The organism is Blastococcus jejuensis (assembly GCF_039534705.1).
In the GTDB taxonomy this organism is placed as follows: domain Bacteria; phylum Actinomycetota; class Actinomycetes; order Mycobacteriales; family Geodermatophilaceae; genus Blastococcus_B; species Blastococcus_B jejuensis.
Genome location: NZ_BAAAVV010000001.1, coordinates 229207 through 341935, shown reverse-complemented (window position 1 = coordinate 341935; position 112729 = coordinate 229207). Strand labels below are relative to the sequence as shown.

Below are 112729 nucleotides of genomic sequence, written 5' to 3'. Positions count from 1 at the left end.
TGAACTCGCCGGATGCCGGCGCCGCCCTGGAGCAACTCGTGGAGAACGCGGGGCCGGGCCTGGGCTCGCTGGTGCGCAACCTGGACATCCTCAACGGCGTGACGATCCCTCGGCTCGCCGGCGTCGAGCAGATGCTGGTCACCTATCCCGACGTCGTCTCCGGCGGATTCAGCGTCGTGCGGCGCGACGCCGACGGGGAGATGCGCTCGCACTTCGGCTTCGTGGCCAACGCCGGCGACCCGCACCCCTGCCAGACCGGGTACCTCGCGTCGGCGCAGCTGCCCAGCCCCGGCGCCGTCCAGAACGCCGACACCGACGCGGTGCGCTGCCGCGTCATCAACGGCGTCGACCCGAATCCGGGGGACAGCACCGACGAGTCGGGTTCGAACATCCGGGGCGAGCAGAACATCGGCCGCAGCGGCGGCACCGGCAGCGGTCAGCCGGCCAGCGAGGTCGGCGGTCACCCTCCGGCCGGCAGTGTTCTCGACGAGGTGGTCGGCGGCCTCCTGCACGCCAACCCCTTCTCCCGCATCCTGGGCTGACCGCGGCACGCCGCCGGCCCCCCATACGAGACGACAAGGAGAATCCTGCGGGTGATCAGCGATGCGCGGGCCCGCCCGCCGGTGGAGGACGAGGACCTGTCCACCACCGAGGGGCGCGAGCCCGACGAGACCACCGCGGAGGGGGCCGCGGCGGAGACGACGGAGCCGACGCGCACACGCCGGCGGAAGCAGGCCGGCACGGCGAAGGCCGCGACGGCGGCCTCTCCGGAGGCCGACGAGGACCCCGACGGGCGTACCGCGGGCGACGACGGATCGGGTGGCGACGGCGAGGGACGCCGGCGGCGCGGTCGACCGTCGCTGCCGCTGGTCCCCGTGCTGGGCGTGCTGCTGGCGCTCCTGCTGGCCGCCGGGGGTTTCCTGTGGTTCACCCGGGCCGAGCCGTCGGCCGTGACGACCGACGACTACGTCGAGGTGCTCCAGGCCGCGCGGTCCAACATCGTGGACTTCACCTCCTTCGACCACCTCACCCTCGACGACGACATCGAGCAGGTGCGCCGGGTCGCCATCGGCGACCTGCGCGACGGGGCGGTCGAGCAGCTCGACAGCCGGCGGCAGGAGATCACCGACGCGGAGGCCATCGTGAGCACCGAGGTGATCGGCGCCGGCGTCACCCGGGCCGACTCCGAGGACGCCACCGTCCTCCTGGTCATCCAGACGACCCGCGAGACGAACGCCAGCGAGCAGGCGGAGGTCGTGAAGTACCGCATCGAGGTCGAGATGCAGCACGTCGACGGTCGCTGGGTCCTCTCGACGATCACGGGAGCGTGAGGCGGCGATGACCGAGACCCCGGAGGACCGGCCCCGCCCCGCGCCGCGGCCGCGTCCCACCGCGACACCCCGACCCAGCCCCCGCCCCCGCGTGGCGGGCAGCCGCCGCGAGCGGGAGGAGGGCGAGGCCCGGGCCCGCACTCCGCGCACGACACCTGCCCCGCGGCCGCGCGACGAGACCCCCGAGGCCGACGTCTCGACGTCTGCGACGACGGGCGACGTCTCGAAGGGCGGCGTCGCGAAGGGCGGCGTCGCGAAGGGCGGCGTCGCGAAGGCCGGCGTCTCGGAGGGCGGCGTCTCGAAGGGCGACGGCTCGACGACTGCGAAGAAGAGCACGGCACGTCCGGCCAGGACGTCGGCGTCCCGGGCCGCCGCGACCGCGAAGCGCGGCACCACCCGCGCGGGCGGTGCGGCCACTACGACCCGCCGGCGGCTGCCGGCCCTCGCACTGGTGCTCGCCCTGCTGTGCCTGGTCGCTGCGGCCGGGGTCGGGCTGCTGCTCTGGCAGCGGCTGAACCCCAGCCACGTGGACTCGTCGATCTTCGCGGCGACGCGCGACGGGGTGGTGGCGCTCTACGCCTACGACTACCGCGACTCCGAGGGCAGCATCGAGCGGAAGCTCGAGGTGCTCACCGGTGACCTGCGCCAGCAGTACGAGGCCGACCTGGAGCAGGGCGGGATCATCGACACCTACGAGCAGGTGTCGGCGACCACCCGCTACGACGTCCTCGACGTCGGGCTGCAGCAGATCAACGACGCCCAGGACACCGCGACCCTGGTCGTCTTCGGGCAGTACGTGGTCAAGTCGGTCAACAGCGGCGACCAGGAGGCACCCGAGGGGTCGGAGTGCCAGGTGACCCCGGAGGGGGAGCAGTCCTGCACCCAGACCGTCCAGGTGCGCGTCCTCCAGGTCGACGGCGAATGGAAGATCAGCGAGCTCACCCTGCTGACGACCAGCTGAAGAAGGGCCCGACCCGGAGAAGGCCGCGGCGTGGCGGTCCCGCAACCGGCCGCGGACTGGCATCATGGGACGGACGGTTCCCCGCCTCGCGGGGTCGCTGGTCCTTCCCGGGTGTGGCGTCGGTCGCTACGGGCCCCCCGACGTGGACAGCGCCTCGAGGCAGGGGTAGGGTCTCCTGTTGCGCTGCCCTCTGACTGCCTGCCCGCTACCGACGGGTCACCAGGGGTGCCCGGGAGCCGCTCCCGGACACCCGGTCGACCACCGGTCAGGACCACCAGTCCAGACGGTCAGCCTTGCTGATACCGACGACGACCCAGGACGAACCCCGCACCCACCGCCCGCACGTCGTGAGGTCCTTGGAAGGACGCATCTTGGCAGGCTCTCGCCCCACCAGCACGCCCACCAGCACTACCCAGCAGAACCCCCAGACCGGCCCCCGCACCGGCGAGGCCGACCAGCAGAAGATCCCCGGCGCACCGCTTCGGGTGTCGTTCGCGAAGATCTCCGAGCCCCTCGAGGTCCCCGACCTCCTGGCTCTGCAGACCGCATCGTTCGACTGGCTCATCGGCAGCCCCGAGTGGCGCGCGACGCTCTCGCCCGAGGAGCAGGCCGACGCCGTCGGCGGTCTCGCCGAGATCCTCGAGGAGATCTCCCCGATCGAGGACTTCAGCGGCTCGATGTCGCTGTCCTTCTCCAACCCGCGCTTCGAGGACGTCAAGGCGTCGCTCGAGGAGTGCAAGGACAAGGACATGACCTACGCGGCGCCGCTGTTCGTCACCGCCGAGTTCATGAACAACACCACCGGCGAGATCAAGAGCCAGACGGTGTTCATGGGCGACTTCCCGATCATGACGAACAAGGGCACGTTCGTCATCAACGGCACCGAGCGCGTCGTCGTCTCCCAGCTGGTCCGCAGCCCGGGCGTCTACTTCGACAAGACCCTGGACAAGACGTCGGACAAGGACGTCTTCAGCGCCAAGGTCATCCCCAGCCGCGGTGCGTGGCTGGAGTTCGACGTCGACAAGCGCGACACCGTCGGCGTCCGGATCGACCGCAAGCGCCGGCAGCCGGTCACCGTGCTGCTGAAGGCGCTGGGCTGGACCGAGGACCGCATCCGCGAGCACTTCCAGTGGTCGCCGACCGTCCTCGCCACCCTGGAGAAGGACCACATCGCCGGGCAGGACGAGGCCCTGCTCGACATCTACCGCAAGCTGCGTCCGGGCGAGCCGCCGACGCGTGAGTCGGCGCAGGCGCTGCTGGAGAACCTGTTCTTCAACCCGAAGCGCTACGACCTGGCCAAGGTCGGCCGGTACAAGGTCAACAAGAAGCTGGGCGTCGAGGTGCCGCAGGGCACCAGCACGCTGACCGAGGACGACATCGTCGCCACCATCGAGTACGTCGTGCGTCTCCACGCCGGCGAGCCCGAGCACGGCGTCGACGACATCGACCACTTCGGCAACCGTCGCCTGCGCACCGTCGGCGAGCTGATCCAGAACCAGATCCGGGTCGGCCTCTCCCGCATGGAGCGCGTGGTCCGCGAGCGGATGACGACCCAGGACGTCGAGGCGATCACGCCGCAGACCCTGATCAACATCCGGCCGGTCGTCGCCTCCATCAAGGAGTTCTTCGGCACCAGCCAGCTGTCCCAGTTCATGGACCAGACCAACCCGCTCGCGGGCCTGACCCACAAGCGCCGCCTGTCGGCGCTGGGTCCGGGCGGTCTGTCGCGTGAGCGGGCCGGCATGGAGGTCCGCGACGTGCACCCCAGCCACTACGGCCGGATGTGCCCGATCGAGACCCCGGAAGGCCCGAACATCGGCCTGATCGGCTCGCTGTCGGCGTTCGGCCGCGTCAACGCGTTCGGCTTCATCGAGACGCCGTACCGCCGCGTGAACAACGGCGTGGTCAGCACCCAGATCGACTACCTGACCGCCGACGAGGAGGACCGCTTCGTCGTCGCGCAGGCCAACTCCCCGCTCGACGCGCAGGGTCGCTTCGCCGAGGAGCGCGTCCTGGTCCGCACCAAGGGCGGTGAGGTCGACTACCTCGCCCCCGAGAACGTGGACTACATGGACGTCTCGCCGCGGCAGATGACCTCGGTCGCGACGGCGATGATCCCGTTCCTCGAGCACGACGACGCCAACCGCGCGCTCATGGGCGCGAACATGCAGCGTCAGGCGGTGCCGCTGCTGCGCAGCGAGGCCCCGCTGGTCGGCACCGGCATGGAGCTGCGTGCCGCCGTCGACGCCGGCGACGTCGTCACCGCGGAGAAGGCCGGTGTGGTCGAGGACTCCACCGCTGACTACGTCACCGTCATGGCCGACGACGGCACCCGGCAGACCTACCGGCTGCTGAAGTTCCGCCGCTCGAACCAGGGCACCTCGATCAACCAGAGCCCCGTCGTCGACGAGGGTCAGCGGGTCGAGGTCGGCCAGGTCATCGCCGACGGACCGTGCACCGACCAGGGCGAGATGGCGCTGGGCAAGAACCTGCTCGTCGCCTTCATGCCGTGGGAGGGCCACAACTACGAGGACGCGATCATCCTGTCGCAGCGCCTCGTGCAGGACGACGTCCTGTCCTCGATCCACATCGAGGAGTTCGAGGTCGACGCCCGCGACACCAAGCTCGGTGCCGAGGAGATCACCCGGGACATCCCGAACGTCTCCGAGGAGGTCCTCGCCGACCTCGACGAGCGCGGCATCATCCGCATCGGTGCCGAGGTCGTCCCCGGCGACATCCTCGTCGGCAAGGTCACGCCCAAGGGCGAGACCGAGCTGACCCCCGAGGAGCGGCTGCTGCGGGCGATCTTCGGTGAGAAGGCCCGCGAGGTGCGCGACACGTCGCTGAAGGTCAAGCACGGTGAGTCCGGCAAGGTCATCGGCGTCCGCGTGTTCTCCCGCGAGGACGGCGACGAGCTGCCCGCCGGCGTCAACGAGCTGATCCGGGTCTACGTCGCCCAGATGCGCAAGATCTCCGACGGCGACAAGCTCGCCGGTCGCCACGGGAACAAGGGCGTCATCGCGAAGATCCTGCCGCAGGAGGACATGCCGTTCCTCCAGGACGGCACTCCGGTCGACATCGTCCTCAACCCGCTCGGCGTGCCCGGCCGGATGAACGTCGGTCAGGTCCTGGAGACCCACCTCGGGTGGGTCGCCAAGCAGGGCTGGCAGGTCGAGGGCACCCCGGACTGGGCGAAGAACCTGCCCGAGGGCGCCAAGTCGGCGGGTCCCGGCACCCGGACCGCGACGCCGGTGTTCGACGGCGCCAAGGAGGACGAGATCATCGGCCTCCTGGGCTCGACGACGCCGAACCGCGACGGCGACCGGATGGTCGAGCCGACCGGCAAGGCGCGGTTGTTCGACGGCCGGTCGGGGGAGCCTTTCCCCGAGCCGATCTCGGTGGGCTACGTCTACATCCTGAAGCTCCTGCACCTGGTCGACGACAAGATCCACGCCCGTTCGACCGGCCCGTACTCGATGATCACGCAGCAGCCACTGGGTGGTAAGGCGCAGTTCGGTGGCCAGCGCTTCGGTGAGATGGAGTGCTGGGCGATGCAGGCCTACGGCGCGGCGTACGCGCTGCAGGAGCTGCTGACCATCAAGTCCGACGACATCCTGGGCCGCGTCAAGGTCTACGAGGCGATCGTCAAGGGCGAGAACATCCCGGAGCCGGGCATCCCGGAGTCGTTCAAGGTGTTGCTCAAGGAGCTCCAGTCGCTCTGCCTCAACGTCGAGGTGCTCTCCGGCGACGGCCAGGCGATCGAGCTGCGCGACACCGACGACGAGGTGTTCCGGGCCGCGGAGGAGCTGGGCATCGACCTCAGCCGTCGCGAGCCCTCCTCCGTCGAGGACGTCTGAGAAAGGACCCCCGTGCCCCCCGCCACTCGCAAGCTCGCGGCGGGACCCGGCACGGGGGCCTTCCAGCCCAGACCAAAGCTGAAAACAAAGCGTTTCGATCTAGCCCCGGAAAGGGGTCATCACGTTGCTCGACGTCAACTTCTTCGATGAGTTGCGCATCGGCCTGGCCACCGGCGACGACATCCGCCAGTGGTCGCACGGTGAGGTGAAGAAGCCCGAGACCATCAACTACCGGACGCTGCGTCCGGAGAAGGATGGTCTGTTCTGCGAGAAGATCTTCGGTCCCACCCGGGACTGGGAGTGCTACTGCGGTAAGTACAAGCGGGTCCGGTTCAAGGGCATCATCTGCGAGCGCTGCGGCGTCGAGGTGACCCGGGCCAAGGTCCGCCGCGAGCGGATGGGCCACATCGAGCTGGCCGCTCCGGTCACCCACATCTGGTTCTTCAAGGGCGTGCCGTCGCGCCTGGGCTACCTGCTCGACCTGGCGCCCAAGGACCTCGAGAAGATCATCTACTTCGCGGCCTACCTGATCACCACGGTGGACGACGAGGCGCGGCACCGCGACCTCCCGACCATCGAGGCCGAGATCAGCGCCGAGAAGTCCAACCTCGAGGGCCAGCGCGACGCCAACGTCGAGGCCCGCCAGCAGAAGCTCGAGGCCGACCTGGCCGAGCTCGAGGCGGAGGGCGCCAAGTCCGACGTCCGCCGCAAGGTCCGCGAGGGTGGCGAGCGCGAGATGCGCCAGCTGCGCGACCGCTCGCAGCGGGAGATCGACCGTCTCGAGGAGGTGCTCGACACCTTCCGCAAGCTCGAGGTGAAGCAGCTCATCGCCGACGAGGGGCTCTACCGCGAGCTGCGCGACCGCTTCGGTGAGTACTTCGAGGGCGGCATGGGTGCCGCGGCGCTGCAGAAGCTGCTCGCCGACTTCGACCTCGACGCCGAGGCCGCCTCGCTGCGCGAGACCATCCGCAGCGGCAAGGGCCAGCGCAAGCTGCGGGCCCTCAAGCGGCTGAAGGTCGTCGCGGCGTTCCTGCAGACCCGCAACTCGCCCATGGGCATGGTGCTGGACTGCGTCCCGGTCATCCCGCCGGACCTGCGCCCGATGGTGCAGCTCGACGGTGGCCGCTTCGCGACCAGCGACATGAACGACCTGTACCGCCGCGTGATCAACCGGAACAACCGGTTGAAGCGTCTGCTCGACCTCGGTGCGCCCGAGATCATCGTGAACAACGAGAAGCGGATGCTCCAGGAGTCCGTGGACGCGCTGTTCGACAACGGTCGTCGTGGCCGGCCGGTCACCGGTCCGGGCAACCGCCCGCTGAAGTCCCTGAGCGACCTGCTCAAGGGCAAGCAGGGCCGGTTCCGCCAGAACCTGCTCGGCAAGCGCGTCGACTACTCCGGCCGTTCGGTCATCGTCGTCGGCCCGCAGCTGAAGCTGCACCAGTGCGGCCTGCCCAAGCAGATGGCGCTGGAGCTGTTCAAGCCCTTCGTCATGAAGCGGCTGGTCGACCTCAACCACGCGCAGAACATCAAGTCCGCCAAGCGGATGGTCGAGCGCGCCCGTCCGGTCGTGTGGGACGTGCTGGAAGAGGTCATCACCGAGCACCCGGTGCTGCTCAACCGCGCGCCGACGCTGCACCGCCTGGGCATCCAGGCCTTCGAGCCGCAGCTGGTCGAGGGCAAGGCCATCCAGATCCACCCGCTCGTCTGCACCGCGTTCAACGCGGACTTCGACGGTGACCAGATGGCGGTGCACCTGCCGCTGTCGGCCGAGGCGCAGGCCGAGGCCCGGATCCTGATGCTGAGCTCGAACAACATCCTGAGCCCGGCCGACGGTCGTCCGATCACCGCGCCGACCCAGGACATGGTGCTCGGCCTCTACCACCTGACCACCCTGGTGGCCAGCTCGTGGGAGGCCGACGGCGGTTCCCCGAAAGCGTTCTCCTCGGCCGCCGAGGCGATCATGGCCTACGACAAGGGTGCCCTCGGTCTGCAGGAGCGCGCGCTTATCCGCCTCGACGAGGTGTTCGGCGTCGACAACGGCTCGATGAACGAGCCGTGGGAGCAGCCGGAGGACTGGACGCCGGGCGCCCCCGCGGCCGTGCTCACCAGCCTCGGCCGGGTGCTGTTCAACGAGGCGCTGCCCGAGGACTACCGGTTCGTCAACTACCAGGTGCCGAAGAAGGAGCTCGGGGCGATCGTCAACGACCTCGCCGAGCGCTACCCCAAGGTGCAGGTCGCGGCGACGCTGGACGCCCTGAAGTCGGCCGGCTTCCACTGGGCCACCCGCGCGGGCATCACGATCGCCATCGACGACGTGGTGACCCCGCCGGCCAAGCGGGAGATCCTCGACCGGCACGAGGCCGAGGCCGCCAAGATCGAGAAGCAGTACGAGCGCGGTGTCATCACCGACACCGAGCGTCGTGGCGAGCTGATCGAGATCTGGACCCGCGCGCGGGCCGAGGTCAGCCAGGCGATGGTCGACAACTTCCCGACCACCAACCCGGTCTGGGTCATGGTCAACTCGGGTGCCCGAGGCAACATGATGCAGATCAGCCAGATCGCCGGTATGCGTGGTCTGGTCGCCAACCCGAAGGGCGAGATCATCCCGCGGCCGATCAAGGCCAACTTCCGGGAGGGTCTGTCCGTGCTCGAGTACTTCATCTCGACGCACGGTGCCCGCAAGGGTCTGGCCGACACGGCGCTGCGTACCGCCGACTCGGGGTACCTCACCCGCCGGCTGGTCGACGTCTCGCAGGACGTCATCATCCGCGAGGAGGACTGCGGCACCGAGCGCGGCGTCATCATGCCGATCGGCACGGTCCTCGACGGCAAGGTCACCCGTGACGCCCACGTGGAGACCAGCGTCTACGCCCGCGCCCTCGCCGCCGACGTGGTGGCCGAGGACGGGACCGTCATCGCCGAGGCCGGCGCCGACCTGGGCGACGTCCTCATCGCCGCGCTGGTCGACGCCAACGTCTCCGAGGTCAAGGTGCGCTGCGTGCTGACCTGCGAGTCGCTGCTCGGCACCTGCGCCACCTGCTACGGGCGGTCGCTCGCGACCGGCAAGCTGGTGGACGTCGGCGAGGCGGTCGGCATCATCGCCGCCCAGTCGATCGGTGAGCCCGGCACGCAGCTGACGATGCGCACCTTCCACACCGGTGGTGTCGCGGGTGAGGACATCACCCACGGTCTGCCGCGTGTGGTGGAGCTCTTCGAGGCCCGGGTCCCCAAGGGCAAGGCGCCGATCGCCGAACTGGCCGGCTCCGTGCGCATCGAGGACGGCGAGCAGTTCCGCAAGCTCACCATCACCCCGGACGACGGCTCCGACGAGGTCGTCTACGACAAGCTGTCGCGCCGGTCGCGGCTGCGGGTCGAGGACGGGCAGCACGTCGAGGTCGGCGAGCAGCTCACCGAGGGTGCGGTGGACCCGCACGAGGTGCTGCGGATCATGGGCCCGCGCGAGGTGCAGCTGCACCTGGTCCGCGAGGTCCAGGAGGTCTACCGGAGCCAGGGTGTGTCGATCCACGACAAGCACATCGAGGTGATCATCCGCCAGATGCTGAAGCGGGTGACCATCATCGACTCGGGCGCCACGGAGTTCCTGCCGGGTGCGCTGGTCGAGCGGACGCTGTTCGAGACCGAGAACCGTCGCGTCGTCGCCGAGGGCGGCGAGCCGGCCTCGGCCCGTCCGGTGCTCATGGGCATCACCAAGGCCTCGCTCGCGACCGAGTCGTGGCTGTCGGCCGCCTCCTTCCAGGAGACGACCAAGGTGCTCACCGACGCCGCGATCCAGGGCAAGAGCGACAGCCTGCTCGGGCTCAAGGAGAACGTGATCATCGGCAAGCTGATCCCGGCGGGTACGGGCATCAGCCGCTACCGGAACATCACGGTCGAGCCGACCGAGGAGGCCCGCGCCGCGGTGTACACCATGGCCGGCTACGACGACGGGCAGTACTACAGCCCCGACGTCTTCGGCCAGGGCACCGGCGAGGCCGTGCGCCTCGAGGAGTACGACTGGCGGGGCTGAGCTCCTAGCCAGTGACGGAAGGGCCCCCAGGTCGCACTGACCTGGGGGCCCTTCCGTGTTCCAGGGCGGTGGGGACGGCGACGACGGCGCGAGGACGGCGGGGGAGTGCCGCCGTGTGGTCACCGGTGCCGCGTCGCACCGCGGACACCGCCACCAGACCGCGGCAAGGTGCCCGCGATCCCGCCGTCGCGGCGCCATTCTCGCGTTGTGGTCGCCATACGCGCGGCAGACGGTGGGGACGGCGACGACGGGGCGAGGACGGCGGGGGAGTGCCGCCGTGTGGTCACCGGTGCCGCGTCGCACCGCGGACACCGCCACCAGACCGCGGCACCGGCCGCGACGAGGCGCCCGGATCCCGGATCAGCCCGCGAGGCGCTTCATCGTCTCCACGGTCTTCAGGCGACCCTCGCGGCTGCCGTCGAGGGGCTGCAGCATGAGCGTGCCGACGCCCGCCTCGGCGAACGCCGCGATCCGCTCGGCCACGTAGGACTCGGGACCGATGAGGGACGACGCCCGCACCAGCTCGTCGGGCACGGCCGCCGCGGCCTCCTCCTTCTTCCCGTCCAGGTACAGGTCCTGGATGGTCTTCGCCTCGTCGGCGTAGCCGTAGCGCACCGCCAGGTCGTTGTAGAAGTTCTTGCCCCGGGCGCCCATGCCGCCGATATAGAGCGCCAGCGCCGGCCGCACGAAGTCCAGCAGCGGCTCGACGTCGTCGCCGATCGCGACCGGCACCCCGGTGAGGACGTGGAGCTCGCCGAGCGCCGGATCGCGCTTGGCCTTGCCCGCCGCCAGGGACTCGCCCCAGACCGACGCCGCCTTCTCGGGCACGAAGAAGATGGGTTCCCACGCCTCGGCGATCTCCGCGGCCAGCTCGACGTTCTTCGGGCCCAGCGCCGCCAGCATCACCGGGATGCGGTCGCGCACCGGGGTGTTGATCAGCTTCAGCGGCTTGCCCAGGCCGGTGCCCTGGTCGGCCGGGAGCGGGATCGTGTACTTCTTGCCGGCGTGGTCGAGCCGGTCGCGGCGCCAGACCTGGCGGCAGATCTCCACGATCTCCCGGGTCCGCTGCAGCGGTGCGTCGTAGGGGACACCGTGCCAGCCCTCGATGACCTGGGGGCCGGAGGCGCCCAGACCGAGCGTGAAGCGCCCGTTCGAGACGAAGTCCAGCCCGGCGGCCGTCATCGCCGTGAGGGCCGGCGTGCGGCTGTAGATGGGGAAGATGCCGCTCATCAGCTCGACCCGGTCGGTGACCGCCGCGAGGTAGCCCAGCTGGCTCACCGCGTCGAACGTGTAGACCTCGGCCACCATGGCCACGTCGAGACCCGCGGACTCCAGGTCGCGGATCTCCGCCGCGGTCTCCTGGAACCCACCGCTGTAACTGGCCTGGATGCCGATGCGCACGTGCACTCCTCGGGTCAGCGACGTCGCCGTCGACGCCGTGCCTGGACCGTAGCCGCCCGCCGCGCGCGGCGGATCCGCCGGGGACGGTCCGGGCCGGGGTACTGTCCGGGCTCCACCGGAGCTCCGGAGGCATCGTCCGGCGGCGGGGAACACCCCGCATACCCGGGGGCGTCATCCCAGCGACATCGGCCCCGGTGGGCGGCGGACGGCCCCTGTCCCTGCGTGTGACGGACCCGGCTTTGACCGGTCTCCAGGGCACGGGTATCGTGGTCAGCCGTGCCCAGGGTGCCCTGGGCCTGCTCCCGTTCGCGGTGCGCCTGGGTGACCAGCATTCTGGTCGCCGGGGTCCACTCCCTGGCAGAAGCCGGAGGGTGGCGGCGCCGAGTCGCGAGGGGCAACCGAGTTCGGTCCGACATCGGGCCGGTCCCGGGAAGGGCGACACGCCCGACCGCGGGGGCCGGACGGATCGTCGTGGCCGGGGTCGGGAAGTCCTCCAGCAGGACCGGCACCCGGTACGAGCAGCAGAGCACCACCCCAGAGCACAGTCGACGAGCACGACCCAGCGCAGGTAGGAGATCAAGGCCACCCATGCCCACGATCAACCAGCTGGTCCGCAAGGGCCGCGAGGACAAGGTCGAGAAGACCAAGACTCCGGCGCTCAAGGGTTCGCCCCAGCGCCGCGGAGTCTGCACGCGCGTCTACACGACGACGCCGAAGAAGCCGAACTCGGCGCTGCGCAAGGTCGCTCGCGTCCGCCTGACCAGTGGCATCGAGGTGACCGCCTACATCCCGGGCGTCGGCCACAACCTGCAGGAGCACTCGATGGTGCTCGTGCGCGGCGGCCGTGTGAAGGACCTCCCGGGCGTGCGCTACAAGATCATCCGCGGCTCGCTGGACACCCAGGGTGTCCGCAACCGCAAGCAGGCCCGCAGCCGCTACGGCGCGAAGAAGGAGAAGAGCTAATGCCGCGCAAGGGCCCCGCCCCGAAGCGTCCGCTCGTCGCCGATCCGGTGTACCAGTCGCCGCTGGTGACCCAGCTGGTGAACAAGGTGCTCGTCGACGGCAAGCGCTCGGTCGCCGAGGCGATCGTCTACGGCGCCCTCGAGGGCTGCCGCGCCAAGAGCGACACCGACCCGGTCGTCACCCTCAAGCGCGCGCTGGACAATGTGAAGCCGGCCCTCGAGGTCCGCAGCCGCCGCGTCGGTGGTGCGACCTACCAGGTCCCGGTCGAGGTGCGTCCCTCGCGCAGCACCACGCTGGGCCTGCGCTGGCTGATCCAGTACAGCCGCGCCCGCCGCGAGAAGACGATGACCGAGCGCCTGATGAACGAGCTGCTCGACGCGAGCAACGGCCTCGGCGCCGCGGTGAAGCGTCGCGAGGACACCCACAAGATGGCCGAGTCGAACAAGGCCTTCGCGCACTACCGCTGGTAGGCGCACCCCCGCCGGTGAACAGCCGGCACCCGCTGCCCGCGGGAAGCCCGGGGCGCTTCTAGATGTCACAGCCCCGACACCCGCACGCGGACCCGAACGAAGAGGAGTAGGAGATGGCCAAGAAGGCCGAGCTCGCCAAGACCCGGAACATCGGGATCATGGCGCACATCGACGCCGGCAAGACCACGACGACGGAGCGCATCCTCTTCTACACCGGTATCAACTACAAGATCGGTGAGGTCCACGACGGCGCGGCCACGATGGACTGGATGGAGCAGGAGCAGGAGCGCGGCATCACCATCACGTCGGCCGCGACGAAGTGCTCCTGGAACGGCTTCGACATCAACATCATCGACACGCCGGGCCACGTCGACTTCACCGTCGAGGTGGAGCGGTCGCTGCGGGTGCTCGACGGCGCCGTCGCGGTCTACGACGGTGTCGCCGGTGTCGAGCCGCAGACCGAGCAGGTCTGGCGGCAGGCCGAGAAGTACGGCGTCCCGCGCATGTGCTTCGTCAACAAGCTCGACCGCACCGGTGCGAACTTCTTCCGCTGCGTCGACATGATGGTCGAGCGCCTCGGGGCCAACCCGCTGGTGCTGCAGATCCCGATCGGTGCCGAGGCCGACTTCATCGGCGTCGTCGACCTGGTCCAGATGAAGGCCCTCACCTGGCGCGGCGAGACCAAGCTCGGTGAGGACTACGCCATCGAGGAGATCCCGGAGGAGCTGGCCGAGCAGGCCGCCGAGTACCGGGAGAAGCTGCTCGAGGGCATCGCCGACTTCGACGACTCGATCATGGAGTCCTACCTCGGTGGCGAGGACATCGCGGTCGACACGATCAAGGCCGCGATCCGCAAGGCGACCATCGCCGGCCAGGTCAACCCGGTCGTGACGGGGTCCGCGTTCAAGAACAAGGGCGTCCAGCCCATGCTCGACGCGGTCACCGACTACCTGCCCAGCCCGCTGGACATCGAGGCGATCGTCGGCACCGCGCTCGACGGCGAGACCGAGGTCCTGCGGCACGCCGACGAGGACGAGCCGTTCTCGGCGCTGGCCTTCAAGATCCAGACCGACCAGCACCTGGGCAAGCTGACCTACATCCGCGTCTACTCGGGCAAGCTCGACGCCGGGTCCCCGGTGCTCAACAGCACCAAGGACCGCAAGGAGCGGGTCGGCAAGATCTACCAGATGCACGCGAACAAGCGCGAAGAGCGTGCGGGCGTGGGCGCCGGTGAGATCGTGGCCGTCAACGGCATGAAGCAGACGACGACGGGCGACACCCTCTGCGACCCGCAGAAGCCGGTGATCCTCGAGTCGATGACCTTCCCCGCGCCGGTCATCTCGGTCGCCATCGAGCCGAAGACCAAGAGCGACCAGGAGAAGCTGGGCACGGCCATCCAGAAGTTGGCCGAGGAGGACCCGACCTTCCAGGTGCGCCTCGACGAGGAGACCGGTCAGACGGTCATCTCGGGCATGGGTGAGCTCCACCTGGAGATCCTGGTCGACCGGATGCGGCGCGAGTTCAACGTCGAGGCCAACGTCGGCAAGCCCCAGGTGGCCTACCGCGAGACGATCCGCAAGGCCGTCGAGCGGTACGACTACACCCACAAGAAGCAGACGGGTGGGTCGGGCCAGTTCGCGAAGGTGCAGATCGCCATCGAGCCGCTGGAGATGTCCAACGACTCGGCGACCTACGAGTTCGAGAACAAGGTCACCGGTGGTCGCATCCCGAAGGAGTACATCCCCTCGGTCGACCAGGGCATGCAGGACGCCATGCAGTACGGCGTCCTGGCCGGCTACCCGATGGTGGGCGTCAAGGCGTCCCTCCTCGACGGCCAGTACCACGAGGTCGACTCCTCGGAGATGGCCTTCAAGATCGCCGGCTCGATCGCCTTCAAGGAGGCGGCGCGCAAGGCCAGCCCGGCCCTGCTCGAGCCGCTCATGGCTGTCGAGGTCGTCACCCCCGAAGAGAACATGGGCGACGTCATCGGCGACCTGAACTCCCGGCGCGGAACCATCCAGGCGATGGACGAGCGCTCCGGCGCTCGCGTCGTCAAGGCGCTGGTCCCGCTCTCGGAGATGTTCGGCTACGTGGGCGACCTGCGCAGCCGCACCCAGGGACGGGCGAGCTACACGATGGTCTTCGACAGCTACGCAGAAGTTCCGCAGAACGTGGCCAAGGAGATCATCGCCAAGGCCACGGGCGAGTAGCCCGGCACCACCCGAGCACGTCCCGCACCCCCTAGACACGCGCACGACTGCGAAACCACGAGGAGAGGAACCCAGTGGCCAAGGCCAAGTTCGAGCGGACCAAGCCGCACGTCAACATCGGCACCATCGGGCACATCGACCACGGCAAGACGACGCTGACCGCGGCGATCACCAAGGTCCTGCACGACAAGTACCCGAACCTCAACGAGGCGTCGGCCTTCGACCAGATCGACAAGGCGCCCGAGGAGAAGGCTCGCGGCATCACGATCTCGATCGCCCACGTCGAGTACCAGACGGAGAACCGTCACTACGCGCACGTCGACTGCCCCGGGCACGCCGACTACATCAAGAACATGATCACCGGTGCGGCGCAGATGGACGGCGCCATCCTGGTGGTCGCCGCGACCGACGGCCCGATGCCGCAGACCAAGGAGCACGTGCTCCTGGCCCGCCAGGTCGGCGTCCCCTACATCGTCGTGGCGCTCAACAAGGCCGACATGGTCGACGACGAGGAGATCCTCGAGCTCGTCGAGCTGGAGGTCCGCGAGCTGCTGTCCGAGTACGAGTTCCCGGGCGACGACGTCCCCGTGGTGCGCGTCTCGGCGCTCAAGGCGCTCGAGGGCGACAAGGAGTGGGGCGACAAGCTCATGGAGCTCATGGACGCGGTCGACACCGCGATCCCCGAGCCCGAGCGTGAGATCGACAAGCCGTTCCTCATGCCCGTCGAGGACGTCTTCACCATCACCGGTCGCGGCACCGTCGTCACCGGTCGCGTGGAGCGTGGCATCGTCAAGGTGAACGAGGAGGTCGAGATCGTCGGCATCCGTCCCACCTCGACCAAGACCACGGTCACCGGCGTCGAGATGTTCCGCAAGCTGCTCGACCAGGGTCAGGCCGGTGACAACGTCGGTCTGCTCCTCCGCGGCATCAAGCGCGAGGACGTGGAGCGCGGCCAGGTCGTCGTGAAGCCCGGCTCGATCACCCCGCACACCAACTTCGAGGGTTCGGTCTACATCCTCTCGAAGGACGAGGGTGGCCGTCACACGCCGTTCTTCAACAACTACCGTCCCCAGTTCTACTTCCGGACGACGGACGTGACGGGCGTCGTGACCCTGCCCGCCGGCACCGAGATGGTCATGCCCGGCGACAACACCGAGATGACGGTGGAGCTCATCCAGCCCATCGCCATGGAGGAGGGCCTCCGGTTCGCCATCCGTGAGGGTGGCCGCACCGTCGGCGCCGGCCGGGTCGTCAAGATCAACAAGTAGTACCCCTGGCGGGCGGCGGCCGTCCACGGCCCCCGCCCGCCACCCCGGGTCACCGGACCCACTCGAACTTTCACAACCGATCGGCAGGAGCAGAAGACAGCGATGGCGGGACAGAAGATCCGCATCCGGCTGAAGGCCTACGACCACGAGGCGATCGATGCCTCGGCGCGACGCATCGTGGAGACGGTCACCAAGACCGGAGCGCGAGTGGTCGGCCCGGTGCCTCTGCCGACGGAGAAGAACGTGTACGCGGTGATCCGTTCGCCGCACAAGTACAAGGACTCGTTCGAGCACTTCGAGATGCGCACGCACAAGCGGCTCATCGACATCCTCGACCCGACGCCGAAGACGGTCGACGCGCTCATGCGCATCGACCTGCCGGCCTCGGTCGACGTCAACATTCAGTAAGGGCAGTCAGCAGACATGGCGAGCACATTTCGCGGTCTCCTCGGCGAGAAGCTGGGGATGACCCAGGTTTTCGACGAGAACAACCGCCTCGTGCCGGTGACCGTCGTCAAGGCGGGCCCGTGTGTGGTGACCCAGGTGCGCACCCCCGAGGTCGACGGCTACTCCGCCGTCCAGCTCGGGTTCGGTGAGATCGACCCGCGCAAGGTGAACCGTCCCGAGGGCGGGCACTTCACCAAGGCGGGCGTGACGCCGCGGCGGCACCTGGTGGAACTGCGCACCGAGGACGCCGGCGAGTACACGGTCGGCCAGGAGCTGAACGCCGACGTGTTCGACGGCGTGGCCAAGGTCGACGTCATCGGCACCAGCAAGGGCAAGGGCACCGCCGGCGTCATGAAGCGTCACGGCTTCAAGGGCCTCGGCGCCTCGCACGGCACCCAGCGCAAGCACCGGTCTCCCGGTTCCATCGGTGGCGCGTCGACCCCCGGTCGCGTGTTCAAGGGCCTGAAGATGGCCGGCCGCATGGGGCACGTGAAGACGACGACGCTGTCGCTGGTCGTCCACAAGGTCGACACGGAGCGCGGGCTGCTGCTCATCAAGGGCGCGGTCCCCGGTCCCAAGGGTGGCCTCCTCCTCGTCCGTTCCGCGGTCAAGGGCGGTCCCGTGGGGAGTGACAACAAGTGACACAGAGTATCGAGCGCACCGACCGTCAGGTCGACGTCCGCACCCCGGCGGGGGAGACCTCCGGCAGCGTGACGCTGCCCGGCGCCCTCTTCGACGCCGACGCGAACGTCTCCCTGATGCACCAGGTGGTCGTGGCCCAGCTCGCCGCGGCCCGCCAGGGCACGCACGCGACGAAGACCCGCGGCAAGGTCCGCGGTGGTGGCGCCAAGCCGTACCGGCAGAAGGGCACCGGCCGCGCCCGTCAGGGCTCGACCCGCGCACCGCAGTTCACCGGCGGTGGCACCGTCTTCGGGCCGCAGCCGCGCGACTACGAGAAGAAGACCCCGAAGAAGATGAAGGCCGCCGCTCTGCGCGGTGCCCTCTCCGACCGGGCCCGCGAGGGCCGGGTGCACGTGGTCTCCGCCTTCGTCGACGGGGACGCCCCCAAGACCAAGGCCGCGCTGGCGACCCTGGACGCCGTGACCCAGGCCAAGCGGGTGCTCGTGGTCCTCGACCGCGACGACGTCCTCAACTGGGTGAGCCTGCGCAACCTGCCGCAGGTGCACCTGATCGAGGCCGGCCAGCTCAACACCTACGACGTGCTGGTCGCCGACGAGGTCGTCTTCACCGAGACCGCGCTGGCCGAGTACGTCGAGAGCCGCTCGAAGAGCGCCTCCGCGGGGACGACCAAGCCGGACCTCGCCACCCGCGAGACCCCTGGCGGCATCCCGTCAATCGCCCCCTCCGTGGGTGAGGGAACGGTTGAGACAGCTCCGGCCGAGGGCGAGGGCACCGTCGAGACCGAGACGGCGGCTGAAGGCGCTCCGGCCAAGAAGGCCGCCGCCAAGAAGGCTCCGGCCAAGAAGGCTCCGGCGAAGAAGGCCGCTGCCGCGGCCGACGACGCTCCGGCCAAGAAGGCCACGGCGAAGAAGGCTCCGGCGAAGAAGGCCGCTGCCGCTGACGAGACCACCGAGGAGAAGGCATGAGCGTCCGCGACCCCCGGGACGTCCTGCTCTCCCCGGTGATCTCCGAGAAGAGCTACGGGCTGCTCGACCAGAACCAGTACACGTTCATCGTGCTGCCCGAGGCGAACAAGACGCAGATCAAGATCGCGGTCGAGCAGATCTTCGACGTGAAGGTCCTCGGCGTGAACACGATCAACCGCCAGGGCAAGCGCAAGCGCAGCCGGGGCACCCGGATGGGCAAGCGCAAGGACACCAAGCGCGCCATCGTGTCGCTCGCCCCGGGCGACCGCATCGAGATCTTCGGCGGCCCGGGCGCGTAAGCGCCCGACCTCCCGACCGGACCAGAGACACAAGACGAAGGACTGAGTCAGCAATGGCTATCCGCAAGTACAAGCCGACGACGCCGGGCCGCCGCGGCTCCAGCGTCGCCGACTTCGCCGAGGTCACCCGTGACCATCCGGAGAAGTCGCTGGTCCGGCCGCTGCACGGCCGCGGTGGGCGCAACGTCCACGGCAAGGTCACCGCTCGCCACCAGGGCGGTGGTCACAAGCGTGCCTACCGGCTGATCGACTTCCGCCGGGCCGACAAGGACGGTGTGCCGGCCAAGGTCGCGCACATCGAGTACGACCCGAACCGCACCTCGCGGATCGCGCTGCTGCACTTCGCCGACGGCGAGAAGCGTTACATCATCGCGCCGGCCCGGCTCAAGCAGGGCGACACCGTCGAGTGCGGCCCCTCGGCCGACATCAAGCCCGGCAACAACCTGCCGCTGCGGAACATCCCGGTCGGCACCGTGGTTCACGCCATCGAGCTCCGTCCCGGTGGCGGCGCCAAGATCGCCCGCTCCGCGGGGACCAGCGTCCAGCTGGTCGCCCGTGAGGGCCGGTTCGCGCAGCTGCGCATGCCGTCGGGCGAGATCCGCAACGTCGACGTGCGCTGCCGCGCGACCGTCGGCGAGGTGGGCAACGCCGAGCAGTCGAACATCAACTGGGGCAAGGCCGGCCGCATGCGGTGGAAGGGCAAGCGCCCGACCGTCCGCGGTGTCGCCATGAACCCGGTCGACCACCCGCACGGTGGTGGTGAGGGCAAGACCTCCGGTGGACGTCACCCGGTGAACCCGAAGGGCAAGCCGGAAGGCCGCACGCGCAAGCGCAAGGCCAGTGACGCCCTGATCGTGCGCCGCCGGCGCGCCAACAAGAAGCGCTGAGCCCGGGTAACCGGCGGTAAAGGAGAGCCGAATGCCACGCAGCCTGAAGAAGGGCCCGTTCGTCGACGACCACCTGCTCAAGAAGGTGGACGTGCAGAACGAGAAGGGCACCAAGAACGTCATCCGCACCTGGTCGCGGCGCTCGACGATCATCCCCGACATGCTCGGGCACACGATCGCCGTGCACGACGGCCGCAAGCACGTCCCGGTCTTCGTGACCGAGGCGATGGTCGGGCACAAGCTCGGCGAGTTCGCGCCCACGCGCACCTTCCGTGGGCACGTCAAGGACGACCGCCGGTCGCGTCGCGGCTGACCTCGACCAGGTAGAGAGAGAATTCGATGACTTCCCAGTTGGGACAGGAGGCACCGGTCGCCCGGGCTACGGCCCGGTTCGTCCGCGTGACCCCCATGAAGGCACGTCGGGTGGTGGACCTCATCCGCTACCTGCCCGCCGACGAGGCGCTGGCGCTGCTGCGCTTCGCCCCGCAGAGCGCGAGCGAGCCGGTGGCCAAGGTCGTGGCCAGCGCGGTGGCCAACGCCGAGCACAACCTGCGGCTCGACCCCGCTGCCCTCGTGGTCAGCGCGGCCTACGTCGACGAAGGCCCCACGCTCAAGCGGATCCGTCCGCGTGCGCAGGGCCGGGCGTTCCGCATCAACAAGCGGACCAGCCACATCACCGTCGAGGTGAGCGAGGTGACGTCCACCGCGGAGCTCGCCCAGAAGTCGCGCAAGGCGCGTCGGGACACGGGCCAGTCCGGCCCGGCCGCACAGCAGAAGAGCAACACGAGGGGAGGGACCCGCTAGTGGGTCAGAAGGTCAACCCGCACGGGTTCCGACTCGGGATCACCACCGACTACAAGTCCCGGTGGTATGCGGACAAGCTGTACAAGGACTACGTCAAGGAAGACGTCGCGATCCGCAAGCTCATGTCCAAGGGCATGGAGCGGGCCGGCATCTCCAAGGTGGAGATCGAGCGCACCCGTGACCGGGTCCGCGTCGACATCCACACCGCCCGCCCGGGCATCGTCATCGGCCGCCGCGGCGCCGAGGCCGACCGCATCCGCGGTGAGCTGGAGAAGCTCACCGGCAAGCAGGTGCAGCTGAACATCCTCGAGGTCAAGAACCCCGAGTCGGACGCGCAGCTGGTCGCCCAGGGCGTGGCCGAGCAGCTCTCCAGCCGGGTCAGCTTCCGTCGTGCCATGCGCAAGGCCATGCAGTCGGCCCAGCGCAGCCCGCAGGTCAAGGGCATCCGGGTGCAGTGCTCGGGTCGCCTCGGCGGCACGGAGATGAGCCGGTCGGAGTTCTACCGCGAGGGCCGGGTGCCGCTGCACACGCTCCGCGCGAACATCGACTACGGCATCTACGAGGCCCGGACCACCTTCGGCCGCATCGGCGTGAAGGTCTGGATCTACAAGGGTGACGTCAGTGGCTCGCGCGCCGAGCGTGCCGCCCTCGAGGCGCTCGCCGACCGTCAGCAGCGTCGTGAGCGGGCCCAGCGCCCGCAGCGTCGTTCGGGTTCGTCGGGCACCACCGCCGGCGGGACCGAGGCCGGTCGCGCCGCTGCCGAGACCCCGGCCACGGAGGCGCCGGCGGCCGAGTCTGCTGCCGTCGAGACCCCTGTGGTCGAGACGCCGGCTGCCGTCGAGACCCCTGCGGTCGAGACGCCCGCTGCCGAGACCCCCGCGGTCGAGACCGCTGCCGCCGAGGCCCCCGCGGCCGAGGAGCCGGCTGCCGAGAAGACGGAGGGCTGACGCCATGCTGATCCCACGGCGCGTCAAGCACCGCAAGCAGCACCACCCGAGTCGCTCGGGGAAGGCCAAGGGCGGCACCGAGATCAACTTCGGTGAGTACGCCATCCAGGCCCTCGAGCCGGCGTACGTGACGAACCGGCAGATCGAGTCCGCGCGTATCGCCATGACCCGGCACATCCGGCGTGGCGGCAAGGTGTGGATCTCGATCTACCCCGACCGTCCGCTGACCAAGAAGCCCGCCGAGACCCGCATGGGTTCCGGTAAGGGTTCCCCCGAGTGGTGGGTGGCCAACGTCAAGCCCGGCCGCGTGCTGTTCGAGCTGTCCGGTGTCGCCGAGCCCGTGGCCCGTGAGGCCATGCGCCGCGCGATCCACAAGCTGCCGATGAAGTGCCGCTTCATCACGCGTGAAGGAGAAGTGTGATGGCCGCCGGTCTGACCGCTCCCGAGCTGCGCGAGCTCTCTGCCGACGAGCTCGCCTCGCGGCTGCGCGAGCACAAGGAAGAACTGTTCAACCTGCGGTTCCAGGTGGCCACCGGCCAGCTGGACAACAACCGGCGACTGCAGACCGTCCGCCGCGACATCGCCCGGATCTACACGATCATGCGTGAGCGCGAGCTGGGTCTCTCGGTCGCCCCGAACGAGGGTGTGGCATGAGCGAGACCCAGTCGAGCGCGACCGGGCCCGGCCTGGCCGGGCGTGGCTACCGCAAGGTCCGTGAGGGCCTCGTGGTCAGCGACAAGATGGAGAAGACCATCGTCGTAGAGGTCGAGGACCGCGTGAAGCACGGCCTCTACGGCAAGGTCATCCGGCGCACCAGCAAGCTGAAGGCGCACGACGAGCAGGGCGTCGCCGGCATCGGTGACCGCGTGCAGATCATGGAGACCCGGCCGACGTCGGCCACCAAGCGGTGGCGGCTGGTCGAGATCGTCGAGAAGGCCAAGTAACGAGGTAGTTCAGGGCGGCCCTCCGGGGCCGTGACGCGTACGAGTACGCTGGACGACTGGTGCGCCCCCCGGGTGCGCACCGCATCCCGGTTCCCCGTGCTTCGGACGCACCGGCGGCGCATGCTGCCGGTGCGTCCGCACGCGGGTTCCGGACAGCCGGTTCACCGAACCGGCCCGGCTGTCACAACAAAGATTTGGGAGTAGGGACGTGATCCAGCAGGAGTCGCGACTGCGAGTCGCCGACAACACCGGAGCAAAGGAGATCCTCTGCATCCGGGTGCTCGGCGGTTCCGGGCGACGCTACGCGGGCATCGGCGACGTCATCGTCGGCACCGTGAAGGACGCGCTGCCCGGTGCCGGCGTCAAGAAGGGCGACGTGGTCAAGGCCGTCATCGTCCGCACGGTGAAGGAGCGCCGTCGTCCCGACGGCTCCTACATCCGTTTCGACGAGAACGCCGCGGTCATCATCCGCGACAGCGGCGACCCGCGCGGGACGCGCATCTTCGGCCCGGTGGGCCGTGAGCTCCGCGACAAGCGCTTCATGCGGATCATCTCGCTCGCTCCGGAGGTGCTGTGATCATGGCTGCCAACAACAAGGCGTCCGCGCCCGCCAAGACGCCGTCCATGAAGGTCAAGAAGGGCGACACCGTCGTCGTTCTCGCCGGCCGGGACAAGGGCGCCAAGGGCCGCGTCATCGCCGCCTACCCCAAGCTCCAGAAGGTGCTCGTGGAGGGCGTCGGTCGGGTCAAGAAGCACACCCGCATCAGCACCAGCCAGCGCGGCGCCCAGCAGGGCGGGATCGTCACGCAGGAGGCGCCCATCCACGTGAGCAACGTGATGGTGATCGACTCCGAGGACAAGCCGACCCGGGTCGGCTACCGCAAGGACGAAGAAGGCCGCAGCATCCGGGTCTCGCGGCGCACCGGTAAGGACCTCTGATGACCGCACCCACCCGCGAGCTGCCCCGCATGCTCGCCCACTACCGCGAGACGATCGCGCCCGCGCTCCAGTCGGAGTTCGGCTTCGAGAACGTCATGCAGATCCCCCGGCTGACCAAGATCGTGGTCAACATGGGCGTCGGCGAGGCGACCCGTGACGCCAAGCTCATGGACGGCGCCGTCCGCGACCTGACCGCGATCACCGGTCAGAAGCCGGCCGTGGTCAAGGCCCGCAAGTCCATCGCCCAGTTCAAGCTGCGTGAGGGCATGCCGATCGGCGCGAAGGTCACTCTGCGCGGCGACCGCATGTGGGAGTTCCTCGACCGCCTGCTGTCGCTGGCCCTGCCGCGTATCCGCGACTTCCGCGGCCTCAACGCCAAGCAGTTCGACGGCCACGGCAACTACACCTTCGGCCTCAACGAGCAGTCGATGTTCCGCGAGATCGACGTCGACAAGATCGACCGGCAGCGGGGCATGGACATCACGCTGGTCACCACCGCCACGAACGACGACGAGGGCCGCGAGCTGCTCCGCCAGCTGGGCTTCCCCTTCGCCGGTCAGCCCGTCGTGGCCACCATCCGCTGAGCCGGTAGGAGAAACCAATGGCCAAGAAGGCTCTGATCGAGAAGGCGAACCGCAAGCCCAAGTTCGCTGTCCGCGGCTACACCCGCTGCCAGCGGTGCGGTCGCCCGCATTCGGTGTTCCGCAAGTTCGGCCTCTGCCGGATCTGCCTCCGGGAGATGGCCCACGCCGGCGAGCTCCCGGGCGTGCGCAAGTCCAGCTGGTAAGTCCCAGCCGCTCCACCCGACCGGAGCACGAGCACCGGTCGAACCACAGCACCACCGATCGTCGATAGGCCCCGCGCCAAGTCTCCGAGACCCAGCGCATGTGGAACCGCGGCGAGAGAGGCACCACACACCATGACGATGACCGACCCGATCGCGGACATGCTGACGCGTCTGCGGAACGCCAACCAGGCGTACCACGACGCCGCGGTCATGCCGTCGTCGAAGTTGAAGACGCACATCGCCGAGATCCTCCAGCAGGAGGGCTACATCGCCGGCTGGTCCGTCAACGACGTCGAGAAGGACGGCAGCACCTTCAAGCAGCTGCAGATCGACCTGAAGTACGGCCCCAACCGCGAGCGGAGCATCGCCGGCGTCCGGCGCGTCTCCAAGCCGGGTCTGCGGGTCTACGCCAAGTCGACCTCCCTGCCGAAGGTCCTCGGTGGTCTCGGCGTGGCGATCATCTCGACGTCGACCGGGCTGCTGACCGACAAGCAGGCGAACAAGAAGGGCGTGGGTGGGGAAGTCCTCGCCTACGTCTGGTAAGGGAGCGAGCGAAGATGTCACGAATCGGACGACTCCCGATCCCCGTGCCCTCCGGTGTCGACGTCACCATCGACGGCCAGACGGTCAGCGTGAAGGGCCCGAAGGGCTCGCTGACCCACACCGTCGCCGTGCCGATCACGGTCGAGCGCGACGAGGACGGCACGCTGAAGGTCGCGCGCCCCAACGACGAGCGGCAGAGCCGGGCCCTGCACGGGCTCTCGCGCACGCTGATCGCCAACATGATCACCGGCGTCACCGAGGGGTACACCAAGACCCTCGAGATCGTCGGTGTCGGATACCGCGTCCAGGCACGCGGTTCGGACCTCGAGTTCGCCCTGGGCTTCAGCCACCCGGTGCCGGTGAAGGCCCCTGAGGGGATCAGCTTCGCCGTCGAGTCGCCCACCCGTCTCCGGGTGAGCGGCATCGACAAGCAGCAGGTGGGTGAGGTCGCGGCCAAGATCCGCAAGATCCGCAAGCCCGACCCGTACAAGGGCAAGGGCGTGCGGTACCAGGGCGAGGTCGTCAAGCGCAAGGTCGGGAAGACGGGCAAGTGATGGCACAGGCAGCAACTTCCAAGAGCGGCGGCCACAAGCCCGTCGGTACCGACGTCAGCACCGCGCGCCGCGTCTCGCGGCTGCGGCGCCACAACCGGCTGCGCAAGCGCGTCACCGGCACGCCGGAGCGTCCGCGCCTGGTCGTCAAGCGCAGCTCGCGGCACATCCACGTGCAGCTCGTCGACGACACCGCCGGCCGCACGCTGGCCAGCGCCTCGACGATGGACGCCAGCCTGCGCAGCGCCGAGGGCGACAAGTCCGCCCTGGCCCGCCAGGTGGGCGCCCTCATCGCGGAGCGGGCGAAGTCGGCCGGCATCAGCGCCGTCGTCTTCGACCGTGGCGGCAACCGGTACGCCGGTCGCATCGCCGCGCTGGCCGACGGCGCCCGCGAGGGCGGTCTGGACTTCTGATGAGCAATTCTGTTGAGCGGATCGAGAGGTACGTCTGATGCCAGGACCACAGCGACGCGGCGGCGGCGCCGGCGGCGGTAACGACCGCCGCGACCGTCGTGACGGCGGGCGGGGCCCCGGAGGCGCGCCCGCCGAGAAGAGCAACTACATCGAGCGCGTGGTGGCCATCAACCGCGTGTCCAAGGTCGTCAAGGGTGGTCGGCGCTTCAGCTTCACCGCCCTGGTGATCGTGGGCGACGGCGACGGCACCGTGGGCGTCGGCTACGGCAAGGCCAAGGAGGTGCCCGCGGCGATCGCCAAGGGTGTCGAGGAGGCCAAGAAGCACTTCTACAAGGTGCCGCGCATCGCTGCCACCATCCCGCACCCGGTGCAGGGTGAGGCGGCGGCCGGTGTCGTGCTGCTCAAGCCGGCCAGCCCCGGTACCGGTGTGATCGCCGGTGGCCCGGTGCGCGCCGTGCTGGAGTGCGCCGGCATCCACGACGTGCTCTCCAAGAGCCTCGGGTCCTCCAACCCGATCAACATCGTGCACGCCACCATGCAGGCGCTGAAGGACCTCGTCCGCCCCGAGGAGATCGCGGCCCGCCGCGGTCTGCCCCTCGAGGACGTCGCCCCCGCGGCCATGCTGCGGGCGCGTGCGGGCCAGGGAGTCTGAGATGGCGCAGATCAAGGTCACCCAGATCCGGTCGGCGATCGGCACCAAGCCGAACCAGCGTCAGACGCTGCGTTCGCTCGGTCTCAAGCGGATCCACGACTCGGTCGTCCAGGAGGACCGTCCCGAGATCCGCGGGATGGTCGCGACGGTGCCGCACCTCGTGCGCGTCGAAGAAGTTTGAGGAATGACACACCATGACTCTTAAGGTCCACCACCTGCGTCCGGCCCCGGGCGCCCACACCGCCAAGACCCGCGTGGGTCGCGGTGAGGGCTCCAAGGGCAAGACGGCCGGTCGCGGCACCAAGGGCACCGGCGCGCGGGGCAACGTGTCCCCGCGCTTCGAGGGCGGGCAGACGCCGCTGCACATGCGACTGCCCAAGCTCACCGGCTTCAAGAGCCCGAACAAGGTCGTGTTCCAGGTCGTCAACCTCGACCGGATCGCGGCGCTGTTCCCCCAGGGCGGTTCGATCAACCCCGACACGCTGGCCGAGGCCGGCGCCGTCCGGCGCGGTCAGCCCGTCAAGGTGCTCGGCACCGGCGACCTCGGCGGCATCGAGGTCCACGTGCACGCGCACGCCTTCTCCTCGTCCGCGGCGGAGAAGATCGGCGCGGCCGGCGGTAGCACGACCCGTATCTGAAGCCGGCGGCCCCCGCGACGCACATCGGTGCGCCGCGGGGGTCGTCTGCTGACCGCCCTCGCCGATCCGGCGGGGGCGGATTGCTAACCTCACTCGACCGATCAGGGGAGGGCACGTGCTGCAGGCGTTCGCCGCGGCGTTCCGGACGCCAGATCTCCGGCGCAAGCTGCTGTTCTCCCTGGCGATCATCGCCGTCTACCGCCTCGGCGCGGCCGTTCCCGGCCCCGGGGTGTCGGTGGAGGCCATCAACTCCTGCCTCGACCAGGCGCAGGCCTCCGATCAGCGCGACCTCTACTCGCTGGTCAACCTGTTCTCCGGCGGCGCGCTGCTCAAGCTGAGCGTCTTCGCGCTCGGGATCATGCCGTACATCACGGCGAGCATCATCGTGCAGTTGCTGGTGGTCGTGATCCCGCGCTTCGAGCAGCTGAAGAAGGAAGGGCAGTCGGGTCAGGCCAAGCTGACCCAGTACACCCGCTACCTGACGATCGCCCTGGCGGTGCTGCAGAGCACCGGCATCATCGCCCTGGCCCGCAGTGGCCAGCTCTTCCCGAACTGCTCCGAGACGATCATCCCCGACGACTCGGTGTGGACGACGGTCGTCCTGGTCATCGCCCTGACCGCCGGCACCGCGCTGATCATGTGGCTCGGCGAGCTGCTGACCGAGAAGGGGATCGGCAACGGCATGTCCGTGCTGATCTTCACCTCCATCGCCGCGCGGATCCCCGCCGAGGGTGGCTCGATCCTGCAGAGCCGCGGTGGCGTCGTCTTCGCCGTCGTCTGCGTGTTCGCCCTGCTGATCATCGGTGCGGTCGTCTACGTCGAGCAGGCGCAGCGCCGCATCCCGGTGCAGTACGCCAAGCGGATGGTCGGCCGCCGCATGTACGGCGGCACCTCCACCTACCTGCCGCTGAAGGTCAACCAGGCCGGTGTCATCCCGGTCATCTTCGCCTCGTCGCTGCTCTACCTGCCGCAGCTGATCAGCCAGCTCCAGGGCAACGAGACCGGTGCGGTCCGCCAGTTCTTCGAGACCTACATCATCGACCAGAGCAGTGCCGTCCACGTCGCGCTCTACTTCGGCCTGATCGTGTTCTTCACGTACTTCTACGTGTCGATCACGTTCAACCCGGAGGAGCGGGCCGACGACATGAAGCGCTACGGCGGCTTCATCCCCGGTATCCGCCCGGGGCGCCCCACCGCGGAGTACCTGCAGTACGTACTGTCCCGGATCACCCTGCCCGGATCGATCTACCTGGGAGTCGTGGCCGTGCTGCCCAACTTCTTCCTGTCGATCACCCAGCAGGGCCAGAACCAGAACTTCCCGTTCGGCGGGACCGCGGTGCTCATCATGGTGGGAGTGGGGTTGGAGACCGTGAAGCAGATCGAGACGCAGCTCAACCAGCGCAACTACGAAGGGTTCCTGAAGTAGTGCGCGTCGTGCTGCTGGGCCCGCCCGGGGCGGGGAAGGGGACCCAGGCGCAGATCATCGCCGGGAAGCTCGGCGTCCCGGCGATCTCGACCGGCGACATCTTCCGCGCGAACGTGAGCGGGCAGACCGAACTCGGCCGGCAGGCCAAGACCTACATGGACGCCGGTGACCTCGTTCCTGACGAGATCACCGTCGCCATGGTCAAGGACCGGCTGGCGGAGACCGACGCGAAGGGCGGCTTCCTGCTCGACGGTTTCCCGCGCACCATCGCGCAGGCCGAGCAGCTGCGCGAGTCGCTCTCCGACCTGGGGCACGGGCTCGACCGGGTGCTCGAGCTGATCGTCGACGAGGAGGAGCTGGTCCGCCGGCTCTCCGGCCGGCGCATGCTGGTCGACGGCCAGATGGTGCAGCGCGAGGACGACAAGCCCGAGACCGTCCGGCACCGCCTGGAGGTCTACCGGGAACAGACGGCGCCTCTCTCGGGCTTCTACGAGTCAGAGGGCCTGCTCTCCCGCATCGACGCGATCGGTGAGGTGGACGAGGTCACCGCCCGCGCCATGGAGGCGCTGGGCGCGACGGACGCCGGTCGGCCGAGCGAAGGCTGACGGAGAGCGAGCCGCGATGAGGGCCGGCATCCTGAGCCGCCTCCCGCTGCTCGCGAAGTGGAGTGGACGCATGATCCAGATCAAGACCGCGCACGAGATCGAGCTCATGCGCGCCTCCGGGCTCGTCACGGCGGGCGCGCTGAAGGCCGTCAGGGCCGCCGTCCGGCCCGGGGTGAGCACCGGTGAGCTCGACGCCGTCGCCGAGGACCACATCCGCTCCCAGGGCGCGGTGCCGAACTTTCTGGGCTACCACGGGTTCACCGGCACGATCTGCGCGTCGATCAACGACGAGATCGTCCACGGCATCCCGAACCCGGAGCGTCGACTCGTCGAGGGCGACAACATCTCCATCGACTGCGGGGCGATCCTCGAGGGCTGGCACAGCGACTCGGCCATCACCGTCACCGTGGGCGAGTCCTCGCCCGAGGACGCCGCCCTGCTCGAGGTCACCGAGCGCTCGATGTGGGCCGGTCTGGCCCGGGCGATCGCCGGCGGCCGGCTGACCGACATCAGCCATGCCGTCGAGGCGACGATCGCCGCCGAGTCGCACCCCTACGGGATCGTCGACCACTACGGCGGGCACGGGATCGGCACCGAGATGCACCAGGACCCGCACGTGCTGAACTACGGCCGTCCCGGGCGCGGCCCCAAGCTCGTCCCCGGCCTCGCGCTGGCCATCGAGCCGATGGTCACCATCGGCGACCCGGCGACCGTGGAGCTCGAGGACGGGTGGACCGTCGTCACCAAGGACGGCTCCCGCGCCGCCCACTTCGAGCACACCGTGGCCATCACGCCCGAGGGCCCGTGGGTGCTCACGGCCGAGGACGGCGGCGTCGCCGGCCTCGCCCCGTTCGGGGTCACCCCCCGCACCTGACAGGCCGCCCGGGCCTCTGCGGCCGGGCCCTGCCGGCTCGTCACCGGGCCCGCGGTCGACCTCCGGGGGACGGTGTCCCTCAGGCGGGCATCCCGGTCGGCAGAACGGCCGCCCCAGGGCCATCGATCAGCCTGATCCCTGGAACGGGCCGCGTTGCCGGGCCGCTGGTGTGGGCAGCCCCTCACCGGGGGCGGGTTGGTGACTGGTGGGACGCCGGGGTACGATTCCCGTTGGCGTTCGCGCCGTCCCGTGGTCGTGCTGTGGCCGCATGTCCCGGGACGCCCTCGCGAGAGCGTCTGCACCACCTGTTCTGCAATCACCGAGTGCGTCCCCGTCGGGTTCTCCCGTGGGCGCAGGAGGACACCAGCACCACCGATACCAAGGAGATCGTTCGAGGTATGGCGAAGAAGGACGGGGCCATCGAGGTCGAGGGTCGCGTCGTCGAGCCGCTGCCCAATGCGATGTTCCGGGTCGAGCTGCAGAACGGGCACCGGGTGCTCGCCCACATCAGCGGCAAGATGCGGCAGCACTACATCCGCATCCTGCCCGAAGACCGCGTGGTCGTGGAGCTCTCGCCCTACGACCTGACGCGCGGTCGCATCGTCTACCGCTACAAGTAATCGCTTCCGTCCGCGACCGCCCTCGGGTGGCGCGGGACGAGGCCACGATCTGAGGAATGAGGGGCGGCACCGGTGAAGGTCCAGCCGTCGGTGAAGAAGATCTGCGACAAGTGCAAGGTGATCCGCCGGCACGGCCGGGTCATGGTCATCTGCGACAACGCCCGGCACAAGCAGCGCCAGGGCTGAGGGAGTACCTGAACATGGCACGACTGGCTGGCGTCGACCTGCCCCGCGAGAAGCGGATGGAGATCGCGCTCACCTACATCTATGGCATCGGCAAGCACCACGCCAAGGAGACCCTGGCCGCGACGGGCGTCAGCCCCGACCTGCGCGCCAAGGACCTCACTGACGAGGACCTGCTGAAGCTCCGCGACTACATCGACGAGCACTTCCGCGTCGAGGGTGACCTGCGCCGCGAGGTGGCGGGCGACATCCGCCGCAAGGTGGAGATCGGTTGCTACCAGGGTCTGCGGCACCGCCGCGGTCTGCCCGTGCACGGGCAGCGCACCAAGACCAACGCGCGCTCGAGCAAGGGCCCGCGCAAGACCATCGCCGGCAAGAAGAAGGCCGGCAAGAAGTAATAGAAGGACCCCGGCGCCCCCCAGCCCTCGCTCCGCTCGGGCCGGGCCCCTGCGCCGGGGCCGCTCTATCCCTCACTAGGCCACGAAACACAGAGGATCCGGAGAGACATGCCTCCCAGGGCTCGCACTGCGGCCGGCGCCAAGAAGGTGCGCCGCAAGGAGAAGAAGAACGTCGCCCACGGCGCGGCGCACATCAAGAGCACGTTCAACAACACGATCGTGTCGATCACCGACCCGAACGGGAACGTCATCAGCTGGGCCTCGGCCGGCCACGTCGGCTTCAAGGGCTCGCGCAAGTCCACGCCGTTCGCCGCGCAGATGGCCGCCGAGAACGCTGCCCGCAAGGCGCAGGAGCACGGCATGCGCAAGGTCGACGTCTTCGTGAAGGGTCCCGGCTCCGGCCGCGAGACCGCCATCCGCTCCCTGCAGGCCACCGGCCTCGAGGTCGGACAGATCCAGGACGTGACGCCGCAGCCGCACAACGGCTGCCGCCCCAAGAAGCGCCGCCGGGTCTGACCGGTCCACTGACGAGACGAACGAGGAGTACCTGACGTGGCCCGCTATACCGGAGCCGACTGCCGCCTGTGCCGGCGCGAGAAGATGAAGCTGTTCCTCAAGGGCAGCAAGTGCGAGTCCCCGAAGTGCCCGATCGAGATCCGGCCCTACCCGCCGGGCGAGCACGGCCGGGGCCGCAGCAAGGACAGCGAGTACCTGCTGCAGCTGCGCGAGAAGCAGAAGGCCCGCCGCATCTACGGCGTGCTCGAGAAGCAGTTCCGCGGCTACTACGAAGAGGCCAACAAGAAGTCGGGCAAGACCGGTGAGGTCCTGCTGCAGATCCTCGAGTCGCGCCTCGACAACGTCGTCTACCGGGCCGGCTTCGCCGAGTCCCGCGACATGGCCCGCCAGCTGGTGCGCCACGGCCACATCCGGGTGAACGGCCGCAAGGTCGACATCCCGTCGTACCGCGTGAGCGCGAACGACATCATCGAGGTCGCCGAGAAGTCGCGCACCATGCTGCCGTTCGAGATCGCCCAGGCCCGCGCGGGCGAGCGTCCCGTGCCGGCGTGGCTCGAGGTCATCAGCAGCCAGCTGCGCGTGCTCGTGCACAGCGTCCCGGCCCGCCAGGTGATCGACACCCCGGTCCAGGAGCAGCTGATCGTGGAGCTCTACTCGAAGTAAGCAGCACCTGCACCACCGAAAGCTGCACGACGGCGGGGCGGGCGGACAGATGTCCGCCCCGCCGGCACCACCCCCCTCACGGCGTCATATGGCGGTCGCCGGAGGACCTGAAGGAGATCCACCATGCTCATCGCACAGCGTCCGACCCTCACCGAGGAGACCATCACCGAGTCGCGCTCGCGGTTCGTGATCGAGCCCCTCGAGCCGGGTTTCGGCTACACCCTCGGCAACTCCCTGCGCCGCACGCTCCTCTCCTCGATCCCCGGCGCTGCTGTCACCAGCATCCGCATCGAGGGCACCCTGCACGAGTTCACCACCGTGCCGGGCGTCAAGGAGGACGTCACCGAGATCATCCTCAACCTCAAGGGCCTGGTCGTCAGCTCCGACTCCGACGAGCCGGTGACCATGTACCTGCGCAAGCAGGGCCCCGGTGAGGTGACCGCCGCGGACATCGCGCCGCCGGCCGGCGTCGAGGTGCACAACCCCGAGCTGCACATCGCCACGCTGAACGGCAAGGGCCGGCTCGAGATCGAGCTGGTCGTCGAGCGTGGTCGCGGCTACGTCCCGGCCCCGCAGAACAAGCAGCCCGGCCAGGAGATCGGCCGGATCCCCGTCGACTCGATCTACTCGCCGGTCCTCAAGGTGACCTACGCGGTCGAGGCGACCCGTGTCGAGCAGCGCACCGACTTCGACCGCCTCGTGGTCGACGTCGAGACCAAGCCCTCGATCGTCCCCAGGGACGCCATCGCCAGCGCCGGCTCGACCCTCGTCGAGCTGTTCGGCCTGCTGCGCGAGCTGAACATCGACGCGGAGGGCATCGAGGTCGGGCCCAGCCCGGCCGAGGCCGCCGACATCGCGAACTTCTCGATGCCGATCGAGGACATGGACCTCACCGTCCGGTCCTACAACTGCCTCAAGCGCGAGGGCGTGCACACCGTCGGTGAGCTCGTCACGCGCTCGGAGGCCGACCTGCTCGACATCCGCAACTTCGGGGCCAAGTCGATCGACGAGGTCAAGATGAAGCTGGCGGCCATGGGCCTCGCGCTCAAGGACAGCCCGCCCGGGTTCATCCCGACGTCGATCGAGAGCTACGACGAGGGCTACGAGACCGACGCGTACCAGGGTTCGCCCGAGTACTCCGACGTCGAGTACAGCGACGCCTCCTACCAGGAGACCGAGCAGCTCTGATGCTGATCGCCGGACGGCGGGGGAACCCGCCGTCCGGCGCGGCCGTCCGGCCCGCCACACTGGACCACCCGCACGACCTGGACGACGCACCACCCACGGATGCAGCCGGCAGCACCGCCCGGCCGCCTGAGGAAGGACCGACATGCCCACCCCCACCAAGGGCCCCCGTCTCGGCGGGTCCCCCGCGCACGAGCGGCTGATGCTGGCCAACCTGGCCACCTCGCTGTTCGAGCACGGGCGGATCACCACGACCGAGGCGAAGGCGAAGCGGCTGCGTCCGCTGGCCGAGAAGCTGGTGACCTTCGCCAAGCGCGGTGACCTGCACGCCCGTCGCCAGGTCATGACGACCATCCGTGACAAGGACGTCGTCCACACGCTATTCGCCGAGATCGGCCCCCGGTACGAGAACCGGCCCGGCGGCTACACCCGCATCACCAAGGTCGGCCCTCGCAAGGGCGACAACGCCCCCATGGCGGTCATCGAGCTCGTCGAGGCCCTGACCGTGTCGCAGCAGGCCGTCGGCGAGGCCGAGCGCGCTCGCGGCACCCGCTTCGCCACGGGCGCCGGTTCGGCTGCCGCCGCCGGTGAGGTCACCGCCGACGAGCTCGAGTCGGCCGATTCCGCCGACAGCGCGGACTCCGCGGACTCGGCGGACAGCCCCGACGAGTCGGCCGAGGCGCAGGAGGTCGTCACCGACGTCTTCGTGCCCGACGGCGAGCGCCAGGACGACGGCGACGTGACCCCCGAGCCGACCGCAGAGGGCGCCGTGGCCGAGGGCGACAACGTCTCCCAGGACGTCGCCGACGCTGCGGCCGCCGAGCTCAACGCTGCCGAGCAGGGCGACGCCGCCAACCAGGACGCCCCTGGCGGCGAGGCATCGCCGGATCCGAAGTAGCCCGCTGAACATCCAGCTCCACACGGACGAGCCCGTTCCCCACGGTGGGAGCGGGCTCGTCCGTCTTCGTCTGGCGATCAGCTACGACGGCACCGACTTCTCCGGCTGGGCCCGCCAGCCGGCGCAGCGCACGGTGCAGGACACTCTCGAGCAGGGGCTGCGCACCGTCCTGCGCGTGCCGGTGGCCCTGACCGTCGCCGGACGGACCGACGCCGGCGTGCACGCGACCGGGCAGGTCGCGCACTGCGACGTGCCGAGCGAGGCGTGGGCGCAGCAGCGCGACCGGCTGGTGCGCCGGCTGCGGGGGGTCCTCCCCGCCGACGTCGCCGTCCGCGACGTCGAGGAGGCCCATCCCGACTTCGACGCCCGCTTCGCGGCCCTGCGCCGGCACTACGTCTACCGGCTCACCGACGCCCCCTGGGGGCCGTCACCGCTGCGCCGGACCGACGTCGTCGGCTGGCCGCGCGCCCTGGACGTCGCCGCGATGGACGCCGCTGCCGGCCGGTTGCTCGGTGAGCACGACTTCGCCGCCTTCTGCCGGCGCCGCGAGGGTGCGACGACGATCCGGACCCTGCTGCACCTGGGCGTCGAACGGTCCCTCGACGAGGTGGCCGACGACGAGGTCGTCGTGATCGGCGCCTCGGCCGACGCGTTCTGCCACTCCATGGTCCGCAGCCTCGTGGGGGCGCTGCTGGCCGTCGGGGAGGGGCGCCGGCCGGTCGAGTGGCCGGCGACGCTGCTCTCGCGGACGGAGCGGGCCAGCGAGGTGCCGGTCGCCCCGGCCGCCGGGCTGACCCTGGTCGCGGTGGACTACCCCCTCGACCGCGAGCTGGCGGCGCGGACGCAGATCACCCGGGCCCGCCGCGACTGATCAACCGGTCCCGGCGAGGGCCTCCGCGATCGGGGTCGAGCCGCTGACCACCTCGAGGACCTCACCGGGCCGCGGGGCGTCCAGCAGGGCGACCATGACCCGGGCGACGTCGTCCCGCGAGATCTCGCCCGGGGGAAGTCCTCGGCCGACCGCGACCAGACCGGTGCCGGGGGATTCGGTGAGCCGCCCGGGTCGCAGCACGGTCATGTCGACCGCCGGCCGGTTGCGCACCCCGTCCTCGGCGGCCAGTTTCGCGCGGAGGTAGTCGACGACGGTCTCGTCCTCTCCCTCGGGGGTCCGGCCGTCGGTCACCGCCTCGACGCCCATGGACGACATGAGCAGGTAGCCGCGGACGGCGGCCTGCTCGGCGGCGTCGGAGAGGAGAACGGCGGCGGCGCGGTCGGCCGTGTAGCGGTGGGTGCCGCCTCCCGGCCCCGAGCCCGCGGCGAACACCACCGCGTCGGCGTCGACCACGACTGCGGCGAGGTCGTCGACCGTCGCGTGCTCGAGGTCGAGGACGACCGTCTCGAGCCCCTCGGCCAGCAGTTCCTCCTCGGCCTCGGCGGTCCGGACGATGCCGACGACGGTGTCCCCGCGGGCGCACAGCAGGCCGGCGAGGCGGCGGGCCACTCGACCGTGGGCTCCGGCGATCACGACGCGCATATCGGCGGACCGTACTCCGCCCCGCGCCTCAGCCCGCGACCGCCGCGACGGCGTCGGCGATCGGCGTGGGCCCGCCGACCACCTCCAGGAGGGTGTCGCCGGCCCTCCCGTCCAGGAGGGCGACCAGGACGGCGGCCACGTCGTCGCGCGGCACGCTGCCCCGGTCCACCGACGGCGCGAGGGAGACCCGGCCGGTGCCCGGATCGTCGGTCAGCCCGCCGGGGCGCAGGATCACCACCGACAGCCCCTCGCGCGCCCGCAGGTCCTCCTCGGCGGCGAGCTTCGCCCGCAGGTAGGCGGTGAAGACCTCGTCGACGCCGTCGGGGGTGGCGCCCCCGGCGACCTGGTCGACGCCCATGGAGGAGACCAGCAGGTAGCGGTGCACGCCGGCCGACTCGGCCGCGTCGGCCAGGAGCACGGCGGCGGCGCGGTCGACGGTGTCCTTCCGGGCGACGCCGCTGCCCGGTCCTGCGCCCGCCGCGAAGACGACCGCGTCCGCGCCTGCCAGCACCGACGCGACCTGCTCGACCGAGGCCGACTCCAGGTCCAGGACGACCGGCTGCACGCCGTCGGTGACGACGTCGGTCTCGTGGGCGGGGTTGCGGACGATGCCGACGACGGTGTCGCCGCGGCCGGACAGCAGGCGGCCGAGGCGGCGGGCGATCTGGCCGTGGGCGCCGGCGAGGACGATGCGCATGGTCGGGCCCTACCCCTCGCCGGGGCTCCTGAACAGGGGCCAGACCGACGGCTCGGCCGGGGGAGGAGGGGCCGGCCGCGGTGGGGGCGCCGGTTCGGGGGTGCCCGCCGCGGCGCGGGCGCGGCTGAGGTCGGCGGGGGTGTCGCAGTCCAGCCACGGGGGTGGTCGTCCCGGCGCCACCGTGGGCCGCAGGCGCGCCGGCGCCAGGGGGGCGAGCACCTTGCGCAGCGACGTCGGCCCGGTGGCACCGCCCACCGCGGTCCGGAGCGCCTCGGTGCGCCAGACGCCGAGCAACCACTGCTCGCGACCGCCCTCGTCGACCACCAGCGCTCCGTCGCCGGTCAGCAGGCCGCGCAGCTGGCCGATCAGTTCGTCGGTGAGGAACGGCAGGTCCCCGGCCAGTAGCACGACCACGTCGGTGGAGACCTCGTCCAGCCCGGCCCGGAGCGCGGCGACGGGCCCGCCGCCCGGCGGATGCTCCCGCACCAGCACGACGTCGTCGGGCACCGGCTGACGCGGGCCGACGACCACCCGGGCCTGCGCGTCGGACACGGCGTCGAGGACGGCGGTGAGCATGGTGCGCCCGCCGACGTCCAGCTGCGGCTTGGCCCGACCGCCGAGCCGGGCGGCCTTTCCACCAGCCAGGACGACCGCGGTGTAGGGCGCCGGCGTGCTCATGCCGGAACCGTACGGCTGAGTACCGTTCTCGGCGTGGGACGAGTCACGAGCCGGACGCCGGTGTTGCGGATCCGCGGATCGCAGCACACCACCCGGCCGGACACCGTGGCCGCCGAGGAGCCGCTGGAGATCCGGTTGGGCGGCACCGCGCTGGCGGTCACGATGCGCACGCCGGGCGACGACTTCGACCTCGTGCACGGGTTCCTCGCCACCGAGGGCGTCATCGCCGGCCCGCACCACGTGGCCGGGTTGCGCTACTGCGACTCGGTGGACGCCGACGGTCGCAACACCTACAACGTGGTCGACGTCGATCTCGCCCCCGGGGTGCGCCCGCCGGACACGGCGCTGGACCGCAACTTCGTCACCTCCAGCGCCTGCGGCGTCTGCGGGAAGGCCAGCATCGACGCGATCCGGACGCGGACCCGGCACGACGTCGCGGCCGACCCCATGCGCGTGCCGCTGCCCGTGCTGCTCGCCCTCCCCGGGCGGCTCCGGGCCGCCCAGCAGGTGTTCGACCGGACCGGCGGCCTGCACGCGGCCGGACTGTTCACCGCGGACGGCGACCTGGTCGCCCTGCGCGAGGACGTCGGCCGGCACAACGCCGTCGACAAGGTGGTCGGGGACGCCGTGCGCGAGGGCCGGCTGCCGCTGGCCGGGCACCTGCTCGTGGTCAGCGGGCGGGCCAGCTTCGAGTTGACCCAGAAGGCGGCGATGGCGGGGATCCCCGTGCTGGCCGCGGTCTCGGCGCCGTCGTCTCTGGCGGTCGAGCTGGCCGCCGAGCTCGGCATCACGCTGGTCGGCTTCCTCCGCGGCGACGGCTGCAACGTCTACACGCGCCAGGAGCGGATCGTCCTGCCGAGCCACCCACCTGACGAGAGCCGCCCTGCGAGGCGGTGAGAGGAGTGGGGGCCGGAGGCTCCCGCGACGAGCGCTGGGATCGGCTCAGCGCAGCCGGGGGACAGCACCTGGCCGCGGTGCGGCGCGGAGCGTCGCAATGTGCTCAGTCCAGGTGTTCCTGCGGGGGGTGCCCGGCGTCCGGCCAGCGCGGCGGGACGTACGGGTCGGCCTTCTGGAAGGCGAGCTCCCGCATGCCGGGCTCCCGGCCGATCACGACCCACGCGCCATCGGTGTCCTCGTTGATCCGCATGCCGAGGATCTCCCCGTAGAAGGCCGCGAGGGCGCGTGGGTCGGGGCAGTCGAGGACGGTCTTCTCCAGGCGGCCGATCACGGGCTCAATGGTCTCCGCCACGCAACTGGCTGACCACGTGGGGGAGGAGCGGACCGAGCACCGCCAGCCCGTCGCGCACCCCACCGGTCGAGCCGGGCAGGTTGACGATCAGCGTGCGGCCCGCGATGCCGGCGAGACCGCGGGAGAGCACCGAGGTCGGCACCTTCCCCTCCCCGTACCGGCGGACGGCTTCGGCGATCCCGGGGGCCTCCCGCTCCAGCACCGCGCGGGTGGCCTCGGGCGTGACGTCGGTGGGGGAGAGCCCGGTGCCGCCGGTGGTCAGGACGACGTCGGCGCCCGACGCCACGGCGTCGCGCAGCACGGCGGTCAGTGCCGCGATGTCGTCGGGCCGGACGTGCGGGCCCTCCACCGTGAACCCGAGCTCCCGCAGGCCTTCGGCGAGCGCCTGCCCGCTGCGGTCCTCGTAGACCCCGGCGGCGGCCCGGTTGGAGGCGGTGACGACGACGGCTCGCGCGTCCAGGGGCAGGCTCATCGCGTCCAGTCCCCGCTCTTCCCGCCTGACTTCGCCAGCAGCCGCACGTCGGTGATCGACGCCCGCGGGTCGACGGCCTTCACCATGTCGATCATCGTCAGCCCCGCGACGGCCACCGAGGTCAGCGCCTCCATCTCGACGCCGGTCCGGTCGGCGGTCCTTGCCGTCGCGGTGATCTCGACGCCCTCGTCGGTCACCTCCAGGTCGACGGTCACCCCGTGCAGCGCGATCGGGTGGCACAGCGGGACGAGGTCGGGCGTGCGCTTGGCGCCGGCGATCCCGGCGATCCGCGCCACGGCGACCGCGTCCCCCTTGGGCACGCCCGTCCCGCGCAGGAGGGCGACCACCTCCGGGCTGACCAGCACCCGTCCGGCGGCGGTGGCCACGCGCGTGGTGATGGCCTTCTCGCTCACGTCGACCATCCGGGCGGCGCCGGTCTCGTCGACGTGGGTGAGCCGGGGTTCGGTCATCGTGTTTCTCCTGTTCGTCTCCGCGCTCGCTCCGCTCCTCGCTCGTTCCTCGCTGCGATGCTCACTCGCTGTCGACTCATTGCAGGGCTCCTTCGATGAGCACGACGTCCACCTCGGCGCCGGCGGGCAGTTCGGTGACGTCCTCGGGGACGACGACCAGGCAGTTGGCGCGGGCGAGGTGCGCCACCAGGTGCGACCCCGGGCCCCCGACCTGCGAGACCTCCCCGCCGCCGTAGCGGCCGCGCAGGAACTGGCGCTTCTCGGGCGGCGAGGTCAGGGGGCCGGTCAGCCGGGCGGGGACGTGCAGCCGCTCGGGGGCGCCGTGGCCGAGCGCGCGGCGCAGGGCCGGCCGCACGAACACCTCGAAGGACACGAAGGCGCTCACCGGGTTGCCGGGCAGCGTGACCACGGGGACCCCGTCGACGGTGCCCGCGCCCTGGGGACCGCCGGGCTGCATGGCGACCTTGGCGAACTCGACGGTGCCGAGCGTCCGGAACGCGTCCTTCACCACCTCGTACGCGCCCGCGCTGACGCCGCCGCTGGTGATCAGCAGGTCGGCGCTGCTCACCTCGGCGCGCACCGTGGCGAGGAACTGGTCGACGTCGTCGGGCACGAAGTGCAGGCGCCGGGCCTCGCCGCCGGCCTCCTCGACGGCCGCGACCAGCAGCGCGGAGTTGGACTCGTAGATCTGCCCCGGCAGCAACGGTGTGCCCGGCGCCACGAGTTCGCTGCCCGTGGAGAGCACCAGCACCCGCGGACGACGGCGGACCGGCAGCTCCTCGATGCCGACCGCCGCGGCGAGCCCCAGCTGCGCCGCGCCCAGCGGTCCGCCGGCGACCAGGGCCACCGCGCCCTGCGCGATGTCCTCACCGGCCGAGCGCACGTGCCGACCTCGGGGGAGCGCATCCCGGATCTCCACCGTCTCGGTGCCGGCGTCGGTGAGCTCGACGGGGATCACGACGTCGGCGCCCGGCGGCAGCGGGGCGCCGGTCATGATCCGGTGCACCGTCCCCGGCGCCAGGGGCACGACGTCGGTGCGCCCGGCGGGGATGTCCTCGGCCACCGGCATCGCGACCGGCGAGGCGCCGGTGGCCCCCGCGACCTCCGACCAGCGGGCCGCGTAGCCGTCCATCGCGGAGTTGTCGAAGCTGGGGAGCGCGACGGCGGCCCGGACGTCCCGCGCCAGCACGCGGCCGTGCGCGGCCGCCAGTGGCACCGACTCCTCCGGGAGCAGCGGGAGCAGTGCCGCGACGACTGCCTGGTGTTCCTCGACCGTGCGCACGGTCACATCCTGGCCGATGGGTCCGACGGGACTGACCGGGCGGGGTGCCGAGCTGCCGGTTATCGTCCGGCGAGGACAGGGGGCAGCGAACGGAGGACGTGGGTGGCCGAGATCGACCGGATGCTCGAGGCGAACAAGGAGTGGGCCAGCCGCTTCCCCGGCAGCAAGCCGGTGCGCCCGGCCCGCGCCGTGGCCGTCGTCGCCTGCATGGACTCCCGGATGCCCCTGTTCGGCATGCTCGGCCTCGACATCGGCGACGCCCACGTCATCCGCAACGCCGGCGGCGTCATCACCGAGGACACGATCCGTTCGCTGACCGTGTCGCAGCACCTGCTGGGCACGCGCGAGATCCTGCTGGTCCACCACACCGAGTGCGGACTCCAATCCACCGACGACAGGTCCTTCGCCGACCGTGTGGAACAGGCCACCGGCCGACGTCCCTTCTGGTCGGTCCAGGCGTTCACCGATGTCGACGACGACGTCCGGGAGTCCATGAAGCTGATCAGGGACTGCCCCTACCTGCTCTCGCACAAGGTGCGGGGCACCGTCTACGACGTCGACACGGGGCAGCTGCGCGAGGTGCGCTGAGGCACGAAGTGCCTCGCGATCTGAGGACTACGACCCCGGTCGTCGACCACGTCGCGGTCCTAGTCTGCCGCCGTGGCGGGCAGGCGACACTGGCAGGTAGCGGCGGCGGTGCTCGCCGGGCTGCTGGCGGGGTGCACCACGACGGTGCGTGGTGTCGCTACGCCGGCGAGCCCGACGGCGACCTCCGCCGCCCCGACCTCGGCGGCCGGGCCGTCGAACTCGCCGGCTGAGCAAGGGGCGGTCCTCGAAGCGCACCGCCTGGCCTCGGTCACCTCGCTGATCCCGGTCACGTTCCCCGAACGAACCGGCAGCTGCCCGCGCGCGTCCGGGCCGTTCGTGGAGGCGGGAGAACTCGAGGACGCGTACTTCGACTACGGCACCGCCGACATCCTCGACCGGCACGGGTTCGTCGCGGCGTGGTCGGAGTGCAACCGGGTGACCGGTGCCGCCCGGGCCACCGTCTCGGCGATCGTCGAGTTGGCCGACGAGGCAGCAGTGGAGCAGGCGGCGGAGGAACTGGCTGCCGCGAACGTCGCCAACGGCTTCGTGCGGGTCCCTGTGCCCGGGTTCGACAGCCCGGCGGTGGCCCAGGACGACCAGGCCAGCCAGTACGTGCTCGCCTTCGTCCCCGTGGGTCCCGTGCTGGCCATCTGCTACCACACGTCGCTGCGGGATCAGGGCATCGCGGAGATCAGCCGACTCATGACCGACCAGGTGGCGCTGCTGCGATCGTTCCGGCCCACGGCGCCTGCTGATCGACCGCAGCTGCCGACCGACCCCCAGGACCTCGCCCGGCTGGTGCTCGAACCGCCGGGGGAGCCCACGCCGCTCACCGGTCCGTACGACCTCGAAGGCGCTCTGCGCCTGGCCACCGACCCGGTCGCCGAACGGGAGCTGTTGACCGCCCACAACCTGTCCGGGTACTACCTGCGCCAGGGGAGGCGCGACGACGTCTTCGCCACGGTGCGACTGTGGTCCTTCCCGAACCAGGCCGCCGCGGAGGCCGTCCACGGGGGGCTGGTGCAGCTGGACGAGACCGCCGGGGACAGGCCGTTCACCTCCACGACGGTCCCGGAAGCCGTGTGCTACGCCGTCCGGAGCGGTACCTCGGATGTCCTGCGCTGCCGGATCCAGGCCCTCGAGTACCTCGCCGCCGTCTCTGTCAACGACCCTGACCGGGCCAGTGCGACGGCGACGATGGACCAGCTGCTCCGCGACCAGCTCGACCTGATCGACGGGTGAGCGGCCACGGCCGGTGTGCGGCCGGTGTGCGGCCGGTGTGCGGCCGGTGTGCGGCCGGCGGGGCGGTCCGGACCAGGCTGGTATCGTGACCGGCTGGCGCGCGCAAGCCGGCTGGTGCTGCGCGCGTCGCGACGTCTCCCGTTCTCGGTGAGGCGATCCCACCAGCCTTCCCGACGACGACGGAGGACACGAGCGCCGTGCGCACGTACTCACCCAAGCCCGGCGAGATCGCCCGGGCCTGGCACGTCATCGACGCCACCGACGTGGTGCTCGGTCGACTCGCCAGCCAGACCGCGCAGATCCTGCGCGGCAAGCACAAGCCCCAGTACGCCCCGCACGTGGACGTCGGCGACTTCGTCGTCATCATCAACGCGGGCAAGGTGGCCCTGACCGGTCAGAAGCGGGAGAACAAGCTCGCCTACCGGCACTCCGGTCACCCGGGTGGTCTCAAGACGATCAACGTCGGCGACCAGCTGCGCACCCACCCCGACCGCGTCATCGAGCGCGCGATCAAGGGGATGCTGCCGCACAACAGCCTCGGTCGGCAGATGCTCAAGAAGCTCAAGGTCTACGCAGGCCCGGAGCACCCCCACGCTGCCCAGCAGCCCCAGACCTTCGAGATCAAGCAGGTGGCCCAGTGACCAGCGCTCTGACCGTGACCGACGCCGAGGGGCGTCCGATCCAGACCGTCGGCCGGCGCAAGGAAGCCATCGTGCGCGTCCGGCTCCTCCCGGGCACCGGCCAGTTCAAGCTCAACGGCCGCACCCTCGAGGAGTACTTCCCGAACAAGGTGCACCAGCAGCTCATCCGCGAGCCGTTCGTGACCCTCGAGAAGGGCGAGCAGTACGACGTCGTCGGGCTGCTCAAGGGTGGCGGCGTCACCGGCCAGGCCGGTGCACTGCGCCTGGCCATCGCCCGTGCGCTCATCCAGATCGAGGCCGACGACCGTCCGGCCCTGAAGAAGGCCGGCTTCCTCACCCGTGACGCGCGGGTCAAGGAGCGCAAGAAGTACGGCCTCAAGAAGGCCCGCAAGGCGCCCCAGTACTCCAAGCGCTGACCGGGTCGTCCGTTGGGTCGCCTGTTCGGCACCGACGGCGTCCGGGGCCGGGCCAACTCCGACCTCACGCCGGAGCTGGCCCTGTCGGTGGCGCGTGCCGCCGCGAGCGTCCTCGCCGACCGCGACGGGACCGAGCGTCCCGTCGCGGTCGTCGGCCGTGACCCCCGCGCCAGCGGGGAGATGCTCGAGGCGGCGGTCGTCGCCGGCCTGACCAGCGCCGGCGCCGAGGTGCTGCGCGCCGGGGTGCTGCCGACCCCGGCGCTGGCCTACCTGACCGGGACGACCGGCGCCGACCTCGGCGTCATGATCTCGGCCAGCCACAACCCGATGCCCGACAACGGCATCAAGCTGTTCAGCCGCGGCGGGCACAAGCTGCCCGACGCGCTCGAGGCCGCCATCGAGCGGACCGTCGAGAGCGGCGACACCGCCGCCCACCGGCCCACCGGCGCCGCGATCGGGCGCGTCCGTGACCTGCCGGGCGCGACGGAGGACTACGTCGCCCACCTGCTGAGCACGCTCGAGCAGCCGCTGGCCGGGTTGAGCGTCGTCGTCGACTGCGCCCACGGCGCCGCCGCGGCCAGCGCTCCCGAGGTCTACCGGCGGGCCGGCGCCACCGTGCACGCCATCGGCTGCACTCCCGACGGCTGGAACATCAACGACGGCGTCGGGTCGACCCACCTCGGGCCCCTCATCGAGGCCGTCCGGGCGCAGGGCGCCGACCTCGGTCTCGCCCACGACGGCGACGCCGACCGCTGCCTGGCCGTCAGCGCCGAGGGCGAGGTCATCGACGGCGACGCGATCCTGGCCATCTGCGCGCTGGCGCTGCACGAGCGCGGGGCGCTGAAGGACGACACCGTCGTCGCCACCGTCATGAGCAACCTGGGCTTCCACCACACGATGCGCGACGCCGGCATCGCGGTGCAGACCACCGCGGTGGGTGACCGGTACGTGCTGGAGGCGCTGCGCGCGGGGGGCCTCTCGCTGGGCGGCGAGCAGAGCGGCCACCTGGTCTTCCTCGAGCACGCCACCACCGGCGACGGCCTGCTCACCGGCCTGACCCTGATGTCGCGGATGAGCGCCACCGGCTCCTCCCTGGCCCAGTTGGCCGCCGTCGTCCGACGGCTGCCGCAGATCCTGATCAACGTGCCGGTGCGCGACCGGATCGCGGTCTCCGAGAGCGAGGAGGTCGCCGACGCCGTCAACGCGGTGGAGGCGGAGCTCGGCGACGCCGGCCGGGTCCTGCTGCGGCCCTCGGGCACCGAGCAGCTGGTGCGGGTGATGGTCGAGGCGCCCACCCAGGAGCAGGCCGACCGGGTCGCGCACCGCCTCGCCGAGGTCGTCGCGAAGGTCGGCTAGCAAGCCGACACCGTTCGAGAGCCGCCCTGCGAGGCGACCTGACGAGGGGGCCCGAAGGGTCCCCGAGGAGGGGAGGACAGGGCTCAGCGCAGGCCGGGGACGGCCGTTGGTCGCGGTTGTCGCCCGGAGGGCGACGGTGCGGTCATTCGGCCGTACGGAAAGTAGCCCGCAGGTACTCTTGGCCGAATGTGCGGCATCGTGGGTTACGTCGGCCCAAAGGACGCCCGTGAGGTCGTCATCGAAGGCCTCCGCCGGCTGGAGTACCGCGGGTACGACTCCGCGGGTGTCGCCGTCCTCGCCGACGGCGAGCTGAGCACCGCCAAGAAGGCCGGCAAGCTGGCCAACCTGGAGAAGGTGCTGGCCGAGCACCCGCTCCCGATGGCCACGATCGGCATCGGCCACACCCGCTGGGCCACCCACGGCGGGCCGACCGACCGCAATGCCCACCCGCACCTGTCGGCCGACGGCTCGGTGGCCGTGATCCACAACGGGATCATCGAGAACTTCGCCGAGCTGCGCGCCGAGATCGAGGCGACGGGCGTGGAGTTCGCGTCCGAGACCGACACCGAGGTCGTCGCCCACCTGCTGGCCGCCGTCTACGCCGAGACCCCGGCCGGTGAGGGCCGGCTGGCCGAGGCCATGCGCCGGGTCTGCCGCCGTCTCGAGGGCGCCTTCACCCTGGTCGCAACCCATGCCACCGAGCCCGACACCCTGGTCGCGTCCCGCCGCAGCAGCCCGCTGGTGGTCGGCGTCGGAGAGACAGCCGACGGTACTGCTGAGTATTTCCTGGGGTCCGACGTCGCCGCGTTCATCGCGCACACCCGCGAGGCCCGCGAGCTCGGCCAGGACCAGGTCGTCGAGATCGACCGGACCCGGGGCCTCACCGTCACCGACTTCGACGGTGCCCCGGTCGAGCCGACCGCCTACACCGTCGACTGGGACGCCGCCGCCGCCGAGAAGGGCGGCTACGACTGGTTCATGCTCAAGGAGATCGCCGAGCAGCCGCAGGCGGTCGCCGACACCCTGCTCGGCCGGTTGGGCCGCCACGGGGAGCTCGTGCTCGACGAGGTGCGCCTGTCGGACCAGGAGCTGCGCGACGTCGACAAGATCTTCGTCGTCGCCTGCGGCACGGCCTACCACGCGGGACTGATCGCGAAGTACGCGATCGAGCACTGGACCCGGATCCCCGTCGAGGTCGAGGTGGCCAGCGAGTTCCGCTACCGCGACCCGGTGCTCGACCGCTCCACGCTGGTCGTCGTCATCAGCCAGTCCGGCGAGACGATGGACACCCTCATGGCGTTGCGGCACGCCCGCGAGCAGAAGGCGCGCGTGCTGGCGATCTGCAACGCCAACGGCTCGACCATCCCGCGCGAGTCCGACGCGGTGCTCTACACGCACGCCGGACCGGAGGTCGCGGTCGCCTCGACCAAGGGCTTCCTCACCCAGCTGGTCGCCTGCTACCTGGTCGGGCTCTTCCTCGCCCAGGTGCGCGGGATGAAGTACGAGGACGAGGTGGCCTCGATCGTCGCCGACCTGCGCCGCCTGCCCGAGGCCGTCGCCGAGGTGCTCGCCGGCATGGAGCCGGTGCGCGAGCTGGCCCGGTCGCTGGCCGACCAGGACAAGATGCTGTTCCTCGGCCGGCACGTGGGCTTCCCGGTGGCGCTCGAAGGCGCGCTGAAGCTCAAGGAGCTGGCCTACATCCACGCCGAGGGCTTCGCCGCCGGCGAGCTCAAGCACGGCCCGATCGCCGTGATCGACGAGGGGACGCCGGTCGTCGTCGTCGTCCCGTCGCCCCGCAGCCGCGAGTCGGTGCACGGCAAGGTCGTCTCCAACATCCAGGAGGTGCGCGCCCGCGGGGCCCGCACGATCGTCATCGCCGAGGACGGCGACGAAGCCGTCGTCCCCTACGCCGACCACGTGATCCGGGTGCCGCGCACGCCGACGCTGTTGGCGCCGGTGGTCACCACCGTGCCGCTGCAGGTGCTGGCCTGCGAGATCGCGGCCACCCGGGGTCTCGACGTCGACCAGCCGCGCAACCTGGCGAAGTCCGTCACCGTCGAGTGACCGCGGCGGTCGGCTGAACGCTGGTCGGAGGCTTCGCATCGACGGTGACATGGGTCGTCCGTCGGACGGGGACGTGCTCGCGCGGGCGGGAGCTGGGAGCGCGGGTCGCGTCCTGGTGCGCGATGACCTCGGTCGGGTGTGCGTCGCGGTCGTTGACACCAACGGCGACGAGGCCTTCGTCGTCGCCGTCGTCCTCCACCTGGACGACGACGGCGTGTGGCGCGAGTCGGAGTGGAACAGCGCCGCGGTCCTCGGACGGGGGTGGCTCGACGGTGTGGCGTACGCCTACGGCCGGACCGCCTCCGCTTCCACCGTGCGGATCGGTGTCGGTGATGCCGTCCGGCAGGTGCCGGTGAACGGACCCGGGTGGTGGTGCTTCATGGCAGAGGCCCCACAGAGCGAGCGGCTCGATCTCACCGCCGTGCCCCATCCGTTCCCCGATGCGCCTCCTGATCAGGGTCCTCCGCGCATCGCCGGCTGAGGCGGCTCCGCCGGCGGCACGGCAGACTGACCGGGTGATCATCGGGGTCGGGATCGATGTCGTGCCGGTCGAGCGCTTCGCGGAGTCGCTCACCCGCACGCCGGGGCTGCGCGACCGGCTGTTCACCGAGGCCGAGCAGCACACGCCGTCGGGGACGCTGCGCACGGGGGAGTCCCTCGCCGCGCGGTTCGCGGCCAAGGAGGCCCTGGCCAAGGCGCTCGGTGCCCCCGGTGACCTGTACTGGCACGACGCGGAGGTGACCGTCGGCGAGCACGGCCGCCCGCACCTGGAGGTGCGCGGGACCGTCGCCGGCCGCGCGGCGCAGCTGGGCGTCACCTCGTGGCACATCTCGCTGAGCCACGACGGCGGCATGGCCTCGGCGGTCGTCGTCGCGGAGGGCGTCCTGCGCACCGACGAGACCGCATGATCGGTCTTTACACGGCCGAGGAGGTCCGCGCCGCCGAGGAGCCGCTGCTCGCCACCGGCCCCGAGGGCGCGCTGATGCAGCAGGCCGCCACCGGGCTGGCCACCGTCTGCGCGCGCCTGCTCGACGACGTGTACGGGCGCCGGGTCGTGCTGCTGGTCGGCACCGGCAACAACGGCGGCGACGCCCTGCACGCCGGCGCCTTCCTCGCCCGCCGCGGCGCTCGGGTGACCGCGGTCCTGCTCGACCCCGAGCGGGCGCACCCCGCCGGGCTCGCCGCACTGAGGCGCGCCGGTGGTCGAGTGGGCACCGGCGCCGACGCGATCGCCCGGGCAGACCTCGTCCTCGACGGGATGCTCGGGATCGGTGGCCGGGGCGGGCTCCGGCCGGAGGCGGCGGAGCTGGCCCGCGCGGCCGCGGACGGGGCGGGGATCACCATCGCCGTCGACGTCCCCAGTGGGGTCGACGCCTCGACCGGCGCCGTCGACGGCCCGGCGTTCCCGGCCATGCACACGGTGACCTTCGGCGCGGTCAAGCTCGGGCTGGTCGTGGGGGAGGGCCGCGGGTACGCGGGCGAGGTGCACCTGGTCGACATCGGGCTGGGCGCACACCTGCCGACGCCGAGCGCCTGGCGGTTCACCGACGCCGACGCCGCCGCCCGGCTGGCCCTGCCCGCGCCCGACGACGACAAGTACTCGCAGGGGGTCGTCGGGATCGTCGCCGGCTCGGCCACCTATCCCGGTGCCGGGGTGCTGTGCACCGGGGCGGCGCTGCGGACCCGGCCGGGCCTCGTGCGCTACGCGGGGACGGCGGCCGGCGGCGTCCGCGCCGCCTGGCCCGAGGCGATCGTCACCGAGGGCCGGCCGGGCGACGCGGGGCGGGTGCAGTCCTGGGTGGTCGGGCCCGGCATGGGCACCGACGACGACGCCCGCAGCGTGCTGGCCGAGGTGCTGGCCACCGACCTGCCGGTGATCGTCGACGCCGACGGGCTGACGATGCTCGCGGAGCAGCAGGACCTGGTCCGCGCCCGCCGTGCGGCCACGGTCCTCACGCCCCACGACCGGGAGTTCGCCCGTTTCGGCACCGAGCCCGGCGGGGACCGGGTCGCCGCGGCCCGTGACCTGGCGGCCGACCTGGGCTGCGTCGTCCTGCTGAAGGGCGATGCCACCGTCGTGGCCGACGCCGACGGGACGGCGTTCGTCAACGGCACGGGCACCCCCTGGCTGGCCACGGCCGGCACCGGCGACGTCCTGTCGGGCATCACCGGCGCCCTGCTCGCCACCGGGCTGCCCGGGGTCGAGGCGGCGGCGGCCGCCGCGCACCTGCACGGCCGCGCCGGGCAGCTGGCCGCCGAGCGGGGCCCCTTGATCGCCGGTGACCTGGTGCGCCGGCTGCCCGACGCGATCCAGCGGGTGCGCGGGGTTCCGCACTCCGGGCTGGGACACTGGGAGGCGTGACGCAGCCGCCGGCCCGGGCCGAGATCGTCGTCGACCTCGACGCCATCGCCGCCAACACCGCCGTCCTGCGCGAGCGCGTGGGCCGGCCGCTGATGGCGGTGGTCAAGGCCGACGGGTACGGGCACGGCCTCGTGCCGGCCGCCCGGGCGGTCCTCGCCGGTGGCGCGGACTCGCTGGGGGTCGCCGTCCTCGGGGAGGCCCTGGCCCTGCGCGCCGCCGGCGTCACGGCCCCGCTGCTGGCCTGGCTGCACGCCCCCGGAACGGACTTCGCCGCCGCGCTCGCCGCCGACGTCGAGGTGTCGGTGAACGCGGAGTGGGGGCTCGACGAGGTGCTCGCCGCCGTGCGGGCGACCGGGCGGCCCGCGCGGGTGCACCTGTGCGCCGACACCGGCCTGTCGCGGGAGGGCGCGAGCCCGGCGGACTGGCCCGGCCTGGTGACCGCCGCCGCGCGCGCCCACGCCGACGGCGAGGTCGCCGTCGTCGGGCTGTGGAGCCACATGGCGTACGCCGACGCACCCACCCACCCCACGATCGGCGCGCAGGTCCGCGTCTTCGAGGAGGCGGTCGCGCTGGCGCGCGGGGCCGGCCTGACCGACGCGCGGCTGCATCTGGCCAACTCGGCCGCGACCATCGCCCTGCCCGAGACCTGGTACGACTTCGTCCGCCCCGGGGTCGCCCTCTACGGGCTCGACCCGCTCGGTGGCGACGCCGCCGACCACGGGCTGCGGCCGGCGATGACCGTGCGGGCCGCCGTCGCCCTGACCAAGCGCGTGCCGGCCGGGGCGGGCGTCTCCTACGGCCACACCTACACGACGCAGGCCGAGACGACGCTGGCCCTGGTGCCGGTCGGGTACGCCGACGGGGTGCCCCGGGCCGCGGGCAACCGCGCGCCGGTGCTGGCGGGCGGCGCCCGGCGGACCATCGCCGGGCGGGTCTGCATGGACCAGTTCGTGCTGGACGTCGGCGACGCCACCATCGCCGCCGGGGACGAGGTCGTGCTCTGGGGAGCCGGTGACCGGGGCGAGCCGACGGCGCAGGACTGGGCCGACGCCGTCGACACCATCCACTACGAGCTGGTGACCCGCGTCGGTGGCCGCTTCAGCCGCCGCTACGTCGGATCGGCGGGCGCGGTTTGATGGCCCGGAAGAAGGCAGCGCACGGTCGCGGGCACACCGCGGGCATCGTCGGCGCGGTCATCGGCCTGGCCGCGGCCGGGACGGCGGCCGGGGTCGCGGTGAGCCGGATCGCGGCCCGCCGCGTCCGCGCCTCCCAGCTCGGCGACGCCGGCGAGCTGGCGGCCGAGCTGGTCGCCGCGCACCTGCGCGAGGACGACCCGCTCGGCACCGCCTCCCGCAAGGCCGACCGGAGCGCGACCGTCCAGGCCGACGACGGCGTGCTCCTGCACGTCGAGGAGATCGGGCCCCGCGACGCCGGCCTCACGGTCGTCTTCGTGCACGGCTACACGCTGTCGATGGCCTCGTGGACGTTCCAGCGGCGCGCCCTCGCCGCGGAGCTGGCCACCGCCAACGGCCACCGGCCCGACGTGCGGCTGGTCTTCTACGACCAGCGCGGGCACGGTGCCTCGGGGCGCGGGGCGGCGGAGCGGTCCACCATCGAGCAGCTCGCCCGCGACCTGGACGCCGTGCTGGAGGCCCGGGCTCCCCGCGGCCGGGTGGTCCTCGTCGGCCACTCCATGGGCGGCATGACGATCATGGGGCTGGCGTCGCTGCGGCCGGAGCTGTTCGGTTCGCGGGTCGCGGCGGCGGCGCTGATCTCCACCTCCAGCGGCAACCTCGCCGACCTCAGCTTCGGGCTGCCCGAGCTGCTGACCCGCGTCCGGGCGGCCTTCTTCCCGGTGGCGGCGTGGACGATGCGCCGCCGGCCGGCCTTCGCGGAGCGCACCCGGCGCCTCGCCGCCGACCTGGTCTCCGCCGTGACCCACTCGCTGTCCTTCGCCTCCACCGACGTCCCGCCGGCGCTGGGGCACTACGTGGACTCGATGATCGGGGGCACCCCGGTCGACGTGATCGCCGAGTTCTACCCGGCGCTGGCCGGCCTGGACGAGACCGGCTCGCTGGAGCCGTTGCGCGTCGTGCCGACGCTGGTGCTCACCGGCGACAAGGACAAGATGATCCCCAAGGAGCACAGCGCGCTGATCATGGAGCGGTTGGGGCGGGCGGGGGACAGCAGAGCGACGTACATCGAGGTCCCGGACGCCGGCCACATGGTGCTGCTGGAGAAGCCCGAGGACGTGACCGCCGCACTCACCGCACTGCTGCGCACGGTGGGTGCCGGGACCTCGCCCCGCCGCTAGAACGGTCCCGGGCTGTCGAGGATGTCGATGCCGACGTAGGCGCCGGCGGTCCCGGTGGCGCGGGCCCGGAGGGCGGCCAGCTGCGGGTCGCTGTGGTCGATGTCGTGCCGGGAACGCCGGCGGTTCACGTGCAGGGTCGTGTCCAGGGGCTCGAAGATCTCCGCCCGCTGCCGGGCGTCGGTCATCGCCACCCGTCCGCCCAGTGCCACCCGCAGCGCCTCCGGGTCGCCCAGCGCAGGATGCTCGCCCAGCTCGCGCAGCGCCCGCTGCCCCGCGCGGGTGGGGGCGAGGGTGCGCCGGTCACCGTGCAGGACCGAGACGGCGGCGCCGAGCCGACCGAGCAGCCCGGCCTTCCGCAGCCGGCGCCCGACGTCGAGGAGTCGCTCGTCCTCGCGCAGCCGCCACCGGATCGTGTCGACCGAGCGGTGCCCGGTCGGTCCGACGGCGTCGAGGACGGCGGCCTCGACCGGATGCCGCCGGGAGAGGTCGCACGTGGCCAGCTGGCCGGGGGAGTGCACCCGGATCCGCCGGCTGCGGACCAGCGCGACGACCGCGGTGTCGACCGTCCGGTCCAGGCCTCCGGCGAGGAAGGCGATGTCGTAGACGTCGAGGTGGGGTGAAGTCATGACCGGTCCCCTTCTCCGCGCAACGAGCGCTGCTGGCACACGGTCCCACCGGCAGCAGCACGACGGAAGAGGCCGACGGGCCCGCCGTTAGGGTGCGGGAGTGGTCGCTCCCCGTCCGCCCCGGCCGGACGCCCCCGCCGTCGAGGTGGCCCGCGTCGCTGCCGCGGCGCCCGACTGGGAGACCCTCGCCGCCGCCGCGCGTCCGTGCGTCGCCTGCCCGGAACTGGCCGCCACCCGGCAGCACGTCGTCGTCGGCGACGTCCCCCTGACCGGTCGGCCCCGCTTCGCGCTGGTGGGCGAGGCCCCGGGTGCGTCGGAGGACGAGACGGGACGTCCTTTCGTCGGGAGGTCGGGCGCGCTGTTGGACCTGCTGCTCGCCGAGGCCGGGCTGTCGCGCGCGGAGGCCGCCGTCCTCAACGTCGTGAAGTGCCGGCCGCCGGGCAACCGGACACCGCGTGCCCCCGAGGTCGCCCGCTGCAGCGGGTGGCTGCGCCGCCAGCTGGAGCTCCTCGACCCGCCCGTCGTCGTCGCGCTCGGGCTGTCGGCGGCCAAGTGGTTCCTCGGTCCGCGGACCGTCCTCGCCCAGGTGCGCGGCCGACCGCACCCGCTCGGGGGTCGGGCGGTGTGGGCGACCTACCACCCGTCGGCGGCGATCCGGTTCGGCCCGAACGGCGCCCCGCGCGCCGGGTTGCTCGCCGACCTCACCGCCGTGGCCGGGACGCTGCCGTGAAGCGCGAGCACGAGCTCCCCACCCCCGCGGACACCCACGCCCTCGGGGTCGCGCTCGCCGGGCTGTTCCGGCCCGGCGACCTCGTCGTGCTCGTCGGCCCGTTGGGGGCGGGCAAGACGGCCCTGACCCAGGGCATCGGGGTCGGTCTGGGCGTCGGCGAGCCGGTCACCTCACCCACGTTCGTCATCGCGAGGGTGCACCACGGCGGACGCGTGCCGCTGGTGCACGTCGACGCCTACCGCCTGGGCAGCGTGGCCGACGTCGACGACCTGGACCTCGACGCGTCGGCCGCGGACTCGGTCACCGTCGTCGAGTGGGGGCAGGGGCTGGTCGAGCAGCTCGCCGACGAGCACCTGGAGGTGCGGCTGGACCGCCGGGACGACGACGTCCGGACGGCTCAGCTGATCCCGCACGGCTCGGGCTGGGTCGAGCGGCTGGGATGACACCCCGCGTGCAGCTCGTCCCGCTGGACGCCGCCGTCCTGGACGCGCTCGCAGCGGGGGACGAGGCCGCGGCCCGGCGGCTCGCACCCGTGCCGCTCACGCCGTGGCTGACCGGGCCCGAGTGCCGGCGGACCTGGGCGATGCGCGCCCGGCAGGTGGCCGGCGACCCCGGAGCGGCGGGCTGGATCACCCGCGTCGTCCTGGATGCCGACCGCGGCCTGGCCGTGGGCCGGGGCGGCTTCCACGGGCCGCCGGACGCCGACGGCATGGTCGAGGTCGGCTACGCGATCGATCCGCGCTTCCGGCGGCAGGGATATGCGAGAGCCGTCCTGCGCGCGCTGCTCGCGGAGGCCGCCGTCGCGGCCGGGGTGACGACGGTCCGCGCCTCGGTGAGCCCGAACAACGTCGCCTCCCGCGATCTCATCCGCTCCGAGGGCTTCGTCCGGGTCGGGGAGCAGATCGACGACGACGACGGTCTCGAGATCGTCCACGAGCGGACCGTCGGCACCCGCCCGACCGCGCCCGCCTAGGCTGGTCGCTCGTGCTCGTCCTCGCTCTCGACACCGCCACGCCGACCCTCGTCGCCGGGATCGCGCGGTGGACCCCGGACGGGGGCGCCGAGGTGCTCGCCGAGCGCGCCGTCCCGTCGGGCACCAAGCACGCCGAGCTGCTCACCCCGGCCATCACCGCGGTGCTCGCCGACGCCGGCCTGGCCATGGCCGACCTGGACGCCGTCGTCACCGGGCTCGGGCCCGGCCCCTTCACCGGCCTGCGGGTCGGGGTGGTCACCGCCGCGGCGATCGCCGACGCCCGCGGCCTGCCCGTCGTCGGGGTCTGCTCCCTCGACGCCGTCGGCACCGGCGCGCGGACCGTCGTCACCGACGCCCGCCGCAAGGAGGTCTACTGGGCCGCCTACGACGCCGACGGCCGCCGCGTGGACGGGCCGGCGGTCGTCCGCCCCGAGGAGCTGGGCCGACCCGGGCCGTACGTCGGCGACCCCGCCTTCGCCGAGCGGCTGGGGGCGCCCGTCGACCGGGCCGAGGTGACGACGGCGGGACTGCTGCGGGCCGCCGGGCCACAGCTGGCCGACCCGTCGTCGGCCGGCCCCCTGCTGCCGCTCTACCTGCGCCGTCCCGACGCCACCCCGCCGACCACCATCAAGGCTGTGTCGCAGGCATGACGGTGCTGCTGCGCGCCATGACCGTCGACGACCTGCCGGTGATCATGCGGCTCGAGGAGGACCTCTTCGCGCCCGACACCTGGACGGCGGCGATGTACCGCGACGAGCTGGCCCAGGCCGGCACCCGGCACTACCTGGTGGCGGAGAACGGGTCGGGGGTCGTCGGCTACGGCGGGCTGATCGCCTACGACGACGAGGCGCACATCGCCACGCTCGGGGTGGCCCTCGACCGGCAGGGGGAGGGGCTCGGCTCGCTGCTGCTCGATGCGCTGCTCGCCGAGTCCGACCGGCGGGGCGTCCCGATGGTGCTGCTCGAGGTCCGCGCCGACAACGAGGTGGCGCAGGGCCTCTACCGGCGGCGGGGGTTCACCGAGATCGGCCGGCGGCGCCGGTACTACCAGCCCAGCGGCACGGACGCCGTGGTGATGCGGCGGGAGCGGACAGGGGCGTGAGCATCGCAGCGAGGAACGAGCGAGGAGCGGGGCGCCCCGCGGGAGCGACCAGGGACAGGGAGACGAGGCCGTGAGCGACGAGCCGTTGGTGCTCGGGTTCGAGACGTCGTGCGACGAGACGGGGGTCGGGCTCGTCCGCGGGCACACGCTGCTCGCCGACGCCCTGGCGACGTCGGTGGCCGAGCACGAGCGGTTCGGCGGCGTCGTCCCCGAGATCGCGTCGCGGGCGCACCTCGAGGCGATGGTGCCGACCGTGCACCGGGCGCTGGCCGACGCCGGGGCCACGATCGACGACGTCGACGCGGTCGCGGTGACCTCCGGGCCGGGGCTGACCGGCGCGCTGCTCGTCGGCGTCGCCGCCGCGAAGGCGTACGCGCTGGCGCTGGGCAAGCCGCTGTACGGCGTCAACCACCTGGCCGCGCACGTCGCCGTCGACGAGCTGCAGCACGGGCCGCTGGCCGAGCCAACGATCGCGCTGCTCGTCTCCGGTGGGCACAGCTCGCTGCTGCTCGTCCCCGACCTGAGCCAGGACGTGCAGTCGCTGGGCCGCACGGTCGACGACGCGGCGGGCGAGGCGTTCGACAAGGTGGCGCGCGTGCTGGGGCTGCCGTTCCCCGGCGGCCCGCCGATCGACCGGGCGGCCCGGGAAGGCGACCCGGCGGCGATCGGCTTCCCGCGCGGACTCACCGGCCCCCGCGACGCGCCCTACGACTTCTCGTTCTCCGGTCTGAAGACCGCCGTCGCCCGGTGGGTCGAGGCGCGGCAGCGGGCGGGGGAGCCGGTGCCGGTCGCCGACGTCGCCGCCTCGTTCCAGGAGGCGGTCGCCGACGTGCTCACCGCCAAGGCGGTGCGCGCCTGCCGCGACCACGGGGTCGACCACCTCGTGCTCGGCGGCGGTGTGGCGGCCAACTCGCGGCTGCGGGCGCTGGCCGAGGAGCGCTGCGCCGCGGCCGGCATCGTGCTGCGCGTGCCGAGCCCGCGCCTGTGCACCGACAACGGCGCGATGGTGGCCGCGCTCGGCTCCCGGCTGGTCTCCGCCGGCATCGCGCCGTCGGACCCGGCGCTGGGCGCCGACAGCTCGCTGCCGATCGAGACGGTGAGCCGCTGACGACCCGGGCGGCCCCGTCCGGAGGCTCACCCCGAGCCTGCGAGGGGTGAGAGGGACGGGGTCCTTCCTCATGCCGTCGCGCACACCAGCACGGTCGGCGCCCCGGCCACCCGGGTGACCACGACGACGGCGGAGGCGCTCCCAGGCCCTCTCAGCTGCCGGGCGAGGGTCTCCGGCTCGATCGGCGAGCCCCGCTTCTTGACCACGACCCGGCCGATCCCGCGCGACCGCAGCAGCGCCCTGAGCTTCTTGAGGTTGAACGGCAGGACGTCGTCGACGCGGTACGAGCTGACCCACGGGGAGGCCACGGCCGCATCGGAGGTCAGGTAGGCGATCGTCGGGTCGACCAGGGTCGCGCCGAGGTCCGCGGCCACCAGTGACACGAGCCCGGAGCGGATGACGGCGGGGTCGGGCTCGTGCAGCCAGCCGCGCACCGGCGCGACGTCGGCCGGTCCCGGGTCGGACTCCGCCGTGAGCTCGCAGATGTCGCCGTCGCGCACGAGGGTCGCGCGGCGCCAGGTGGCCGACGGGCCGCGACCCCAGAGCAGCGCCTCGACGATCGAGCCGCCGACCGACACCCACTCCGCCTCCACGCCGGCGGGGACGCGGTCGTGGTCGAGGCCGGGCGCCACCTTCACCACCACCGTCGGCACCCGGTCCAGCAGCGCCACGACCGTCGACCACGGCGGCGACCAGCGGTCCGGGTCCAGCTGCCGCCGTCCGCCGGCCCGCCGGGCCGGGTCGAGCGTCGCGGCACCGCACCCGGCGACCTCCCCGTCCGCCGCGGCGACCAGGTCGACGACGTCGGCGTCGAGCACCTGGACGCGGTCGGCGACGCCGAGCGCCTCGGCGTTCGCCGTGGTCAGTGCCCGCGCCACCGGGTCGCGGTCGACGGCGACCACCGAAGCCCCGGCCCGGGCCAGCGCGACGGCATCGGTGCCGGCCGCGCACCCGAGGTCGGCGGCCCGCGCCGACCCGCCGGCCAGCAGGCGGGCCGCCCGACGGGCCGCCAGCTCCGGGCGTCCGGCCTGCTCGAGGGCGTCGGCGGTCAGGAACAGACGGTCGGCGTCGGGCCCGAACGCGGGGCGGGCGCGGGCGCGCAGCCGGGCCAGCTCCCAGGCCGGACCGGCGTGGTCGGGACCGGCCTCCGCCCGCAGCCGGGCCAGGCCGGGCAGCAGATCGACGCCGTCGGCCTGGAGCCGAGCGGCCAGCGTCGTGGCCGCCGCACCGTCGTCGGAGCGCAGCCAGCGCAGGTCATCGAGGGACGTCACAGGTCGAGGAACCCGCCGTCGGCCGGTGCGGGCGGGACCTGCCCCGTCGCCAGGTCCTCGCCGAGGTGCAGGCTGGAGTACTCGGGCGGCGTGTGCCGGCCCAGCTCGTCGAACAGCGGCACGCGGCGACGCAGCCGCACGCCGGGACGCGACGCCCAGTCGAACGTGACCTCGACCGTCGTCGACGGCCAGTCGCCGGTCAGCTCGGCCCGGGCGTTGGACATGCCCGTCTCGAACGGCTCGACGACGCCTGCCTCGTCCGCCCAGTAGCGCAGCCAGTAACGGGCGTACGAGCGGAGGTCGGCCGGGGCGGGCCCCTGCGGACGGCAGTACGCCGCCACGTCGACGGAGCCGGCGTCGAGCACCTCGGTGACCGCGCCGGTCCCCGGGTCGACGGCCACCAGCGCCCCGGGGCCCTGCCGGCCGGCGAGCGCCACGTAGAGCCGATCGTGCGTACCGAGCGCGGCGAGCACCGTGCCGGGACCCAGGTCGACGCGCAGGGCCTCGCGACGGCCGGTCGCGTCGTGTCCGGTCGCCACGGCCCGGCGCGGCGTGCTGCCGGAGCCCTCCCAGCCGAGGTGCCAGCTCAGGTCCCCGGACACGTCCGACCGCCGCGCCCCGTACGGCCCGTCGTCCTCGGCGTCGGGGTCGTGCCACAGGAAGGACCAGCCGGGAAGCCGCGGCGACGCGAGCCGGGGCGGCGGCACCGTGCGGTGCGTCGCGGTCGAGACGACCTGCGCCTGGTCGGTCCACGGCACCAGCAGCCACTCGTGCGCGGGCTCCCAGCTCCAGGTGCCCTGGCCGAGGTCCCGCCGCTCGCCCCGCCCGGTGTCGACCTGGATCAGCACCCCGTCGTCCCCACCGAGGACGTCGTGGACGCCGTGCTCGACGACGACCTCGCGGACCTCGCCGCTCGCCGAGGCCGCGAGGAGCCTGCTCGCCGTCCCCCACGGCGGAGGAGCGTCCGCCGCGTCGGCCAGGTCCTGCAGCGGGGGATCCGTGGCCAGCCACGCGCCCCCGGGGCCGGCCGCGGCCAGTCGCCACCGTTCCGGGGTGCCGGTGGTCCGCACGGTGGCGACGACGACCGTGCCGTCCGGTGCCACCCGCGCCGGCGGTCCGAAGCCCGACTGGACCCAGAGGGCATCGCCGTCCGAGAGCGTCCGCCACTCCCTCTCGGACGCGTCGTGCCACGGCGGGACCTGGGGCCAACCGACCAGCCGGTCCAGCTCACCGGTCGCCGGTTCGACGACCGCGGCGACGGGCTGGACCGCATCGATCACCCACAGCTCGCCGGCGACGACCTGCAGGTGAGCCGGGTGGAGGTAGCGCGGTGCCCGCATGTCGCGGACGCTACGTCACCCGCCCCGGGGACCCGGTTGAGCGGCTGGCACTCTCGTGGGTAGAGTGCCAATCGACACGGGCTGACGCCTGACCCCCGCGACGGCAGGTCATCAGAACCCGTGCCACAGCATCAGCACCACCAGCACCACCCCAAGCAATAGCCCCAGCCGTCCGACACCGAAGGGGGCGTCACCGACGTGACGACCGCTACCAAGGTCAACATCAAGCCGCTGGAGGACCGGGTCGTGGTCCAGGCCAACGAGGCCGAGACCACCACCGCCTCCGGTCTGGTCATCCCGGACACCGCCAAGGAGAAGCCCCAGGAGGGCACCGTCGTCGCCGTCGGCCCCGGCCGCATCGACGACAACGGCAACCGCGTCCCGCTCGACGTCTCCGTGGGCGACGTGGTCATCTACTCCAAGTACGGCGGCACCGAGGTCAAGTACGCCGGCGAGGAGTACCTCGTGCTCTCCGCCCGCGACCTGCTCGCCGTCGTGGAGAAGTGACCTCTCTCCACCTCTGAGCACACAGCTCGCAGGCGACCGCCCCGGCGACCCGAACTTCCCGGGTCCCGGGGCGGTCGTCGTCCCACCCCGCACTTTCCTTGGAGAGAGGCCCGCATGGCCAAGATCATCAAGTTCAACGAGGACGCCCGGCGCGCACTCGAGCGCGGCGTCGACAAGCTGGCGGACACGGTCAAGGTGACCCTCGGTCCGCGCGGGCGCAACGTCGTCATCGACAAGAAGTTCGGTGCCCCGACCATCACCAACGACGGCGTCACCATCGCCCGTGAGGTCGAGCTCGACGACCCGTACGAGAACCTCGGCGCGCAGCTGGCCAAGAGCGTCGCCACCAAGACCAATGACGTGGCCGGTGACGGCACGACGACCGCCACGGTGCTGGCGCAGGCCCTGGTGCACGAGGGCATGAGGAACGTCGCCGCCGGTGCCAACCCGCTGGCCCTGGGCCGTGGCATGCGCGCCGCCGTCGACGCGGTGGACGCCGCCCTCGACGCCGCCGCCACCCCGGTCGACGCGCGCGCCGACATCGCCGGCGTCGCCACCATCTCCGCGCAGGACGAGGTGATCGGCGAGCTGATCGGCGAGGCGATGGAGCGCGTCGGCAAGGACGGTGTCATCACCGTCGAGGAGAGCAACACGATGACCACCGAGCTCGAGGTCACCGAGGGTCTCCAGTTCGACAAGGGCTACCTCTCGCCGTACTTCGTGACCGACCAGGAGGCCATGGAGGCCGTCCTGGACGACGCCCTGGTGCTGCTGGTCAGCGGCAAGATCGGCGCTCTGGCCGACCTGCTGCCCCTGCTCGAGAAGGTGCTCGGCACCGGCGGCCAGCCGCTGCTCATCGTCGCCGAGGACGTCGAGGGCGAGGCGCTGTCGACCCTCGTCGTCAACTCCATCCGCAAGACCATCAAGGCCGTGGCCGTGAAGTCGCCGTTCTTCGGTGACCGCCGCAAGGCGTTCATGACCGACCTCGCCGTCGTCACCGGTGGTCAGGTGGTCAGCGAGGACGTCGGTCTCAAGCTCGACCAGGTCGGTCTCGAGGTGCTCGGCACCGCGCGGCGGGTCACGGTCACCAAGGACGCCACCACGATCGTGGACGGCGGCGGGACCACGGACGCCATCGGCGACCGGATCGCCCAGATCCGCCGCGAGATCGAGGCGACGGACTCCGACTGGGACCGCGAGAAGCTCCAGGAGCGCCTCGCCAAGCTCGCCGGTGGCATCGGCGTCATCCGTGTCGGCGCCGCGACCGAGGTGGAGCTCAAGGAGCGCAAGCACCGCATCGAGGACGCCATCGCCGCCACCCGCGCGGCGGTCGAGGAGGGTGTCATCCCCGGCGGCGGTTCCGCCCTGGTGCACGCCGTGACGGCGATCGACGCGCTCGACCTGACCGGTGACGAGCTCACCGGTGCCCGCGTCGTCCGCGCGGCGCTGGACGCCCCGTTGGCCCGGATCGCGGAGAACGCCGGGTTCGAGGGCCGTGTCGTCGTCAGCAAGGTGCGCGAGCTCGGCGTCGGCAACGGCTTCAACGCCGCCACCGGTGAGTTCGGCGACCTGGCCAAGCAGGGCGTCATCGACCCGGTGAAGGTCACGAAGGCCGCGCTGGGCAACGCCGTCTCGATCGCGGCGATGGTGCTCACGACCGACTCGGCGATCGTCGAGAAGCCGGCCGAGGAGGAGCACAACCACGGCGGCGGGCACCACACCCACGGGCACTCGCACGGCGGTCACGGCCACAGCCACTGAGAAAGGACCCCGTCCCCCTCACGCCTCGCTGCGCTCGGCGTGAGCCTCTGGACGGGGCCTGACGCAGAGAGGGCCGGTCCAGCAGACGCTGGACCGGCCCTCTCTCGTACGTCGCTCTGTTCAGCCGCCGGCGCCGCCTGGTCAGGCGCCGGCGACGAGTCCTCAGACCCCCGCGGCGACGGCGGCAGGTTCGGCTGCGATCAGCCGTGCCCGCTCCTCCTCGCTCATGCCACCCCACACCCCGTAGGGCTCCCGCACCGACAGCGCGTGCTTGAGGCACGCATCGATGACCGGGCACCGGGCGCACACCGCCTTGGCCGCGGTCTGCCGCCGGGCCCGAGCCGGCCCGCGCTCACCGTCGGGGTGGAAGAAGAGGGACGTGTTCTCGCCACGGCACGCGCCATGGAGCTGCCAGTCCCAGACCTCGGCGACGGGCGTCGGGAGTCTGCGGATATCAGCCATGTCTCCTCCAGGACTCGGGTGAGCCGGAGGGGGGCTGTCCGGCTGCAGGTGGCCGGTGCCCGTAGCCCCGCATGGTCAAACACGTCGTGATCGCAACTTTTCGGACGAATTTCCTTCCGACCCCTCGTGACGGGTCCCTCACCCCCGGGGGTGAGGGCTCCTGTCGCACACCCCTGGAGTCGATCAAGGTGGTTCTCGGACGTGCCGAATCCGGGAGGGGGAGAACCCGGATTCCGCGCACGACCAGCGCGGAGGTGGGTGTTCCCCGGGTGGGGAGCCCCCGCCCGAGCGACACCCGGCCGGGCGCACCCCGGCAGGTTTCACGACCCGACCGCTCGCGGACGGGTGACCGGAGGAGCTGGCTTGATCGACGACAGGATGCGCGGGCCCGTGAACGGGGCCACCGTCTGGGTGTACGACGAGCGTCGCCGGGTTCGGGACGACGTCGCCTCGCGCCTCGTGGCGCTGCCGTTCGTCGGCCGGGTCGAGGTCGTCGGTGACGGCGCCTCGCTCCTGTCGCGGCTGGCGACCCGTACGCCCGACGTCCTCCTCGTCGGCACCCAGCGTGCCGTCGACACCGGTCTGTCCGCCGCCACCCAGGCGCTGCGCGCCCACCCGGGCCTCAACGTGCTGGTCCTCGGCGCCCCCGACGACGCCGAGAGCGTCCGGGCCGCCGTCGCCTTCGGTGCCCGTGGCTACCTGCGCTGGGACGCCAGCCCGATCGAGATGGGCCTGGGTCTGTCCCGCGTCGGGCTGCGCGCCGACGGGGTCCGCATCCCGCAGCAGCCCGGCGCCGTGCCGGCCTGGAGCGGTGCTGCCCCGCTGGCCGGCTCGGCCCCGACGACGGTGCGGGCCGCGGTGCGCGAGGCCACGCCGACGGTGACGCTGTCGATGCGCGAGATGCAGGTGCTCACCGGCATGAGCCAGGGCAAGAGCAACGCCCAGATCGGGCGCGAGCTCTACCTGTCCGAGGACACCATCAAGACCCACGCCCGGCGGCTGTTCCGCAAGCTCGGCGCCAAGGACCGCGCCGAGGCCGTGGCGACCGGCTTCCGCCGCGGGATGATGACCTGAGGTAGTTCCTGCCTTGTCGCGGCGAGTGGGGCCCGGAGGGTTCCGCGCAGCCGCGACGCAGCGGCTCAACGCCGCAGGGGGACGGCACCTGGCCGCGGTGCGATCCGGAGGATCGCAGTGTCATGGCCCACTCGGCGCGATCAGTGCTTTCTGCTGGTCATTCTTCGCGGGCGTGCTTGCCGCCGCCGTGGCGGCCGCTCGGCTCCTCGTGCTCGGCCATCGCGGCCACGCCGTCGGCATAGCCGCTGGCGTAGTCCCAGCTGACGTAGTCGTCGGGGTCGGGGTCGAACGGGGGCTCGTGCCGGCCGGTCTGGCCCTCGTCGAGCAGCTGGCGCAGGTTCGACTGCATGAGCGCCCAGTCGACGTGGTGCTCCTCGTCGCAGTCGGGGCAGTCGACCACGATGCCCTTGATGCCGGTCGGCTCCAGCAGGGTGCGGAACACCTCGAGCTCGGCCAGGTCGTCGAGGACACCGGCCCGCTCCTCCATCGTCAGCGGAGGCGGTGCGTCGGCTGGCCCGAAATCGGGACCGGAGGCGTCGTCGAACGGAGTCACGGCCCCACGGTAGTGCCCGACGGGGATCACATCGACCGATTCGCGTCGCCGCCTACGATCGGGGGCGCAACCCGCGCGCCCACGAGGGCGGCGGTCCCGTCTCGAAGGGGTGGCGGCTTCATGCAGCCCGACGATCGCGTGTCCGAGCTGCCGGCGAAGTTCGCCCCGCTCGGCCTCACCTACGACGACGTCCTGCTCATCCCCGGTGCCTCCGACGTCGTCCCGGCCGAGGTGGACACCAGCAGCCGGGTCACCCGCTCGATCCGGCTCGCCGTCCCGCTGCTCTCCAGCGCGATGGACACCGTGACCGAGGCGCGCATGGCCATCGCCATGGCCCGTGCCGGCGGCATGGGCGTGCTGCACCGCAACCTGGCCGCCGAGGACCAGGCGGGCCAGGTCGACCTGGTGAAGCGGTCCGAGGCCGGCATGGTCACCAACCCGGTCACCTGCTCCCCGGACAACAGCCTCGCCGAGGTGGACGCGCTCTCGGCCCGCTACCGCATCTCCGGCGCGCCCGTCGTCGACGCCGAGGGCGTCCTCGTCGGCATCGTCACCAACCGGGACATGCGGTTCGAGACCGACCAGCACCGGCTCGTCCGCGACGTGATGACGCCGATGCCGCTGGTCACCGCGCCGGTCGGCGTCGACCCCGACACCGCGCTGGCCCTGCTCTCGCAGCACAAGGTCGAGAAGCTCCCGCTGGTCGACGAGGCCGGCCGGCTGCGCGGGCTGATCACCGTCAAGGACTTCGTCAAGCGCGACCAGTACCCGCACTCCACCAAGGACGACGACGGCCGGCTCGTCGTCGGCGCCGCCGTCGGTGTGGGGGAGGACGCCTACAAGCGCGCCGGGCTGCTGGTCGACGCCGGTGTCGACGTGCTCGTCGTCGACACCGCGCACGGCCACCAGCGGGCCGTGCTGGACATGATCGCCCGGGTGAGGAAGGACTTCGGCGGCGAGGGCGGCGTCCAGGTCATCGGGGGCAACATCGCCACGCGCGCCGGCGCCCAGGCGCTGATCGACGCGGGCGTCGACGCGGTGAAGGTCGGCGTCGGCCCGGGCTCGATCTGCACCACCCGCGTCGTGGCCGGGGTCGGCGTTCCGCAGATCAGCGCCATCCACGAGGCATCCCTCGCCGCGAAGCCGGCCGGGGTGCCGGTCATCGCCGACGGCGGACTGCAGTACTCGGGCGACATCGCCAAGGCCCTGGTCGCCGGGGCCGACACGGTCATGATCGGCGGGCTGTTCGCCGGCGTCGAGGAGGCGCCCGGCGAGCTGATCTTCGTCAACGGCAAGCAGTACAAGTCCTACCGCGGCATGGGGTCGCTGGGCGCGATGCAGAAGCGCGGCAACCAGTCGTTCAGCCGCGATCGCTACTTCGCCGACGACGTCCTCTCCGACGACAAGCTCGTGCCCGAGGGCATCGAGGGCCAGGTGCCCTACCGCGGCCCGCTCGCCGGCGTCGTGCACCAGCTGGTGGGCGGCCTGCGCGCATCGATGGGCTACGCCGGAGCGGCCACGGTCGCCTACCTGCAGGAGCACGGGCAGCTGACCCGGATCACCTCGGCCGGCCTCGTCGAGAGCCACCCGCACGACATCCAGATGACGGTCGAAGCCCCGAACTACCGGGGTCGGTGACCGAGATGACCGTTCGGCCCGAGGCATCCAGTCAGACAGTCGAAGCCCCGAACTACCGGGGCCGGTGAGGGTGAACCACGTGAGTGCACGCGACACGGCCGAGATCGGCCTCAACCGGTTCGCCCGGCGCGGTTATGACCTCGACGAGGTCTCGATCGTCCCGTCCCGGCGCACCCGCGACGTCGACGACGTCTCGACCGCCTGGCAGATCGACGCCTTCCGGTTCGACATCCCGCTGGTCACCAGCCCGTCGGACGCCGTCATCAGCCCCGACACCGCGATCGCGGTCGGCCAGGCCGGCGGGCTCGGCGTCCTGAACGCCGAAGGCCTGTGGACGCGGTACGACGACCCAGCGCCGGTGTACCGGCGGCTGCGCGACGCCGGCGCCGGCGGCGCCCCGCCGGTGGCGCTGCTCCAGGAGGTCTACGGCCGGCCGGTGCAGCCCGACCTGATCACCGCCCGGATCAAGGAGATGCGCGACTCCGGCGTCACGACGGCGGTTCGCGTGTCCCCGCAGCACACGCTGCAGTTCGCCCCGGCGGCACTGTCGGCCGGGGTGGACCTGCTGGTCATCCAGGGCACGATCGTCTCCGCCGAGCACGTGACCACCCAGGGCGACGCGCTCAACCTCAAGGAGTTCATCGCCGACCTCGACGTCCCGGTGATCGTGGGCGGCGCGGCCAACTACCAGACCGCGCTACACCTGATGCGCACCGGAGCGGCCGGGGTGATCGTCGGTGTCGGCGCCGACAGCTTCTCCACCGCTGACGCGGTCATGGGCATCCGCGTGCCGCTGGCCAGCGCGATCGCCGACGCGGCCGCCGCCCGGCGCGACTACCTCGACGAGACCGGCGGGCGGTACGTGCACGTCATCGCCAACGGCCGCATCGAGACCAGCGGCGCGATCGCCCGTGCCCTGGCTTGCGGCGCCGACGCCGTCCAGCTGGGCGAGCCGCTGCGGGTCGCCGCCGAGGCGCCGGGCGGCGGCATCTGGTGGGACTCGGTCGCCGCGCACCCGCGGTTGCCCCGGGGCGGCGCCTCGGCGCCGGTGGAGCCGGTGGGTCCGCTGGAGCAGGTGCTGCTCGGCCCGGCCGCGACCGCCGACGGCCGCAGCAACCTCTTCGGCGCGCTGGCGCGGACGATGGCCAAGACCGGCTACCGCGACCTCAAGGAGTTCCAGCGGGTCGATCTCGTGATCGGTGGTCGAGCGGACTGATGGACTTCCCGACCGTCCTCGTCGTCGACTTCGGTGCCCAGTACGCGCAGCTGATCGCCCGGCGCATCCGTGAGGCCGGCGTCTACTCCGAGATCGTCTCCTCGGAGGTGCAGGTCGACGAGGTGCTGGCCCGCAAGCCCGCCGCGATCGTGCTCTCCGGCGGTCCGTCGAGCGTCTACGCCCCCGGCGCCCCGCAGGTCGATCCCGCGTTGTTCGAGGCCGGGGTCCCGGCGTTCGGCATCTGCTACGGCTTCCAGGCGATGGCTCAGAGCCTGGGCGGCACGGTCGCGCACACCGGCGACCGGGAGTACGGCGGGACGCCGCTCACGGTCACCACCGAGGGACGGCTGTTCGGCTCGCTGCCGGTGCAGCAGTCGGTGTGGATGAGCCACGGGGACGCCGTCTCGCAGGCGCCGCCCGGGTTCACCGTGACCGCGACGTCGACCGGTGCCCCGGTCGCCGCGTTCGAGGACGTCGACCGCAAGCTCGCCGGCGTCCAGTTCCACCCCGAGGTGCGGCACACCTCGCACGGGCAGTCGGTGCTCGAGCACTTCCTGTTCGACATCGCCGGCCTCGAGCCGACCTGGACGATGGCCAACGTCGTCGAGGAGCAGGTCGAGCAGATCCGCGCCCGGGTCGGTGACGCCCGGGCGCTCTGCGCCCTGTCGGGCGGCGTCGACTCCGCCGTCGCCGCGGCGCTCGTGCAGCGCGCGATCGGCGACCGGCTCACCTGCGTCTACGTCGACCACGGGCTGATGCGCGAGGGCGAGACCGAGCAGATCGAGCGTGACTTCGTCGCCGTCACCGGCGCCGACCTGCGCGTGGTCGACGCGCGCGAGCAGTTCCTCAGCGCGCTGGCCGGGGTCGCCGACCCGGAGGAGAAGCGGAAGATCATCGGCCGGGAATTCATCCGGGTCTTCGAGCAGGCGGCCCTCGACGTCGTCCACGACGCCCAGGCCCACGGCGAGACCGTCGACTTCCTCGTGCAGGGCACGCTGTACCCCGACGTCGTCGAGTCCGGCGGCGGCTCCGGGACGGCGAACATCAAGAGCCACCACAACGTCGGTGGCCTGCCCGAGGACCTGCAGTTCACCCTGGTCGAGCCGCTGCGGACGCTGTTCAAGGACGAGGTCCGCGAGGTGGGCCTGCAGCTGGGCCTGCCGGAGTCGCTGGTCTGGCGGCAGCCGTTCCCGGGGCCCGGCCTCGGCATCCGGATCGTCGGCGAGGTCACCCAGGAGCGGCTCGACGTTCTGCGCAAGGCCGACGCGATCGTCCGCGCCGAGCTGACCGCCGCCGGGCTCGACCGGGAGATCTGGCAGTGCCCGGTGGTGCTCCTGGCCGACGTCCGCTCGGTCGGCGTGCAGGGCGACGGGCGCACCTACGGCCACCCGATCGTCCTGCGGCCGGTGTCCAGCGAGGACGCGATGACCGCCGACTGGACCCGCCTGCCCTACGACGTGCTGGCGAAGATCTCCACGCGGATCACCAACGAGGTGCGCGAGGTCAACCGGGTCACGCTCGACGTCACCAGCAAGCCGCCGGGCACCATCGAGTGGGAATAGTGGAGGAGCGTCGTCGTCGTGACGTCGACGAGTCTCCTCCACTCACTGCATCGCGCGGTAGGTGAGGACGGGTCGCGGCGACCCGATGGCGTCGACGTCGGTGACGGTGAGGGTGTCGCCGTCGACGCTGAGCTGGAAGCCGCCTCCGAGCATGGCGAGTACGAGCTGGTCCTGGCGCCCGACCGGGTCGGCGCAGCCGATGTCGTCGTAGCCGTACTCGCCAAGGGACACCGAGTCCCCGACGGCCTGCCACGAGGCGTCGAACTGCCGGCAACCGGTGGACAGCGTCGCCGATCCGTCGTCGCGGAGCTCGAGAACCGCCGACGGGCCGACGGCCGCCGATGTGGTCCCGTCCGCCTGCACGGATTCGAGCACCCACCGCGTCCCCACGACCTCCTCCACGGGCACCGGCGGCAGCCGGTAGAAGGTCAGCGAGCCACCGGCGCCGGTGATCACCAGCCGGTCGCCGGACACCGCGGCGCGGAGGGCGCCGTCGAAGACGACGGCGACGAAGGCGCTCTCCGCCGCCGCGACGGCGTCCTCGCACCCGATCAGGGTGATGCCGACGTCCTCGAGGAGCAGGTCTTGTCCGTCGAGCCGGTAGGTGCCGCCGAAGCCGTTGCAGAAGGCGGTTCCGCTCACTCGGTGGTCGCCCGAGAACTCGATCGTTCCCCGAGCCTGCTCGGGCAACGGGATCGGACGGCCAGCGGCCGTGCCCTCGAGCACGGCCCAGGCGCCGGCCAGGAGTTCTTCCGTCGAGGGTCCTGCTGGCGGTGACGGTGACGACGGGGTCGACCCGCATCCGGCCAGCGCCAGCACGCCGACCAGCACGATCGTGCCGCTCCGGGTTCTGGCCATGATCGAAGCCTGCGGGCGGACCGCGCGGTCCCGCAACGTCGTCGCGGTGGCTGGTGCCGCAATCGTGACCCGGCGTTAGCCGGCCTCGCGGTAGACGAGTCCGCGGCCGTCGGCGTCGAGCGCGGTGAGCCGGTCCTCCTCGACGGTCACCTGGAAGCCGTCGCCCAGGACCGCCAGCACGTGGTCGTCCTGGATCCGGACGCCCTCCGCGCACTCGTCCGTCCCGGCGTCCAGGTCCGACAGCACGACGAGGTCACCGCTGGTCGTCCAGGTCCCGGTGAACTCCCGGCAGCCGGTACTGCCCGTCACGGCGCCGTCGGCGTCGAGCCGCAGCTGCGGCGCACCCGTGACCGAGCTCGCGACCTCGCCGTCGAGCAGCGTGTCCAGCACCCACTGCGTGCCGACGAGCTCGCTCGTGGGCACCGGCGGTACCGGCCGGAAGCGCAGCTCCACGGTGTCGCCGGTCAGCAGCAGGTCCTCGCCGTCGACGGCGACGGTGTCGACCGCGCCGAGGGCGCCGATGAACCGGGCCTCGGCGTCCATGATCGCCGGCTCGCAGCCCATCTCCGTGCCGCCGAGGCCGGCGAACTCGATGGTGTTCCCGCTGACCGAGTAGCCGGAGCTGTAGTGGTTGCAGAACGACGTCCCGCCGGCCTGCTCGCCGTCGAGGGTCAGGGTCGCCCGCGCCCCGGCCGGCTGCGGCAGGGGAGCACCCCCCGCCGTCCCGGCGACGAACTCCCACTCGCCGACGACGTCGTCCCCCGACCCGCCACCGGGCGTCGCGCCGCAGGCCGCGACCACCAGGCCGACCATCGCCAGGGCCACCGCGGCCCTCACCGGTGCTGGTTCCATTCCACCGTGTAGAGGCTGCTGACGGCGAGGACCACGAGCAGGACGACGGCGAACGCGGCGATCCCTGCGGCCAGCCGGTAGAGGCGCCGCGCGGGGCCGGCGGCGACGTGGTGGCCGTAGAGCGCGAGGGTGAGCGCTGCGCCGGCGAGCGCGGCGGACACCGTCGGGTTGACCAGAGCCAGCGGCACCGACAGGCCGGCGAGGCCGAGGGTGAGGAGGGCGGGCCAGCGCGGGGCCGCCACCGAGCGCCACCCCGCTCGTCCGGCGCCGCCGACCATGGCACGCAGCGTGGGCGCCGGAAGGGCCGCCGCGCAACGGACAGCCCCGCGCCGTTACGGAAAAGGGCCCGGGGAGCGGCTGCTCCCCGGGCCCTTCGCGCCCGCCCCTGCTCTCAGCGCCTGCGGCGCGCCTTGCGCAGTTCGCTCATCAGCAGCGCCACACCTGCGCCGATGAGCACCAGCCAGAGGATCCCGCCGTCGCTGAAGAGCCCCAGCGGGAGGTCCAGCCCGGTCATGAGCACGATCGCCAGCACGATGAAGAACACACCGGGGACGAGGGCGACCCGGTCGACCGAGCGGCGTCGTGGCGATTCGGGGTCCTCGGTCTCCAGCGGCGTGACGGTCTGCCAGTCGCGCATCTGCGCTTCCTGCCAGGCGGTCGGGGTCGTCGGGAACTCGCTGTAGTCAGCCACGGGACACCTCCACAGAGCCGACGCCGGCGTTGACGAACAGTTCGATCTCGGGTTCGTCGTCGTCCACCCACGAGCCGGACCCGGAGCCCTCGAAGAACCCGCTGCTGTTGCCCTCGTCGAACACGTCCACGGAGCCCAGCCCCGAGTCGACGCTCACCCGGACGTCCGCGTCGCGGGGAACGATGACGTCGACATCACCGACACCCGCGTCCACACGGGTCCGGATGGTGCCGTCGAGGTCGCTGACGTCGACCGGGGACAGGTCGATCCGCAGGTCCCCGATCCCGCCGTGGTAGCGGGACTGCACGTCGGCGGCACTGCGGGCGACGAAGGTCTGGTCGCCGATGCCGTGGTCGATCCCGCGCCAGGGGTCGGTCGAGACGGTGACCAGGGCGAGGGACAGGACCACACCGAGCGCGATCAGCCCACCGCGGGCCCGGCGGCCGCCGCTGTACGCCGCGGCCACCAACCCGAGGCCGACCACCAGCAGGGCCGAGCCGAGGAAGACGCGCGGGCCGACGTCCAGGAACGTGAAGCGGTCGAGCAGGACCAGGACGCCGACGACGATGAGCAGTCCGGCGATCGTGACGCCCGGGACCGGCGACCGGGGGCCGGCCGGCGCCCGGACGGCCGTCACGGCGGGAGCGCCGACCGCGGACGCGGGGACGGCCGGGCCGGCCGGCATGAGCAGCCACAGCAGCAGGTAGACGATCACGCCGCTGCCTCCGGCGAGGGCGAGCGCGACGAAGCCGACCCGCCAGAGCAGCGCGTCCACGCCGCTGTACTCGGCCAGCCCACCGGCGACCCCGCCGATCATCTTGTCGCCGCGGCTGCGGCGCAGCTGGGGGCGGACCGGCGGACCGGCCGGCGGCGGCGGGGGCTGCCAGTCCGGGGGTGGGTCGACGGAGGGAGGCGCAGGGGGCGGTGCCGATGTCATGCCACGAGCCTGCCGACCGCAGCGCCGCCGAGCCATCAGGGAACGCCCCCATCCGACCCTGGTTCCCTTCCGGGGGTGATCACCGGTGTCGGACCGGGGGACGGCGGTGCGACGATCGATACCGTGACCACCACCGTGCCCGGGACAGCACCCGGCCCGACCATCGCGCGGCCGCCGCTGGTGCGCCCGCGGAACGGGCGGATGCTGGCCGGGGTGGCGGCGGGCACGGCCGCGCATCTGCGCCAGGACCCGCTCATCGTGCGCATCGCGTTCGTCGTCCTGGCGACGGCGGGCATCGGCGTCGTCGCCTACGGCCTGCTCTGGCTGACCATGCCGGTCGCGACCCCGGATCAGGAAGGCACGCCGACCGTCGGTCTGCGGCCGACGGGCACCCGGCAGTGGATCGGGCTGATCCTCATCGCGTTCGTCGCCGTCGTGCTCCTGGGGCAGCTGTCCTCGTGGGGCGGCGGCGACATCATCCTTCCTTTGGTGCTGGTCGCGGTCGGTCTGGCCGTCATCTGGCGCCAGCTGGACACCGACCGCACGCTGGCCGTGCCCGGTGTCCGCTGGGCGCTGGCCGCGGGGGCGGTGCTCGCCGCCGGTGGTGTGGTGCTGCTACTGGCCACGACGGGTCAGCTGGCCGATGCCCGCGACGGCTTCGCGGCGACCCTGGTCATCCTCACCGGCGTCGTCCTGGCGACGGCGCCGATCTGGCGGCGGCTGCTGGACTCCCGGTCGCAGGAGCGCGCCGCGCGCATCCGCTCGGAGGAGCGCGCCGCCGTCGCCGCCCACCTGCACGACTCGGTCCTGCAGACCCTGGCACTCATCCAGCGGCACGCCGACGAGCCGCAGGCGGTCAGCCGGCTGGCCCGCGGCCAGGAGCGCGAGCTGCGGGCGTGGCTCTACGACCCCCAGGCCGTCCGCGAGGGCGGCACCTGGGCCGGGTTGGTCGCGGGCATGGTCGCCGAGGTCGAGTCCGACCACTCGCTGATCGTCGACCCGGTGGTGGTCGGGGACGCGCCGGTCGACGACGCGCTCGCCGGTCTCGGCGCGGCCACGCGCGAGGCGCTGGTCAACGCCGCCAAGCACTCCGGTGCCACCGCCGCGGACCTCTACACCGAGGTGACGCCCGAGCGGGTCGCCGTGTTCGTGCGCGACCGCGGCAAGGGCTTCGACCCCGCCACGGTGCCCGACGACCGGCGTGGCCTGCGCGACTCGGTGAGCGGACGGCTGGCCCGGCTGGGCGGCACGGCGGAGGTCCGCTCCGCCCCCGGTGAAGGGACAGAGGTGGAGCTGGTGCTGCCGAGGACCGCGTCATGACCGCACCACGGGTGTTCGTGGTCGACGACCACGCGATGGTGCGCGCGGGGGTGCGCGCCGAGCTCGGCGACGACGTCACGTTCGTGGGGGAGGCGCCCGACGTCGAGACCGCCGTCGAGGGCATCCGCGCCACGACCCCGGACGTCGTCCTGCTCGACGTGCACCTGCCCGGCGGGGGAGGGCGGGCCGTGCTCGAGGCCCTGCGGGCCGAGCTGCCCGACGTCCGCTGGCTGGCGCTGTCGGTCTCCGACGCCGCCGAGGACGTCATCGCCGTCATCCGGGCCGGCGCGCGCGGCTACGTCACCAAGACCATCTCCGGCCCCGACCTGGTCGACGCCGTCCGCCGGGTGGCCGACGGCGACGTCGTCTTCAGCCCGCGGCTGGCCGGGTTCGTGCTGGACGCGTTCTCGGCCGGAGCCGCGGCGCCCGCGCCCGCCGAGGAGGAGGCCACCGACCCCGGGCTCGACCTGCTCAGCGCCCGCGAGCGGGAGGTCATGCAGCTGCTGGCCCGCGGCTACACCTACCGGGAGATCGGGCAGCGGCTGTTCATCTCGGTGAAGACGGTGGAATCGCACGCGTCCAACGTGCTGCGCAAGCTGCAGCTGTCCAACCGCAACGAGCTCACGAGGTGGGCAGCGACGAACCGATTGTTGTAGAGGCGGGGTCCTGTCGCGCCGAGTGGGCCCCGGAGGGGTCCGCGCAGGCGCGACGCAGCGGCTCCGCGCAGCGGGGGGACGGCACCTGGCCGCGGTGTCGTCCGGAGGACGACAGATCACATCGTGTGGACGACGTGGAAGGCCTCGGCCAGCCGGCCGGCGGGCAGGCCGAACCGCTCGGCGGTCATGCGCATCCAGGCGGTCACGAACCCCTCGAGGTCCTCGTGGTGGCTCACCTGCGTGACGTGGCTCTTCAGCGCCGCGAACTTCCGGTGCACGACGTCGGTCACGTCGACGGCGTGGTCGGCCCGCGGGCTCGCGCCGAGCCACACCTCCGCCACCGTCCACGCCTCCAGGCCCTCGTCGGCGAGGAGCTCGGGGAAGGCGAACGGGTTGCGCGCATCGGGGTAGACCGCGCGCAGGGTCGCCTCGCCCACGGTCATGTGGTCGGGGTGGCTGGCGCCGATCCGGTCCCAGAACCGCTCCGGCGAGCTGGTCATCACCCGCTGCGGCCGCACCTGCCGGATGACCCGGCTGATGTCCCGGCGCAGGTCGAGCGTGAGCTCGAGGCGCCCATCCGGGTAGCCGAGGAACCGGACGTCGGTGACGCCCACCTCCGCGGCCGCCGCCGTCTGCTCGGCTCGACGCAGCGGCCCCATCTGGTCCCGAGGGGTGTCGTCGAAGCCACCCGCGTCGCCGTCGGTGACGATGCAGTAGGTGACCTCGGTGCCGGCCTCGGTCCAGCCGGCGACCGTGCCGGCGCTGCCGAAGTCGACGTCGTCGGGATGGGCGAGGACGCACAGCACGCGCTCGACGTGCTCGGCCGGTTGCTTCGGCGGGGGCAGGGTCACCCGGCGGAGCCTAGAAGGCTCCCTCAGGGCAGCGAGAGACCGGCCAGCTTGTCGGGGTTGGCCACGTAGAGCACCTGCTCCACCAGCCCGTCGGCCAGGACCAGCTGCAGCGCCATGTAGGGCCCTGCGTCGGTCCACGCGACGACGGCCGGGGCGCCGTTGATCTCGGCGAGTCCCACCCGCAGGCCGGGGATGTCACCGCCCTGGGGCCCGACCGCAGCCAGGAAGCGGGCGACCTTGTCGGCACCGACGATCGGGCGCAACGCGGCCCTGACCCGGCCGCCGCCGTCGGCGATGAGGACGACGCCCGGCGCCATCGCCGCGAGGAGGCTCTCGACGTTCCCGCTCACCGCTGCTGCCAGGAAGCGCTCGGTCACCTCGCGCTGCTCCCGCCGGTCGGTGTCGAACCGCGGCTGCCGCGCGTGCACGTGCTCCCGGGCGCGGTGCGCCATCTGGCGGACGGCGGCCTCCGTGCGACCGAGCGCGTCGGCCACCTCGCGCAGCGGCATCCCGAACACCTCGCGGAGCACGAACACCGCGCGCTCGGCCGGGGTCAGCGTCTCCAGCACGACCAGCAGGGCCAGTGACACCCGCTCGCCGAGTTCGGCAGCGTCCTCGGGCTCCGGTGCCGGAGGCCCGGCGGCGACCGGGCTGCCGTGGGTCATCAGGGGCTCGGGCAGCCACGGCCCGACGTAGCTCTCCCTGCGCGCCCGGGCCGAGTCCAGCCGGTCGAGGGCCAACCGGGTGGTGATCTGGACCAGGTAGGCGCGGTCGTCGCGGACGTCGCTGCGATCGGCGGCCGACCAGCGCAGCCACGCGTCCTGCACGACGTCCTCGGCGTCGGCGACGCTGCCCAGCATCTGGTACGCCACGGTGAACAGCAGCCGCCGGTGCTGGTCGAACGGCGCGAGGGGATCGGTCACGCGGGGATCTCGCAGCGGTCCGTGAACCCCTGGCTGGTCAGCCCCAGGGAGCTGTTGAACCGCGAGCGGACGTTCTCCACGGCCACCATCATCGTGAGCTCGACCAGTTCGGCGTCGTCCAGGTGGCGCCGCAGGTCGGCGACCATCTCGTCGGTGACCGCCGGCGGCGTCGCCGTCACCGCCTCGGCGTAGGCCATGACCTGGCGCTCGAGGTCGGTGTAGACGGCGCTGTCGCGCCAGCGCGGGACGTCGCGCATCTTGACCGGGTCGATCCCGCGGTGGGTGGTCTCCCAGTAGCCGAAGTCGACGCACCAGGAGCAGCCGATGGACACGGCCGACGCCATGACCGCCAGGGCCTTCAGCGTCGGGTCCAGCTTCTTCCAGCGGGCGAGGGAGGTCTCGAACCGGGCGTCGGTGAGCAGCACCCGGGGGTTGTGCCCCATGGCCGCCAGCGGGTCGGCCACGACGCCGAAGCTGCGCCGGGAGTACCACTCGGCGAGCCGGTAGACGAGCGTGCGGGGTGGGTCGAGCGAGATGCGGGCCATGGCCGGCGTCCTCTCCGTCGTGGGGGTGACCACATGGAGACGACGCAGCTCCGCCGGAGGTGACATCCGGCGGAGCCATAGGGGAAACCGGCCGGGTCGCACGTGCGCGACCCGGCCGGCTCCGGGGCCGGCAGGCGTCCCCGTTCCCCCTGCGGGGAGGCGCGCCGGCCGGTCCGTCAGGACGCTCGGTCGACCGACCGCAGGTTCAGGGCGGGGTCGGTGCCGGTCGCCGTGCCGGACGGCGGTGGGCTACAGGCAGAGGAGGGGGTCGTTCGTGGCGGTGGGGCTGGTGATCGGGTGGAACACGCACTCGTGCTTGACCATCGCCTGCGCCTCGCCGCTCGGCAGCGTCGCGGCCAGACCGCCGCCCAGCACGCCGATCGTGAGCACGAGGACGACCAGCCGCCGGCGGGGCGAGCCCATCGTGACCAGCGGGGGTGCGGTGTCGCGGATCTGCCGCGCGACGTCGGTGGGCAGGCGGTACGCGAACGGCAGGTCAGCAGCGGTGGGCGGCATGGTCCTCACGTCTTCCGGTCGGGGGATTCGACCGGAAGAGGGCCCGCGGGTGGCAGCGGATACAGGGACGTCGGCAGGAACGCGCCCTGACGGGTCAGAGCCGGCCGCGGCCCTGGCGGAGCAGCAGCATGCCGAGCGCGGCGCCGTCCGGACCGAGCGCGTCCCCGAACCGGGCGAGCACCTGCTGCTCACGGGCCAGAGAGAGCCGGGTGCCGCCGGCGGCCGCACGCAGCGACCCGATCTCGTGGGAGATGGCGAGCCGGCGCTGCACGAGCTCGATGATCTCGGCGTCGCAGGCGTCGATCGCGGTCCGCAGCTCGCCGATCCGCTCCGCGGGATCGGTCGGGACGGCGGCGGGGGAGGCAGTGAGAGGGCTCATCAGGTGTCCTTCGGTGTGCTGGCGGCCGTCGGACCCCTGGAACGAGAAACGCCCCGGGCTCCTCGGGCCCGGGGCGTCTGTTGCGGCGTGTGCTCAGCCAGCGGTGACGGACACCGGATCCCGGTGACCGTAAAAAAAGCGAACCGTGGCGAGCACGTCGACGAGTCTGCCACAGCGGTGGCCCCGGTGGCCAGGAACGCGCCGGCCGCCCGTGGGACGCACGAGACCGGGGCGGATGTGACGGGTGGTGGACGGCGACGGGAAGCGTCACCCGTCCGGCTTACAGTGATGTGGTCATGAGCAGCGTCCAGGAAGCCCTGCCGGGGCCGCAGCAGTCCCTGCCCGGAACCGAGGCCCTCCAGCGCACCGCCAAGGGCTCCGTCGGTCGGGAGCTCGACCGGATGCTCGCGGGGCTCAACGGCCCGCAGCGCCAGGCCGTCGTCCACGAGGGCGGGCCGCTGCTCATCGTGGCCGGCGCCGGCTCGGGCAAGACGCGGGTGCTGACCCACCGGGTGGCCTACCTGCTGGGTGCCCGCCACGCCCAGCCCGGCGAGATCCTCGCCATCACCTTCACCAACAAGGCTGCCGGGGAGATGAAGGACCGGGTGGCGGCGCTCGTCGGCCCCCGCGCCCGGGCGATGTGGGTGTCGACGTTCCACTCGATGTGCGTGCGCATCCTGCGTGCCGAGGCCGCCAAGCTGGGCCTGAAGTCGTCGTTCACGATCTACGACCAGGGCGACTCGGTGCGGCTGATGACGATGGTCGCCCGCGACCTCGACCTCGACGCGAAGCGCTACCCCGGCCGCAGCCTCGCCGCCCAGGTCTCGAACCTGAAGAACGAGCTGATCGACGAGGAGGGCTACGTCCCGCAGACGGCGCCGGAGAAGGTGCTCGCGGAGGCCTACAAGCTCTACCAGCAGCGGCTGCGCCAGGCGCACGCCATGGACTTCGACGACCTGATCATGAACACGGTGCATCTGCTGCAGGCGTTCCCCGACGTCGCCGAGCACTACCGCCGCCGGTTCCGGCACGTGCTGGTCGACGAGTACCAGGACACCAACCACGCGCAGTACGTGCTCGTGAAGGAGCTGGTCGGCCCCGAGGGTGGGCCGGTCCCGCCGGCCGAGCTGTGCGTCGTCGGCGACGCCGACCAGTCGATCTACGCCTTCCGCGGCGCGACGATCCGCAACATCGACGAGTTCGAGCGCGACTACCCCCAGGCCACCACGATCCTGCTGGAGCAGAACTACCGCTCGACGCAGCGCATCCTCAAGGCCGCGAACACCGTCATCGCCAAGAACACCGGCCGCCGCCCGAAGAGCCTGTGGACCGACTCCGGCGACGGCGAGCTGATCGAGGGCTACGTCGCCGACAACGAGCACGACGAGGCCGCCTGGGTCGCCGAGCAGATCGACGCGCTGGTCGACGAGGGCACGGTCGCGCCCAAGGACATCGCGGTCTTCTACCGCACCAACAACGCCTCCCGCGTGTTCGAGGAGGTGTTCATCCGCGTCGGCATGCCCTACAAGGTCGTCGGCGGGGTGCGCTTCTACGAGCGCAAGGAGGTCCGCGACGCGCTGGCCTACCTGAAGGTCGTGGCCAACCCGACCGACATCGTGAGCCTGCGGCGGGTCATCAACACGCCCAAGCGCGGCATCGGCGACCGCGCCGAGGCCTGCATCGAGAACTTCGCCGACCGCGAGCGGATCCCGTTCGCCTCCGCGCTGCGCCGGTGCTCCGAGGTGGGCGAGCTGGCCACCCGCTCGCTGAAGGCGATCCAGGAGTTCGTCGCGCTGCTGGAGGAGTTCGAGCAGTTGGTCGAGACCGGCTCCGGCCCGGCCGCACTGCTGGAGAGCATCCTCGACCGCACCGGCTACCTGACCGAGCTCCAGGCCAGCACCGACCCGCAGGACGAGGGCCGCGTCGACAACCTCAACGAGCTCATCTCGGTGGCCGCCGAGTTCGAGGCGGCCAGCCCGGGCGGCACCGTCACCGACTTCCTCGAGCAGGTGTCGCTGGTCGCCGACGCCGACCAGATCCCCGTCACGGGGGACGACGCCGGTGTCGTCACCATGATGACGCTGCACACCGCCAAGGGCCTGGAGTTCCCGGTCGTGTTCCTGACCGGCCTGGAGGACGGCGTCTTCCCGCACCTGCGCGCCCTCGGCGACCCGCGGGAACTGGAGGAGGAGCGCCGCCTGGCCTACGTGGGCATCACCCGCGCCCAGCAGCGGCTGTTCCTGTCCCGGGCGCAGGTGCGCACCAGCTGGGGGCAGCCGGCCTACAACCCGCCGTCCCGGTTCCTCGACGAGATCCCGCCCGACACCGTGCACTGGGCCCGGCTGGAGCCGGCTCCCGCGAAGTCGAGCTACACCTCGGCGCAGTCCCGGGTGGCCGCGACCGGGCTGTCCACCGGCGGCCTGCGCGGAGGTGCGGGCAACCGGGCGATCATCTCGGTCGACGTCGGCGACCGGGTCAGCCACGACGCGTTCGGGTTGGGCACCGTCGTCGAGGTCACCGGCGCCGGTGACAAGGCCCAGGCCACCGTCGACTTCGGCTCCGGCGGCACCAAGCGCCTCGTCCTGCGCTACGCCCCACTGGTGAAGTTGTAGCCCGAGGAGCGGGGGCCCGAAGGGTCCCCCGACGAGGGCTCGGAGTCGCGGCAGCCAGATGGACCGCTCGGGAAGTCGCGTCACACGAGGCGGGCCGCCCTGCGAGGTGCCGCGAGGAGCGGGGCCCGAAGGGTCCCCGACGAGCGTGCAGGATCGGCTCATCGCAGCACGGGACGGCACCTGGCCGCGGTGATCGGGCAGAGCCCGATCGATCAGATACTCACGCCGCGTTCGGCGAGGTACTCCTGCGGGTCGATCGGGCGGCCGTCCTCCCCGCCACGGTGGATCTCGTAGTGCAGGTGCGGCCCGGTCGAGTAGCCCTCGTTGCCGACCTTCGCGATCTGGTCGCCGGCGTGGACGATGTCGCCGGCCGAGACGTCGTAGTAGCGCATGTGGCCGTAGATGTGGACGTTGCCGTCGGCGTCCTGGATGTAGACGGCGTTGCCGAAGCCCGAGGCCCTGCCGGCGCGGATCACCACGCCGTCCGTCGCCGCGTAGATCGGCGTGCCCAGAGGCGCGGCCATGTCCAGTCCGTAGTGCATCTGGCCCCAGCGCATGCAGTAGCAGGTGGTGAGGCGGAACTCGGTGACGGGCCGCACGGTCTTGGGCTCGCGCGCAGCGCGGGACGCGGCGAGCTCGTTCAGACGGGCCTGCGCCTCGGCCTGGGTGAGCCCCTGGCGCACGCCGGCCTCGTCCATGCCGGTGAGCCCCAGGTCCGACGCGACGCCCAGTCCGTAGTCGGAGGCGTCGGCGGTGATGACCTCCGAACCAGCCCCGGTCAGGCTCGGCACGGCGGCCAGGACGGCGCCGGCGACGAGCGCGGCGAACCACAGCGGAGCGCGGCGGCCGGGCGGGTGCGGGAGGCGGCGGGCGCGGCGCGTCCGCGGGGGAGTCGCGCTCTCGGGAGTTCCGAGGGCCTCGGGGGTCTCGAGCGTCTCGAGGGTCTCGGTGGCGGGGCGGGTGACCTCGCGCGCGGACCCGGGTCGCTCGAGGACCTGGGGTGCACTGCTGCGAGACACCGGCGCACCTTTCACGGACGGGGCGCTGGTGGGCACCAGCGCCGTGATCGGACCGTAACGATGTGTCAGGACGCGACCAAGCACCGCACTGCACGTGTCGCGATCTTTACAAGGCGTGATGTCGACACGGGCTGATGCTTCGGCAGATATCGGGCAGGGCGAGGCTCGGCGACCCCTGCTGGGGAGCGCCTCGGACGCGCGAGGGTCGAGGGGCCTCGCTCAGGCCGCGCGGGCCGCCGTCATGTCGGCGCCGCGGCGACCGGCCAGGGTCACCGCCACCTCGTCGACCACGCCCCGGTGGATGGGCAGCGACATGTGGCCGACCCCGCGGACCAGCAGATTGCGGGCAGCGAGATCGGGGTGGTCGCACCGCCCCGAGCTCGTGGGCAGGACCATCTGGTCGAGGTCGCTGTAGATCGCGGTGACCCGGGTCGTCACGTCGCGCGCAGGCTGCTCGAGCTCCCGCAACACCGGGGATCCGGGGCGCAGCTGCCGGATGAGCGGCGTCGGGACGACGTGGGCCAGCAGCGAACCCTGGTGCGGCGTCCCGAGGGTGATCAGGGAGTCGATCCGCCGGTCGCCGCCCAGGCGCTGCACGAGATAGCGGGAGATCAGCCCGCCCAGGCTGTGCCCGACGACGTGGACGCGTTCGTGCCCGGTCTGCTCGCACACCCGCTCGATGTGGGCGCCGAGATCGGCCGCGCAGCGCGCGATGTCGGAGGACAGCGGGCTGTAGTTCCAGGAACAGACGTCGGTGAAGCCCCGCCGCCGCAGGCCGCGGCGCATCACGGCGAAGATCGACCGGTTGTCGACCAGGCCGTGCACCAGCAGCACCGGGATGCGCGCGGCCAGCGGGTCGGCCGCGAACAGGGCCCGGACGGCGGCGGGCTGCTCACCCGGCCGTACTCGCGGGTCGGGGCGCAGCTCCTCGGTGCGGGTGCCGAGCGGGTACATGAGCACGTGGGCGCCGACCCAGGCCAGTTCGGTGAGTCCGCCGGTCAGCGCGGCGGGGCTGCACAGCGCGCGCAGTCCACCCCGTGGCGCTCCCTCGGGAACGGCCGTGATGTGCGACTCTGGACCTGAGTCCGCGACGAACGATCGACCCATCGCCGGTTCCTCCCCGTGTGTCCCCTCGGTGCCGGCACGTGGGTTCGGCCTCGCAGGTGGACGGTGCGCGTGTCGTGCTCCGTTCACCCGACGGTAATGCCCCTGTGTGGCTGGCGTCACACATACCCGACCCATCCTCGGCCGATCGACGCCGGACCGTGACCATTGCTGCTGAAGGGGGAACCGTGTCCGCCCGCGACGCCCGCACCGGGCCCGCCCGCGACCGTGCATCCGCGAAGGGACGGCGCTCGGGAGCCCCGACCCGCACCGGGAACGCCCGCTCCGATCGCGAGCGGGCGGGCAACGCGCGCCCGTCCGCCCGCCGCGCCGGCTCCGCGCGCAGCGGCGCGACGCCCCCCGGCGACGGCCTGGTCATCGGGCCGGTCCCGCCCCTGGCCCGCGTGACCGGTGCCCTCCTGGTCCTGGCCGGCCTCGCCGGTGCCGCCGGCCTGCTGCCCACCTACCTGGTGGTCGGGGGAGAGGCGATCTCCCAGGCGACCGGGATTGGCGGGGTCCTGGTCGGCCTGCTCGTGCCGGTGGCGCACGTGGCCGTGGGAGGCGTGCTGCTGCGCGGCGCCGTCCCCAAGTTCGGGCTGGCCTACGCGGGGGTCGCCGCCGCCCTGGCCGGCGGCCAGTTGCTCATCGAGATCTACCGCGGCAGCAGCTCCACCGCCCGCCCCGGGGTCGAGGTCCTCGCCGGCAACCTGGTGCTGACCAGCGGGATCGAGACCGGTCCCGGCTGGGTGCTCGCCGCGGTCGCGCTCGCCCTCACAGTGGTGGCCGGCGTCGTCGCGGCGCTCGCCTGGGGCCGCACGGTCATGGAGGACGGCGGGGCGCTGGACTCCGCCCGGTCCGTACTGGCCGGAGCCGCAGTGCTGCTGGGGGTCACCGCCGTGCTGAGCCTGTCGCTGCCCGCGGCCGACGTCCCCGACCGCATCGTCACCGACCCCGCCACCGGCCTGCAGACCGTGGTCACGCAGGAGGGCCCCCAGGCCCTGCTCGAGCGGCCGGGGTTCGCGCTGCTCGGCGGGCTGCTGCTCGCCGGCGCGGTCGTGCTCTGCTCGGTCGTGGCGCCGTCGCTGCGACCCCGCCTGGCGGTGGTCGGCGGCCTCCTAGCCATCGCGGTGACCGTGCTGGCCGCGGGGCTCACGGGCCTGCGGGACGCCGCCTCGCCCGACCTGGAGTGGACCCTGCCGGGTGCCGGGCTGGTGCTGGCCGGCGTGGGCTACGTCGCGCTCACGATCACGGCCTGGCGGCTGCGCCGCGGGTGAGCCTTACGCTGACCCCCATGGCCGACGAACGAATCCGGGTGGTCATCGCCAAACCCGGTCTGGACGGGCACGACCGCGGCGCCAAGGTGGTCGCCCGCGCGCTCCGCGACGCAGGCATGGAGGTCGTCTACACCGGCCTCCACCAGACGCCGGAGCAGATCGTCGAGACCGTCGTCCAGGAGGACGCCGACGCCGTCGGACTCTCGGTGCTCTCCGGCGCGCACATGACGCTGTTCGCCCGCCTGGCCGAGCTCATGCGCGAGCGCGAGGTGGACGACGTCGTGGTGTTCGGCGGCGGGATCATCCCCGACGAGGACATCCCCGAGCTCGAGAAGCTCGGCGTCACCAAGGTGTTCACCCCCGGGGCCACCACCACGGACATCGTCGACTGGGTCCGCGCGAACGTCGGGACGCCGGCCGACGCCTGAAGGGGGCCACGACGGCCGTCGCGGCCCCCCTTTCTTATCAGCCGACGACCGGCAGCGTCAGCTCCTGGGTGATCCCCGAGCCCGTGCTCAGCGTGACCGCCTGCCGCAGGTTCGAGCCGCGGTAGGCCATGTCGCCGCCGGCGACGACCAGGGCCAGCCGGTGTCCGGCCTCGAAGCGGTGCACGATCCCGGGCAGCTCGATCGTGACCGGCTGCGTCACGTCCGTGACGCGGGCCGGGGAGATCAGCCGGTTCGGCAGCTCGACGGGCGTGCCGTCGGGCCCGATGTCGTACAGCTTGACGAACAGCACGAGTTCGCCGTCGGGGCCCAGCGCCTGCGTCGCCGCCGCCGAGGAGTCCAGCGTCACGGTGACGTGCGGGGAGCCGACGACGTCGACCGGCGCGGCGAGCGGCTCGGTCGCGAACTGGATCGAGCTGCCCGGCGGGTCGAACACCGGCTGCGACTGGTCGAGGGCCGACGTCTCGGTGTAGTTCGGCCCGATCGGCGCGGTGCTGGCGTAGGCGCTGCTGCCGGAGGCCACCGCCGACGGGTCGCTGACCAGGGAGCCGCCCTCGGGGCCCTCGCTCGACAGGAAGAACCGCTGCTCGGTGCCGACGGGGTAGGCGGCCGCGGAGGTGTAGGCCTGCTCGACGTCGCCGGTCTCCTCGAACACCCAGTCGCGGTAGTAGGAGAAGTTCAGCTCCGGCGCCGGGCCGGTGCCGCGGACGTAGTGCTCGAACCAGGCGAGCGCCTGGCGCCCCTGCAGCGACTCCGCGGGGTGTCGCATGTCCAGCTCGCCCTCGACCGGGGCGGAGTTGCTGTGGCCCCACGACTGCCAGACCAGCGACACCGGGGTTCCCTGCGCCTTCAGCGAGGTGTAGGTGGCCACGGACTCCTGCAGGTTGAACAGGGTGTCGGCCTGGCCCTGGCCGATCAGGGTGGGCACCCGGACGTCGGACATGTAGCTCGCCACCGAGTTGGAGCGCAGGAAGTCGATCGACGCCTGGCTCGGGTAGCCCAGCGTGGCCACCTCCGCGAGGGCGGTGCAGACCGGCCGGTCGAAGTTGGCGCAGCCCTCGGTCACGAACTTCGACCAGTTGTCGCCGTCCTCGGGGGACGGCAGGTCCTGGGCGCCGTTCGCGACGCCGACGGTGGTGAACAGCGCCGCCCACTGGTACTTGAAGACGCCGGTGCCGCCGTACGTGACCGAGCCGCTGTCCGCCGTCCCACCCGGCAGGCTGCTGTTCTCCGGCGCCAGCGAGTAGGCGAGGTCGTTCCAGGTGATCAGCGGGATGATCGCGTCGAGCCGGTCGGTGCCTGCCGCGTGCTCGACCGCGGCGGCGGCGAACTGGATCTGCCCGCCGTAGGAGCCGCCGGTCATGCCGACGGCCGGGTCGTGCTTCGTGCCGGTCTCCCGGTCCTCGCGGATGACCTGGTTCACGACGACCTGCTCGCCGGTCGCGTCGTCCACCGCGGAGATCCTCCGGTCGCCGCCGAGGAAGCGCATCAGCTGGCTCGCGGCCGCGCCGTCGTGCTCGCGGTCGTCGAGCGTGATCGGGCAGGTGTCGCCGTCGACGAACCCGATGCCGGTGTAGGAGAGGGTCACGTACCCGTGCTCGCCGAAGCCCTGCGCCAGGTCGGCCTGGTCCTCCTTGGTGCCGCCGAAGCCGTTGGTGGCCAGCAGCGCGGGTGCCGGGTTCCTCCTGCTCACGCCGTCGGGCACGTACAGGTCGGCGTCGATCTGGCAGGTCCGGTTCTCCGGGCCGAGACCGGTGACCGTGATCGTCAGGTCGCGGGCGACGATGTCGGCGGCAGCGGACGGCGCGGCGGCGGCGAAGCCGGCCGAGGTCAGTGCGGCGGTCATCAGAACGGTGGCAGCGCGTCGCACTGGGTTCTCCTCGTCGTCGCGGGGGACGTGCGGGCAGTGAGGGGGGCCCGATGGTGTGACGCATCGTGTGATGCCCACCACCGTGCCCCGCGCTGTACAACGCCCGGAGGAGCGACGAGGTTACGGGCGGGCTACGGTGCCTGTTCGTGGATCTCTTCGAGTACCAGGCCCGTGACCTGTTGGCCTCGCACGGTGTCCCCGTGCTCCCCGGCGGTGTCGCCGAGACGCCGGACGAGGCGGAGGCGATCGCGCGCGAGATCGCCGCGCCCGTCGTCGTCAAGGCGCAGGTGAAGGTCGGTGGCCGCGGCAAGGCCGGCGGCGTGAAGCTCGCCGACAACCCGGAGGACGCCAAGGCGCGCGCCCAGGACATCCTCGGCCTGGACATCAAGGGGCACATCACCCACAAGGTGATGGTGGCCCAGGCCAGCGACATCGCCGAGGAGTACTACTTCTCCTACCTGCTCGACCGGTCGAACCGCACCTTCCTGGCGATGGCCTCGAAGGAGGGCGGCATGGAGATCGAGCAGCTCGCGGTCGAGCGGCCCGAGGCCCTGGCCCGCATCCCGATCGACGCGAGCAAGGGCGTCGACGAGGCCACGGCGGCCGAGATCGTCGACGCGGCGAACTTCCCCGCCGAGGTGCGCGACCAGGTGATCGCGATCGCCGTCCAGCTGTGGGAGGTCTTCACGCAGGAGGACGCCACGCTGGTCGAGATCAACCCGCTGGCCAAGGCCCCCGACGGCACCGTGCTGGCGCTCGACGCGAAGGTCACCCTCGACGAGAACGCCGCCTTCCGTCAGCCGGCGCACGCGGCGCTCGAGGACTCCGCCGCCGCCGACCCGCTCGAGGCCGCGGCCAAGGAGAAGGACCTCAACTACGTCAAGCTCGAGGGCGAGGTCGGCATCATCGGCAACGGCGCCGGGCTCGTGATGAGCACCCTGGACGTCGTCGCGTACGCCGGTGAGGAGTTCGGTGGCGTCAAGCCGGCCAACTTCCTCGACATCGGCGGCGGCGCCTCGGCCGAGGTCATGGGCAACGGGCTGCACATCATCCTGTCCGACCCGGCCGTGAAGAGCGTGTTCGTCAACGTCTTCGGTGGGATCACCGCCTGCGACGCCGTCGCCAACGGCATCGTCGCGGCCCTGCAGCACCTTGGCGACGAGGCGACCAAGCCGCTGGTCGTCCGCCTCGACGGCAACAACGTCGAGGAGGGCCGCCGGATCCTCGCCGAGGCCAACCACCCCCTGGTGACCGTGGTCGACACGATGGACGGCGCCGCGCGCCGGGCCGCCGAGCTCGCCGCCGCCTGATCCGCCCCGACACCCGACAGGACTCCAGACAGATGTCGATCTTCCTCAACGAGAACAGCAAGGTCATCGTCCAGGGCATGACCGGTTCCGAGGGGCGCAAGCACACCCAGCGCATGCTCGCCTCGGGCACCGCCATCGTGGGCGGCGTCAACCCGAAGAAGGCCGGTGAGTCCGTCGACTTCGACGGCGCCAGCGTGCCCGTCTTCGGCAGCGTCGCCGAGGCCATGAAGGAGACCGGCGCCGACGTCAGCGTCATCTTCGTGCCGCCGCCGTTCGCCAAGGGCGCCGTCATCGAGGCCGTCGACGCCCAGATCGGCCTCGCCGTCGTCATCACCGAGGGCATCCCGGTGCACGACTCGACCTTCTTCTGGGCGCACGCCCAGGGCGGCGCCACCCGGATCATCGGCCCGAACTGCCCCGGCCTGATCAGCCCCGGGCGGTCGAACGCCGGCATCATCCCGGCCAACATCACCAAGCAGGGCAAGATCGGCCTGGTCAGCAAGTCGGGCACGCTGACCTATCAGATGATGTACGAGCTGCGGGACATCGGCTTCTCCACCGCCGTCGGCATCGGCGGTGACCCGGTCATCGGCACCACGCACATCGACTGCCTGCAGGCCTTCCAGGACGACCCGGAGACCGAGGCCATCGTGATGATCGGTGAGATCGGCGGCGACGCCGAGGAGCGGGCCGCCGACTTCGTCAAGGCCAACGTCACCAAGCCGGTCGTCGGCTACGTCGCCGGGTTCACCGCCCCCGAGGGCAAGACGATGGGCCACGCCGGCGCCATCGTGTCGGGCTCGTCGGGCACGGCCCAGGCGAAGAAGGAGGCCCTCGAGGCCGCCGGTGTCCGGGTGGGCAAGACCCCCTCGGAGACCGCGAACCTCATGCGGGAGATCGTCGGCTAGGAGCAGGACCCAGTCCTCCTCACCGCTCGCAGGCTCGCGGCGAGCCTCAGGACGGGGCCGCCCCGCACGTCGTGCCACTGCCCGGCCGCCTCGTCAGAGGCCGCCGGGCAGTGGTGCGTGCGGGGCCGTTGATCACGGTCGGGCGACACGAGGCGCGCCACGGTTGCGGCGCGCCACGCGGGCGACCACGATGCGCCCCGATACCCGACGCTCCAAGGGAGAGCCCTGCGATGACCTCCGGCCAGCCTCCACAGCCGCCCCTGGGCGGTCCGCCGCCTCCCGGCGGGCAGCCGCCCGCGGGCGGTCAGCAGCCCGGGTACGGACCCCCGCCGGGCTACGGCCAGCAGCCGCCGCAGCAGCCCGCCTACGGCCAGCAGGCCCCGGGCCAGCAGCCGTACGGCCAGCAGCAGCCCTACGGTCAGCAGCCCGGCTACGGCCAGCCGAACCCCTACGGCCAGCCTGCGGGCACCGGTGGCGGCTTCTCGTTCGACGTGAAGAAGCTGAAGATGGCCGACTACGTCATCGCCGGCGGCACCGTGCTGTACCTGATCCTCGCGCTGTTCCCGTGGTACGAGTTCGACTTCGGCTTCGACGTCCCCGGGGTCGACGCGAGCGTGAGCGGGTTCTCCGGCTCGGGCAACGTGACGACCGCCTTCGTGCTGCTCCTCCTGGCCACGGCGTGGGCGTTGCTGCCGGCGTTCTTCGACCTCAAGCTCGGGTTCCCCCGGGGCTGGATCACGGTCGGTCTGGTCGCCCTCGCGTGGGTGCTGACCCTCTTCGCGTGGATCTCGACGTTCGACTGGGAGTTCTCGGTCTGGGCGCTGCTCGGCTTCCTGACCGCGACGGTGCTCCTGCTGTTCGCGGTGCTCGGTCTGCTCCCGGAGCTGCGCAACCGCCCGGCGCTGCCCGGTGGCCTGGCCAACGCCGCCCAGTGGGCCAACCAGCCCGCGCCCGACCTGGGCCAGCAGTTCGGCGGCCAGCCCGGCCAGCCCCAGGCGCCGCAGCAGCCCGGTCAGCAGTACGGCCAGCCGTCCTACGGCCAGCCCCCTGCCGGCCAGCCGATGCCGCCGCAGCAGCAGCCCGGCCAGTACAGCCCGCCCCCGCCGCCGGCCCCGCCGTCGTCGGGCTACGGGCAGCAGCCCGGTGGCCCCACCGCTCCCGGCCAGGGTCCGGACCGGCCGGCGGGCGGCTTCTGACCTGATCCGTCCGCCGCCCCGGCGCGGGTGCCGACGAACCGGCGACGGTTTGCGAGAGTGGGGGCGTGGTCTCCCTGCTCGCACGGCTTCCCCGGCGCGGGGGCGGCGACGGACCGGGACCGTTGTCGCCGGTCTGGCTCGCCGTGGCCGCGGCGGTCGCGGTATCGGTCACCGGCCTGGTCGGCCTGGGCCTCGCCGTCGTCGTGGTGTCGACCCTGGACCCGTCCGGGGGACTGACCGTCGGGGGATCGACGGCCCTAGCCGGACGGCTGTGGCTGCTCGCCCAGGGCGGTGAGATCGACGCCGACTCCGGCCCGATCGTGCTCGCCCCCCTGCTGCTGACCCTGCTGGTCGCGTGGGGGTTGTCGCGGGCGGGCCGCGGGGTCGTGCGGCTGGCCGGGACGACCACCGTCCGCGAGGTCGCCCGCGACACCGGGACGATCGGCGGCGTCCACGTCGTCCTCGCGCTGCTGCTCGCCGTGGTCCTCGACGGGCCGGGAGCGGGGGTCGGCTTTCTCCGCACGACCGCCGGTGCCGCCGTGCTGGCGCTGGCCGCGGTCGGGTGGGGCACGGCGCGCGAGTCCGGGGTGCTCGACGCCCTGCTGGACCGGTTGCCGGGGCCGGTGCGGCCCGTGCTGCGCGGTGTCCTGGCCGGCCTGCTCACCGCGGTCGCCCTGTGCACCGCCGTGGTCGCCGTCGCGGTGGCCGCGGACTCCGCCGGCTACGCGGCGCTCTCCCGCTCGCTCGGTGGCGCGGGGGCGGGCGCGCTCGGACTGCTCCTGCTGGCACTGCTCCTGCTCCCCAACGCCGCGATCGCCGTCCTCGGGCTCGCCGCGGGGCCGGGCTTCCTCGTCGGCTCGGGCACGCTGGTCTCGGTCCACGGCGTGACCCTCGGGTCGGTGCCGGCGCTGCCCCTGCTCGCGGCGCTGCCCGACACCCAGGCGGTGCCGCTGATCGCCTTCGTCTCCCAGGCCGTGCCTGCGGTGGCCGGGCTGGTCGCGGGCGCGACGGTCGGCCGGTGGTTCACCGCCCGCGACGGCGGCTCGGTGGTCGCCGGGCTGGCGGGGATCGGCGCGGGCGTCCTGCTGGGCGTCGCCAGCGGCGCGCTGGCCTTCGTGGCCGGCGGCTCGCTGGGGGACGGCGCCCTGGCCGAGGTCGGCGCTCCCGCCGTCGCCACGGGGATCGCGGTCGCTGCGCAGAGCGGGATCGCGGCCGCGGTGGCGGCGACGATCACCCGCTGGCGGGCGCTGGGTTGACAGAGGACCCCCTCGCCCCCCACCGCTCGCACGCTCGCGTCGGGCCCCTGCGAGGGGGCCGGAGGACGGGGTCCTTATAGGGTCGGTGCCGTGCGCCCAGCCGAGCCGACCCCTCGGGCGCGCGTGGTCGTGCTGCTGTCCGGTGCCGGGTCGCTCTGCGCCGCACTGCTGGCCGCCACCGACGACCCGGCCTACCCGGCGACGGTGGTCGCCGTCGGCGCCGACCGGGAGGCGGCCGGTCTCGAGCACGCCCGCCGGCGCGGCGTCCCCACGTTCCTCTGCGCCCTCGGCGATCACCGCGACCGCGCGCACTGGGACCAGGCCCTCGCCGATGCCATCGCCGCCCACGACCCCGATCTGGTGGTCTCGGCGGGGTTCATGAAGATCGTCGGCCCGGCCGTGCTCGCGGCGTTCGGCGGCCGGCTGATCAACACCCACCCGGCCCTGCTGCCGGCCTTCCCCGGGGCCCACGCGGTGAGGGATGCGCTGGCCGCGGGGGTGACCGTCACCGGCTCGACCGTGCACGTCGTGGACGCCGGGGTCGACACCGGACCGGTGCTGGCCCAGCGCGAGGTCGCCGTCCTCCCCGGGGACGACGAGGCGAGCCTGCACGAGCGGATCAAGGACGTGGAGCGCGAGCTCCTGGTGCAGACGGTGGCCGAGCTCGTGCCCGCCGTCCTGGAGAGGAAGACCCACCCATGACCGAGTCCACCCCGAGCCGTACCCCGATCCGCCGTGCCCTGCTCGGCGTCTACGACAAGACCGGCGTCGAGGAGCTCGCCCGCGGGCTGGCCGCCGCCGGTGTGGAGCTCGTGAGCACGGGAGCCACCGCCCGCCGGATCGCCGACGCCGGCGTGCCGGTGACGCCGGTCGAGCAGGTGACCGGCTTCCCGGAGTGCCTCGACGGCCGGGTGAAGACCCTGCACCCCGCGGTGCACGCCGGGATCCTGGCCGACCGCCGCAAGCCCGAGCACGTGGCGCAGCTCGAGGAGCTGGGCATCGCACCGTTCGACCTGGTCGTGGTGAACCTCTACCCGTTCACCGAGACGGTGGCCTCGGGTGCGAGCCCCGACGAGTGCGTGGAGCAGATCGACATCGGCGGCCCGGCCATGGTGCGGGCCGCGGCCAAGAACCACCCGTCGGTCGCCGTCGTCGTCGATCCGGCGCGGTACGGGGAGGTGCTGGCTGCCGTCGCCGAGGGCGGCTTCACCCTGGCCGAGCGGCAGAAGCTGGCGGCGGCCGCCTTCCGCCACACGGCGACCTACGACATCGCCGTCGCCTCGTGGATGGGCAACGTGCTCGCCCCGGACGACGACAGCGGCTTCCCGGCCTGGGTCGGCGCCACCTGGGACCGCGCCGACGTGCTGCGCTACGGCGAGAACCCGCACCAGAACGCCGCCCTGTACCGCAGCTGGCAGCCCGGCCTGGCGCACGCCGAGCAGCTGCACGGCAAGGCGATGTCCTACAACAACTACGTCGACACCGACGCCGCCTGGCGGGCCGCGCACGACCACGCCGATCCGTGTGTCGCGATCATCAAGCACGCCAACCCGTGCGGGATCGGCGTCGGGATCGACATCGCCTCGGCGCACCGGAAGGCGCACGCCTGCGACCCGACGTCGGCCTTCGGCGGCGTGATCGCGGCCAACCGCGAGGTCGGCCTGACGATGGCCGAGCAGATCGCCGAGGTGTTCACCGAGGTCGTCGTCGCGCCGTCGTTCACCGACGACGCCGTGGCGGTGCTGACCGCGAAGAAGAACATCCGGCTGCTGCGGTTGCCGCACGTGCCGGGGGCCGGCGCGGAGATGCGCCCGGTCAGTGGGGGCCTCCTGCTGCAGGTGAGCGACCGCATCGACGCCCCGGGCGACGACCCGACGACGTGGACGCTGGCCACCGGTGAACCGCTCGACGCCGCGGGCCTCGACGACCTGGTCTTCGCCTGGCGGTCGGTGCGGGCGGTGAAGAGCAACGCGATCCTGCTCGCGCACGACAAGGCGACCGTCGGCGTCGGCATGGGGCAGGTCAACCGGGTGGACTCCGCCCGCCTCGCGGTGGCTCGCGCAGGGGACCGGGCGACCGGCTCGGTCGCGGCCTCCGACGCGTTCTTCCCGTTCGCCGACGGCCTGCAGGTGCTGCTCGACGCGGGCGTGCGGGCGGTCGTCCAGCCGGGGGGGTCGGTGCGCGACGAGGAGGTCGTGGCCGCGGCGGCGGCGGCCGGGGTGCCGCTCTACCTCACCGGCACCCGCCACTTCGCGCATTAGCGGTGGGGCGTTGATCAGCTCGCGACCCCACGTGCGGCCACCGGAGAGCGGCACCGAGCACGAGGGCCTCGACCTCGCGCGGGTCGACTGGTGGGGGGCCGAGCTGGAGGGGGTCACGTTCACCCGCTGCCGGTTCGACGACGCCGGGCTCGAGGAGCTGGTGACCCGGCGGTGCGTCTTCGACCAGTGCGTGCTCACCGGGGTGCGGCTCGGCGGCTCGCGGCACCTGGGCTCGGCGTTCCTGTCCTGCCGGTTCGACCGCGCGCGGCTGTTCGACGTCACGTGGGAGGGCTGCAAGCTCACCGGCTCGCAGTTCCCGGGCGCGGAGCTGCGGCCGATGACCTCGACCGGCAGTGACTGGAGCTACACGTCGCTGCGCGGCGCCGACCTGTCGGCGCTCGTCCTGACCGGTCAGCGGTTCCGGGAGGCCGATCTGACCGACGCCGACCTGCGCGGTACCGACCTGAGCCACGCCGACCTCGACCGCGCCCGCCTGCAGAACGCCAAGCTGCGGGGCGCCGACCTGCGCGGCGCCAGGACCGATGAGGTGAACTGGCGCGCGTTCGAACTCACCGGCGTGCGGATCGACCTGATGCAGGCGGTCCAGTTCGCCGCCGCCCACGGCGCCCAGGTGGCGGATTAGGTCAGCGGCGCCGTGCTGGCGTACTTGGGACCGCTCAGCAGGGCCTTGAGGCTGCCGAGCAGCCCGAGCGCCGGGACGGCGATGGCGAACCAGAAGCCCAGGTCGAACTCGCTGAAGTCGAAGCCGGCGTCGGCGAGGGGGACGAGCACCGCCGCCGCGGCCGCCAGGCTCACGACGAGCGCCAGGATGCCGAGGAAACGGTGCGTCTTGGCCGGCACGAACATCAGCAGGCCGAGGACGAACAGCACCCCGCCGCCGAGCACGATCGTCAACGGCTGCCAGAAGCCCGAGCTGAAGACATCGCCGAAGCTCTCCCCCCACCGGTCGAACCCGTCGCGCACGAGGTCCAGGCCGGACTCGCTCGCGCCGTTCACCCAGCGCAGCAGCAGGCTGACCGCGGCGGCCACCCCGGCCAGGACGAGCAGCAGGGCGGCGAACGCGTCGGGCCGGCGCTGCGCGATCGGCGTCGTCGTGTACTTGGGCGCGGTGTAGTAGTTCTCGCTCGCACCGACCGGGCCGTGGGCGCCGGAGCTGACCCCGTGCGCCTCCGAGGGCGGCGTGTACGCCGGCTGCCCGCCCACCGCCGTGCTGCCGTGGGGCGGGGTCTGGTCACGTTCGGTCATGTGCACTCCTCGGCGATCGGCAGGCACGGGGGAGTCGCCTCCCGCCTGCGGAGCCTAGGACCGCAGCGCCGGTCGCGGGGGTCTCTCCTGCACACTGTCGGTCGTGCCCGCGACGATCCTCGACGGCAAGGCCACGGCAGCGACGATCCGCGGCGAGCTCACCGAGCGCGTGTCGGTGCTGGCCCAGGCCGGCCGCCGGCCCGGCCTCGGCACGCTGCTCGTCGGCGACGACCCGGGCAGCCGCTGGTACGTCAACGCCAAGCACTCCGACTGCGCGCAGGTCGGCATCGCCAGCATCCAACGCGAGCTGCCGGCCACCGCCACCCAGGACGAGGTCCTCGCCGTGGTCGCCGAGCTCAACGCCGACCCCGCCTGCACCGGGTACATCGTCCAGCTGCCGCTGCCGCCGCAGATCTCGGAGTCCGTCGTCCTGGAGGCCATGGACCCGGCCAAGGACGCCGACGGCCTGCACCCGGTCAACCTGGGCCGCCTGGTCCTCAACGTGCCGGGCGCGCTGCCGTGCACCCCGGTCGGGATCGTCGAGCTGCTCCGCCGTTACGGCGTCCCCATCGCCGGCGCCGAGGTCGTGGTGATCGGCCGCGGCATCACCGTCGGTCGCCCGCTCGGCCTGCTGCTGACCCGCCGCAGCGAGAACGCCACCGTGACCCTGTGCCACACCGGCACGCGCGACCTCGCCGCGCACGTGCGCGGCGCCGACATCGTCGTCGCGGCTGCCGGGGTGCCCGGCCTGGTCACCGCGGACATGGTCAAGCCGGGGGCCGCCGTCCTCGACGTGGGGGTCAGCCGCGTCGACGGCAAGATCGCCGGGGACGTCGCCCTCGACGTCCTCGAGGTGGCCGGCCACGTCGCCCCCAACCCCGGCGGTGTCGGGCCGATGACCCGGGCGATGCTGCTGGCCAACGTCGTCGCCGCCGCCGAGCAGCAGGCCGCCGCGCACCCGACGACGGCGCTGCCCAGCCGGGCATGACCCGCCCGCCGCTCTACGTCCGGCGGCCCTTCCTCGCCGGGGTGGTCCGCCAGCTGCCCCTGTTCGCGGTGCTGGTCGCCGTCGGCATCGGGCTGCTGCTGGTCACCCTGGAGTACTGGCGCCGGGGCCTCGTCGTCATCGGGCTGGCGCTCGTGGGTGCCGCGCTGCTGCGGCTGCTCCTCCCGGTGCGCCGGGTGGGATTCCTCGCCGTCCGCAGCCGGCCGGTCGACGTCGTCCTGCTGGGCGGTGCCGGCGCCGTGCTGACGGTGATCGCTCTCGCCATCCCGTCCGCCTGACTCGGGGCGCCCGACCCGGGCGGGCGAGGGCCTGGATCCACCGATAGGTTGACCGTCATGGCTGAGAGTTCGCGGAACGGCAAGGTCACCGTCGTCGGCGCCGGTTTCTACGGCTCGACCACGGCCCTCCGACTGGCCGAGTACGACATCTTCGAGACCGTCGTGCTCACCGACATCGTGGAGGGCAAGCCCGAGGGCATCGCGCTGGACATGAACCAGTCGCGGCCGATCGAGGGCTTCGAGACGAAGATCGTCGGCGTCGGCGGGGGCTCCTACGAGGGCACCGAGAACTCCGACGTCGTGGTGATCACCGCGGGCCTCCCGCGCAAGCCCGGCATGAGCCGGATGGATCTCATCGAGACGAACGCGAAGATCGTCCGCGACGTCGCCGAGAACATCGCGCGCACCTCGCCCGAGGCCGTGATCATCGTCGTGTCCAACCCGCTGGACGAGATGACCGCGCTGGCGCAGCTGGCCACCGGATTCCCGAAGCACCGGGTCATGGGTCAGGCGGGCATGCTCGACACCGCGCGCTTCACCAACAACGTGGCCGAGGAACTCGGCGTCCCTGTGAGCTCGGTGCGCACGCTGACCCTCGGCTCGCACGGCGACACGATGGTGCCGGTGCCCTCGCGCTGCACCGTCGACGGCAAGCCGCTGTCCGACGTCATGGCGCAGGACCGCATCGACCACCTGGTCGACCGCACCCGCAACGGCGGGGCCGAGGTCGTCGCCCTGCTCAAGACCGGTTCGGCGTACTACGCGCCGTCGGCCGCCGCGGCCCGCATGGCCCGCGCCGTGATGGAGGACTCCGGCGCGGTCATGCCGGTCTGCGCCTGGGTCGACGGCGAGTACGGCATCTCCGGCGTGTACCTCGGCGTCGAGGCCGAGATCGGTCGCGAGGGCGTGAAGAAGGTCGTCGAGGGCGACTTGTCCGAGACGGAGCTGGCCGGGCTGCGCGAGGCGGCCGAGGCCGTGCGCGCCAAGCAGGCCGACGTAGCCGATCTCTGATCTGCAACTCCTGAGAGGAACCACCTGACGTGAGCAAGATCAAGGTCGAGGGCACCGTCGTCGAACTCGACGGCGACGAGATGACCCGGATCATCTGGCAGTTCATCAAGGACCAGCTGATCCTCCCGTACCTCGACGTCAACCTCGAGTACTACGACCTCGGCATCGAGAAGCGCGACGAGACCGACGACCAGATCACGGTCGACGCGGCCGAGGCCATCAAGCGCCACGGCGTCGGCGTCAAGTGCGCCACGATCACGCCCGACGAGGCGCGGGTCGAGGAGTTCGGCCTCAAGCGGATGTACCGCTCCCCGAACGGCACGATCCGCAACATCCTCGGCGGCGTGATCTTCCGCGAGCCGATCATCATGTCCAACGTGCCGCGGCTGGTGCCGGGCTGGACCAAGCCGATCGTCGTCGGCCGCCACGCCTTCGGCGACCAGTACCGGGCCACCGACTTCCGGTTCCCGGGCGAGGGCACGCTGACGATCACCTTCACGCCGAAGGACGGGTCCGCCCCGATCGAGCACGAGGTCTTCCAGTCGCCGGGCGCCGGTGTCGCGATGGCGATGTACAACCTCGACGACTCGATCCGCGACTTCGCCCGGGCCTCGATGAACTACGGTCTGCAGCGCGGGTACCCGGTCTACCTGTCGACGAAGAACACGATCCTCAAGGCCTACGACGGCCGGTTCAAGGACCTGTTCGCCGAGGTCTTCGAGGCCGAGTTCAAGGACAAGTTCGAGGTGGCCGGCATCACCTACGAGCACCGGCTGATCGACGACATGGTCGCCGCGTCCCTCAAGTGGGAGGGCGGTTACGTCTGGGCGTGCAAGAACTACGACGGCGACGTGCAGTCCGACACCGTCGCCCAGGGCTTCGGCTCGCTGGGTCTCATGACCTCGGTGCTGATGAGCCCCGACGGCCGCACGGTCGAGGCCGAGGCCGCGCACGGCACGGTGACCCGCCACTTCCGGCAGCACCAGAAGGGCGAGCAGACGTCGACCAACCCGATCGCGTCGATCTTCGCCTGGACCCGGGGCCTGGCCCACCGCGGCAAGCTGGACAACACCCCCGAGGTGACCCGCTTCGCCGAGACCCTGGAGAAGGTCTGCATCGACACCGTCGAGAGCGGCCAGATGACCAAGGACCTGGCGCTGCTGATCTCCAAGGACCAGCCGTGGCTGACCACCCAGGACTTCCTGGCGGCCATCGACACCAACCTGCAGAAGGCCATGGCCTGAGAAAGGACCCTCCTGCCCCCCACCGCTCGCACGCTCGCGGCGGGCCCCTGCAGGAGGGCCGACCGAACGGCCCCCTCGCCCGGCACGGGTGAGGGGGCCGTTCGCTGTCTCGGGGACCGGTCCGCGGCGAACCGCTGAGATGCGCATGGATGCGGTTGTCCGGCGCCGATTACCGCATCCATGCGCATGAGCGCGGCTCAAGCGTCGGGGGAGGGGGCGCGGGGCCCTTCCTCAGCCGAAGAGCTGGGTCCACCAGGGGCCGCCGGAGCCGTCGACGACGCCGACGCCGAGCCGCGTCAGGCTGCAGTCGAGGATGTTCGCCCGGTGCCCGGCGCTGTTCATCCAGCCGGCCATCACCGCCGCGGCGTCCTGCTGGCCGCGGGCGATGTTCTCCGCACGCGCGCTGACGCCGGCGCGGTCCGCGCGGTCGAACGGATCCAGGCCGTCGAGGTTGACGTGGTCGAAGAAGCCGCGGTCGCGCATGTCGGCGCTGTGGGCCCGCGCGACCGCGGCCAGACCGGCATCGGCGGCCAGCGGCGCACAGCCGGCGGCGGCGCGCTCCTGGTTCACCAACGCCAGCACCTGCCCCTCGGGGCCGGGGGCGGCCGGAGGCGCGGCGGGGGCCGCAGCGGCCGCGGCCGGCGCCTCCTCCGCGGGTGCCGACCCCGCAGCCGGCGGCGCCTCGGCCGGCGGAGCCTGAGGGGACGGTGCCTCGGGTGACGGCGCCGGGGTCGACGGCGCGGGGGTCGTGGACGCCGGGGGCGCGGTGGTCGTCGCCGGGGCCGCGCTCGTGGACGTGTCGGGCACGTCCTCCGCGAGAAGGGACGCCGTGGAGTCCAGCGAGATCGATGCCGTCCGGTCCCCGGAGGCCGACATGACCGGCGCGGTCAGCACCAGGCCGGTCACGCCCAGCGTGAGGGCGGCTCCCAGGGCGAGCCGAGCGCGGCGGCCGGCCCGCTGCGGAGAGGGGGCGGAGACGCCAGGCAGGCGCGAGGACCGGCGCGGACGGAGGGCGCGGTGGTGCACGGGTGGGACCTCGCAGAGAAGATTACGAATCGTTACCGCGCCAAGACTAACCGTGCTCGTGCCCTCACCGAAAGTCCGGACCCCTCGCCGCGGGCAGGCTCAGGCGAACAGCGCGGTCCACCAGCCGTCGACAGCGCCGACGCCGATCGAGGTCCGCGAGCAGTCGAGGACGGTCGCGCTGTCGGCCGGATCGGCGAGCCAGCCGGCGACGGCGGACTGCGCGGTCGGCCGGCCCGCGGCCACCGCCGCCGCGCCGCCGAGGCCGGCCAGGTCCAGGCCGTCGAGACCGAGGACGCCGGTGGCACTCATCGCCGCGCTGTGCGCTCCGGCGGCCACCGCGAGTCCGGCATCGGCGACCAGGGCGGCGCAGCCGGCCGCCGTCCGCTCGGCGTTGATCAGCGCGACGGCCTCCGACACCGGGTCGGAGGCGTCCGGCTCCGCGGGAGGGGCCTCCGCCGGTTCCGCCGGCAGGACCACGGGGTCGCTCGTGCCCGGCGACGTCGTCCCGGTGCCCGGGGAGCCGGCGGACGACGACGGTGAGCCGGCGGGCGACGTGGCCGGCGGTCGCGGGGCGGTCGTCGCGCCGTTGGTGGCCGGCCTGTGCGCGGGCGCCGATCCGGTGGTGCCCGGGGCCGCGACGACGTCCCGGTTCGAGGCGGACGACGAGGTGCCGGAGCCGGTGTCCGCGCCGGTGGTCGTCGTCGGCGGCGTGGTCGCGACGGTGACCGAGGTGTGCACCCCGGCGAAGGCCGCCGACGTCGGCGGCTCACCGTCGACACCCATGACGACGGGGGAGTCGCCGGAGCCGGAGCCGGGCGCCGACGACGAGGACGACGCGTCCAGGATCACCGACGACGTCCCGGGGCCGATCCCGGAGACGACGGGGATCGCCAGGACCAGACCGACCACCGTCGTCGTCACCAGGGCGCCCAGCGCCAAGCGACCCGGACGTGCCGGCACGGCGCGCCGGAGCGCGGCGCGCACGAGCAGCGACCATCGGGTGAGCGCGCCCTGGACGCGGGCGGAGAGCGGGGGCCCCGAGGGACGGTGGTGCACGGGAGACCTCACCGGATTGCGAATCACGAATCGTTACCGCGACGAGACTATCGGTACTCGCAAGGTCACCGTCAGTCCCGGGTGATCGGGGTCACATCCCACCCGCCCGGGGGCGACGCTCCGGTGCGGCCTGCCCCTCCGGCGCCCCGACCAGGCACCATGGGGCGGGTCCGAAGCACCCGCACCACCCCCCGAGACCCCCCTGAGGAGCACGCCGCCGGTGAGCGACGTCTGGCTCAACATCGTCATGGTCGTGGCGTTCATCGTGATCGGCGGCTTCTTCGCGGGCGCGGAGATCGCGCTGGTCTCGCTTCGCGAGTCCCAGGTCCGCGCGCTCGCCGAGAGCGGAGGGCGCCGCGGTCAGGCCGTGCAGAAGCTGCTGAGCGACCCGAACCGGTTCCTCTCCGCAGTCCAGGTCGGGGTCACCCTCGCGGGCTTCTTCTCGGCCGCCTTCGGCGCCAGCACTCTGTCCCGGCCCCTGGCCGACTGGCTGGTGGCTCGGGGCGTCAGCGAGGGGCTGTCGGGGACGCTGGCGCTGGTCCTGGTCACGATCGCGATCAGCTACCTGTCCCTGGTGGTCGGCGAGCTGACCCCCAAACGGCTCGCCCTGCAGCGGGCCGAGGGCTTCTCGCTCATCGTGGCCGCGCCGCTGAACGCCATCGCGACGCTGTCGCGGCCGGTCATCTGGCTGCTCTCGAAGTCGACCAACGTGCTGGTCCGGCTGCTCGGCGGGGACCCGAAGGTCAGCGGCGAGTCGATCAGCCAGGAGGAGCTGCGCGACCTCGTGGCCGCCCACGAGTCGCTGAGCAGTGACGAGCGGCGGCTCATCGACGAGGTCTTCCGCGCCGGGGAGCGCGAGGTCCGCGAGGTGATGACGCCGCGCACCGAGGTCTCGTTCCTCGACGCGTCGATGACCGCCAGCCGCGCTGCCAAGCAGGTCGCCGACTCCAACTGGTCCCGGTTCCCGGTCGCCGGCCGCGACCAGGACGACGTCGTCGGCTTCGTGCACGTGCGCGACCTGTTCCTCCCCAGTCACCCGGCCGGTCGCGCCGCGACCGTCGGCGACCTGGCCCGCGAGGTCAAGAGCCTGCCCGGCACGGCCGGCGTCCTCACCGCCCTCAGCGAGATGCGCCGGGAGAACCACCACCTCGCGATCGTCGTCGACGAGTACGGCGGCACCGACGGGATCGTCACCCTCGAGGACCTCATCGAGGAGGTCATCGGCGAGATCTACGACGAGTACGACGCGGAGGTCGAGCCCGACGGCAAGCAGCCCCCCGGTGGCCCCCGCGAGGTCGACGGCCTGCTCAATCTCGACGACTTCACCGAGGTGACCGGGCTGGAACTGCCCGAGGGGCCCTACGAGACGGTCGCCGGCTACGTGCTCGCCGAGCTGGGCCGCCTGCCCGAGGTGGGCGACCGGATCGAGGTCGAGGGGCGCGACGTCGAGGTGCTCGAGCTCGACGGCCGCCGGATCGCCCGCCTGCGGGTCGGTCCGGCGCCGGAGCCCGCCGAGGACGGGGAGGACGCCGACCGCGACGCCACCGCCGGCTAACGGTCCTTCTGCACGTCCCACGCATCGCGCACGATGCCGACCAGGTCGGTGTGCTTCGGCGCCCAGCCGAGGTCGGTGCGGATCCGGTCGCTGGCGGCGACCAGCTGCGCGGGGTCACCCGCCCGCCGCTCGCCGATGGTCACCGGCACGGGGTGGCCGGTGACCTCGCGGACGGCGTCGACGACCTGCTGCACCGAGAACCCGGTGCCGTTGCCCAGGTTGTAGATCCGGTGCTCGCCCTCGTCCGGGGCGGGCAGCGCCAGGAGATGGGCGTCGCTGAGGTCGCCGACGTGGACGTAGTCGCGGATGCAGGTGCCGTCGGGGGTCGGGTAGTCCTGGCCGTAGATCGTCAGCGACTCGCGCTGCCCGGCCGCCACCTGCAGGGCGAGCGGGATCAGGTGGGTCTCCGTGGCGTGCCGCTCGCCGAGGCCGTAGGCCGCGCCGGCCACGTTGAAGTAGCGCAGGCTCACCGCCGCGAACCCGTGCGCGACGGCGTAGGAGGTCAGCATGTGGTCGACGGCGAGCTTCGAGGCGCCGTAGGTGTTGGTCGGCCGGGTCGGGGCGTCCTCGCGGATCGGCACCGTCTCCGGCTCGCCGTAGGTCGCCGCCGTGGAGGAGAAGACGATCCGCCGGCAGCCGGTCGCGCGCATCGACTCCAGCAGGGCCAGCGACCCGCCGACGTTCGCGTACCAGTACTCCTCGGGGTGCTGCTGGGACGCGCCGACGAGGCTCTTGGCGGCGAAGTGCAGCACGGCCTCCGGGCGCACCTCCGCGAGCACCGGCGCCGAGTCGTGCAGCGACACCTCGGCCAGCGTCGCCCCGTCCGGCACCGCGTCGGCGTGACCGGTCGAGAGGTCGTCGAGCACCGTCACCTCGTGGCCGTCGGCGAGCAGCGCCGTCGTCACTACGCTGCCGATGTAGCCGGCTCCACCGGCGACGAGAACGCGCATGAGTGCCACCCTAAGAGGGCGGCAGGCAGGAGGTAGGGACGTCGTGGTCACCCCACGCGCCGCGGTGCAGGCGCTGCCGGCCTACAAGCCCGGGCGCAACCCGGCCGATCTCGCCCGGGAGATCGGCGTCGACCGCGCGGTGAAGCTGGCCAGCAACGAGGTCGCCTTCCCACCCCTTCCGGCCGTCGTCCGCGCCTTGGCCGAGGCGGCCGGCGAGACGAACCGCTACCCGGACAACGGCGCCGTCGTCCTCACCCGCGCCCTCGCCGACCGGTACGGCGTCGCGCCGGAGCAGATCGCCACCGGCGGGGGCGCGGTGATGCTCTGCCAGCAACTGGCCCAGTCGTTCAGCGACCCCGGCACCAGCCTGGCCTTCGCCTGGCGCTCCTTCGAGATGTACCCGCTGCTCGCCCAGGTCGCCGGCGCCCGCGCGATCCAAGTGCCGCTGGTCCCGGGGCGGCCCGGCGGCCCGGCCGACACCCACGACCTCGACGGGCTGCTGGCCGCGATCGACGAGACGACGCGGCTGGTCTTCGTCTGCAACCCGAACAACCCCACGGGGACGGCGGTCCGCCGCGGCCCGCTCGAGGCGTTCCTCGACGCCGTTCCCGCCGAGACCCTCGTCGTCCTCGACGAGGCGTACCGCGAGTTCGTCACCGACCCCGACGTCCCCGACGGGCTGGAGGTCATGCGCGGCCGGCCGAACGTGGTCGTGCTGCGCACCTTCTCGAAGGCCTGGGGGCTGGCCGGGCTGCGCGTCGGTTACCTGATCGCCGAGGACCCGGCCGTCGCCGAGGCGGTGCGCAAGACGTTCGTGCCGTTCAGCGTCAACATGCTGGCCCAGGCCGCGGCGGTGGCCGCGCTGGCCAGCGAGGACGAGGTCCGGGCGCGCTGCGCCGCCGTCGTCGGCGAGCGGGACCGGCTGACCGCCGCCCTCCGGGAGCGCGGTGTGCCGGTCGAGGACAGCCAGGCGAACTTCGTCTGGCTCCCGCTCGGCGAGGCGACCGTGGCGACGGCGCAGGCGCTCGAGGGCCGAGCGGTGATCACCCGGCCCTTCGCGGGCGAGGGCATCCGCGTGAGCATCGGCACCCCCGAGGAGAACGACGTGTTCCTCGCCGCCTGGGACGCCGTGCGGGCCACGGTGCCGGTCCGCTGACCTGCATGTCCGGACATGGGTCGGTCGGCGAGTGCGTCGGGGCGGGTCACCGGGAAGGGGGAGCCCGGCGCGGGGGCGGCCCCCGGCTGGTTTGATGGCTGCCGTGCCTCTTCCCCGTGTCCTCTCCGGCATCCAGCCGACGGCGGGTTCCTTCCACCTCGGCAACTACCTGGGCGCGCTGCGCCAGTGGGTGAGCCTGCAGGACACGACGGAGGCGTTCTACTGCGTCGTCGACCTGCACGCCATCACCGTTCCGCAGGACCCCGCCGAGCTGCGCCGCAACAGCCTCGTGTCCGCCGCCCAGCTGCTCGCCCTCGGCGTCGACCCCACGCGCAGTGCGCTGTTCGTGCAGAGCCACGTCCCCGAGCACCTGCAGCTGTCGTGGGTGCTGGAGTGCATGACCGGCTTCGGTGAGGCGAGCCGGATGACGCAGTTCAAGGACAAGAGCCAGCGGGAGGGGGCGTCGGGTGCCTCGGTCGGGCTGTTCACCTACCCGGTGCTGCAGGCCGCCGACATCCTCCTCTACCAGGCCGACATGGTCCCGGTGGGCGAGGACCAGCGCCAGCACCTCGAGCTGACCCGCGACCTGGCCACCCGGTTCAACAGCCGGTACGGCGCGACGCTGACCGTCCCCTCGGCGCACATCCCCCCGGGTGCGGCCAAGGTTCTCGACCTCCAGCAGCCGGACAAGAAGATGAGCAAGAGCCTGCCGCCCGCCGGCTGCGTGAACCTGCTCGACGACCCCGCGGTGACGGCGAAGAAGATCCGCTCGGCGGTCACCGACACCGGGCGCGAGGTGGTCGCCGACCCGGTGAACAAGCCGGGCGTGACCAACCTGCTGACCATCCACAGCACGCTGTCCGGGCAGTCGGTCGCCGAGCTCGAGGAGCGCTTCGCCGGTCGCGGCTACGGCGACCTGAAGAAGGAGCTGGCCGAGGTGGTCACCGACTTCGTGACGCCGGTCCGCGACCGGACGCAGGAGCTGCTCGACGACCCGGCCGAGCTCACGCGGGTCCTGGCCGACGGGGCGCAGCGCGCCCGGGAGGTCGCGTCGCGCACGGTGGCGACCGTGTACGACCGCGTGGGCTTCCTCCCCTCGGCGGACGGACGGGCATGAACGACGACACGTTCGTGCCGCGGCGCAGCGCGCCGCCCGAGACAGCGGTGATCGGCGTCGTCGTCCCCGTGCCCGAGCCGTGGGCGCAGCTGCTGGTCGACTGGCGGGCCAAGGTCGGCGATCCGCAGGCCAACGTGGTGCCCCCGCACGTCACGCTGCTGCCGCCCACGGAGGTGGCGTGCACCGAGCGGACGATGATCAGCGCCCACCTGGCCCAGGTCGCCCGCTCGCACGCGCCCTTCGACATGCACCTGTCGGGCACGGGCACGTTCACGCCGGTCTCCGACGTCGTGTTCGTCGCCGTCGCGCGGGGGATCGGCAACTGCGAGCTGATCGCCAACGACGTCCGCCGCGGCCCGCTGGCCCGGTCGCTCGCCTTCCCGTACCACCCGCACGTCACCGTGGCGCACGACGTGACCGGCGACATGCTCGAGCTGGCCTACAGCGGGCTCGCCGACCTGTCGGCGGAGTTCCACGTCGCGCACTTCACCGAGTACGAGCAGACCCCCAGCGGGGCGTGGGCCGTGGCCCGCGAGTACCCGTTGACCGGTCCGCCGAGCTCATCGGCTCACTGACCTGCGCCGACGGTCCCGAGCGGCCGTCGCCGGGAGGCCGCAGACTCGGGCGGTGAGTTCCGACCCGCCGCAGCGCGAGCCGTGGTTCACGCGTGCCTGGACCTGGTTCGACGCCCGCCTCCGGGCCCTGCGCCGGCGCTGGGCGTGGTTCGACCACCTGGCCCGTGCGGGAGGCCGCTACCAGCGCACGCAGGGTGACCTCATGGCGGCCGGGGTCACCTACTTCGCGTTCCTGGGCCTGTTCCCGGTGCTGCTGCTGGTCGCCTCGATCATCGGCCTGGTGCTCTCCGGCAACGCCCTGCTCCAGCTGCAGCTGTTCAGCGCCATCCGCGACGCGTTCCCGGGCACGCTGGGCCGGCAGCTGGCCCGGCAGCTCGACGGCGCCATCGACGGCGCGGGATTCCTCGGCCTGATCGCCCTGGCCGGGTTCCTCTACGCGGGCCTGCGGACGATGGACAAGCTCCGGATCGGCATGGAGCGGATCTGGAAGGGGCACGTCGACGAGCCCGACGTCCTCCGCGACAACCTGCAGGACCTCGTGGCGCTCGTGGCTCTCGGCGTGGTGGGCCTGGCCAGCCTCGGGCTCACCGGCGGGGTCACCCAGGCGACGTCGTGGGTGCTGAACCTGCTGGGACTGGCCGACGAGCCCGGCTACGGGGTGCTCACCTGGGTGCTCGGCATCGGCCTGGCGATCGCCGCCGACACCGTCGTCTTCCTCTGGCTGCTCCGCGTGGTGCCGTCGGTCTCGCACCCGCTTCGGCGGCTGCTGCCCGGCGCGCTCTTCGGCTCGGCGGGTCTGGAGGTGCTCAAGCTGATCGGCGGGTTCTACCTCTCGCTGATCTCCGACAGCGTGACGGCGTCCGCCTTCGGCGGTGCCGTCGGCCTGCTGGTGTGGATCAACCTGGTGGCCCGCTTCTCCTTCTTCACCGCGGCGTGGACGGCGACCCTCCCGTCGGTCCTGGCGGCGACGCCGGTGGCCTGGAGCCTGACCCCGCCGAAGGAGGAAACGGCTCCGGTCGCCTCGCCCGCCGGCGACCGATCAGCGTCGCCAGGACGATGAGGACGGCGCCGGCGCCCAGCACCGCGGGCACGAGGGCGGACGGCGCCGGCGCGCCGCGGGCGGGTGCCGCGTCGACGGGCGCGGGCGGCACCGGTGCGGGCGCCGCGGTCGTCGTCGCCGGCGCGGTGAGGTCCTCGGGTCGCACCAGCGTGCCCACGCCGTCGGTACTCTCCGGCAGCGCGAAGCCCCAGTCGAGCAGCAGGGCGGCCTGGTCGGCGGCGCGCAGCGGGACGTTCTCGGTGTTCATCACGCTGACGACCAGCACCCGGCCGTCGCGCTCCGCGGCGCCGACGAAGGTGTGCCGGGCCGCGTCGGTGAAGCCGGTCTTGCCGCCGAGCGCGCCGGGGTACCTGCCGAGCAGCGGGTCCTGGTTCTGGATCTGGTAGCCGGGGGAGCGCCCGGGCACCGCCGGCATCTGCGCCGTGGGGGTGCGCAGGATGGCGGCGGCGACGGGGTCCTCGACCACGGCACGGAAGATCAACGCCAGGTCGTAGGGCGACGAGGACTGCCCGGCCACGTCCAGGCCCGACGGCGTCCCGGCGACCGTGTCGTAGGCGCCGAGGTCCTCGGCCGTCTCGTTCATCGCCGCGACGGTCGTCGCGACCCCACCGGCCGCCCGTGCCAACGCCTGGGCGGCGTCGTTGCCCGACTGCATGACGAGCGCTTCGAACAGCAGGCGGACCGGGTACTGGCCGCCCTGCACCAGCCCGACCCGGCTGCCCTCGACCTGCTCGTCCTCGGGGGTGCCCGCGACGACCGCGTCGGGATCGAGCCGCGGCAGGAGGGTCAGCAGCGTCAGCGTCTTGAGCGTGCTCGCCGGGTAGTAGCGGCCGTGCGGGTCGCGGGCCGCGAGTACAGCACCCGTGCCGGCGTCGGCGACCAGCCACCCCGTGGCGGCCAGACCGGCCGGCAGCGGGGGAGCGCCCTCGGTGACCACGACCCCGCGGGTGTCGAGGTCCTCCCCGCCGACCGTGCTCCCGTCGGGTGCCGAGCCCTGGGGTGGGCGCCCGGGCCACGGTGAGGTGGGTGTGGGGGCGGCCGGGTCGGCCGTCGGCCGTGACTCCTCGGCCAGCGCGGCCCCGCCCCCGCCCGCGAGGAGCAGCAGCGCGACCAGCCCGGCGACGGCGGTGCGCGGACCCCACGGTCGGCGACGTCCCATGGCGGCAGACGGTAGGCCCCCGCGGGGCGGGACGCGCGCGGCCGGTGCCGTTCCGGAGGTCACCCCCTTCGCAACGATCGCATCTCAGTCCGTCACCGGGAGCCTGTGACGGGCGATCACGCGGATAGCGTGCCCAGGTCTTGTGTCACCGGGGTGTCGACGACGCCCCATCCGTGGTGCAGGACCATCGAAACCGACGGGGCGCGCGGCACCACCGGCGCGTCCCCCCAGAGAGGAGATCGTCTTGCGCCGAGCGCGGATGACGAAGGCCGCGGCGCTGCTGCTGGCCGGCAGCCTGGCCCTGGCGGCCTGCGCCAGCGACGAGAACGGTGGCGGCGACGACACCGGGAGCGACAACACCGGCGGTGCCACCGAAGAGCTCAAGGTCGGTCTGGCCTACGACACCGGTGGCCGCGGCGACCGCTCGTTCAACGACTCCGCCTACGCCGGTGTCGAGGCCGCCATCGAGGAGCACGGCGGCGAGGTCCAGGACCCCAGCCCCAACGCCGACGCCTCCAACCGGGCCGAGCTGCTGACCCAGCTCGCCGACGAGGGCTACAACCCGATCATCGCGGTCGGCTTCGCCTACGGCGAGGACGTCGTCACGGTGGCCGCGCAGTACCCCGACGTGACGTTCGCGATCATCGACTCCTCGGCCGCCTCGGCCGGCGCCGACAACCTGACGGGCCTGCTCTTCGCCGAGAACGAGGGCTCGTTCCTCGCCGGCGTCGCCGCGGCGCTGAAGACGGAGACCGACCACATCGGCTTCGTGGGCGGTGTCGACACCGAGCTGATCCACAAGTTCGAGGCCGGCTACGTCGCGGGCGCCCAGGCGGTCAACCCGGACATCACCATCGACCGCCAGTACATCTCGCCCGAGGGTGACTTCTCCGGGTTCAACGACCCGGCCAAGGGCCAGATCGTCGCGCAGGGCATGTACGACGCCGGTGCCGACATCGTCTACCACGCGGCGGGCGGCTCCGGGCTCGGCGTGTTCCAGGCGGCTGCCGCTTCGGGCGGGCGTGCCATCGGCGTCGACTCCGACCAGTACAACACCGTCGAGGACCCGGCCCTGCAGGCCGTGATCATGACGTCGATGCTCAAGCGGGTCGACAACGCGGTCCAGTCGTTCATCGACTCGTTCGTCGACGGCAGCGTCGAGGGCGGCACGGACATCGTCTACGACCTCGAGAGCGACGGCATCGGCCTGTCGACCACGGGTGGGTTCATCGACGACATCCAGGGCGACATCGACTCCTACCGTCAGCAGATCATCGACGGCGAGATCGAGGTTCCGACCACGATCGAGTGACCTCGGGCGCGGGCCCGCTCCGGCGGGCCCGCGTCGCGCGGTCGACCCGACGGCGGGCCCGGGCACACTGCCCGGGCCCGCCGTCGTCTCCAGAGCCCCGGTCGCCCGACGCGGCACCGGAGTGCGACATCATGCGGCGAGCACGCGATCCGTGCCCGAACCGCGCGCGCCCGGTCCCGGGCCAGCCGGCGACGACGGCCGACCCCGCCGTCCCCGACGAGTGATCGATGGACGTGCGCCACGACGTCGTGGCCGCACCGACAAGGGAGAGGCCCACCATGGCCGAGACAGGAGCCCCCGCCGGCACGGCGGCCGGGCCGCCGCCGAGCACCGCCCCCTACGCGGTGGAGCTGCGCGGCATCACCAAGCGCTTCCCCGGTGTCGTCGCCAACCGCGACATCGAGCTCAAGGTCCGCCGCGGCGAGGTGCACGCCATCGTGGGCGAGAACGGCGCCGGCAAGTCCACGCTGATGAAGACCCTGTACGGGATGCACCGTCCCGACGAGGGCACGATCCTGCTGCACGGCGGCGAGGTGCACTTCAAGAGCCCCGCCGACGCCATCGACGCCGGGATCGGCATGGTCCACCAGCACTTCATGCTGGCCGACAACTTCACCGTCCTCGAGAACGTCGTCCTGGGCAGCGAGCCGACCCGCGGCGGACGGCTGGACCGGGACGAGGCCCGCCGCCGGATCCGCGAGATCTCCGAGCGGTACTCCCTCGACCTCGACCCCGACGAACTGGTGGAGAACCTCGGCGTGGGGGCCCGGCAGCGCGTCGAGATCGCCAAGGTGCTCTACCGCGGCGCGACGATCCTGATCCTGGACGAGCCGACCGCTGTGCTCGTGCCGCACGAGGTCGACGAGCTGTTCGGCAACCTCAAGCAGCTGACCCGCGAGGGCCTGACGGTCATCTTCATCTCGCACAAGCTCGACGAGGTCCGGCGGGTCGCCGACGCGATCACCGTGATCCGCCGCGGCACGACCGTCGGCGAGGCCGACCCGAAGACCACCACGGTGCGTCAGCTGGCCGAGATGATGGTCGGCGCGGAGCTGCCCTCGCCGGAGACCCGCACCTCGACGGTGCGCGACGAGCCGATCCTGGTGCTCAAGAACCTCACGGTCCTGACCCCCCAGGGGCGGGCGCTGATCGACGACGTCAGCCTCACGGTGCGGTCCGGCGAGGTCGTCGGCATCGCCGGCGTCGAGGGCAACGGGCAGGCCGAGCTGGTCGACGCGATCATGGGCCTGCGTCCCCTCGCCTCCGGCGAGGTGTGGCTCGACGGCGGCGTCAAGGGCGACGGCGGGGCCGTCGGCCTGGAGGACGTCACCGCGTGGAGCACGCGCGCCCGTCGCGAGGCCGGCCTGGGCTTCATCCCGGAGGACCGGCACCGCCAGGGCATGCTGCTCGAGGCGCCGCTCTGGGAGAACCGGGTGCTCGGGCACCAGACCCTGCCGCCGTCGGCGAAGGGCTTCTTCATCGACCGCAAGGCCGCCCGGGCCGACACCGTGCGGATCATGGAGCAGTACGACGTCCGCGCTCCCGGGCCCGACACGCTCGCCGTGGCGCTGTCGGGCGGCAACCAGCAGAAGCTGATCGTCGGGCGCGAGATGAGCTCGGACCCGCGGCTGCTGATCGCGGCCCACCCGACCCGCGGCGTGGACATCGGCGCGCAGGCGGCGATCTGGGAACTGCTGAAGAAGGCGCGCGCGGAGGGGATGGGCATCCTGCTGATCTCGGCGGACCTCGACGAGCTGATCGGGCTCTCCGACACCCTGAAGGTCATGCTGCGCGGCCGGCTGGTCGCGACGCTGGACCCGTCCAGTGTCACGCCGGAGGAACTCGGCGGTCACATGACCGGCGCCGTGACGGCAGCGGGTGCGGCATGAGTTTCGTCCGCCGTCTGGGGCCGGCCCTGTTCGCCCCCGTGCTCGCCATCGTCGTCGCCGTGGTCATCTCGTCGGCCGTCATGGCCGCGCTGCAGGTCAACCCGCTGCGCGTGTTCGAGGTGATGATCGACTTCGGCGAGACGCCGACCCAGCAGATCAACGCCCTGGTCGTGATCATCAACCGGGCCGTGCCGCTCTTCCTCTCCGGGCTGGCGGTGGCCATCGCCTTCCGGATGGGCCTGTTCAACATCGGCGTCGAGGGCCAGTACCGGCTCGCCACGATCATGTCGGCCGCGGCCGGGGCGGCGGTCTCCCTCCCGGGCCCGCTGCACGTCGTGTTCATCATCGTCGTCGCGATGCTCGTCGGGGCCTTCTGGGCCGGCATCGTCGCCGTCCTCAAGGTCACCCGCGGCGTGAGCGAGGTGATCAGCTCGATCATGCTGAACTTCGTCGCCCTCGGCCTGGCGTCCTACTTCCTCACCGGCCCGTTCCGGGGCAGCGAGGAGGGGTCGCAGATCGTCGGCACGACCCAGATCCCGGAGTCGGGCTGGGTGCCCGGGCTCAACGGGGTCCTGAGCGCGCTGGGGCTGGCCAGCCCGCCCCGCCAGCTCTACGGCTTCCTGATCATCGCTGCGGTCGTCGGCGTGCTGCTCGGTGTGCTGCTCAACCGCACCCGGTTCGGGTTCGACCTCAAGGCCAGCGGCCTCTCGCCGTCGGCCGCCAGCGCCAGCGGCGTGAACGCCCGCGCCATGGTCATCAAGACGATGCTGCTCTCGGGCGCCGTCGCCGGGCTGATCGGCCTGCCCGACCTCCTCGGGCAGACGCACGCCTACACGACGAACTTCACCGCCGGCCTGGGCTTCCTCGGCATCGCGGTGGCGCTGCTGGGCCGCAACCGGCCCGGCGGGATCGCGCTGGCCGCGCTGCTGTTCGCGTTCCTCGACCGGGCCCTGGTGCCCCTGCAGATCGCGGACTTCCCGGCGTCGGTGGTCACGATCATCCAGGGCACGATCGTGCTCGCCGTCGTCGTCGCCAACGAGATCGCCCGGCGGCTCACCCGCCGCGCGGCCGAGCGCGGCGGCTCCCAGGCCACGGGCACCGTCGTGGCCGGTGACGGCGGCACGGGCCCGGCCCAGGGACCACCGACCGGTCCGGCGGGTACCACCGACGAGCGACAGGGGGCGCAGGCATGAGCACGGTGCTGACGGCGTCCGGGCCGGACGCCCGCACGGGCAACCCGCTGCTGAACCTGTTCACCGGCGGCGGGCGCACCCGCCGGCTGATGTGGCTGCTGATCGGGATCGTGGTCGTGCTGGCCGCCGTCCGCGTGATCAGCGGCGAGAACGAGCTCACGTCGTCCTCGACCATCGCCGCCGCGCTGCTGCTGGCGGTCCCGATCGGACTGGCGGCGCTGGGCGGGCTGTTCGCCGAGCGCGCGGGCGTGGTCAACATCGGCCTCGAAGGCATGATGATCCTGGGTACCTGGGGCGCCGGCTGGGCCGGCTACCAGTGGGGCTGGGGTGCCGCGCTCGCCGGCGGTCTGCTGTTCGGCGCCGTCGGCGGCCTCCTGCACGCTCTCGCCACCGTCACCTTCGGCGTCGACCACGTGGTCTCCGGCGTCGCGATCAACATCCTGGCCGCGGGGATCGCCCGGTTCCTGTCCGAGATCCTCTACACCGACAACCCGCGGGGCGGCGGCGTCACCCAGTCGCCGGCCCTGGTGGGCGCCAAGCCGCCGGCGCTGTCGCTGCCCGGGTTGTCCTCGGGCCCCGACCTGCTGGGCGACCTCGAGGGGTTGCACTGGTTCCTGATCAGCGACGTGGCCGGTGTGCTGCGCGGCGTCAGCCACGAGGTCGGCGTCCTGACCCTGTTCGCGATCCTGCTGATCCCGGCCACGTACCTGCTGCTCTGGCGGACCGCCTTCGGGCTGCGGCTGCGTTCCTGCGGTGAGAACCCGGCCGCGGCCGACTCGTTGGGCGTGCCGGTCTACCGGATGAAGTACATCGCCGTGGTCATCTCCGGGGCGCTGGCCGGCATGGGCGGGGTGTTCCTGGTCTTCATCGCCGGCATCTACCGCGAGAACCAGACCAACGGCCGCGGGTTCATCGGCCTGGCCGCGCTGATCTTCGGCAACTGGCGGCCCGGTGGGCTGGCCGCGGGCGCGGGCCTGTTCGGCTACTCCGACGGCCTGCAGCTGCGCAGCCGGTCGGCGGTCGTGGCGCTGCTCCTGCTGGTGGCGATCCTGCTGGTCGCCGTCGCCGTCTGGCAGTTCGTGAAGCGCCGGCTGGTCCAGTCGGTGCTCGCCGTGGCGGTGGCCGTGGCCGCGCTGGCCGGCTTCCTCACCATCGACGTCCTGCCCCCGGGCATCGTGTCGTTCACGCCGCACCTGACGACGCTCCTGGTGCTGTCGCTGGCCTCGCAACGGCTGCGGATGCCGCAGGCCGACGGGCTGGTCTACCGACGAGGAGAGCACTAGTGGTCGACTGGGACGTGTTGCGAACCGCCGCGCGGGAGGCGATGACGCACGCGTACGCGCCGTACTCGCACTTCCCGGTCGGCGTGGCCGGGCTGGTCGACGACGGCCGCGTCGTCACCGGCTGCAACGTCGAGAATGCCTCGTACGGCCTGGGCCTGTGCGCCGAGTGCGGCATGGTCAGCGATCTCGCCCGCACCGGCGGGGGCCGGCTGGTCGCGGTGGCCTGCGTGGGCGGCGACGGGCAGCCGCTGATGCCCTGCGGGCGCTGCCGCCAGTTGCTCTGGGAGCACGGCGGCGCCGACATGCTCATCGAGACGGTGTCGCTCGGCATCGTGCCGATGCGCGAGGTGCTGCCCGACGCGTTCGGCCCCGAGGACCTGATCGCCGCAGCCGAGCGGGGGCAGGGCTGATGGTCACCTTCGACGCGATCGACGTCATCCGGGCCAAGCGGGACGGCGTCGCGCTGACCGCCGACCAGATCCGCTGGGTGATCTCCGCCTACACCGCCGGCGAGGTGCCGCACGAGCAGATGAGCGCGCTGCTCATGGCGGTGTTCTTCCGCGGGATGTCGCCCGACGAGCTCGCCGTCTGGACCCAGGCGATGATCGACTCCGGCGAGCGCAAGGACCTCTCCTCGCTGGGCCGCCCGACGGCCGACAAGCACTCCACCGGCGGGGTCGGCGACAAGATCACGCTGCCGCTGGCGCCGCTGGTCGCCGCGTGCGGGGTGGCGGTGCCGCAGCTGTCCGGCCGGGGCCTCGGGCACACCGGCGGCACGCTGGACAAGCTCGAGGCGATCCCCGGCTGGCGGGCCGACGTGCACGAGGACGCCTACCTGCGCCAGCTGCGCGACGTCGGCGCCGTCATCTGCGCCGCCGGCAACGACCTCGCGCCCGCGGACAAGCTGCTGTACGCGCTGCGCGACGTCACGGGCACCGTCGAGTCGATCCCGCTGATCGCCAGCTCGATCATGAGCAAGAAGATCGCCGAGGGCGCCGACGCGCTGGTGCTCGACGTGAAGACCGGCTCCGGGGCGTTCATGAAGGACCCGGACGCCTCCCGGGAGCTGGCGCGCACCATGGTCGGGCTCGGCGAGGCCGCCGGCGTGAAGACGGTCGCGCTGGTGACGGCGATGGACCGGCCGCTGGGCCGCGCGGCGGGCAACGGCGTGGAGGTCGCCGAGTCGGTCGAGGTGCTGGCCGGC

General features: G+C 72.4%; 122 protein-coding genes and 1 pseudogene (2 of these 123 running past the window's edge). 92 read left to right on the top strand and 31 right to left on the bottom strand.

Features of this window, described 5'->3' with window-relative positions:
• The 5 genes from ABD644_RS01630 to ABD644_RS01610 form a co-directional block, all read left to right on the top strand.
• On the top strand, positions 1-542 hold the end of the coding sequence (locus tag ABD644_RS01630; protein WP_344686730.1) for an MCE family protein. 730 nt of this gene lie to the left of the window's left edge; the window shows 542 of its 1272 coding nt (coding positions 731-1272); its start codon lies beyond the left edge, outside the window; it ends in the stop codon at positions 540-542.
• Between the two features lie 51 nt (positions 543-593).
• Positions 594-1331: a hypothetical protein gene (locus ABD644_RS01625; RefSeq protein ID WP_344686728.1), complete on the top strand. Its 738-nt coding sequence runs from the start codon at positions 594-596 to the stop codon at positions 1329-1331.
• Between the two features lie 7 nt (positions 1332-1338).
• Positions 1339-2292, top strand: coding sequence for a hypothetical protein (locus tag ABD644_RS01620; RefSeq protein ID WP_344686727.1), 954 nt, complete (start codon positions 1339-1341; stop codon positions 2290-2292).
• A 371-nt stretch (positions 2293-2663) separates the two neighbouring features.
• Positions 2664-6149, top strand: a complete 3486-nt coding sequence (gene rpoB / locus ABD644_RS01615; RefSeq protein WP_425547352.1) for a DNA-directed RNA polymerase subunit beta — start codon at positions 2664-2666, stop codon at positions 6147-6149.
• 124 nt (positions 6150-6273) lie between these two features.
• Positions 6274-10179 (top strand): DNA-directed RNA polymerase subunit beta', encoded by a 3906-nt coding sequence (locus tag ABD644_RS01610; protein WP_344686726.1) that lies wholly within the window; start codon positions 6274-6276, stop codon positions 10177-10179.
• Positions 10180-10539: 360 nt separating this feature from the next.
• Here ABD644_RS01610 and ABD644_RS01605 read toward each other — a convergent pair whose 3' ends face one another.
• Positions 10540-11580 carry an LLM class F420-dependent oxidoreductase gene (locus ABD644_RS01605; RefSeq protein WP_344686725.1) on the bottom strand — a complete coding sequence of 347 codons (1041 nt, stop codon included), beginning with the start codon at positions 11578-11580 and terminating at the stop codon, positions 10540-10542.
• A gap of 588 nt (positions 11581-12168) precedes the next feature.
• Between ABD644_RS01605 and rpsL the strand changes: the two genes are divergently transcribed.
• The 36 genes from rpsL to truA all read left to right on the top strand — a co-directional run bounded on the left by rpsL (position 12169) and on the right by truA (position 35188).
• Positions 12169-12543 (top strand): 30S ribosomal protein S12, encoded by a 375-nt coding sequence (rpsL, locus tag ABD644_RS01600; RefSeq protein ID WP_012950487.1) that lies wholly within the window; start codon positions 12169-12171, stop codon positions 12541-12543.
• Positions 12543-13013, top strand: a complete 471-nt coding sequence (gene rpsG / locus ABD644_RS01595) for a 30S ribosomal protein S7 (protein ID WP_089336457.1) — start codon at positions 12543-12545, stop codon at positions 13011-13013. The genes rpsL and rpsG overlap by 1 nt, the downstream gene beginning before the upstream one ends.
• Positions 13014-13126: 113 nt before the next feature.
• On the top strand, positions 13127-15223 hold the full coding sequence (gene fusA, locus ABD644_RS01590) for an elongation factor G (protein WP_344686724.1): 2097 nt from the start codon (positions 13127-13129) through the stop codon (positions 15221-15223).
• A 74-nt stretch (positions 15224-15297) separates the two neighbouring features.
• Positions 15298-16491 carry an elongation factor Tu gene (gene tuf, locus ABD644_RS01585; protein ID WP_344686723.1) on the top strand — a complete coding sequence of 398 codons (1194 nt, stop codon included), beginning with the start codon at positions 15298-15300 and terminating at the stop codon, positions 16489-16491.
• 102 nt (positions 16492-16593) lie between these two features.
• Positions 16594-16899 (top strand): 30S ribosomal protein S10, encoded by a 306-nt coding sequence (rpsJ, locus tag ABD644_RS01580; RefSeq protein WP_014377994.1) that lies wholly within the window; start codon positions 16594-16596, stop codon positions 16897-16899.
• A 15-nt stretch (positions 16900-16914) separates the two neighbouring features.
• Positions 16915-17580 carry a 50S ribosomal protein L3 gene (rplC, locus tag ABD644_RS01575; protein WP_344686722.1) on the top strand — a complete coding sequence of 222 codons (666 nt, stop codon included), beginning with the start codon at positions 16915-16917 and terminating at the stop codon, positions 17578-17580.
• Positions 17577-18545, top strand: a complete 969-nt coding sequence (gene rplD / locus ABD644_RS01570; protein WP_344686721.1) for a 50S ribosomal protein L4 — start codon at positions 17577-17579, stop codon at positions 18543-18545. Before rplC ends, rplD begins: the two co-directional genes overlap by 4 nt.
• Positions 18542-18844 (top strand): 50S ribosomal protein L23, encoded by a 303-nt coding sequence (gene rplW, locus ABD644_RS01565; protein WP_344686720.1) that lies wholly within the window; start codon positions 18542-18544, stop codon positions 18842-18844. The genes rplD and rplW overlap by 4 nt, the downstream gene beginning before the upstream one ends.
• A 53-nt stretch (positions 18845-18897) precedes the next feature.
• Complete coding sequence (gene rplB / locus ABD644_RS01560) at positions 18898-19731, top strand: 50S ribosomal protein L2 (RefSeq protein ID WP_344686719.1); 834 nt, start codon at positions 18898-18900, stop codon at positions 19729-19731.
• Positions 19732-19762: 31 nt separating this feature from the next.
• Positions 19763-20044, top strand: a complete 282-nt coding sequence (rpsS, locus tag ABD644_RS01555; protein ID WP_344686718.1) for a 30S ribosomal protein S19 — start codon at positions 19763-19765, stop codon at positions 20042-20044.
• Positions 20045-20070: 26 nt separating this feature from the next.
• Positions 20071-20535 (top strand): 50S ribosomal protein L22, encoded by a 465-nt coding sequence (gene rplV / locus ABD644_RS01550; RefSeq protein WP_425547351.1) that lies wholly within the window; start codon positions 20071-20073, stop codon positions 20533-20535.
• Positions 20535-21482, top strand: a complete 948-nt coding sequence (gene rpsC, locus ABD644_RS01545) for a 30S ribosomal protein S3 (protein WP_344686717.1) — start codon at positions 20535-20537, stop codon at positions 21480-21482. Before rplV ends, rpsC begins: the two co-directional genes overlap by 1 nt.
• 4 nt (positions 21483-21486) lie before the next feature.
• Positions 21487-21903, top strand: a complete 417-nt coding sequence (gene rplP / locus ABD644_RS01540; protein ID WP_344686716.1) for a 50S ribosomal protein L16 — start codon at positions 21487-21489, stop codon at positions 21901-21903.
• On the top strand, positions 21903-22136 hold the full coding sequence (rpmC, locus tag ABD644_RS01535) for a 50S ribosomal protein L29 (protein WP_344686715.1): 234 nt from the start codon (positions 21903-21905) through the stop codon (positions 22134-22136). The genes rplP and rpmC overlap by 1 nt, the downstream gene beginning before the upstream one ends.
• Positions 22133-22426: a 30S ribosomal protein S17 gene (gene rpsQ / locus ABD644_RS01530; protein WP_344686714.1), complete on the top strand. Its 294-nt coding sequence runs from the start codon at positions 22133-22135 to the stop codon at positions 22424-22426. Before rpmC ends, rpsQ begins: the two co-directional genes overlap by 4 nt.
• Positions 22427-22634: 208 nt before the next feature.
• Positions 22635-23003 carry a 50S ribosomal protein L14 gene (rplN, locus tag ABD644_RS01525; RefSeq protein ID WP_014377983.1) on the top strand — a complete coding sequence of 123 codons (369 nt, stop codon included), beginning with the start codon at positions 22635-22637 and terminating at the stop codon, positions 23001-23003.
• 2 nt (positions 23004-23005) lie between these two features.
• Positions 23006-23365 carry a 50S ribosomal protein L24 gene (gene rplX / locus ABD644_RS01520; RefSeq protein ID WP_425547350.1) on the top strand — a complete coding sequence of 120 codons (360 nt, stop codon included), beginning with the start codon at positions 23006-23008 and terminating at the stop codon, positions 23363-23365.
• Positions 23365-23949 carry a 50S ribosomal protein L5 gene (rplE, locus tag ABD644_RS01515; protein WP_425547349.1) on the top strand — a complete coding sequence of 195 codons (585 nt, stop codon included), beginning with the start codon at positions 23365-23367 and terminating at the stop codon, positions 23947-23949. Before rplX ends, rplE begins: the two co-directional genes overlap by 1 nt.
• A 17-nt stretch (positions 23950-23966) precedes the next feature.
• Positions 23967-24152 carry a type Z 30S ribosomal protein S14 gene (locus tag ABD644_RS01510; protein ID WP_026857026.1) on the top strand — a complete coding sequence of 62 codons (186 nt, stop codon included), beginning with the start codon at positions 23967-23969 and terminating at the stop codon, positions 24150-24152.
• 138 nt (positions 24153-24290) lie between these two features.
• Positions 24291-24695 carry a 30S ribosomal protein S8 gene (rpsH, locus tag ABD644_RS01505; protein ID WP_425547348.1) on the top strand — a complete coding sequence of 135 codons (405 nt, stop codon included), beginning with the start codon at positions 24291-24293 and terminating at the stop codon, positions 24693-24695.
• A gap of 14 nt (positions 24696-24709) precedes the next feature.
• Positions 24710-25249 (top strand): 50S ribosomal protein L6, encoded by a 540-nt coding sequence (gene rplF / locus ABD644_RS01500; RefSeq protein ID WP_344686712.1) that lies wholly within the window; start codon positions 24710-24712, stop codon positions 25247-25249.
• Positions 25249-25659 carry a 50S ribosomal protein L18 gene (rplR, locus tag ABD644_RS01495; RefSeq protein ID WP_344686711.1) on the top strand — a complete coding sequence of 137 codons (411 nt, stop codon included), beginning with the start codon at positions 25249-25251 and terminating at the stop codon, positions 25657-25659. Before rplF ends, rplR begins: the two co-directional genes overlap by 1 nt.
• 37 nt (positions 25660-25696) lie before the next feature.
• A complete protein-coding gene (rpsE, locus tag ABD644_RS01490; RefSeq protein ID WP_344686710.1) occupies positions 25697-26311 on the top strand; it encodes a 30S ribosomal protein S5 in 615 nt (204 codons plus the stop codon).
• Position 26312: 1 nt separating this feature from the next.
• Positions 26313-26492, top strand: a complete 180-nt coding sequence (gene rpmD, locus ABD644_RS01485; RefSeq protein WP_344686709.1) for a 50S ribosomal protein L30 — start codon at positions 26313-26315, stop codon at positions 26490-26492.
• Between the two features lie 13 nt (positions 26493-26505).
• Positions 26506-26949 (top strand): 50S ribosomal protein L15, encoded by a 444-nt coding sequence (gene rplO / locus ABD644_RS01480; RefSeq protein ID WP_344686708.1) that lies wholly within the window; start codon positions 26506-26508, stop codon positions 26947-26949.
• Between the two features lie 115 nt (positions 26950-27064).
• Positions 27065-28375, top strand: coding sequence for a preprotein translocase subunit SecY (gene secY, locus ABD644_RS01475; RefSeq protein WP_344686707.1), 1311 nt, complete (start codon positions 27065-27067; stop codon positions 28373-28375).
• Positions 28375-28980 (top strand): adenylate kinase, encoded by a 606-nt coding sequence (locus ABD644_RS01470; protein ID WP_344686706.1) that lies wholly within the window; start codon positions 28375-28377, stop codon positions 28978-28980. The genes secY and ABD644_RS01470 overlap by 1 nt, the downstream gene beginning before the upstream one ends.
• 70 nt (positions 28981-29050) lie before the next feature.
• Positions 29051-29854, top strand: coding sequence for a type I methionyl aminopeptidase (gene map, locus ABD644_RS01465; RefSeq protein WP_344686704.1), 804 nt, complete (start codon positions 29051-29053; stop codon positions 29852-29854).
• A 398-nt stretch (positions 29855-30252) separates the two neighbouring features.
• Positions 30253-30474, top strand: a complete 222-nt coding sequence (gene infA / locus ABD644_RS01460; RefSeq protein WP_012950459.1) for a translation initiation factor IF-1 — start codon at positions 30253-30255, stop codon at positions 30472-30474.
• 72 nt (positions 30475-30546) lie between these two features.
• A complete protein-coding gene (rpmJ, locus tag ABD644_RS01455; protein WP_012950458.1) occupies positions 30547-30660 on the top strand; it encodes a 50S ribosomal protein L36 in 114 nt (37 codons plus the stop codon).
• A 14-nt stretch (positions 30661-30674) separates the two neighbouring features.
• A complete protein-coding gene (gene rpsM, locus ABD644_RS01450) occupies positions 30675-31055 on the top strand; it encodes a 30S ribosomal protein S13 (RefSeq protein ID WP_135136029.1) in 381 nt (126 codons plus the stop codon).
• A gap of 108 nt (positions 31056-31163) precedes the next feature.
• Positions 31164-31571 (top strand): 30S ribosomal protein S11, encoded by a 408-nt coding sequence (gene rpsK / locus ABD644_RS01445; RefSeq protein WP_026857037.1) that lies wholly within the window; start codon positions 31164-31166, stop codon positions 31569-31571.
• A 36-nt stretch (positions 31572-31607) separates the two neighbouring features.
• Positions 31608-32234 (top strand): 30S ribosomal protein S4, encoded by a 627-nt coding sequence (gene rpsD, locus ABD644_RS01440; protein ID WP_344686699.1) that lies wholly within the window; start codon positions 31608-31610, stop codon positions 32232-32234.
• Between the two features lie 123 nt (positions 32235-32357).
• Positions 32358-33422, top strand: a complete 1065-nt coding sequence (locus ABD644_RS01435) for a DNA-directed RNA polymerase subunit alpha (protein ID WP_344686698.1) — start codon at positions 32358-32360, stop codon at positions 33420-33422.
• Positions 33423-33564: 142 nt separating this feature from the next.
• Positions 33565-34317 (top strand): 50S ribosomal protein L17, encoded by a 753-nt coding sequence (gene rplQ / locus ABD644_RS01430; protein ID WP_344686697.1) that lies wholly within the window; start codon positions 33565-33567, stop codon positions 34315-34317.
• Positions 34286-35188 carry a tRNA pseudouridine(38-40) synthase TruA gene (gene truA, locus ABD644_RS01425; protein WP_344687186.1) on the top strand — a complete coding sequence of 301 codons (903 nt, stop codon included), beginning with the start codon at positions 34286-34288 and terminating at the stop codon, positions 35186-35188. The genes rplQ and truA overlap by 32 nt, the downstream gene beginning before the upstream one ends.
• Here the strand turns inward: truA and ABD644_RS01420 are convergent, their stop codons facing one another.
• From ABD644_RS01420 to mobA, 3 genes are read right to left on the bottom strand one after another with little or no spacing between them, the layout of a single operon-like run.
• The gene (locus ABD644_RS01420; protein WP_344686696.1) at positions 35189-35851 is read right to left on the bottom strand and encodes an NAD(P)H-binding protein; all 663 of its coding nucleotides are present in this window, start codon (positions 35849-35851) and stop codon (positions 35189-35191) included.
• Positions 35852-35879: 28 nt separating this feature from the next.
• Positions 35880-36548, bottom strand: a complete 669-nt coding sequence (locus tag ABD644_RS01415) for an NAD(P)H-binding protein (RefSeq protein ID WP_344686695.1) — start codon at positions 36546-36548, stop codon at positions 35880-35882.
• Between the two features lie 9 nt (positions 36549-36557).
• Positions 36558-37226 (bottom strand): molybdenum cofactor guanylyltransferase, encoded by a 669-nt coding sequence (gene mobA, locus ABD644_RS01410; protein WP_344686694.1) that lies wholly within the window; start codon positions 37224-37226, stop codon positions 36558-36560.
• 33 nt (positions 37227-37259) lie between these two features.
• Between mobA and fdhD the strand changes: the two genes are divergently transcribed.
• Positions 37260-38123, top strand: a complete 864-nt coding sequence (fdhD, locus tag ABD644_RS01405; protein ID WP_344686693.1) for a formate dehydrogenase accessory sulfurtransferase FdhD — start codon at positions 37260-37262, stop codon at positions 38121-38123.
• Positions 38124-38226: 103 nt separating this feature from the next.
• Here fdhD and ABD644_RS01400 read toward each other — a convergent pair whose 3' ends face one another.
• The 4 genes from ABD644_RS01400 to moeA all read right to left on the bottom strand — a co-directional run bounded on the left by ABD644_RS01400 (position 38227) and on the right by moeA (position 40699).
• The gene (locus ABD644_RS01400; protein ID WP_344686692.1) at positions 38227-38454 is read right to left on the bottom strand and encodes a VOC family protein; all 228 of its coding nucleotides are present in this window, start codon (positions 38452-38454) and stop codon (positions 38227-38229) included.
• Positions 38455-38458: 4 nt separating this feature from the next.
• Positions 38459-38947 carry a MogA/MoaB family molybdenum cofactor biosynthesis protein gene (locus tag ABD644_RS01395; RefSeq protein WP_344686691.1) on the bottom strand — a complete coding sequence of 163 codons (489 nt, stop codon included), beginning with the start codon at positions 38945-38947 and terminating at the stop codon, positions 38459-38461.
• Positions 38944-39417, bottom strand: coding sequence for a cyclic pyranopterin monophosphate synthase MoaC (gene moaC / locus ABD644_RS01390; protein ID WP_344686690.1), 474 nt, complete (start codon positions 39415-39417; stop codon positions 38944-38946). Before moaC ends, ABD644_RS01395 begins: the two co-directional genes overlap by 4 nt.
• A 76-nt stretch (positions 39418-39493) precedes the next feature.
• A complete protein-coding gene (gene moeA, locus ABD644_RS01385) occupies positions 39494-40699 on the bottom strand; it encodes a molybdopterin molybdotransferase MoeA (protein WP_344686689.1) in 1206 nt (401 codons plus the stop codon).
• A 102-nt stretch (positions 40700-40801) separates the two neighbouring features.
• On the opposite strand from moeA, the gene ABD644_RS01380 reads away from it, so the two are divergent.
• From ABD644_RS01380 to ABD644_RS01330, 11 genes are all read left to right on the top strand, one after another.
• Positions 40802-41287, top strand: coding sequence for a beta-class carbonic anhydrase (locus ABD644_RS01380; RefSeq protein WP_344686688.1), 486 nt, complete (start codon positions 40802-40804; stop codon positions 41285-41287).
• A gap of 72 nt (positions 41288-41359) precedes the next feature.
• The gene (locus ABD644_RS01375) at positions 41360-42529 is read left to right on the top strand and encodes a DUF7373 family lipoprotein (protein WP_344686687.1); all 1170 of its coding nucleotides are present in this window, start codon (positions 41360-41362) and stop codon (positions 42527-42529) included.
• A 197-nt stretch (positions 42530-42726) separates the two neighbouring features.
• Positions 42727-43170 (top strand): 50S ribosomal protein L13, encoded by a 444-nt coding sequence (rplM, locus tag ABD644_RS01370; protein WP_344686686.1) that lies wholly within the window; start codon positions 42727-42729, stop codon positions 43168-43170.
• On the top strand, positions 43167-43586 hold the full coding sequence (gene rpsI / locus ABD644_RS01365; protein WP_344686685.1) for a 30S ribosomal protein S9: 420 nt from the start codon (positions 43167-43169) through the stop codon (positions 43584-43586). Before rplM ends, rpsI begins: the two co-directional genes overlap by 4 nt.
• A gap of 12 nt (positions 43587-43598) precedes the next feature.
• Positions 43599-44942, top strand: coding sequence for a phosphoglucosamine mutase (gene glmM, locus ABD644_RS01360; RefSeq protein WP_344686684.1), 1344 nt, complete (start codon positions 43599-43601; stop codon positions 44940-44942).
• Between the two features lie 186 nt (positions 44943-45128).
• Positions 45129-47006, top strand: coding sequence for a glutamine--fructose-6-phosphate transaminase (isomerizing) (gene glmS, locus ABD644_RS01355; RefSeq protein ID WP_344686683.1), 1878 nt, complete (start codon positions 45129-45131; stop codon positions 47004-47006).
• Between the two features lie 49 nt (positions 47007-47055).
• On the top strand, positions 47056-47487 hold the full coding sequence (locus ABD644_RS01350) for a hypothetical protein (protein WP_344686682.1): 432 nt from the start codon (positions 47056-47058) through the stop codon (positions 47485-47487).
• A 34-nt stretch (positions 47488-47521) separates the two neighbouring features.
• Positions 47522-47914: a holo-ACP synthase gene (locus tag ABD644_RS01345; RefSeq protein ID WP_344686681.1), complete on the top strand. Its 393-nt coding sequence runs from the start codon at positions 47522-47524 to the stop codon at positions 47912-47914.
• A complete protein-coding gene (locus ABD644_RS01340) occupies positions 47911-49368 on the top strand; it encodes an NAD(P)H-hydrate dehydratase (protein ID WP_344686680.1) in 1458 nt (485 codons plus the stop codon). The genes ABD644_RS01345 and ABD644_RS01340 overlap by 4 nt, the downstream gene beginning before the upstream one ends.
• Positions 49365-50504 carry an alanine racemase gene (gene alr / locus ABD644_RS01335; protein ID WP_344686679.1) on the top strand — a complete coding sequence of 380 codons (1140 nt, stop codon included), beginning with the start codon at positions 49365-49367 and terminating at the stop codon, positions 50502-50504. Before ABD644_RS01340 ends, alr begins: the two co-directional genes overlap by 4 nt.
• A complete protein-coding gene (locus ABD644_RS01330; protein ID WP_344686678.1) occupies positions 50504-51682 on the top strand; it encodes an alpha/beta fold hydrolase in 1179 nt (392 codons plus the stop codon). The genes alr and ABD644_RS01330 overlap by 1 nt, the downstream gene beginning before the upstream one ends.
• Here the strand turns inward: ABD644_RS01330 and ABD644_RS01325 are convergent.
• On the bottom strand, positions 51679-52347 hold the full coding sequence (locus ABD644_RS01325; protein WP_344686677.1) for a TIGR04222 domain-containing membrane protein: 669 nt from the start codon (positions 52345-52347) through the stop codon (positions 51679-51681). The genes ABD644_RS01330 and ABD644_RS01325 overlap by 4 nt on opposite strands.
• Before the next feature lie 61 nt (positions 52348-52408).
• Between ABD644_RS01325 and ABD644_RS01320 the strand changes: the two genes are divergently transcribed.
• The 6 genes from ABD644_RS01320 (at position 52409) to tsaD (ending at position 56221) form a co-directional block, all read left to right on the top strand.
• Complete coding sequence (locus tag ABD644_RS01320) at positions 52409-53038, top strand: uracil-DNA glycosylase (protein WP_344686676.1); 630 nt, start codon at positions 52409-52411, stop codon at positions 53036-53038.
• Entirely contained in the window at positions 53035-53481 is a 447-nt protein-coding gene (gene tsaE / locus ABD644_RS01315; protein ID WP_344686675.1) for a tRNA (adenosine(37)-N6)-threonylcarbamoyltransferase complex ATPase subunit type 1 TsaE, read from the top strand. Before ABD644_RS01320 ends, tsaE begins: the two co-directional genes overlap by 4 nt.
• 8 nt (positions 53482-53489) lie before the next feature.
• Entirely contained in the window at positions 53490-54011 is a 522-nt protein-coding gene (locus ABD644_RS01310) for a GNAT family N-acetyltransferase (protein ID WP_344686674.1), read from the top strand.
• An 11-nt stretch (positions 54012-54022) separates the two neighbouring features.
• Positions 54023-54661: a tRNA (adenosine(37)-N6)-threonylcarbamoyltransferase complex dimerization subunit type 1 TsaB gene (tsaB, locus tag ABD644_RS01305; RefSeq protein WP_344686673.1), complete on the top strand. Its 639-nt coding sequence runs from the start codon at positions 54023-54025 to the stop codon at positions 54659-54661.
• Positions 54658-55113, top strand: coding sequence for a ribosomal protein S18-alanine N-acetyltransferase (gene rimI, locus ABD644_RS01300; RefSeq protein WP_344686672.1), 456 nt, complete (start codon positions 54658-54660; stop codon positions 55111-55113). The genes tsaB and rimI overlap by 4 nt, the downstream gene beginning before the upstream one ends.
• A gap of 70 nt (positions 55114-55183) precedes the next feature.
• A complete protein-coding gene (tsaD, locus tag ABD644_RS01295) occupies positions 55184-56221 on the top strand; it encodes a tRNA (adenosine(37)-N6)-threonylcarbamoyltransferase complex transferase subunit TsaD (protein ID WP_344686671.1) in 1038 nt (345 codons plus the stop codon).
• A gap of 68 nt (positions 56222-56289) precedes the next feature.
• Here the strand turns inward: tsaD and ABD644_RS01290 are convergent, their stop codons facing one another.
• Both ABD644_RS01290 and ABD644_RS01285 read right to left on the bottom strand, forming a co-directional pair.
• Positions 56290-57492: a class I SAM-dependent methyltransferase gene (locus tag ABD644_RS01290; protein WP_344686670.1), complete on the bottom strand. Its 1203-nt coding sequence runs from the start codon at positions 57490-57492 to the stop codon at positions 56290-56292.
• Positions 57489-58832 (bottom strand): hypothetical protein, encoded by a 1344-nt coding sequence (locus tag ABD644_RS01285; protein WP_344686669.1) that lies wholly within the window; start codon positions 58830-58832, stop codon positions 57489-57491. Before ABD644_RS01285 ends, ABD644_RS01290 begins: the two co-directional genes overlap by 4 nt.
• 198 nt (positions 58833-59030) lie before the next feature.
• Between ABD644_RS01285 and groES the strand changes: the two genes are divergently transcribed.
• Positions 59031-59339 (top strand): co-chaperone GroES, encoded by a 309-nt coding sequence (gene groES / locus ABD644_RS01280; RefSeq protein WP_344686668.1) that lies wholly within the window; start codon positions 59031-59033, stop codon positions 59337-59339.
• Between the two features lie 114 nt (positions 59340-59453).
• A complete protein-coding gene (groL, locus tag ABD644_RS01275; RefSeq protein WP_344686667.1) occupies positions 59454-61100 on the top strand; it encodes a chaperonin GroEL in 1647 nt (548 codons plus the stop codon).
• 162 nt (positions 61101-61262) lie between these two features.
• Here the strand turns inward: groL and ABD644_RS01270 are convergent, their stop codons facing one another.
• Entirely contained in the window at positions 61263-61562 is a 300-nt protein-coding gene (locus tag ABD644_RS01270) for a WhiB family transcriptional regulator (RefSeq protein ID WP_246982601.1), read from the bottom strand.
• Positions 61563-61925: 363 nt separating this feature from the next.
• On the opposite strand from ABD644_RS01270, the gene ABD644_RS01265 reads away from it, so the two are divergent.
• Complete coding sequence (locus tag ABD644_RS01265; RefSeq protein ID WP_425547347.1) at positions 61926-62636, top strand: response regulator transcription factor; 711 nt, start codon at positions 61926-61928, stop codon at positions 62634-62636.
• Between the two features lie 157 nt (positions 62637-62793).
• Here ABD644_RS01265 and ABD644_RS01260 read toward each other — a convergent pair whose 3' ends face one another.
• Entirely contained in the window at positions 62794-63189 is a 396-nt protein-coding gene (locus tag ABD644_RS01260) for a DUF5319 family protein (protein WP_344686666.1), read from the bottom strand.
• Between the two features lie 120 nt (positions 63190-63309).
• Between ABD644_RS01260 and guaB the strand changes: the two genes are divergently transcribed.
• From guaB to guaA, 3 genes are all read left to right on the top strand, one after another.
• Positions 63310-64827, top strand: a complete 1518-nt coding sequence (gene guaB / locus ABD644_RS01255) for an IMP dehydrogenase (RefSeq protein WP_344686665.1) — start codon at positions 63310-63312, stop codon at positions 64825-64827.
• 79 nt (positions 64828-64906) lie between these two features.
• Positions 64907-66043: a GuaB3 family IMP dehydrogenase-related protein gene (locus ABD644_RS01250; protein WP_344686664.1), complete on the top strand. Its 1137-nt coding sequence runs from the start codon at positions 64907-64909 to the stop codon at positions 66041-66043.
• Complete coding sequence (gene guaA / locus ABD644_RS01245; RefSeq protein ID WP_344686663.1) at positions 66043-67605, top strand: glutamine-hydrolyzing GMP synthase; 1563 nt, start codon at positions 66043-66045, stop codon at positions 67603-67605. Before ABD644_RS01250 ends, guaA begins: the two co-directional genes overlap by 1 nt.
• A 42-nt stretch (positions 67606-67647) precedes the next feature.
• Here guaA and ABD644_RS01240 read toward each other — a convergent pair whose 3' ends face one another.
• The 5 genes from ABD644_RS01240 to ABD644_RS01220 form a co-directional block, all read right to left on the bottom strand.
• Positions 67648-68463, bottom strand: coding sequence for an META domain-containing protein (locus tag ABD644_RS01240; protein ID WP_344686662.1), 816 nt, complete (start codon positions 68461-68463; stop codon positions 67648-67650).
• A gap of 75 nt (positions 68464-68538) precedes the next feature.
• On the bottom strand, positions 68539-69300 hold the full coding sequence (locus tag ABD644_RS01235; protein WP_344686661.1) for an META domain-containing protein: 762 nt from the start codon (positions 69298-69300) through the stop codon (positions 68539-68541).
• Positions 69297-69593, bottom strand: coding sequence for a hypothetical protein (locus tag ABD644_RS01230; RefSeq protein ID WP_344686660.1), 297 nt, complete (start codon positions 69591-69593; stop codon positions 69297-69299). The genes ABD644_RS01235 and ABD644_RS01230 overlap by 4 nt, the downstream gene beginning before the upstream one ends.
• Before the next feature lie 113 nt (positions 69594-69706).
• Positions 69707-70006 (bottom strand): hypothetical protein, encoded by a 300-nt coding sequence (locus ABD644_RS01225; protein WP_344686659.1) that lies wholly within the window; start codon positions 70004-70006, stop codon positions 69707-69709.
• Positions 69999-70943, bottom strand: a complete 945-nt coding sequence (locus ABD644_RS01220) for a PspC domain-containing protein (RefSeq protein ID WP_344686658.1) — start codon at positions 70941-70943, stop codon at positions 69999-70001. Before ABD644_RS01220 ends, ABD644_RS01225 begins: the two co-directional genes overlap by 8 nt.
• A gap of 123 nt (positions 70944-71066) precedes the next feature.
• Here ABD644_RS01220 and ABD644_RS01215 point away from each other — a divergent pair, with 123 nt between their 5' ends.
• Together ABD644_RS01215 and ABD644_RS01210 are read left to right on the top strand one after the other, a co-directional pair.
• On the top strand, positions 71067-72263 hold the full coding sequence (locus ABD644_RS01215; RefSeq protein WP_344686657.1) for an ATP-binding protein: 1197 nt from the start codon (positions 71067-71069) through the stop codon (positions 72261-72263).
• Positions 72260-72919, top strand: a complete 660-nt coding sequence (locus ABD644_RS01210; RefSeq protein WP_344686656.1) for a response regulator — start codon at positions 72260-72262, stop codon at positions 72917-72919. Before ABD644_RS01215 ends, ABD644_RS01210 begins: the two co-directional genes overlap by 4 nt.
• Positions 72920-73035: 116 nt before the next feature.
• Here ABD644_RS01210 and ABD644_RS01205 read toward each other — a convergent pair whose 3' ends face one another.
• The 5 genes from ABD644_RS01205 to ABD644_RS01185 form a co-directional block, all read right to left on the bottom strand.
• A complete protein-coding gene (locus ABD644_RS01205) occupies positions 73036-73770 on the bottom strand; it encodes a PIG-L deacetylase family protein (protein WP_344686655.1) in 735 nt (244 codons plus the stop codon).
• Between the two features lie 23 nt (positions 73771-73793).
• Complete coding sequence (locus ABD644_RS01200; protein ID WP_344686654.1) at positions 73794-74693, bottom strand: RNA polymerase sigma-70 factor; 900 nt, start codon at positions 74691-74693, stop codon at positions 73794-73796.
• Positions 74690-75238 carry a carboxymuconolactone decarboxylase family protein gene (locus ABD644_RS01195; protein WP_344686653.1) on the bottom strand — a complete coding sequence of 183 codons (549 nt, stop codon included), beginning with the start codon at positions 75236-75238 and terminating at the stop codon, positions 74690-74692. The genes ABD644_RS01200 and ABD644_RS01195 overlap by 4 nt, the downstream gene beginning before the upstream one ends.
• 249 nt (positions 75239-75487) lie before the next feature.
• On the bottom strand, positions 75488-75754 hold the full coding sequence (locus ABD644_RS01190) for a hypothetical protein (RefSeq protein WP_344686652.1): 267 nt from the start codon (positions 75752-75754) through the stop codon (positions 75488-75490).
• 94 nt (positions 75755-75848) lie between these two features.
• Positions 75849-76133 carry a chorismate mutase gene (locus ABD644_RS01185; protein WP_344686651.1) on the bottom strand — a complete coding sequence of 95 codons (285 nt, stop codon included), beginning with the start codon at positions 76131-76133 and terminating at the stop codon, positions 75849-75851.
• Positions 76134-76429: 296 nt separating this feature from the next.
• Here ABD644_RS01185 and pcrA point away from each other — a divergent pair, with 296 nt between their 5' ends.
• On the top strand, positions 76430-78745 hold the full coding sequence (gene pcrA / locus ABD644_RS01180; protein WP_344686650.1) for a DNA helicase PcrA: 2316 nt from the start codon (positions 76430-76432) through the stop codon (positions 78743-78745).
• Between the two features lie 212 nt (positions 78746-78957).
• Here pcrA and ABD644_RS01175 read toward each other — a convergent pair whose 3' ends face one another.
• Positions 78958-79764 (bottom strand): M23 family metallopeptidase, encoded by an 807-nt coding sequence (locus ABD644_RS01175; protein WP_344686649.1) that lies wholly within the window; start codon positions 79762-79764, stop codon positions 78958-78960.
• Positions 79765-79983: 219 nt separating this feature from the next.
• On the bottom strand, positions 79984-80871 hold the full coding sequence (locus tag ABD644_RS01170; RefSeq protein ID WP_344686648.1) for an esterase/lipase family protein: 888 nt from the start codon (positions 80869-80871) through the stop codon (positions 79984-79986).
• Between the two features lie 185 nt (positions 80872-81056).
• On the opposite strand from ABD644_RS01170, the gene ABD644_RS01165 reads away from it, so the two are divergent.
• Positions 81057-82142 carry a hypothetical protein gene (locus ABD644_RS01165; protein ID WP_344686647.1) on the top strand — a complete coding sequence of 362 codons (1086 nt, stop codon included), beginning with the start codon at positions 81057-81059 and terminating at the stop codon, positions 82140-82142.
• 17 nt (positions 82143-82159) lie between these two features.
• The gene (icmB, locus tag ABD644_RS01160; RefSeq protein WP_344686646.1) at positions 82160-82570 is read left to right on the top strand and encodes a coenzyme B12-dependent isobutyryl CoA mutase small subunit; all 411 of its coding nucleotides are present in this window, start codon (positions 82160-82162) and stop codon (positions 82568-82570) included.
• 37 nt (positions 82571-82607) lie between these two features.
• Here the strand turns inward: icmB and ABD644_RS01155 are convergent, their stop codons facing one another.
• Positions 82608-84434: a CocE/NonD family hydrolase gene (locus ABD644_RS01155; RefSeq protein WP_344686645.1), complete on the bottom strand. Its 1827-nt coding sequence runs from the start codon at positions 84432-84434 to the stop codon at positions 82608-82610.
• Between the two features lie 170 nt (positions 84435-84604).
• Between ABD644_RS01155 and sucC the strand changes: the two genes are divergently transcribed.
• From sucC to ABD644_RS01120, 7 genes are all read left to right on the top strand, one after another.
• The gene (gene sucC, locus ABD644_RS01150) at positions 84605-85768 is read left to right on the top strand and encodes an ADP-forming succinate--CoA ligase subunit beta (RefSeq protein WP_344686644.1); all 1164 of its coding nucleotides are present in this window, start codon (positions 84605-84607) and stop codon (positions 85766-85768) included.
• A 32-nt stretch (positions 85769-85800) separates the two neighbouring features.
• A complete protein-coding gene (sucD, locus tag ABD644_RS01145) occupies positions 85801-86676 on the top strand; it encodes a succinate--CoA ligase subunit alpha (RefSeq protein WP_344686643.1) in 876 nt (291 codons plus the stop codon).
• Between the two features lie 230 nt (positions 86677-86906).
• Entirely contained in the window at positions 86907-87872 is a 966-nt protein-coding gene (locus ABD644_RS01140; protein ID WP_344686642.1) for a hypothetical protein, read from the top strand.
• Between the two features lie 65 nt (positions 87873-87937).
• Positions 87938-89128, top strand: a complete 1191-nt coding sequence (locus ABD644_RS01135; protein ID WP_344686641.1) for a cell division protein PerM — start codon at positions 87938-87940, stop codon at positions 89126-89128.
• A 90-nt stretch (positions 89129-89218) separates the two neighbouring features.
• On the top strand, positions 89219-89830 hold the full coding sequence (gene purN / locus ABD644_RS01130) for a phosphoribosylglycinamide formyltransferase (protein WP_344686640.1): 612 nt from the start codon (positions 89219-89221) through the stop codon (positions 89828-89830).
• A complete protein-coding gene (purH, locus tag ABD644_RS01125) occupies positions 89827-91389 on the top strand; it encodes a bifunctional phosphoribosylaminoimidazolecarboxamide formyltransferase/IMP cyclohydrolase (RefSeq protein ID WP_344686639.1) in 1563 nt (520 codons plus the stop codon). The genes purN and purH overlap by 4 nt, the downstream gene beginning before the upstream one ends.
• Before the next feature lie 31 nt (positions 91390-91420).
• Positions 91421-92032, top strand: coding sequence for a pentapeptide repeat-containing protein (locus ABD644_RS01120; RefSeq protein WP_344686638.1), 612 nt, complete (start codon positions 91421-91423; stop codon positions 92030-92032).
• Here the strand turns inward: ABD644_RS01120 and ABD644_RS01115 are convergent.
• Positions 92029-92655 carry a hypothetical protein gene (locus tag ABD644_RS01115; protein WP_344686637.1) on the bottom strand — a complete coding sequence of 209 codons (627 nt, stop codon included), beginning with the start codon at positions 92653-92655 and terminating at the stop codon, positions 92029-92031. The two genes, ABD644_RS01120 and ABD644_RS01115, sit on opposite strands and share 4 nt — an antisense overlap.
• A 103-nt stretch (positions 92656-92758) precedes the next feature.
• Here ABD644_RS01115 and ABD644_RS01110 point away from each other — a divergent pair, with 103 nt between their 5' ends.
• From ABD644_RS01110 to ABD644_RS01095, 4 genes are read left to right on the top strand one after another with little or no spacing between them, the layout of a single operon-like run.
• Complete coding sequence (locus tag ABD644_RS01110) at positions 92759-93643, top strand: bifunctional methylenetetrahydrofolate dehydrogenase/methenyltetrahydrofolate cyclohydrolase (protein WP_344686636.1); 885 nt, start codon at positions 92759-92761, stop codon at positions 93641-93643.
• Positions 93640-93939: a DUF3017 domain-containing protein gene (locus ABD644_RS01105; protein ID WP_344686635.1), complete on the top strand. Its 300-nt coding sequence runs from the start codon at positions 93640-93642 to the stop codon at positions 93937-93939. Before ABD644_RS01110 ends, ABD644_RS01105 begins: the two co-directional genes overlap by 4 nt.
• Positions 93940-93996: 57 nt before the next feature.
• Positions 93997-94950, top strand: a complete 954-nt coding sequence (gene mdh / locus ABD644_RS01100) for a malate dehydrogenase (RefSeq protein ID WP_344686634.1) — start codon at positions 93997-93999, stop codon at positions 94948-94950.
• A 29-nt stretch (positions 94951-94979) separates the two neighbouring features.
• Positions 94980-96194: an NADP-dependent isocitrate dehydrogenase gene (locus tag ABD644_RS01095; protein ID WP_344686633.1), complete on the top strand. Its 1215-nt coding sequence runs from the start codon at positions 94980-94982 to the stop codon at positions 96192-96194.
• 231 nt (positions 96195-96425) lie between these two features.
• Here ABD644_RS01095 and ABD644_RS01090 read toward each other — a convergent pair whose 3' ends face one another.
• Positions 96426-97100 carry a CAP domain-containing protein gene (locus ABD644_RS01090; protein WP_344686632.1) on the bottom strand — a complete coding sequence of 225 codons (675 nt, stop codon included), beginning with the start codon at positions 97098-97100 and terminating at the stop codon, positions 96426-96428.
• A 219-nt stretch (positions 97101-97319) separates the two neighbouring features.
• On the bottom strand, positions 97320-98276 hold the full coding sequence (locus ABD644_RS01085) for a CAP domain-containing protein (RefSeq protein WP_344686631.1): 957 nt from the start codon (positions 98274-98276) through the stop codon (positions 97320-97322).
• A gap of 220 nt (positions 98277-98496) precedes the next feature.
• On the opposite strand from ABD644_RS01085, the gene ABD644_RS01080 reads away from it, so the two are divergent.
• On the top strand, positions 98497-99831 hold the full coding sequence (locus ABD644_RS01080) for a hemolysin family protein (RefSeq protein ID WP_344686630.1): 1335 nt from the start codon (positions 98497-98499) through the stop codon (positions 99829-99831).
• On the opposite strand, the gene galE is transcribed toward ABD644_RS01080, so the two are convergent.
• Positions 99828-100781: a UDP-glucose 4-epimerase GalE gene (gene galE / locus ABD644_RS01075; protein WP_344686629.1), complete on the bottom strand. Its 954-nt coding sequence runs from the start codon at positions 100779-100781 to the stop codon at positions 99828-99830. The genes ABD644_RS01080 and galE overlap by 4 nt on opposite strands.
• 43 nt (positions 100782-100824) lie before the next feature.
• On the opposite strand from galE, the gene hisC reads away from it, so the two are divergent.
• The 4 genes and pseudogenes from hisC to ABD644_RS01055 form a co-directional block, all read left to right on the top strand.
• The gene (gene hisC, locus ABD644_RS01070; RefSeq protein ID WP_344686628.1) at positions 100825-101937 is read left to right on the top strand and encodes a histidinol-phosphate transaminase; all 1113 of its coding nucleotides are present in this window, start codon (positions 100825-100827) and stop codon (positions 101935-101937) included.
• 94 nt (positions 101938-102031) lie between these two features.
• Positions 102032-103054, top strand: coding sequence for a tryptophan--tRNA ligase (trpS, locus tag ABD644_RS01065; protein WP_344686627.1), 1023 nt, complete (start codon positions 102032-102034; stop codon positions 103052-103054).
• The gene (locus ABD644_RS01060) at positions 103051-103629 is read left to right on the top strand and encodes a 2'-5' RNA ligase family protein (protein ID WP_344686626.1); all 579 of its coding nucleotides are present in this window, start codon (positions 103051-103053) and stop codon (positions 103627-103629) included. Before trpS ends, ABD644_RS01060 begins: the two co-directional genes overlap by 4 nt.
• Positions 103630-103831: 202 nt before the next feature.
• Positions 103832-104521, top strand: a pseudogene (locus tag ABD644_RS01055) (YihY/virulence factor BrkB family protein); the annotation flags it as partial.
• A 31-nt stretch (positions 104522-104552) separates the two neighbouring features.
• On the opposite strand, the gene ABD644_RS01050 reads toward ABD644_RS01055, so the two are convergent.
• The gene (locus ABD644_RS01050; protein WP_344686625.1) at positions 104553-105848 is read right to left on the bottom strand and encodes a D-alanyl-D-alanine carboxypeptidase family protein; all 1296 of its coding nucleotides are present in this window, start codon (positions 105846-105848) and stop codon (positions 104553-104555) included.
• A gap of 244 nt (positions 105849-106092) precedes the next feature.
• Here ABD644_RS01050 and ABD644_RS01045 point away from each other — a divergent pair, with 244 nt between their 5' ends.
• The 6 genes from ABD644_RS01045 to ABD644_RS01020 form a co-directional block, all read left to right on the top strand.
• Positions 106093-107160, top strand: a complete 1068-nt coding sequence (locus tag ABD644_RS01045; RefSeq protein WP_344686624.1) for a BMP family lipoprotein — start codon at positions 106093-106095, stop codon at positions 107158-107160.
• A gap of 278 nt (positions 107161-107438) precedes the next feature.
• The gene (locus tag ABD644_RS01040) at positions 107439-109049 is read left to right on the top strand and encodes an ABC transporter ATP-binding protein (RefSeq protein WP_344686623.1); all 1611 of its coding nucleotides are present in this window, start codon (positions 107439-107441) and stop codon (positions 109047-109049) included.
• On the top strand, positions 109046-110242 hold the full coding sequence (locus tag ABD644_RS01035) for an ABC transporter permease (RefSeq protein WP_344686622.1): 1197 nt from the start codon (positions 109046-109048) through the stop codon (positions 110240-110242). Before ABD644_RS01040 ends, ABD644_RS01035 begins: the two co-directional genes overlap by 4 nt.
• Positions 110239-111525, top strand: coding sequence for an ABC transporter permease (locus tag ABD644_RS01030; protein WP_344686621.1), 1287 nt, complete (start codon positions 110239-110241; stop codon positions 111523-111525). The genes ABD644_RS01035 and ABD644_RS01030 overlap by 4 nt, the downstream gene beginning before the upstream one ends.
• The gene (locus tag ABD644_RS01025; RefSeq protein WP_344686620.1) at positions 111525-111935 is read left to right on the top strand and encodes a cytidine deaminase; all 411 of its coding nucleotides are present in this window, start codon (positions 111525-111527) and stop codon (positions 111933-111935) included. Before ABD644_RS01030 ends, ABD644_RS01025 begins: the two co-directional genes overlap by 1 nt.
• Positions 111935-112729, top strand: the 5' portion of a protein-coding gene (locus tag ABD644_RS01020) for a thymidine phosphorylase (protein ID WP_344686619.1). The gene runs 486 nt beyond the window's last position; 795 of the gene's 1281 nt are visible here — the first part of the coding sequence; the start codon lies at positions 111935-111937; its stop codon lies beyond the right edge, outside the window. The genes ABD644_RS01025 and ABD644_RS01020 overlap by 1 nt, the downstream gene beginning before the upstream one ends.

Excerpts from the sequence above, each read along its gene's own strand:
- ABD644_RS01620 (WP_344686727.1), top strand. The coding sequence starts at position 1,339 with ATGACCGAGACCCCGGAGGACCGGCCCCGCCCCGCGCCGCGGCCGCGT.
- rpsL (WP_012950487.1), top strand. The coding sequence starts at position 12,169 with ATGCCCACGATCAACCAGCTGGTCCGCAAGGGCCGCGAGGACAAGGTC.
- rpsG (WP_089336457.1), top strand. The coding sequence starts at position 12,543 with ATGCCGCGCAAGGGCCCCGCCCCGAAGCGTCCGCTCGTCGCCGATCCG.
- fusA (WP_344686724.1), top strand. The coding sequence starts at position 13,127 with ATGGCCAAGAAGGCCGAGCTCGCCAAGACCCGGAACATCGGGATCATG.
- rpsJ (WP_014377994.1), top strand. The coding sequence starts at position 16,594 with ATGGCGGGACAGAAGATCCGCATCCGGCTGAAGGCCTACGACCACGAG.
- rplC (WP_344686722.1), top strand. The coding sequence starts at position 16,915 with ATGGCGAGCACATTTCGCGGTCTCCTCGGCGAGAAGCTGGGGATGACC.
- rplW (WP_344686720.1), top strand. The coding sequence starts at position 18,542 with ATGAGCGTCCGCGACCCCCGGGACGTCCTGCTCTCCCCGGTGATCTCC.
- rplB (WP_344686719.1), top strand. The coding sequence starts at position 18,898 with ATGGCTATCCGCAAGTACAAGCCGACGACGCCGGGCCGCCGCGGCTCC.
- rpsS (WP_344686718.1), top strand. The coding sequence starts at position 19,763 with ATGCCACGCAGCCTGAAGAAGGGCCCGTTCGTCGACGACCACCTGCTC.
- rplV (WP_425547351.1), top strand. The coding sequence starts at position 20,071 with ATGACTTCCCAGTTGGGACAGGAGGCACCGGTCGCCCGGGCTACGGCC.
- rplP (WP_344686716.1), top strand. The coding sequence starts at position 21,487 with ATGCTGATCCCACGGCGCGTCAAGCACCGCAAGCAGCACCACCCGAGT.
- rpmC (WP_344686715.1), top strand. The coding sequence starts at position 21,903 with ATGGCCGCCGGTCTGACCGCTCCCGAGCTGCGCGAGCTCTCTGCCGAC.
- rpsQ (WP_344686714.1), top strand. The coding sequence starts at position 22,133 with ATGAGCGAGACCCAGTCGAGCGCGACCGGGCCCGGCCTGGCCGGGCGT.
- rplX (WP_425547350.1), top strand. The coding sequence starts at position 23,006 with ATGGCTGCCAACAACAAGGCGTCCGCGCCCGCCAAGACGCCGTCCATG.
- rplE (WP_425547349.1), top strand. The coding sequence starts at position 23,365 with ATGACCGCACCCACCCGCGAGCTGCCCCGCATGCTCGCCCACTACCGC.
- ABD644_RS01510 (WP_026857026.1), top strand. The coding sequence starts at position 23,967 with ATGGCCAAGAAGGCTCTGATCGAGAAGGCGAACCGCAAGCCCAAGTTC.
- rpsH (WP_425547348.1), top strand. The coding sequence starts at position 24,291 with ATGACCGACCCGATCGCGGACATGCTGACGCGTCTGCGGAACGCCAAC.
- rplF (WP_344686712.1), top strand. The coding sequence starts at position 24,710 with ATGTCACGAATCGGACGACTCCCGATCCCCGTGCCCTCCGGTGTCGAC.
- rplR (WP_344686711.1), top strand. The coding sequence starts at position 25,249 with ATGGCACAGGCAGCAACTTCCAAGAGCGGCGGCCACAAGCCCGTCGGT.
- rpsE (WP_344686710.1), top strand. The coding sequence starts at position 25,697 with ATGCCAGGACCACAGCGACGCGGCGGCGGCGCCGGCGGCGGTAACGAC.
- rpmD (WP_344686709.1), top strand. The coding sequence starts at position 26,313 with ATGGCGCAGATCAAGGTCACCCAGATCCGGTCGGCGATCGGCACCAAG.
- rplO (WP_344686708.1), top strand. The coding sequence starts at position 26,506 with ATGACTCTTAAGGTCCACCACCTGCGTCCGGCCCCGGGCGCCCACACC.
- map (WP_344686704.1), top strand. The coding sequence starts at position 29,051 with ATGATCCAGATCAAGACCGCGCACGAGATCGAGCTCATGCGCGCCTCC.
- infA (WP_012950459.1), top strand. The coding sequence starts at position 30,253 with ATGGCGAAGAAGGACGGGGCCATCGAGGTCGAGGGTCGCGTCGTCGAG.
- rpsM (WP_135136029.1), top strand. The coding sequence starts at position 30,675 with ATGGCACGACTGGCTGGCGTCGACCTGCCCCGCGAGAAGCGGATGGAG.
- rpsK (WP_026857037.1), top strand. The coding sequence starts at position 31,164 with ATGCCTCCCAGGGCTCGCACTGCGGCCGGCGCCAAGAAGGTGCGCCGC.
- ABD644_RS01435 (WP_344686698.1), top strand. The coding sequence starts at position 32,358 with ATGCTCATCGCACAGCGTCCGACCCTCACCGAGGAGACCATCACCGAG.
- rplQ (WP_344686697.1), top strand. The coding sequence starts at position 33,565 with ATGCCCACCCCCACCAAGGGCCCCCGTCTCGGCGGGTCCCCCGCGCAC.
- ABD644_RS01420 (WP_344686696.1), bottom strand. The coding sequence starts at position 35,851 with ATGCGCGTCGTGATCGCCGGAGCCCACGGTCGAGTGGCCCGCCGCCTC.
- ABD644_RS01415 (WP_344686695.1), bottom strand. The coding sequence starts at position 36,548 with ATGCGCATCGTCCTCGCCGGCGCCCACGGCCAGATCGCCCGCCGCCTC.
- mobA (WP_344686694.1), bottom strand. The coding sequence starts at position 37,226 with ATGAGCACGCCGGCGCCCTACACCGCGGTCGTCCTGGCTGGTGGAAAG.
- ABD644_RS01395 (WP_344686691.1), bottom strand. The coding sequence starts at position 38,947 with ATGAGCCTGCCCCTGGACGCGCGAGCCGTCGTCGTCACCGCCTCCAAC.
- moaC (WP_344686690.1), bottom strand. The coding sequence starts at position 39,417 with ATGACCGAACCCCGGCTCACCCACGTCGACGAGACCGGCGCCGCCCGG.
- glmS (WP_344686683.1), top strand. The coding sequence starts at position 45,129 with ATGTGCGGCATCGTGGGTTACGTCGGCCCAAAGGACGCCCGTGAGGTC.
- ABD644_RS01350 (WP_344686682.1), top strand. The coding sequence starts at position 47,056 with ATGGGTCGTCCGTCGGACGGGGACGTGCTCGCGCGGGCGGGAGCTGGG.
- ABD644_RS01340 (WP_344686680.1), top strand. The coding sequence starts at position 47,911 with ATGATCGGTCTTTACACGGCCGAGGAGGTCCGCGCCGCCGAGGAGCCG.
- ABD644_RS01330 (WP_344686678.1), top strand. The coding sequence starts at position 50,504 with ATGGCCCGGAAGAAGGCAGCGCACGGTCGCGGGCACACCGCGGGCATC.
- rimI (WP_344686672.1), top strand. The coding sequence starts at position 54,658 with ATGACGGTGCTGCTGCGCGCCATGACCGTCGACGACCTGCCGGTGATC.
- ABD644_RS01285 (WP_344686669.1), bottom strand. The coding sequence starts at position 58,832 with ATGCGGGCACCGCGCTACCTCCACCCGGCTCACCTGCAGGTCGTCGCC.
- groL (WP_344686667.1), top strand. The coding sequence starts at position 59,454 with ATGGCCAAGATCATCAAGTTCAACGAGGACGCCCGGCGCGCACTCGAG.
- ABD644_RS01270 (WP_246982601.1), bottom strand. The coding sequence starts at position 61,562 with ATGGCTGATATCCGCAGACTCCCGACGCCCGTCGCCGAGGTCTGGGAC.
- guaB (WP_344686665.1), top strand. The coding sequence starts at position 63,310 with ATGCAGCCCGACGATCGCGTGTCCGAGCTGCCGGCGAAGTTCGCCCCG.
- guaA (WP_344686663.1), top strand. The coding sequence starts at position 66,043 with ATGGACTTCCCGACCGTCCTCGTCGTCGACTTCGGTGCCCAGTACGCG.
- ABD644_RS01240 (WP_344686662.1), bottom strand. The coding sequence starts at position 68,463 with ATGGCCAGAACCCGGAGCGGCACGATCGTGCTGGTCGGCGTGCTGGCG.
- ABD644_RS01230 (WP_344686660.1), bottom strand. The coding sequence starts at position 69,593 with ATGGTCGGCGGCGCCGGACGAGCGGGGTGGCGCTCGGTGGCGGCCCCG.
- ABD644_RS01220 (WP_344686658.1), bottom strand. The coding sequence starts at position 70,943 with ATGACATCGGCACCGCCCCCTGCGCCTCCCTCCGTCGACCCACCCCCG.
- ABD644_RS01210 (WP_344686656.1), top strand. The coding sequence starts at position 72,260 with ATGACCGCACCACGGGTGTTCGTGGTCGACGACCACGCGATGGTGCGC.
- ABD644_RS01195 (WP_344686653.1), bottom strand. The coding sequence starts at position 75,238 with ATGGCCCGCATCTCGCTCGACCCACCCCGCACGCTCGTCTACCGGCTC.
- ABD644_RS01190 (WP_344686652.1), bottom strand. The coding sequence starts at position 75,754 with ATGCCGCCCACCGCTGCTGACCTGCCGTTCGCGTACCGCCTGCCCACC.
- ABD644_RS01185 (WP_344686651.1), bottom strand. The coding sequence starts at position 76,133 with ATGAGCCCTCTCACTGCCTCCCCCGCCGCCGTCCCGACCGATCCCGCG.
- pcrA (WP_344686650.1), top strand. The coding sequence starts at position 76,430 with ATGAGCAGCGTCCAGGAAGCCCTGCCGGGGCCGCAGCAGTCCCTGCCC.
- ABD644_RS01170 (WP_344686648.1), bottom strand. The coding sequence starts at position 80,871 with ATGGGTCGATCGTTCGTCGCGGACTCAGGTCCAGAGTCGCACATCACG.
- icmB (WP_344686646.1), top strand. The coding sequence starts at position 82,160 with ATGGCCGACGAACGAATCCGGGTGGTCATCGCCAAACCCGGTCTGGAC.
- ABD644_RS01155 (WP_344686645.1), bottom strand. The coding sequence starts at position 84,434 with ATGACCGCCGCACTGACCTCGGCCGGCTTCGCCGCCGCCGCGCCGTCC.
- sucD (WP_344686643.1), top strand. The coding sequence starts at position 85,801 with ATGTCGATCTTCCTCAACGAGAACAGCAAGGTCATCGTCCAGGGCATG.
- ABD644_RS01140 (WP_344686642.1), top strand. The coding sequence starts at position 86,907 with ATGACCTCCGGCCAGCCTCCACAGCCGCCCCTGGGCGGTCCGCCGCCT.
- purH (WP_344686639.1), top strand. The coding sequence starts at position 89,827 with ATGACCGAGTCCACCCCGAGCCGTACCCCGATCCGCCGTGCCCTGCTC.
- ABD644_RS01115 (WP_344686637.1), bottom strand. The coding sequence starts at position 92,655 with ATGACCGAACGTGACCAGACCCCGCCCCACGGCAGCACGGCGGTGGGC.
- ABD644_RS01105 (WP_344686635.1), top strand. The coding sequence starts at position 93,640 with ATGACCCGCCCGCCGCTCTACGTCCGGCGGCCCTTCCTCGCCGGGGTG.
- mdh (WP_344686634.1), top strand. The coding sequence starts at position 93,997 with ATGGCTGAGAGTTCGCGGAACGGCAAGGTCACCGTCGTCGGCGCCGGT.
- galE (WP_344686629.1), bottom strand. The coding sequence starts at position 100,781 with ATGCGCGTTCTCGTCGCCGGTGGAGCCGGCTACATCGGCAGCGTAGTG.
- trpS (WP_344686627.1), top strand. The coding sequence starts at position 102,032 with ATGGCTGCCGTGCCTCTTCCCCGTGTCCTCTCCGGCATCCAGCCGACG.
- ABD644_RS01060 (WP_344686626.1), top strand. The coding sequence starts at position 103,051 with ATGAACGACGACACGTTCGTGCCGCGGCGCAGCGCGCCGCCCGAGACA.
- ABD644_RS01050 (WP_344686625.1), bottom strand. The coding sequence starts at position 105,848 with ATGGGACGTCGCCGACCGTGGGGTCCGCGCACCGCCGTCGCCGGGCTG.
- ABD644_RS01040 (WP_344686623.1), top strand. The coding sequence starts at position 107,439 with ATGGCCGAGACAGGAGCCCCCGCCGGCACGGCGGCCGGGCCGCCGCCG.
- ABD644_RS01035 (WP_344686622.1), top strand. The coding sequence starts at position 109,046 with ATGAGTTTCGTCCGCCGTCTGGGGCCGGCCCTGTTCGCCCCCGTGCTC.
- ABD644_RS01030 (WP_344686621.1), top strand. The coding sequence starts at position 110,239 with ATGAGCACGGTGCTGACGGCGTCCGGGCCGGACGCCCGCACGGGCAAC.